The 115343-nt window shown below is 55.1% G+C and carries 118 protein-coding genes and 1 pseudogene (2 of these 119 cut by a window edge); 109 read left to right on the top strand and 10 right to left on the bottom strand.

The window, feature by feature from the left end; translation table 11 throughout:
- The 10 genes from ACY1JZ_RS18980 to ACY1JZ_RS18935 form a co-directional block, all read left to right on the top strand.
- Positions 1-1134 carry the 3' portion of an immunoglobulin-like domain-containing protein gene (locus ACY1JZ_RS18980; RefSeq protein WP_462630489.1) on the top strand. Its footprint begins 6387 nt before the window's first position, so the window shows 1134 of its 7521 coding nt (coding positions 6388-7521); its start codon lies off the left edge, out of view; it ends in the stop codon at positions 1132-1134.
- Between the two features lie 78 nt (positions 1135-1212).
- Positions 1213-2568 (top strand): S-layer homology domain-containing protein, encoded by a 1356-nt coding sequence (locus ACY1JZ_RS18975; protein WP_462630488.1) that lies wholly within the window; start codon positions 1213-1215, stop codon positions 2566-2568.
- Positions 2569-2898: 330 nt separating this feature from the next.
- A complete protein-coding gene (locus ACY1JZ_RS18970; RefSeq protein WP_270171968.1) occupies positions 2899-3258 on the top strand; it encodes an Asp23/Gls24 family envelope stress response protein in 360 nt (119 codons plus the stop codon).
- A gap of 14 nt (positions 3259-3272) precedes the next feature.
- Positions 3273-5144, top strand: a complete 1872-nt coding sequence (locus ACY1JZ_RS18965; RefSeq protein ID WP_462630487.1) for a DAK2 domain-containing protein — start codon at positions 3273-3275, stop codon at positions 5142-5144.
- Positions 5145-5168: 24 nt separating this feature from the next.
- A complete protein-coding gene (locus ACY1JZ_RS18960; protein WP_270171966.1) occupies positions 5169-6029 on the top strand; it encodes a DegV family protein in 861 nt (286 codons plus the stop codon).
- A gap of 10 nt (positions 6030-6039) precedes the next feature.
- Positions 6040-8094, top strand: a complete 2055-nt coding sequence (recG, locus tag ACY1JZ_RS18955) for an ATP-dependent DNA helicase RecG (protein ID WP_462630486.1) — start codon at positions 6040-6042, stop codon at positions 8092-8094.
- Positions 8095-8191: 97 nt separating this feature from the next.
- Entirely contained in the window at positions 8192-8479 is a 288-nt protein-coding gene (locus ACY1JZ_RS18950; protein WP_270171963.1) for a stage VI sporulation protein F, read from the top strand.
- A 185-nt stretch (positions 8480-8664) separates the two neighbouring features.
- Positions 8665-10314, top strand: coding sequence for a DUF2515 family protein (locus ACY1JZ_RS18945; RefSeq protein WP_462630485.1), 1650 nt, complete (start codon positions 8665-8667; stop codon positions 10312-10314).
- 212 nt (positions 10315-10526) lie between these two features.
- Positions 10527-11780 carry a DNA polymerase IV gene (locus tag ACY1JZ_RS18940; protein ID WP_462630484.1) on the top strand — a complete coding sequence of 418 codons (1254 nt, stop codon included), beginning with the start codon at positions 10527-10529 and terminating at the stop codon, positions 11778-11780.
- Entirely contained in the window at positions 11777-12250 is a 474-nt protein-coding gene (locus tag ACY1JZ_RS18935; protein ID WP_270171958.1) for a YhjD family protein, read from the top strand. The genes ACY1JZ_RS18940 and ACY1JZ_RS18935 overlap by 4 nt, the downstream gene beginning before the upstream one ends.
- 11 nt (positions 12251-12261) lie before the next feature.
- Here ACY1JZ_RS18935 and csaA read toward each other — a convergent pair whose 3' ends face one another.
- The 3 genes from csaA to ACY1JZ_RS18920 all read right to left on the bottom strand — a co-directional run bounded on the left by csaA (position 12262) and on the right by ACY1JZ_RS18920 (position 13547).
- Positions 12262-12591, bottom strand: a complete 330-nt coding sequence (gene csaA / locus ACY1JZ_RS18930; RefSeq protein ID WP_462630483.1) for a chaperone CsaA — start codon at positions 12589-12591, stop codon at positions 12262-12264.
- Positions 12592-12710: 119 nt separating this feature from the next.
- The gene (locus ACY1JZ_RS18925; protein WP_462630482.1) at positions 12711-13049 is read right to left on the bottom strand and encodes a helix-turn-helix domain-containing protein; all 339 of its coding nucleotides are present in this window, start codon (positions 13047-13049) and stop codon (positions 12711-12713) included.
- A 159-nt stretch (positions 13050-13208) separates the two neighbouring features.
- A complete protein-coding gene (locus tag ACY1JZ_RS18920; RefSeq protein WP_270171954.1) occupies positions 13209-13547 on the bottom strand; it encodes a helix-turn-helix domain-containing protein in 339 nt (112 codons plus the stop codon).
- Between the two features lie 266 nt (positions 13548-13813).
- Between ACY1JZ_RS18920 and ACY1JZ_RS18915 the strand changes: the two genes are divergently transcribed.
- The 4 genes from ACY1JZ_RS18915 to ACY1JZ_RS18900 are packed head-to-tail and all read left to right on the top strand — an operon-like array spanning position 13814 to position 15464.
- Positions 13814-14479, top strand: coding sequence for a hypothetical protein (locus tag ACY1JZ_RS18915; RefSeq protein WP_462630481.1), 666 nt, complete (start codon positions 13814-13816; stop codon positions 14477-14479).
- Positions 14445-14996 (top strand): accessory gene regulator ArgB-like protein, encoded by a 552-nt coding sequence (locus ACY1JZ_RS18910; RefSeq protein WP_462630480.1) that lies wholly within the window; start codon positions 14445-14447, stop codon positions 14994-14996. Before ACY1JZ_RS18915 ends, ACY1JZ_RS18910 begins: the two co-directional genes overlap by 35 nt.
- A complete protein-coding gene (locus ACY1JZ_RS18905) occupies positions 14977-15099 on the top strand; it encodes an AgrD family cyclic lactone autoinducer peptide (RefSeq protein WP_270171948.1) in 123 nt (40 codons plus the stop codon). Before ACY1JZ_RS18910 ends, ACY1JZ_RS18905 begins: the two co-directional genes overlap by 20 nt.
- Positions 15057-15464: a LytTR family transcriptional regulator DNA-binding domain-containing protein gene (locus ACY1JZ_RS18900; protein ID WP_462630479.1), complete on the top strand. Its 408-nt coding sequence runs from the start codon at positions 15057-15059 to the stop codon at positions 15462-15464. The genes ACY1JZ_RS18905 and ACY1JZ_RS18900 overlap by 43 nt, the downstream gene beginning before the upstream one ends.
- Positions 15465-15496: 32 nt before the next feature.
- On the opposite strand, the gene ACY1JZ_RS18895 is transcribed toward ACY1JZ_RS18900, so the two are convergent.
- The 4 genes and pseudogenes from ACY1JZ_RS18895 to ACY1JZ_RS18880 all read right to left on the bottom strand — a co-directional run bounded on the left by ACY1JZ_RS18895 (position 15497) and on the right by ACY1JZ_RS18880 (position 17389).
- Complete coding sequence (locus ACY1JZ_RS18895) at positions 15497-15835, bottom strand: hypothetical protein (protein ID WP_462630478.1); 339 nt, start codon at positions 15833-15835, stop codon at positions 15497-15499.
- 62 nt (positions 15836-15897) lie between these two features.
- On the bottom strand, positions 15898-16194 hold the full coding sequence (locus tag ACY1JZ_RS18890; RefSeq protein WP_462630477.1) for a serine hydrolase domain-containing protein: 297 nt from the start codon (positions 16192-16194) through the stop codon (positions 15898-15900).
- A 352-nt stretch (positions 16195-16546) separates the two neighbouring features.
- On the bottom strand, positions 16547-17017 hold the full coding sequence (locus ACY1JZ_RS18885) for a YajG family lipoprotein (protein WP_462630476.1): 471 nt from the start codon (positions 17015-17017) through the stop codon (positions 16547-16549).
- A gap of 73 nt (positions 17018-17090) precedes the next feature.
- Positions 17091-17389 (bottom strand): annotated as a pseudogene (locus ACY1JZ_RS18880) (CD3324 family protein).
- A gap of 328 nt (positions 17390-17717) precedes the next feature.
- On the opposite strand from ACY1JZ_RS18880, the gene ACY1JZ_RS18875 reads away from it, so the two are divergent.
- The 3 genes from ACY1JZ_RS18875 to coaD all read left to right on the top strand — a co-directional run bounded on the left by ACY1JZ_RS18875 (position 17718) and on the right by coaD (position 19959).
- Positions 17718-18473 (top strand): N-acetylmuramoyl-L-alanine amidase, encoded by a 756-nt coding sequence (locus tag ACY1JZ_RS18875; RefSeq protein ID WP_270171944.1) that lies wholly within the window; start codon positions 17718-17720, stop codon positions 18471-18473.
- A gap of 392 nt (positions 18474-18865) precedes the next feature.
- Positions 18866-19474: a 16S rRNA (guanine(966)-N(2))-methyltransferase RsmD gene (gene rsmD, locus ACY1JZ_RS18870; RefSeq protein WP_270171942.1), complete on the top strand. Its 609-nt coding sequence runs from the start codon at positions 18866-18868 to the stop codon at positions 19472-19474.
- Complete coding sequence (gene coaD / locus ACY1JZ_RS18865) at positions 19444-19959, top strand: pantetheine-phosphate adenylyltransferase (protein ID WP_270171940.1); 516 nt, start codon at positions 19444-19446, stop codon at positions 19957-19959. Before rsmD ends, coaD begins: the two co-directional genes overlap by 31 nt.
- A 126-nt stretch (positions 19960-20085) precedes the next feature.
- Here the strand turns inward: coaD and ACY1JZ_RS18860 are convergent, their stop codons facing one another.
- Positions 20086-21315 carry a nucleoside recognition domain-containing protein gene (locus ACY1JZ_RS18860; RefSeq protein ID WP_462630475.1) on the bottom strand — a complete coding sequence of 410 codons (1230 nt, stop codon included), beginning with the start codon at positions 21313-21315 and terminating at the stop codon, positions 20086-20088.
- Positions 21316-21488: 173 nt separating this feature from the next.
- Between ACY1JZ_RS18860 and ACY1JZ_RS18855 the strand changes: the two genes are divergently transcribed.
- A complete protein-coding gene (locus ACY1JZ_RS18855; protein ID WP_462630474.1) occupies positions 21489-22550 on the top strand; it encodes a YlbL family protein in 1062 nt (353 codons plus the stop codon).
- Positions 22551-22570: 20 nt separating this feature from the next.
- On the opposite strand, the gene ACY1JZ_RS18850 is transcribed toward ACY1JZ_RS18855, so the two are convergent.
- Complete coding sequence (locus tag ACY1JZ_RS18850) at positions 22571-23818, bottom strand: nucleotidyltransferase (protein WP_462630473.1); 1248 nt, start codon at positions 23816-23818, stop codon at positions 22571-22573.
- Between the two features lie 184 nt (positions 23819-24002).
- Between ACY1JZ_RS18850 and ACY1JZ_RS18845 the strand changes: the two genes are divergently transcribed.
- The 32 genes from ACY1JZ_RS18845 (at position 24003) to ACY1JZ_RS18690 (ending at position 55281) form a co-directional block, all read left to right on the top strand.
- Complete coding sequence (locus ACY1JZ_RS18845) at positions 24003-24512, top strand: YceD family protein (RefSeq protein ID WP_270171932.1); 510 nt, start codon at positions 24003-24005, stop codon at positions 24510-24512.
- 38 nt (positions 24513-24550) lie between these two features.
- Positions 24551-24724 carry a 50S ribosomal protein L32 gene (rpmF, locus tag ACY1JZ_RS18840; RefSeq protein ID WP_028561475.1) on the top strand — a complete coding sequence of 58 codons (174 nt, stop codon included), beginning with the start codon at positions 24551-24553 and terminating at the stop codon, positions 24722-24724.
- 291 nt (positions 24725-25015) lie between these two features.
- On the top strand, positions 25016-25612 hold the full coding sequence (gene fapR / locus ACY1JZ_RS18835) for a transcription factor FapR (RefSeq protein WP_270172532.1): 597 nt from the start codon (positions 25016-25018) through the stop codon (positions 25610-25612).
- Positions 25596-26582 (top strand): phosphate acyltransferase PlsX, encoded by a 987-nt coding sequence (gene plsX / locus ACY1JZ_RS18830; protein ID WP_270171930.1) that lies wholly within the window; start codon positions 25596-25598, stop codon positions 26580-26582. The genes fapR and plsX overlap by 17 nt, the downstream gene beginning before the upstream one ends.
- A gap of 10 nt (positions 26583-26592) precedes the next feature.
- Positions 26593-27576, top strand: coding sequence for a beta-ketoacyl-ACP synthase III (locus tag ACY1JZ_RS18825; protein WP_462630470.1), 984 nt, complete (start codon positions 26593-26595; stop codon positions 27574-27576).
- Positions 27577-27603: 27 nt separating this feature from the next.
- Complete coding sequence (fabD, locus tag ACY1JZ_RS18820; RefSeq protein WP_462630469.1) at positions 27604-28536, top strand: ACP S-malonyltransferase; 933 nt, start codon at positions 27604-27606, stop codon at positions 28534-28536.
- 200 nt (positions 28537-28736) lie between these two features.
- Positions 28737-29489 carry a 3-oxoacyl-[acyl-carrier-protein] reductase gene (gene fabG, locus ACY1JZ_RS18815; protein ID WP_270171925.1) on the top strand — a complete coding sequence of 251 codons (753 nt, stop codon included), beginning with the start codon at positions 28737-28739 and terminating at the stop codon, positions 29487-29489.
- Positions 29490-29638: 149 nt separating this feature from the next.
- Positions 29639-29872 carry an acyl carrier protein gene (gene acpP, locus ACY1JZ_RS18810; protein WP_270171923.1) on the top strand — a complete coding sequence of 78 codons (234 nt, stop codon included), beginning with the start codon at positions 29639-29641 and terminating at the stop codon, positions 29870-29872.
- A gap of 348 nt (positions 29873-30220) precedes the next feature.
- Positions 30221-31462 (top strand): beta-ketoacyl-ACP synthase II, encoded by a 1242-nt coding sequence (fabF, locus tag ACY1JZ_RS18805; protein ID WP_462630468.1) that lies wholly within the window; start codon positions 30221-30223, stop codon positions 31460-31462.
- On the top strand, positions 31452-32159 hold the full coding sequence (gene rnc / locus ACY1JZ_RS18800; protein WP_270171919.1) for a ribonuclease III: 708 nt from the start codon (positions 31452-31454) through the stop codon (positions 32157-32159). The genes fabF and rnc overlap by 11 nt, the downstream gene beginning before the upstream one ends.
- A gap of 271 nt (positions 32160-32430) precedes the next feature.
- Positions 32431-36009: a chromosome segregation protein SMC gene (gene smc / locus ACY1JZ_RS18795; protein ID WP_462630466.1), complete on the top strand. Its 3579-nt coding sequence runs from the start codon at positions 32431-32433 to the stop codon at positions 36007-36009.
- Positions 35987-36226 (top strand): hypothetical protein, encoded by a 240-nt coding sequence (locus tag ACY1JZ_RS18790; RefSeq protein ID WP_462630546.1) that lies wholly within the window; start codon positions 35987-35989, stop codon positions 36224-36226. The genes smc and ACY1JZ_RS18790 overlap by 23 nt, the downstream gene beginning before the upstream one ends.
- A 132-nt stretch (positions 36227-36358) precedes the next feature.
- Positions 36359-37363 carry a signal recognition particle-docking protein FtsY gene (ftsY, locus tag ACY1JZ_RS18785; protein WP_462630464.1) on the top strand — a complete coding sequence of 335 codons (1005 nt, stop codon included), beginning with the start codon at positions 36359-36361 and terminating at the stop codon, positions 37361-37363.
- Positions 37364-37755: 392 nt separating this feature from the next.
- Positions 37756-38799, top strand: coding sequence for an Rpn family recombination-promoting nuclease/putative transposase (locus ACY1JZ_RS18780; RefSeq protein ID WP_462630463.1), 1044 nt, complete (start codon positions 37756-37758; stop codon positions 38797-38799).
- Between the two features lie 233 nt (positions 38800-39032).
- Positions 39033-39365, top strand: a complete 333-nt coding sequence (gene ylxM, locus ACY1JZ_RS18775; RefSeq protein WP_462630543.1) for a YlxM family DNA-binding protein — start codon at positions 39033-39035, stop codon at positions 39363-39365.
- A 1-nt stretch (position 39366) separates the two neighbouring features.
- A complete protein-coding gene (gene ffh / locus ACY1JZ_RS18770; RefSeq protein ID WP_270171909.1) occupies positions 39367-40731 on the top strand; it encodes a signal recognition particle protein in 1365 nt (454 codons plus the stop codon).
- Positions 40732-40768: 37 nt separating this feature from the next.
- Positions 40769-41041 (top strand): 30S ribosomal protein S16, encoded by a 273-nt coding sequence (gene rpsP, locus ACY1JZ_RS18765; RefSeq protein ID WP_028561462.1) that lies wholly within the window; start codon positions 40769-40771, stop codon positions 41039-41041.
- 27 nt (positions 41042-41068) lie between these two features.
- Positions 41069-41299 (top strand): KH domain-containing protein, encoded by a 231-nt coding sequence (locus tag ACY1JZ_RS18760; RefSeq protein ID WP_270171906.1) that lies wholly within the window; start codon positions 41069-41071, stop codon positions 41297-41299.
- Between the two features lie 388 nt (positions 41300-41687).
- Entirely contained in the window at positions 41688-42206 is a 519-nt protein-coding gene (gene rimM / locus ACY1JZ_RS18755) for a ribosome maturation factor RimM (RefSeq protein WP_462630542.1), read from the top strand.
- Between the two features lie 3 nt (positions 42207-42209).
- A complete protein-coding gene (trmD, locus tag ACY1JZ_RS18750) occupies positions 42210-42962 on the top strand; it encodes a tRNA (guanosine(37)-N1)-methyltransferase TrmD (RefSeq protein WP_462630462.1) in 753 nt (250 codons plus the stop codon).
- A 156-nt stretch (positions 42963-43118) separates the two neighbouring features.
- Positions 43119-43460, top strand: coding sequence for a 50S ribosomal protein L19 (gene rplS / locus ACY1JZ_RS18745; protein ID WP_270171902.1), 342 nt, complete (start codon positions 43119-43121; stop codon positions 43458-43460).
- Positions 43461-43629: 169 nt separating this feature from the next.
- Complete coding sequence (gene lepB / locus ACY1JZ_RS18740; protein ID WP_270171901.1) at positions 43630-44322, top strand: signal peptidase I; 693 nt, start codon at positions 43630-43632, stop codon at positions 44320-44322.
- Positions 44323-44332: 10 nt separating this feature from the next.
- The gene (gene ylqF / locus ACY1JZ_RS18735) at positions 44333-45199 is read left to right on the top strand and encodes a ribosome biogenesis GTPase YlqF (RefSeq protein ID WP_462630461.1); all 867 of its coding nucleotides are present in this window, start codon (positions 44333-44335) and stop codon (positions 45197-45199) included.
- Between the two features lie 228 nt (positions 45200-45427).
- Positions 45428-46039, top strand: coding sequence for a ribonuclease HII (gene rnhB / locus ACY1JZ_RS18730; RefSeq protein WP_462630460.1), 612 nt, complete (start codon positions 45428-45430; stop codon positions 46037-46039).
- Between the two features lie 486 nt (positions 46040-46525).
- Positions 46526-48649 carry a TP0910 N-terminal domain-containing protein gene (locus ACY1JZ_RS18725; RefSeq protein WP_462630459.1) on the top strand — a complete coding sequence of 708 codons (2124 nt, stop codon included), beginning with the start codon at positions 46526-46528 and terminating at the stop codon, positions 48647-48649.
- Entirely contained in the window at positions 48646-48951 is a 306-nt protein-coding gene (locus ACY1JZ_RS18720; RefSeq protein ID WP_462630458.1) for an EscU/YscU/HrcU family type III secretion system export apparatus switch protein, read from the top strand. The genes ACY1JZ_RS18725 and ACY1JZ_RS18720 overlap by 4 nt, the downstream gene beginning before the upstream one ends.
- The gene (locus tag ACY1JZ_RS18715) at positions 48941-49342 is read left to right on the top strand and encodes a YraN family protein (RefSeq protein WP_462630457.1); all 402 of its coding nucleotides are present in this window, start codon (positions 48941-48943) and stop codon (positions 49340-49342) included. The genes ACY1JZ_RS18720 and ACY1JZ_RS18715 overlap by 11 nt, the downstream gene beginning before the upstream one ends.
- Before the next feature lie 309 nt (positions 49343-49651).
- Positions 49652-50305 (top strand): TetR/AcrR family transcriptional regulator, encoded by a 654-nt coding sequence (locus ACY1JZ_RS18710; RefSeq protein WP_462630456.1) that lies wholly within the window; start codon positions 49652-49654, stop codon positions 50303-50305.
- Positions 50306-50321: 16 nt separating this feature from the next.
- Entirely contained in the window at positions 50322-52640 is a 2319-nt protein-coding gene (locus tag ACY1JZ_RS18705; protein ID WP_462630455.1) for an FtsX-like permease family protein, read from the top strand.
- Positions 52641-52644: 4 nt separating this feature from the next.
- Positions 52645-53403 (top strand): ABC transporter ATP-binding protein, encoded by a 759-nt coding sequence (locus ACY1JZ_RS18700; RefSeq protein WP_462630453.1) that lies wholly within the window; start codon positions 52645-52647, stop codon positions 53401-53403.
- 214 nt (positions 53404-53617) lie between these two features.
- Positions 53618-53950, top strand: a complete 333-nt coding sequence (locus ACY1JZ_RS18695) for a PadR family transcriptional regulator (protein WP_270171886.1) — start codon at positions 53618-53620, stop codon at positions 53948-53950.
- Positions 53947-55281: an FtsW/RodA/SpoVE family cell cycle protein gene (locus tag ACY1JZ_RS18690; RefSeq protein WP_270171884.1), complete on the top strand. Its 1335-nt coding sequence runs from the start codon at positions 53947-53949 to the stop codon at positions 55279-55281. Before ACY1JZ_RS18695 ends, ACY1JZ_RS18690 begins: the two co-directional genes overlap by 4 nt.
- A gap of 182 nt (positions 55282-55463) precedes the next feature.
- On the opposite strand, the gene ACY1JZ_RS18685 is transcribed toward ACY1JZ_RS18690, so the two are convergent.
- Positions 55464-57020 (bottom strand): YifB family Mg chelatase-like AAA ATPase, encoded by a 1557-nt coding sequence (locus ACY1JZ_RS18685; protein WP_462630452.1) that lies wholly within the window; start codon positions 57018-57020, stop codon positions 55464-55466.
- 526 nt (positions 57021-57546) lie between these two features.
- On the opposite strand from ACY1JZ_RS18685, the gene sucC reads away from it, so the two are divergent.
- From sucC to infB, 59 genes are all read left to right on the top strand, one after another.
- Positions 57547-58707: an ADP-forming succinate--CoA ligase subunit beta gene (sucC, locus tag ACY1JZ_RS18680; protein ID WP_270171881.1), complete on the top strand. Its 1161-nt coding sequence runs from the start codon at positions 57547-57549 to the stop codon at positions 58705-58707.
- Between the two features lie 45 nt (positions 58708-58752).
- Positions 58753-59688 (top strand): succinate--CoA ligase subunit alpha, encoded by a 936-nt coding sequence (gene sucD / locus ACY1JZ_RS18675; protein WP_270171880.1) that lies wholly within the window; start codon positions 58753-58755, stop codon positions 59686-59688.
- 326 nt (positions 59689-60014) lie between these two features.
- Positions 60015-61151, top strand: coding sequence for a DNA-processing protein DprA (dprA, locus tag ACY1JZ_RS18670; protein ID WP_270171879.1), 1137 nt, complete (start codon positions 60015-60017; stop codon positions 61149-61151).
- Between the two features lie 93 nt (positions 61152-61244).
- A complete protein-coding gene (topA, locus tag ACY1JZ_RS18665; protein WP_462630451.1) occupies positions 61245-63344 on the top strand; it encodes a type I DNA topoisomerase in 2100 nt (699 codons plus the stop codon).
- A gap of 64 nt (positions 63345-63408) precedes the next feature.
- Positions 63409-64725, top strand: coding sequence for an FADH(2)-oxidizing methylenetetrahydrofolate--tRNA-(uracil(54)-C(5))-methyltransferase TrmFO (gene trmFO, locus ACY1JZ_RS18660; protein ID WP_270171877.1), 1317 nt, complete (start codon positions 63409-63411; stop codon positions 64723-64725).
- Between the two features lie 64 nt (positions 64726-64789).
- Positions 64790-65335 (top strand): ATP-dependent protease subunit HslV, encoded by a 546-nt coding sequence (hslV, locus tag ACY1JZ_RS18655; RefSeq protein WP_270171875.1) that lies wholly within the window; start codon positions 64790-64792, stop codon positions 65333-65335.
- A gap of 25 nt (positions 65336-65360) precedes the next feature.
- Positions 65361-66752, top strand: a complete 1392-nt coding sequence (gene hslU, locus ACY1JZ_RS18650; RefSeq protein WP_270171874.1) for an ATP-dependent protease ATPase subunit HslU — start codon at positions 65361-65363, stop codon at positions 66750-66752.
- A gap of 52 nt (positions 66753-66804) precedes the next feature.
- The gene (codY, locus tag ACY1JZ_RS18645; protein ID WP_462630450.1) at positions 66805-67575 is read left to right on the top strand and encodes a GTP-sensing pleiotropic transcriptional regulator CodY; all 771 of its coding nucleotides are present in this window, start codon (positions 66805-66807) and stop codon (positions 67573-67575) included.
- A 224-nt stretch (positions 67576-67799) separates the two neighbouring features.
- Positions 67800-68216 (top strand): flagellar basal body rod protein FlgB, encoded by a 417-nt coding sequence (gene flgB, locus ACY1JZ_RS18640; protein ID WP_462630448.1) that lies wholly within the window; start codon positions 67800-67802, stop codon positions 68214-68216.
- 2 nt (positions 68217-68218) lie between these two features.
- Positions 68219-68680, top strand: coding sequence for a flagellar basal body rod protein FlgC (gene flgC / locus ACY1JZ_RS18635; protein ID WP_462630447.1), 462 nt, complete (start codon positions 68219-68221; stop codon positions 68678-68680).
- 49 nt (positions 68681-68729) lie between these two features.
- Positions 68730-69014 carry a flagellar hook-basal body complex protein FliE gene (gene fliE, locus ACY1JZ_RS18630; protein WP_500862388.1) on the top strand — a complete coding sequence of 95 codons (285 nt, stop codon included), beginning with the start codon at positions 68730-68732 and terminating at the stop codon, positions 69012-69014.
- Between the two features lie 46 nt (positions 69015-69060).
- Positions 69061-70635 (top strand): flagellar basal-body MS-ring/collar protein FliF, encoded by a 1575-nt coding sequence (fliF, locus tag ACY1JZ_RS18625; protein WP_462630446.1) that lies wholly within the window; start codon positions 69061-69063, stop codon positions 70633-70635.
- Between the two features lie 11 nt (positions 70636-70646).
- The gene (fliG, locus tag ACY1JZ_RS18620) at positions 70647-71660 is read left to right on the top strand and encodes a flagellar motor switch protein FliG (RefSeq protein ID WP_270171863.1); all 1014 of its coding nucleotides are present in this window, start codon (positions 70647-70649) and stop codon (positions 71658-71660) included.
- Positions 71653-72492 (top strand): FliH/SctL family protein, encoded by an 840-nt coding sequence (locus ACY1JZ_RS18615; protein ID WP_462630445.1) that lies wholly within the window; start codon positions 71653-71655, stop codon positions 72490-72492. Before fliG ends, ACY1JZ_RS18615 begins: the two co-directional genes overlap by 8 nt.
- The gene (gene fliI, locus ACY1JZ_RS18610) at positions 72479-73798 is read left to right on the top strand and encodes a flagellar protein export ATPase FliI (protein ID WP_270171861.1); all 1320 of its coding nucleotides are present in this window, start codon (positions 72479-72481) and stop codon (positions 73796-73798) included. The genes ACY1JZ_RS18615 and fliI overlap by 14 nt, the downstream gene beginning before the upstream one ends.
- A gap of 8 nt (positions 73799-73806) precedes the next feature.
- A complete protein-coding gene (gene fliJ, locus ACY1JZ_RS18605) occupies positions 73807-74253 on the top strand; it encodes a flagellar export protein FliJ (RefSeq protein WP_270171860.1) in 447 nt (148 codons plus the stop codon).
- A 51-nt stretch (positions 74254-74304) separates the two neighbouring features.
- Positions 74305-75066: a MotE family protein gene (locus tag ACY1JZ_RS18600; protein WP_270171858.1), complete on the top strand. Its 762-nt coding sequence runs from the start codon at positions 74305-74307 to the stop codon at positions 75064-75066.
- A gap of 57 nt (positions 75067-75123) precedes the next feature.
- Positions 75124-76479: a flagellar hook-length control protein FliK gene (locus ACY1JZ_RS18595; RefSeq protein WP_462630444.1), complete on the top strand. Its 1356-nt coding sequence runs from the start codon at positions 75124-75126 to the stop codon at positions 76477-76479.
- Positions 76480-76495: 16 nt separating this feature from the next.
- On the top strand, positions 76496-77068 hold the full coding sequence (locus ACY1JZ_RS18590) for a flagellar hook capping FlgD N-terminal domain-containing protein (RefSeq protein ID WP_462630443.1): 573 nt from the start codon (positions 76496-76498) through the stop codon (positions 77066-77068).
- Positions 77065-77448, top strand: coding sequence for a TIGR02530 family flagellar biosynthesis protein (locus ACY1JZ_RS18585; protein ID WP_462630441.1), 384 nt, complete (start codon positions 77065-77067; stop codon positions 77446-77448). The genes ACY1JZ_RS18590 and ACY1JZ_RS18585 overlap by 4 nt, the downstream gene beginning before the upstream one ends.
- Positions 77449-77544: 96 nt before the next feature.
- A complete protein-coding gene (locus tag ACY1JZ_RS18580; protein ID WP_462630440.1) occupies positions 77545-78366 on the top strand; it encodes a flagellar hook-basal body complex protein in 822 nt (273 codons plus the stop codon).
- A gap of 84 nt (positions 78367-78450) precedes the next feature.
- Positions 78451-78678, top strand: a complete 228-nt coding sequence (locus tag ACY1JZ_RS18575; RefSeq protein ID WP_462630439.1) for a flagellar FlbD family protein — start codon at positions 78451-78453, stop codon at positions 78676-78678.
- Complete coding sequence (locus ACY1JZ_RS18570) at positions 78675-79157, top strand: flagellar basal body-associated FliL family protein (protein WP_462630438.1); 483 nt, start codon at positions 78675-78677, stop codon at positions 79155-79157. Before ACY1JZ_RS18575 ends, ACY1JZ_RS18570 begins: the two co-directional genes overlap by 4 nt.
- A gap of 135 nt (positions 79158-79292) precedes the next feature.
- Positions 79293-80294: a flagellar motor switch protein FliM gene (fliM, locus tag ACY1JZ_RS18565; protein ID WP_462630437.1), complete on the top strand. Its 1002-nt coding sequence runs from the start codon at positions 79293-79295 to the stop codon at positions 80292-80294.
- Positions 80284-81549 carry a flagellar motor switch phosphatase FliY gene (gene fliY, locus ACY1JZ_RS18560; protein ID WP_462630436.1) on the top strand — a complete coding sequence of 422 codons (1266 nt, stop codon included), beginning with the start codon at positions 80284-80286 and terminating at the stop codon, positions 81547-81549. The genes fliM and fliY overlap by 11 nt, the downstream gene beginning before the upstream one ends.
- Positions 81550-81567: 18 nt before the next feature.
- Positions 81568-81930, top strand: a complete 363-nt coding sequence (locus tag ACY1JZ_RS18555; RefSeq protein WP_270171844.1) for a response regulator — start codon at positions 81568-81570, stop codon at positions 81928-81930.
- Positions 81931-81936: 6 nt separating this feature from the next.
- Positions 81937-82551, top strand: a complete 615-nt coding sequence (locus ACY1JZ_RS18550) for a flagellar biosynthetic protein FliO (protein ID WP_462630435.1) — start codon at positions 81937-81939, stop codon at positions 82549-82551.
- A complete protein-coding gene (fliP, locus tag ACY1JZ_RS18545; RefSeq protein ID WP_270171842.1) occupies positions 82548-83303 on the top strand; it encodes a flagellar type III secretion system pore protein FliP in 756 nt (251 codons plus the stop codon). Before ACY1JZ_RS18550 ends, fliP begins: the two co-directional genes overlap by 4 nt.
- Positions 83304-83325: 22 nt before the next feature.
- Positions 83326-83595 carry a flagellar biosynthesis protein FliQ gene (gene fliQ / locus ACY1JZ_RS18540; RefSeq protein ID WP_270171841.1) on the top strand — a complete coding sequence of 90 codons (270 nt, stop codon included), beginning with the start codon at positions 83326-83328 and terminating at the stop codon, positions 83593-83595.
- Positions 83596-83609: 14 nt separating this feature from the next.
- On the top strand, positions 83610-84401 hold the full coding sequence (gene fliR / locus ACY1JZ_RS18535) for a flagellar biosynthetic protein FliR (RefSeq protein WP_270171840.1): 792 nt from the start codon (positions 83610-83612) through the stop codon (positions 84399-84401).
- 13 nt (positions 84402-84414) lie between these two features.
- Positions 84415-85509 (top strand): flagellar biosynthesis protein FlhB, encoded by a 1095-nt coding sequence (flhB, locus tag ACY1JZ_RS18530; RefSeq protein WP_462630431.1) that lies wholly within the window; start codon positions 84415-84417, stop codon positions 85507-85509.
- Positions 85510-85544: 35 nt separating this feature from the next.
- Positions 85545-87578, top strand: coding sequence for a flagellar biosynthesis protein FlhA (flhA, locus tag ACY1JZ_RS18525; RefSeq protein ID WP_462630430.1), 2034 nt, complete (start codon positions 85545-85547; stop codon positions 87576-87578).
- Positions 87575-88840: a flagellar biosynthesis GTPase FlhF gene (flhF, locus tag ACY1JZ_RS18520; protein ID WP_462630429.1), complete on the top strand. Its 1266-nt coding sequence runs from the start codon at positions 87575-87577 to the stop codon at positions 88838-88840. The genes flhA and flhF overlap by 4 nt, the downstream gene beginning before the upstream one ends.
- Complete coding sequence (locus tag ACY1JZ_RS18515) at positions 88833-89711, top strand: MinD/ParA family protein (RefSeq protein WP_462630428.1); 879 nt, start codon at positions 88833-88835, stop codon at positions 89709-89711. Before flhF ends, ACY1JZ_RS18515 begins: the two co-directional genes overlap by 8 nt.
- A 91-nt stretch (positions 89712-89802) precedes the next feature.
- A complete protein-coding gene (locus ACY1JZ_RS18510; protein WP_462630426.1) occupies positions 89803-91005 on the top strand; it encodes a protein-glutamate methylesterase/protein-glutamine glutaminase in 1203 nt (400 codons plus the stop codon).
- Between the two features lie 35 nt (positions 91006-91040).
- Complete coding sequence (locus ACY1JZ_RS18505; RefSeq protein WP_462630425.1) at positions 91041-93098, top strand: chemotaxis protein CheA; 2058 nt, start codon at positions 91041-91043, stop codon at positions 93096-93098.
- 11 nt (positions 93099-93109) lie between these two features.
- The gene (locus tag ACY1JZ_RS18500) at positions 93110-93571 is read left to right on the top strand and encodes a chemotaxis protein CheW (RefSeq protein WP_270171828.1); all 462 of its coding nucleotides are present in this window, start codon (positions 93110-93112) and stop codon (positions 93569-93571) included.
- A gap of 36 nt (positions 93572-93607) precedes the next feature.
- Positions 93608-94195, top strand: a complete 588-nt coding sequence (locus tag ACY1JZ_RS18495) for a chemotaxis protein CheC (protein ID WP_442954916.1) — start codon at positions 93608-93610, stop codon at positions 94193-94195.
- Complete coding sequence (locus ACY1JZ_RS18490) at positions 94192-94686, top strand: chemotaxis protein CheD (protein ID WP_270171824.1); 495 nt, start codon at positions 94192-94194, stop codon at positions 94684-94686. The genes ACY1JZ_RS18495 and ACY1JZ_RS18490 overlap by 4 nt, the downstream gene beginning before the upstream one ends.
- A gap of 86 nt (positions 94687-94772) precedes the next feature.
- A complete protein-coding gene (locus ACY1JZ_RS18485) occupies positions 94773-95111 on the top strand; it encodes a hypothetical protein (RefSeq protein ID WP_462630423.1) in 339 nt (112 codons plus the stop codon).
- Positions 95112-95133: 22 nt separating this feature from the next.
- Entirely contained in the window at positions 95134-95919 is a 786-nt protein-coding gene (locus tag ACY1JZ_RS18480) for a FliA/WhiG family RNA polymerase sigma factor (RefSeq protein WP_270171820.1), read from the top strand.
- Positions 95920-95941: 22 nt separating this feature from the next.
- Positions 95942-97348, top strand: a complete 1407-nt coding sequence (locus ACY1JZ_RS18475) for a flagellar assembly protein A (protein WP_462630422.1) — start codon at positions 95942-95944, stop codon at positions 97346-97348.
- Between the two features lie 67 nt (positions 97349-97415).
- The gene (locus ACY1JZ_RS18470; RefSeq protein WP_462630421.1) at positions 97416-97982 is read left to right on the top strand and encodes a DUF6115 domain-containing protein; all 567 of its coding nucleotides are present in this window, start codon (positions 97416-97418) and stop codon (positions 97980-97982) included.
- Positions 97975-98523: a hypothetical protein gene (locus ACY1JZ_RS18465; RefSeq protein WP_462630419.1), complete on the top strand. Its 549-nt coding sequence runs from the start codon at positions 97975-97977 to the stop codon at positions 98521-98523. The genes ACY1JZ_RS18470 and ACY1JZ_RS18465 overlap by 8 nt, the downstream gene beginning before the upstream one ends.
- Before the next feature lie 219 nt (positions 98524-98742).
- On the top strand, positions 98743-99441 hold the full coding sequence (gene rpsB / locus ACY1JZ_RS18460; protein ID WP_270171812.1) for a 30S ribosomal protein S2: 699 nt from the start codon (positions 98743-98745) through the stop codon (positions 99439-99441).
- Between the two features lie 215 nt (positions 99442-99656).
- Positions 99657-100307, top strand: a complete 651-nt coding sequence (gene tsf / locus ACY1JZ_RS18455) for a translation elongation factor Ts (RefSeq protein ID WP_270171810.1) — start codon at positions 99657-99659, stop codon at positions 100305-100307.
- A gap of 151 nt (positions 100308-100458) precedes the next feature.
- Positions 100459-101187, top strand: coding sequence for a UMP kinase (pyrH, locus tag ACY1JZ_RS18450; protein WP_270171808.1), 729 nt, complete (start codon positions 100459-100461; stop codon positions 101185-101187).
- Positions 101187-101741 carry a ribosome recycling factor gene (gene frr, locus ACY1JZ_RS18445; RefSeq protein WP_270171806.1) on the top strand — a complete coding sequence of 185 codons (555 nt, stop codon included), beginning with the start codon at positions 101187-101189 and terminating at the stop codon, positions 101739-101741. The genes pyrH and frr overlap by 1 nt, the downstream gene beginning before the upstream one ends.
- 129 nt (positions 101742-101870) lie before the next feature.
- Positions 101871-102635 carry an undecaprenyl pyrophosphate synthase gene (gene uppS, locus ACY1JZ_RS18440; protein WP_270171804.1) on the top strand — a complete coding sequence of 255 codons (765 nt, stop codon included), beginning with the start codon at positions 101871-101873 and terminating at the stop codon, positions 102633-102635.
- A 20-nt stretch (positions 102636-102655) separates the two neighbouring features.
- On the top strand, positions 102656-103447 hold the full coding sequence (locus ACY1JZ_RS18435) for a phosphatidate cytidylyltransferase (RefSeq protein WP_270171802.1): 792 nt from the start codon (positions 102656-102658) through the stop codon (positions 103445-103447).
- 20 nt (positions 103448-103467) lie between these two features.
- A complete protein-coding gene (locus ACY1JZ_RS18430; protein WP_270171800.1) occupies positions 103468-104607 on the top strand; it encodes a 1-deoxy-D-xylulose-5-phosphate reductoisomerase in 1140 nt (379 codons plus the stop codon).
- 97 nt (positions 104608-104704) lie between these two features.
- The gene (gene rseP, locus ACY1JZ_RS18425) at positions 104705-105985 is read left to right on the top strand and encodes an RIP metalloprotease RseP (RefSeq protein ID WP_462630417.1); all 1281 of its coding nucleotides are present in this window, start codon (positions 104705-104707) and stop codon (positions 105983-105985) included.
- Positions 105986-106110: 125 nt separating this feature from the next.
- On the top strand, positions 106111-107559 hold the full coding sequence (gene proS / locus ACY1JZ_RS18420; protein WP_270171796.1) for a proline--tRNA ligase: 1449 nt from the start codon (positions 106111-106113) through the stop codon (positions 107557-107559).
- 241 nt (positions 107560-107800) lie between these two features.
- On the top strand, positions 107801-112114 hold the full coding sequence (locus ACY1JZ_RS18415) for a PolC-type DNA polymerase III (RefSeq protein WP_462630416.1): 4314 nt from the start codon (positions 107801-107803) through the stop codon (positions 112112-112114).
- Between the two features lie 201 nt (positions 112115-112315).
- Complete coding sequence (rimP, locus tag ACY1JZ_RS18410) at positions 112316-112777, top strand: ribosome maturation factor RimP (protein ID WP_270171792.1); 462 nt, start codon at positions 112316-112318, stop codon at positions 112775-112777.
- A gap of 277 nt (positions 112778-113054) precedes the next feature.
- Positions 113055-114152, top strand: a complete 1098-nt coding sequence (gene nusA / locus ACY1JZ_RS18405) for a transcription termination factor NusA (RefSeq protein WP_270171790.1) — start codon at positions 113055-113057, stop codon at positions 114150-114152.
- A 47-nt stretch (positions 114153-114199) separates the two neighbouring features.
- Positions 114200-114502, top strand: coding sequence for an RNase P modulator RnpM (gene rnpM, locus ACY1JZ_RS18400; RefSeq protein WP_270171789.1), 303 nt, complete (start codon positions 114200-114202; stop codon positions 114500-114502).
- Positions 114499-114831 (top strand): L7Ae/L30e/S12e/Gadd45 family ribosomal protein, encoded by a 333-nt coding sequence (locus ACY1JZ_RS18395; protein ID WP_462630415.1) that lies wholly within the window; start codon positions 114499-114501, stop codon positions 114829-114831. The genes rnpM and ACY1JZ_RS18395 overlap by 4 nt, the downstream gene beginning before the upstream one ends.
- Positions 114824-115343 carry the beginning of a translation initiation factor IF-2 gene (infB, locus tag ACY1JZ_RS18390; RefSeq protein ID WP_462630414.1) on the top strand. 2099 nt of this gene lie beyond the right edge of the window, so only the first 520 of its 2619 coding nucleotides appear in the window; it begins with the start codon at positions 114824-114826; its stop codon lies off the right edge, out of view. Before ACY1JZ_RS18395 ends, infB begins: the two co-directional genes overlap by 8 nt.

Raw genomic sequence — 115343 nt, 5'->3', positions numbered from 1 at the left:
ACGGCGCTGGCGATCGGCTTCACAGGCAACGAGACAGCCTCGGCGGTGACGGGCAATCTGACGCTGCCGCTCAGCGGAGCGAGTGGCACAACGATCGCCTGGGCAACGAGCGATGCGAATGTGATCGCAGCGAGCGGCGTGGTGACGCGCCCGGCGAATACGTCCAGCGACAAGGCCGTGACGCTGACAGCGACGATTACGAAGGGCAATGTGACGGAGACGAAGCAGTTCATCGTGAACGTGTTGAAGCAATCGGCGCTGAACGATAGCGAGTCGGTAGCGGCTGACAAGACGGCGCTGGCGATCGGCTTCACAGGCAATGAGACAGCCTCGGCGGTGACGGGCAATCTGACGCTGCCGCTCAGCGGAGCGAGTGGCACAACGATCGCCTGGGCAACGAGCGATGCGAATGTGATCGCGGCAAGCGGCGTGGTGACGCGCCCGGCGAATGCGTCCGGCGACAAGGCGGTGACGCTGACAGCGACGATCACCAAGGGCAATGTGACGGAGACGAAGAGCTTTACAGTCACGGTGCTGAAGCGCGTGAAAACGTCACAGCCTGCTGCGGCGAATATTATGGTCGTCAACCGCGAGCAGAATCAGTCGGATACGATTGAGGTTGGCGGCTTGCAAGCTGGCGATGTCGTGCGCGTATACAGTGCCTTGAATGTATTGCTGGGCACAGAGACGGTTGGCGCTCAGGCGACTTCGGCTACCGTTACCGTCGCGCAACTGGGAACAGGTGGCGGTACGGTTCTGGTGTCTGTCACCCGGGCAGGTCTGGAGGAGAGCGACAAGGCCACGGTTGCTTATGCTGCCGAGGGAGCGAAGCCGTTCGTCATCAGCGATGGCTCGCTGACAACCACCAATGGTGTACTGGCGAAGGTGACCGTCTCGCCTACTGCGGGTATGACTCACAGCGGCAATGAGGTGGTTATCTTCCAACTGATGCGCGGCAATGAGCCGGTCAGCATCGTGGTGTTGGAGAAGGATGTGGCTTCTGCCGAGGAGTTGAAGGCTCACTTCAACGTATCTGGCGCCAACTACTCCGTAAAAGTGTTTGTAGCAGACGCCTACAGCGGCAGCTTCACGGAAGTGGGTAATGCGCTGGCCGATCCGGTTGTTCTGAACTAATCCCTGGTTATATCCTTGTCCATCGAACCTGGCCGCAGGGCCGGGTTCGATGATTCCATGAAAGAGAGGAAACATGGCGTGAACAAACGTTGGTTCCATCTAATGATTATTGCGGTGCTCCTGCTGGCAGCCATTCCGGGTCATGCATGGGCGGCCTCGAATAATGTCACGATTACGGATATTACGAGCAAGGTGCCTGGGGATACGATTACGATCGCCGGATCATCCAGCTATTCAGAAGTGATTGTCAAGGTTGTTGCACCGAACAATACCGTGCTCTATTATGATGTCGTGAAGACAAGCGGCGGCACGTATTCGGTATCCATCAAGCTGCCTGCCGGGGCAACGCTGGGCACCTATACGGCGGCGGTCGGCCAAGGAACAGACGTTGCCTCCGATCCGTTCGAGGTGAAGGCAGCCTCGACCTCTGGCGGCTCCACTGGCGGTGGCGGCGGAGGAGGCGGAGGAGACGCCTCCACGACGACACCAAGCAACAGCCAGCAGATTCAGGTTGCGGGCGGTCAGGCTGTGCTGAACGGTGCAGTCATCGATATACCTGCCGCGGCGCTGGACAGCAGCATGCGCATTACCGTTGTGAAGGTCGCGGATACATCGAAGCTTCCGGTTCCTGCAGAACAGGTGCTAGCAAGCGATGTATTTGAAATTACGAAGGACAAGAGCGGCAATTTCCTGAAGCCGATCACGATCACCTTGCCAATCAGCGTGTCAGGCATTACCCTGAGCACGCATAAAGTGGTCATCGGTTGGCTCGATGAGACCAAGGGCATCTGGGTTCCGCTTGACAATCAGCAGGTCAATTGGGCGACACGCACGCTCTCGGGAACCGTGAACCATTTTACCAAATTTGCCGTTCTCTCCGAGAAGCTCCCGAGCGATCCGAAGCCGTCTACTCCGGTTCTGACGGACATCAGCGGCCACTGGGCTGCGGCTCCGATCCAGAAGCTCGTTGCACTGAACGCGATTAGCGGCTATCCCGACGGCACCTTCAAGCCGAATAATAATATTACCCGCGCGGAGTTTGTGTCGGTGCTGACCAAGGCGTACAAGCTGGAGGCGAAGGGCAGCGCTGCGTTCGAGGATACCGCTTCGCACTGGGCGAAGGACGCGATCGTGGCTGCTGTGGAGGCCGGCATCGTCAATGGCTACAGCGCCGAACGATTTGGGCCTAATGATCTCATTACACGTGAGCAGATGGCGGTGATGATTGCCAAGGCTGCCAAGCTGTCTGAGGTTGAAGCCGAAAGCTCGTTCACGGATAGCGCCGACATTGCAGCCTGGGCGCAAAAGGCAGTTGCCGCGGTATCGTCCAACGGCATTATGAGCGGCTATAAGGACGGTTCTCTGCGTCCAAAAGGATTGGCTACGCGGGCGGAAGCTGCGGCTGTCATCCTCCAGGCGCTCGCCTTGAACTAATCAGAACAAATTTAGAATCACCATACCCAAACCGCCGAGTCGGCGACAGGGATGGTGATTCTGTTTTTGGCAAAGCTAGATGGAGAGGGAAGATTGCTTTAGTAGTAAACATTTGCAAAGCGGCTTAAAAGTGCTTAAAATTAAGGAAATAGCCGATAAGGTGGCTGTACATCGCCAATATCGGCTCGTTTGTCTTCTATATCGCTTTTTTTTATAGTACAATGTTGAATAGTCCTCGTTGCAGGATAGATGGCTTGGCATCCATACATAGTTTTGTTTGCCCGCGAGCGCAAGTCGCGCTGCATAATGAACACAAGGGGAGTGAGCGCCGTGACGATTCAGATGAACACAGAATCCGGGACGATATATATTGCCGATGAGGTTGTATCTGTAATTGCCGGATCTGCCGCTATGGAGTGTTACGGACTTGTAGGCATGGCATCCCGCAAGCAGTTCAAGGACGGCATCGCCGAACTGCTAGGCCGCGAGAACCTGTCCAGAGGGGTCGAACTTCGCCGGGAGCAAGACGCACTGCACATCGATCTGTATATCATCGTAAGCTACGGAGTCAAAATTTCAGAGGTCGCGCATAACATTCAATCCAAAGTCAAATACGTGCTCAATGAGGTGGTTGGCATTCAGGCTGATCATGTTCATGTATTTGTTCAAGGCGTTCGTGTATCTCGGTAGGGGAGGGTATCCATATGAGTAAGCGCTTTATTAATGGAAGCGACTTTACTGCAATGGTTTTTATAGGAGCTGAGCATCTACAGCGGCATGTGGAGCATGTCAATGCGCTAAATGTGTTTCCAGTGCCGGATGGCGATACGGGAACGAATATGAATCTGACGATGAACGCCGGGGTGCAGGAGCTGCGCGGCAAGCCATCGGAATCGCTGGCAAAGGTGACGGAGGTGCTCTCCAAGGGGCTTCTGATGGGCGCAAGAGGCAACTCTGGCGTTATTTTGTCTCAGCTATTCCGCGGCTTTGCCCGCGGTGTGGCTGGACAGGAGCAGGTGACGCCTGTCCAATTCGCAGCAGCGCTGCAGCAGGGAGTCGATACAGCCTATCGAGCTGTCGTCAAGCCGGTGGAAGGAACGATCCTGACGGTTGCCAAGGAGGCTGCCAAGCATGCGGTTTACTATGCTCGTCGTGCCCAGAGCATAACAGAGCTGATGGAGGAGGTCTGCGCGAAGGCGAATGAGGCGCTGGCGCGCACGCCAGAGCTGTTGCCGGTGCTCAAGCAGGTCGGCGTTGTCGATTCGGGCGGCCAGGGGCTGGTCTATATCTATGAGGGCTTTCTGCAGAGCCTGCGTGGAGCGGAGGCTGGCGTCATGCAGGAGGGACATCGGGACAGCGTTCCTCCAGCGGCGAGCCTGGAGAAGAAGGGAGCGCCGCTGGGGAGCGCGCGCGGGGCGGTTGCTCATACGGCTGCCAGCCAGGGGAGCGGGCGTTCAGCGTCTGCTGCTCCAGCCTCCGCAGCAGCCCAGTCGCAGCTTTCGACGGAGACCATTGAATATTTGTATGACATGGAGTTTTTCATTCAGCGGACGCTGGGAGGGGTTCCGGCTGTCCAGTTCGATGAGGCATCCTTCAAGCAGGCATTGTCGCAGGATGGAGACTCGATTCTGGTCATCGTTGATGACGATGTCATCAAGGTGCATGTCCACTCGCGCAAGCCGGGGGATGTATTGAATCTGTCGCTGCCGTATGGCGAGCTTACCGATATTCAGATTCTGAACATGCGTGAGCAGCACCGCGATCTGCTTCATGATGGCACGGTCTATGATGAGAGCATAGAGGTTGCTCCGGCATGGAGCAGCTATGCGAGCGTTGAGGAGGAGGCGCTCGCTGCCCAGATGCCTTCGGTGCTCGCCGGTGCTGCTGCGCCGAGCGCGCTGGAGGAGGTTTATGAGCTGGCGCCGTATGGAATCATCAGCGTGGCGCTGGGTGAGGGCATTGCGAGCATCTTCCTTGATAATAATGTCGATATTGTGTTGTCTGGCGGTCAGACCATGAATCCGAGCGCTGAGGACTTCGTGCAGGCAATTCATTCGCTTCCTGCAGAGCATATCTATATTTTGCCGAACAACAGCAACATTATATTGGCAGCTCAGCAGGCCGCTGAGCTGAGCGAGCGGCAGGTAACTGTCATACCGACCCGCTCGATTCCGCAAGGGATGGCGGCGCTGCTGGCCTTCAAGGATCATGAGACGCCGCAGCGCAATGAGGCGTTCATGCAGGAGGCGGCACAACAGGTGCGCTCCGGGCAGGTGACGCATGCGGTGCGCGACACGGCCATCGAGGAGCTGACGATTGCAGCAGGCGATTATATTGGCATTCAGGAGAAGGCCATCGTGGCGTCAGCGCCTGAGTTGATCGGCGTCTGCCGCGAGCTGCTCTCTCGCATGATCGGCGACAGCGGAGAGCTGGTGACGATCCTCACCGGCGAGGATGCGCCGCAGGCGGTGACCGAGGAGCTGTCGGACTGGCTGCGCGAGACGTATCCAGAGGTGGAGCTGGAGGTTCACAGCGGCGGTCAGCCTTTATATCCGTATCTTTTTGCCGTAGAATAATGTTAAGGAGAGGGGGGGAAGATCATGGGAGCACAGCAGGTCATTATTGTGACGGACAGTACAGCGGACATTGCTCGCGAGGTGCGGGAGGAGCTAGGCATCATCATGGTGCCGCTCAAGGTGCATTTCGGCCATGAGGTGTATGAAGACGCCGTAACGATCGAATCGGATGAATTCTTCACCAAGCTGATCGCTTCGGATGTATTGCCCACGACCTCGCAGCCCTCGCCGGCCGACTTCATGGCGGTCTATGACCGGCTGCTGAAGGAGCATCCTGGCGCAGCGATTATCTCGTTGCATCTGTCCTCAGCGCTTAGCGGGACGTACCAGTCGGCGCTGCTGGCAACCTCCTTGCAGGAGCAGGAAGGGGATATTACGGTCATCGACTCGAAGATGGCCTCCTACGGCTACGGCATTGCGGTGGTGAAGGCAGCCCGGATGGCGAGGGAAGGGGCGGGCAAGGAGGAGATTCTAGCCGAGATTGCCCGGCTGCGTCAGGATATTCGGCTGTACTTCCTGGTGGATACACTGGAATATTTGCAAAAGGGCGGAAGGATCGGCAAGGCGGCGGCGCTGTTCGGCTCGATTCTGAACATTAAGCCGATCTTGACCGTAGATAATGAGGGTATGGTTGCCGCAGTGGACAAGGTGCGTGGTCAGCGCAAGGCAATGGCTCGAATGATGGAGCTGCTGAAGCAGGACTTCGACGGTGTGCCCGTTCATATTATGATGGCCTCTGCACACCATGAAGGCAATGCGGCGGAGCTGCTGGAGCTGGCGAAGGCGCATTTTGATGTGCGCGAGGTCGGCTTTACGAAGCTGGGCGCGGTCATCGGCACCCATGTGGGTCCGGGCGCAGCCGCTATTTTCATGTCAAGGGCGTGAGGGTGGAACGATGACGATGGTTATAGATCAGATTTCTGTCCGCCAAGTGAAAGGCGTGAGTGCTCCGAAGGAACAGGAGCTTCACGCCTTTGGCGTTCATACGGTTGGAGATCTGCTGGAGTATTATCCGTTTCGTTATGAGGATTACCGGATTCGGGAGCTATCCTCGGTGAAGGATGGCGAGAAGATTACGGTGCAGGGCAAGATTATGGGGGAGCCGGTCATGCAGCGCTACGGACGCGCGAAGTCCCGGTTGAGCTGTAAGGTGGCGGTCGAGCAATGGCTGGTGACAGCGGTCTTCTTCAACCGTCATTATCTGAAGGATCAGCTTCAGCCAGGGCGTGAGATTGTGCTGACAGGCAAATGGGATCAGCGCAGGCTGCAGCTAACGGTGGCGGATTCGGAGTTCCCCGGTGGCGCATCCGCCAAATCAGGCACGCTGCAGCCGGTCTACTCCGTCGGGGGCTCGCTCACGCAGAACTGGATGCGCAAGACGATCGGGCAGGCGCTGCTGCAATACGGCACGATGGTTGAGGAGGTGCTGCCGCGCGAGCTGGTGACCCAGCACCGACTTATGCCGCGCCGCGAGGCAATTCGGCGCATCCACCATCCCGAGGACTCGCATGAGGGGCAGGAGGCGCGGCGGCGAATGGTGTATGAGGAGTTATTTCTGTTCCAACTGAAGCTGCACGCTTACCGCGCCTGGAATCGCGATCGCAAGGACGGGGTCGCCCACAAGATCGACAATGAGGCAGTGCTGGCCTTCGTCCGCCAGTTGCCCTTCGAGCTGACGGAATCGCAGAAGAAGGTGACGAACGAAATTCTGCATGACATGCGCCAGCCATACTGCATGAACCGGCTACTGCAGGGCGACGTTGGCTCTGGCAAGACGGTGGTCGCAGCGATCGCGCTATATGCGGCTGTAACCTCGGGTCATCAGGGAGCGCTGATGGTGCCGACGGAGATACTGGCAGAGCAGCATATGCGCTCCTTGCAGCGGCTGTTCGAGCCGTATCATGTGCAGGTTGGGCTGCTGACGGGCAGCATGACGGAGCGCCAGCGGCGCGATGTGCTGGGCGGACTGCAGATGGGACTGACGCAGATTGCAGTGGGCACGCATGCGCTCATTCAGGACGGGGTTCATTTTCAACAGCTTGGCGTTGTGGTGACGGATGAGCAGCACCGCTTCGGGGTGAATCAGCGCAGTGTGCTGCGGCGCAAGGGGATGAACCCGGATGTGCTGACGATGACGGCGACGCCGATTCCCCGCACGCTGGCGATTACGGCCTTCGGCGACATGGATGTATCGACGCTGCGCGAGCGGCCGCAGGGGCGCAAGCCGATCAAGACCTATTGGGTCAAGCACGAGCTGCTGAATCGGGTATTGGGCTTCATCCGCCGCGAGGTGTCGGCAGGCAGGCAGGCGTATCTGATCTGCCCGTTGATCGAGGAGTCGGACAAGCTCGATGTGCAAAATGCGATTGACCTGCATGTGCAGTTGCAGCAAGCCTTCCCCGATTATCGCGTCGGTCTGCTGCACGGGCGGATGGCAGCGGCGGAGAAGGAGGAGGCGATGCGCCAGTTCAGCGTCAATGAGACGCAGGTGCTCGTCTCGACGACAGTGGTTGAGGTTGGCGTCGATGTGCCGAACGCGACGCTGATGGTGGTGATGGATGCCGAGCGCTTCGGTCTGTCGCAGCTGCATCAGTTGCGCGGCCGTGTCGGGCGGGGCGCTCATCAGTCGTACTGTGTGCTCATCGCTGACCCGAAGTCGGAGATCGGGCAGGAGCGGATGAAGGTGATGACGGAGACGGATGACGGCTTCGAGGTGTCGCGGCGTGATCTGGAGCTGCGCGGCCCAGGCGACTTCTTCGGAACCAAGCAGAGCGGGCTGCCGGAGTTCAAGCTCGCCGATATGTCGAGCGACTTCGCGGTGCTGGAGCAGGCGCGCGATGATGCGGCGCAGCTCGTGGCGGATGAGCGCTTCTGGAAGCTGCCGGAGTATGGGGCGCTGCGCGAGCGGCTGACGCGGGAGCAGATTTTCCAGGGAGACTTGCTCGACTGACGCAACTTCCGGGCAGAGCCGGCATATAGTAAAGAATTGTCGGCTATCGGGCCGCTCGCCAGAGACGGCCAGGCCTGAATACGGAGGTGCGCATCTCATGAGCTACAAGAAGTTCGGCATCCGCCCGGAGCTGGTCGAGCGCGTGAAGGCGAAGCTGAAGCATACGCCGACCAAGGAGCGGATCAAGCTGCTGGTGTCGGATCTGTCGAAGCAGGATCTTCAGGACCGCGGCAAGGTGCGGCGGTTGGTCAAGTCGGCGGCGGCGATCCTGAAGGAGCCGCTGACGGATACGCAGGAGGAGCAACTGGTGGCGTTCGTGATCGCCCAGAAGATTGATCCGAAGAATACGTTTCATCTCATCAAGCTGTGGGGCATGTTTCGCTAATATGTGCCGATGCCAGCCGTCCCGCCCAGGTGCCCTCGATTGTATGGGGCCGGGTGCGTACAGGAGAACGGTTCATCTGTCCTTGTGAGGGCAGGTGAACCGTTTTTTTTGCCTGGAGCTTGAATGAAAGCCATCCGCTCGTGCCGATACTGGTAGTTAGGATCGATACGAAGGAGTGCAGGCTAATGGGGCAAGGGAACAAGCGCATCGGTGCGCCGTGGAGGAAAGTGCGGGATTGGATCAAGGCGGCGCTAAGACAATCCGGCCGCCTGCTGCGGCTGCCACAGCACGCGCTCTACTATGTTGTTGCCAAATGGCGGGGGCAACAGCGATCCCGTCGTATGGCCCGCAGTGCGCGCCAGCTCCGTTTGCGCCCGGATTCGCTGCAGCTGCTGCTCCAGGCTTGCCGCCGGATGGGGCGGATGTCCTCTGGGCCGCTGCTGGCAAGCAGCCAGCGGATCGGGAGCGCCATGGAGGCGGCTAGCGAGCTTGGCGCTCAGGCGTCTATGGATGCTGCCGACTCCGCGGCCTTATCCCAAGCGGCGCCGGGTGCCGCGCAGAAGTCTGGTTTGGCTGACCGCCGTCATGCAGCCAAGCACCGCTCGCTGGGAGCTGCGCGTGGTGCAAGGGGCAGGCATGACGGTACAGGGGATGAAGTCAATGCGAAGGCTGATCAGGCGGGTCCTGGCAGGGGCGGTGCAGATGAGTCTGTTCGCCCTGTTCCTGAATGGTCGCCGCATGGCAGCGTGTCTGCGGAGGCTCGCTTGCGGCGTGAGAGCGAGCTGTGCAGCGAGCAGGAGACGGAGCTGCTGCACAGTATTCAGGAGCGGACGGAGCGCTGCAACCGCAATAATGTGACGCGCACTCAGGCTTATTGGGACATGTACAGGCGGCACCCGGAGCTGCATTGGGCGCTGCTGGCGCATATGGTGTCGCGCAATGGCGGCTGGAATATGACGGATCTGCAGGGCGGACTGCTGCCTGGGCTGCTGTCTTGGCAGCAGCGGGAGGATACGTTCTGGCTGCTGGAGCGGGCCAATGCATTCATTTTTGGGGATGCTTATCCCCAACTGCTGCTGTATGAGGCGGGCAAGCGGGCGGGGCGCGATCTGTCGTATCTGTTGCCTGCGCTGGGGGTATCGCGATTCATGTTCCCGGCCTGGCGGATTTTTTGGCGCGATCGGGATGCGGCGTTGTTGACCGTGTCGCTCATTATTAACGAGCAGCATTATATTGAGCGCAGAGTGGTGCAGCACCCGGAGCTGAGCGAGCGGGTGGTGCAGGCTTCATTTTTCGAGCTGCAATCGCTGTTGCAGCTTAATCAGGTCATCTTTCCCTATGCGGCTTGGCCTCAACCGCTGCGGCTGGCGGGTCTGATTCTGGAGAACTTCGGTCATCTGGAGGAGCGGATTGAATTCGGCAAGCAGCTATATGCGCTGCTATTTGCTGTTCCCGAGGTGCACCAGGGCGTTGTGCGCTTCGCTCGCGCTGTTCGTCATAGCGGCTCCAGAGCGGACTATGCGCCGCATCTGTTTGCTCCAGGCCAAGCGGAGGGTGCTGGCAGCAATGGAGGAGAAGCGTCAGGGATTGCGGATAGGCGGCAGGACGCGGGCAGGCTGATCCTTAGCCCGATGCTGTCGCAGGCTTGGCCGGACCGTCCGCTGGAGCGCCCCGTACCGGGAGATTGGTTTGCGGGATTGGGGGATGTGGAGCGTCATCTGACACGGCTGAGCCTGCCGCCGTCCTTTGAGATGACGAATGAGTATGGCTTCGGCTTGTCCAAGCTCAAGCTTGCCGCTGCAGCGGCAAGGAGCGCAGGCTGGTCGCAGGGATAGCAGGGGCGAGGAAGGATGGCTGGAGGAGGGAGACGGCGAGCGCGTGCTTGCTGTCTCCCTTTTTGCCATGCAATCCGTCAGGGGAAGGACGTAAATAATTTCCTGTTGCATAACGAATGTTTGTTCGGTATATAATAGATACGAACATATATTCGTTGTGCGGCAAAGGGCGAAGAGCCGGGGCAGCCGCTTGTTATGGAGGGGGAGAAAAAATGGAGCGAGTCATCATGCTGGTGGATTGCCAATCGTTCTATGCATCTGTGGAAAAGTCAGCCCACCCCGAGTATCGCGATCGGCCGCTCGCTGTTGCAGGCGATCCTGCACGGCGCTCCGGCATTATTCTGGCTGCGTGCCCGCTCGCCAAGGAGCGCGGGGTGACGACGGCGCAGCGGCTGGGTGAGGCGCTGGGACAATGCCCGGAGCTGGTCGTCATCCGTCCGCGCATGCAGACCTATATTGAAGCTTCGTTGAAGATTACCGAGATTTTTCATCGGTTCACCGATCTGGTAGAGCCGTATTCCATTGATGAGCAATTTCTTGATGTGACGGGCTCGCTGCGCTACTTCGGCTCGCCGCCCGAGCTGGCTCGGCAGTTGCAGGACTATATTTTGCTCAGTACCGGTGTGTGGGCGCGGGTCGGTATCGGACCGACGAAGGTGCTGGCGAAGATGGCGACGGATATTTGGGCGAAGAAGCTGACAGAGGGCGTGTTCACTTTGCCGACAGCGCGGGTGGAGGAGCTGCTGTGGCCGCGTCCGATCCGCCAACTGTTCGGTGTCGGCTCGCGCATGGCGCGGCATTTTGAGCGGATGGGGCTGCGCACGATCGGGGAGCTGGCTGCTGTGCCGCTGCCGGAGCTGAAGCGGCGACTTCGGCTGCGGCTGGGTCGCAACAGCGATATTCAGGCGGAGCTGTATTGGCAGACGGCCAGGGGGCTCGATCCCAGCCCGGTAGCGCTATCGACACATGACCGTCAGCAGGCGGTTGGGCATCAGATGACGCTGCCCTATGATTACGCAGCGCCGGAGGAGATCAATATTATTTTGCTGGAGCTGAGCGAGGAGGTGTGTCGGCGCTGCCGGGCCAAGGGCTATATGGGCCGCGTGCTGGCTGTCAGCGCGCGCGGTGCGGACTATGACGCGCCTACAGGGTTCTCCAGACAGAGTACGCTGCTTGACCCGACGCATCTTACAGATGAGGTGTATGCGGCTGCGCGCAAGCTGTTCTATGCGCATTGGAATGGCGAGCCGGTGCGGCAATTGGGGGTGGCGCTGTCCGGGCTGTCTCCCGATGGGGAATACCAACTGACGATGTTTGGCGATCGGGAGCGCAAGCGGCGGCTCGCCAAGGCGACGGATACGATCAAGGCGCGCTTCGGAGCCGCGGCGCTGCTGCGCGCGTCTTCTCTGACGGATGCTGCCCAGGCGCGTGAGCGCGAGGCGAAGATTGGAGGGCATTATAAATGAGCAAGAAGCTGGAGGGCAATGGGCGCTGGGAGTCGAGCCGCATGATGCTGCCCGAGCATCGGGAGCAGTATCTGCTGATGAAGGAGGGGGGCAATTCGGAGCAGGCTCGTGCGCAGATTCCGACCCGCGAGGAGCTGGAGCTGATCCGTGATGTGGTGCTGCTGCCGATGATGCTCAGCGTAGTCGAGAAAAACAGCCGCGAAATCGAATTGTCCGGCTATTCGATGAAGGGGCTGTATATCAAAGCGTCGCAGGTGCTGCTGACCCGCATTCATCATGATCTGGCGCGAACCCGGCGCGAGCTGCGCAACCGCAGCATCAAGGTATTCGAGGATGAGCGGATCGACAGCGCGCTGCATTATCATTTTATATGCCGGGGCTACGAGAACCAGTTTGCGATGCTGCGCGATGTGATCCGCTCGGAGATGAGCATGCGCATCGCCCGGTATGTGCAGGAGATGTTCCGCTAGCTGGCAGCGCTCTAAGCGATCGGGGTGCCGTTTGCTAGCGGTTGATCGGGCTGCAGCAGCACGACATCGCCTTCTCCGGGCACGGCGCCCAGCACGAGCACCTCGGACTTGAAGCCGGCGATGCGGCGCGGGGGAAAGTTAACGATGGCGACTACTTGCCGCCCGATCAGTTGCTCTGGGGTGTAGCGCTGCGTAATCTGCGCTGAGGAGCTCTTAATGCCCAGCTCGCCCAGATCAATCTGCAGCCGTATGGCGGGCTTTCGGGCCTCTGGGAAGGGCTCGGCCTGTAGGATGGTGCCGATCCGCATGTCGAGCGCCATAAAATCGTCTAAGGTTGCCATGATGGGGTTCCTCCTAAGTGAAATAGCAAAAGACCCGGGCTTCGCCGCTGCAGCGCCCGAGTCTCCTGCGAGGTGTAGTCTTGCCTGTCCAGCCTTGCGAGCCTGTATGACGCTCAGGCTCAGGATGATGGGTCATCGTAGTCGACGATATGCTTGACGATCTGTGAGATCAGCTTAATCTTGCCGGGCGGACAGCCCTCAAGCATATCGATGATCTCGTTGCGCAGAAAATCATTGGAGGCCTTGTTCGTGCCGCCGAGAATATATTCCGGCGTTTCCTCAAGCACAACGCAAAGCTCGGAGAGTCTATCCAGGTTAACCGGTGTTCTGCCACGTTCGATCTTGCTTATGTAAGCATTGGAAACATCGAGCTGCTCGGCAAGCTTCTCCTGAGTTAATCCCTTGTTCTTTCTCGCTTTTCTGATTCGTTTCCCGATTAATGTGTAATCAAAGCTCATCTCTATCACCTATCCTGAAGTCACAGGGGTTGGGCCAATAGCAGGCCCCCTGTTATGGAAAGATTAGCGTCGGATGCACCGATTAGAATTCATCCATAGCAATGACAGCGTGGTGTAGTCTTGCCTGTCCAGCCTTGCGAGCCTGCATGACGCTCAGGCTCAGGATGATGGGTCATCGTAGTCGACGATATGCTTGACGATCTGTGAGATCAGCTTAATCTTGCCGGGCGGACAGCCCTCAAGCATATCGATGATCTCATTGCGCAGAAAATCATTGGAGGCCTTGTTCGTGCCGCCGAGAATATATTCCGGCGTTTCCTCAAGCACAACGCAAAGCTCGGAGAGTCTATCCAGGTTAACCGGTGTTCTGCCACGTTCGATCTTGCTTATGTAAGCATTGGAAACATCGAGCTGCTCGGCAAGCTTCTCCTGAGTTAATCCCTTGTTCTCCCTCGCTTTTCTGATTCGTTTCCCGATTAATGTGTAATCAAAGCTCATCTCTATCACCTATCCTGAAGTACAGGGGTTGAGCCAATAGCAGGCCCCCTGTTATGGAGAGACTGGAGTCGGCTGCGCCGATCGAAGCTCTTCCATAGCAGTGACATCTCATGCTGACAGCGCTTTAACGTTGCTATGATGCTTACTATGAATATAGCAACCAGCATATGAATGCTACATAGCTCAAAATTCAAGTTGAACCTATAAGTTAAAAATGGTATAATATTCACAATTACCCTATAGGTTCAATTAAAGGTGGGACATTGGTGAGTGCCCTATGCTTCTTGCTGTTCTCCACGTTGGAATGCATGTCTATATTCGGCATAGTGTTATCGCTGTTCAGGTACCGGATTACAGCGGATGTCCACTACTATGCATGCATTTCGTTGCTGATGTCGGCAGTCAGTTACGTCCTGTGGCAGGTCGTAGACAATCCGCAGTACGTCCCGGCCATGTCGCTGCTGATGTGCTCGCTGGCTCTGCTTGCGCGCAGCCAGGTGTCCGCTGGTGCGGCGATTGTGATGGCTGTCACAGGGTATACCGTGTACGGGGCGCTTCAGTCCGTTACACTGTATACGCTGGGTGAGGCGAGCCTGATACCCCAGGATGATGCTATTCGCAGCAATACGTTGGATGCATTCCTGCTACAGTCAATCAATACCTCGCTGCTGTTTGCCGTCAGCTATGTGCAGTACCGCAAGGGGTTTGGATTCACCTTCCCGCTAGGCTGGGTACGGGTGCAGGCGGGAGACAGGCTGTTAGCGTCTCTCATCTGCGTGGATATTGCGTTTGTCGCTGCGGTCTTCATGTTCCAGTATGAAGTGCTCATCGCTGCTGTGGTCTTCGCTGTCCTCCTGATCCTGCTGCTGCATGTTCTGTATCGAAAGGAGCGGCGTCATGTTAGAAGTCTTAGCCAGACATCTGGCAGGTAGAATGAAACAGGCGATACCCGATGAACCGGTTAGCGAGGCGGTGCTGCGTTACGGATGGGCGATTGTGCTTAATACGGTCTTCACGCTTGCGCTTAGCGCCGTATTCGGGCTGGCGCTGGGCAAGCTGGCGGAGACGATGACCGTGCTGTTCGCATTTGCCCTGCTGCGGGCGTTTACCGGCGGCTACCATTTCAAGTCAGGGACAATCTGTGTCGTCGTCTCCTCAGCAACGGCCGCGGCCTTGACCTTGATTCAGCCCGGCGGCTACCTGGTGTTGACGATGACGGTCGTCAGCGGCGTGCTGGTTGCGCTGTATGCGCCGGCAGGCATCGAACGACAGACGCGCATACCGGTTGCCTATCATCCGTTGCTGAAGGTGGTAGGACTGCTACTGGTGCTGACCAATCTGCGCATTCAGTCCGACCTGCTCGCCTTGAGCTGGTTTGTTCAGTCCATCTCACTCATTACGCTCCGGCCGCGAAAGGAGGTGATAACCAATGAGCAAAAGAGCACTTAGAGCAGCGGCAGCCTTAATAAGCTGCACGGCGGCCTTGTCCGTCATGAGCGCCAGCTTTCTGTGGGTGAACCAGCCAGAGGTGCCCGAAGAATTGCTGACATAGATCCGGTAGAAGGGCTGTATGTCGCGGCATCAAGGGATCTGGAGGGCCGAGGTCTGGAAAATATCCGGGTGGGGGACATCTTGTTTCTGGAGATGGTGCAGAACCGGATATTGGTGCATACAAGCGATAGCGTCTATTATCTTCCCAATTCGCTTGAGCGCTGGCTTCGCGCCTTCCAGACCGCAGGGCTGACATTTGAGCTGGTTGACCGGCCCTGCATCGCTAACCTGTCCAACGTGAAACGAATGGACCCTACATGGTACAGGCTGTACTTCAACGAGAAGCCTCAGCCTGGCGAGAAGCCATGCAACGTCGCACGCAGCAACTATCGGATTATAGCGAAAAAAATCCGAGAGTTAAAGTAGCCCCGCACATTTTGTGCGGGGTTTGGTTACGTTCAGGCCTCCCGTGGTCGGGGTAGACGCAGCATATCCATATTAGCATCGTCTTCAGAAGGATTACGACGAACGGAAAAGGACTTCATCGATTTGGGAGGCAATGAAGCCAGCCCTCCTGAATCCACATTTGCCAGAACGTGAGCTTTCGCCTTCCATTCAGGGTAATACGAGGATTGCATAACAACACCGGGGTCTCCCCCCATGACAAAATACTTGAACTTTTTATGGCCTATAATGGTCAACCAAACGCCATAGCCATAATGGATAAACTCACGGTCTTGAACGTGCGGGAAAAGCATGCGTTCCGTGAGGCCTCTCGATAATAATCGATTGCTCATTAATCCGTTCCAAAACCTGGTTAAATCATCTACTGTCGTATAGGCTCCTCCATCCGGTCCTCCTACAATGGGAATGGAGTAGATGTTGGTCTTCCAATTATCTCAGTACCTACATAGCCAATAGCGGTGCGTTCAGGCAACTGCTCCATGCGAAAGTATCCAGAATCATGCATTCCACAAGCTCGAAAGATATGTTCTTCCACATAATCGTTAAAACGTAATCCCGTTAATTTTTCAACAATCAATCCAAGCACAATGAATCCAGCATTGCTGTATGAAAACTGAGCTCCGGGTTCAAACTTCATTGGAAGATTCTGAAACAATGGCAGGAAGCTATCGGGCGCAGTAACATTGTACATAGGCACGGTTTTCCAAATACATTGATTTCCTTCATCATTTCAGCGTTCATATTATGCATATCTGTCTATCTCCTTCTGGATTGAAAGACTGCTTCTCTTTGTTTTCCTACAGTCCCAATGTGGTCTCAAGCTTAACGGAAATTCGGCATAATCTGCTCCCGTCGGAGGTTGAAACAGATGACATCACACGATATCATTCTGCTGCTCCAACACGTATCGAAGAACTGCCCTGCATTAAGTATAAAAAATATCTCATCTTCTAATATATAGAGAGAACAATTAGATGTATTTTAAGCATAAATGAGGCTCGACAGTGAAAAACAACTGCCGAGCCTCAGCTTTGAAAAGAACTTTAATCTACATCATAAATTTTCCATCCACTATCTGTTTTTGTAAGTGCAAAAGATAAAATTTCGTCATTTGTGAAGGTCACACTTACCACTTCAATTTTTTCATCGCCTTGTCCATAGGTTAGTTGTTTCAACTCAAAGCTTTCTGAATTATTCCAAAGCGAAAATGCACGTTCATCCAAACCAATTCCATCTAATACGGTCGATCTAATCAAGTCTTCATCTTTTGTATGTGTAGCTTGCATATAATTTTGAATCACCTTAACCACTTCATTGTTAATGTGATCATCAATGACTAACTCCCCTTTAATGGGGGTAGATTCCGATTTCGGTTCTGCATGATTGTTTTCCTCAACGACAGCCCCACCATTTTTTCGTCCATCAGATGGAGATGGGGGAGGATTGACTCCGTTTTGACAAGCCGTTAATAGAAGCGCTGACACCGCTACGATCAGAATGAATCTTGTTTTCATTTTTAACCATCCTAACTGACTGTATTTGAGCCGTACTTGTTCAACCCGCCTTCCATACACGTGAATACGGCACCTATGACTTTTGGATAAGAGTAGGATATCTACCCATCCAATTCCTCAGAAGCAATGATTTTATCGTATCGTGGGATAGATGATAGCTCTCCGTAAGCTGATCAATGGACACGCCAGCTTTGAACTTCTCACGAATCTCTTGGTTTCTTCGCGCCAGTTTGTCTCTCTGACCCGATTTTTCACCCCATGGTTTACGTGCTCCATCTTCTGTGGAATATATACGAATTCGCCCTGGATGTATTCTTGGATTTCTTTGAGCAATCTTTCAGGGGAAATGACATTTCCTTTTACATATTTCATCGAGGCACCGCTCCCTATATATAAAATCTATAAAGTAGAACGGAACCTGCTATCTTGTATTAACACAATAGGAATAACATGGTATCAACCCTCTCTCTAAAATACATATATTGGAGCGTTATGCAGTTCAAGGTTAACATACAGCGTAAACGCATTCAACCTATTCTGGAATCTATTCATCAGGATAAGAGAAATGACACCGCTCCGCTCATCTCCATGACATCTTGTGGCTCCGCTGCACATCATGCAAAATGTATCGCCGGCATGGTACGAGCCGCGATGTCTGGGACAGGCGGCGCATACGATGAGGAAGGAGGGGGGACTGCATATGAGAATAGCGATCGATGCGGGGCATGGCCCACAAACAGCGGGCAAGCGTTCGCCGGACGGCAGCTTGCGGGAGTTTCAGTTCAATCATGCGGTCGCGGTCTACTTGCGTGAGCTGCTGCAGCAATATGGCAAGGTGGAGACGCTGATGGTACATGCCGAGGACGGGAGTCGTGATGTGCCGCTCAAGGAGCGGACGGACAAGGCGAACCAGTGGCGAGCAGATATCTATCTGTCTATTCATGCCAATGCCAGCGGCAGCAGTTGGAGCACGGCAGAGGGAATCGAAACGTACATTCATCCTTTGTCCTCCGCTGCCTCGCTGCGGCTGGCGCAGGCGGTGCAGCGGCAACTGGTGAAGCTGACAGGTCGGCGCGACCGCGGGGTCAAGCAAGCTAACTTTCATGTACTGCGGGAGACGGCAATGCCGGCTATACTGGTGGAGTGCGGCTTCATGACGCATCTGGAGGAGGCACGGCTGCTTCAGACAGATGGCTACCGGAGGCAATGCGCGCAAGCGCTGGCGGCAGGAGTGGCGGAGGTCTACGGACTGAAGGCGGCCACGGGAGGTGGGGAACAGATGATTAACGGCTTCAAGGATGTGCCGCAGGAGCATTGGGCGGCGGCAGCAATCGGCAAGGTGACGGAAGCGGGCATTATGAACGGGGTGACCACGGATGAATTCGGCATCGGGCAGCCGGTAACCCGCGAGCAGTTGGCTGTCATCCTGGATCGGCTCGGGCTGCTGCAGAAGTAACGCAAAGAGAGCCGGGGTTGGTATGTCCTGGCTCTTTCTTCATATATAATGGAAGAACCGACCACGAAAAATCACCTCGAATGTTGTGTATTATGGGTTGGTCGGTTCTATTTTTGTTCTACACATAAAAGCGACCACCCCTTTGCAGGAGTGGTCTAAATATGGGAGAGGAGAAACCGGACGAAGAGCTTATGGGGAAACGTAAGTCTTCTCCGCGGTTGTCTTACGGCATCTCGCGATGCCATATCTACATGATGTCCGAATTGCGGGGTGGCTATACATGAGCGCTGAAAAAATTTCGGCGCTTTTTTGTTTTTTCAATAAGGGGGAATTGTGGTACGATAGCAGAAGTTAATTTTTGCATGCTAGCATCAGGAAGGAGAACACCGCAAGTGAGAGTGATTGCAGGCGAGGCCAAGGGGAGACCGCTGAAGGCGGTGCCCGGCAATCGGACAAGGCCGACGACGGATAAGGTGAAGGAGGCGGTCTTTAGCATTATCGGCCCTTTCTTCGATGGCGGGATGGCGCTGGATCTGTTCGCAGGCACCGGTGGATTAGGAATTGAAGCGCTGAGCAGGGGGATGGATAAGGCGATATTTGTCGATCTGGAGAAGGCGAGCATCGACGTGATCCGTCATAATCTTGCCGCGGCCAGGATGGAGGAGCGAGCCGAGGTGTACAAAAATGATGCGCGCCGCGCGATCAAGCTGCTGCACAAGCGGGGACTCTCGTTTCGGCTCATCTTCCTCGATCCGCCGTACCGGATGAAGGATGTGGATGAGCTGATGGAGGAGCTTGCTGCTCGCGAGTTGGTCGAAGAGGGGGCTACTGTTCTGGTTGAGCATGAATCTGATCATCACTATTCGGAACAGATCGGTCACTACAGCCAAGTCAAGCGCGCCGTATACGGCGAAACCGCTATCACCATCTACAGTTATCGTCAGACGCAGCATACAGGGGGGCTTTCAACATGTCAACAACAGAACGATTTGAACGAGTAGCGGTCTATCCGGGCAGCTTCGATCCGGTGACGCTCGGTCATCTCGATATTATTCAGCGGGCGTCCAAGATGTTCGATCGGGTTATCGTCGCTGTCTTGAATAACCGTAGCAAAAAGCCGCTGTTCTCCGTCGAAGAGCGCAAGGAGCTGCTGGCCAAGGTGACCAAGCCGATGCCCAATGTGGAAATTGACAGCTTCCGCGATCTGCTCGTCCGCTATATGCGCTCCAAAAATGCGCAGGTGATCGTGCGCGGCATTCGTTCGGTGACTGACTTTGAATATGAGCTGCAACTGGCGTCGACCAACCAGCATCTGGACAACGGCATCGAGACGATCTTCATGATGACCAATCCCAAATATTCGTATCTCAGCTCCAGCATCGTCAAGGAGATCGCTCAATTTCAGGGCAATGTCCATGAACTGGTGTCGCCTGAGGTCGAGCAGGCGTTGCAGGTCAAGTTCGCTGAGGTGCAGCCGGACAGCTAGGCCGCAAGCTGTGCGCCTGGTTTATTCCCTCTGGGGAGAGGGATCTGCGAGTGCTTGCACAGTGATCTGTCTACGGTAATGGATCAGGCCGAACTCTGTAGAGTTGCCATGGGAACGATAGCGGCACTATAGCGGCTTGCGATTGCCGAGCCATCGCAGCGTGGCGGAGGCCGCCGCAAGCACGACCAGCGCTCCCGCCAGAAGGCAGAAAGCCGCAGGCACATGGGTCCATAGCGAGGGCAGCTCGCGTGCGCCAACAGGGAGCGGCAAAGGGGCGGGGACGCTGGCAGGCGACCAGAAGGCGTGTTCATATTCGTCCGACTTCATCTGCTGACCTATATAGTGAAACGGCTTCCACATCAGCAATGCTGTTCCGAAGGCGAGTGCGGCGTGGAGCAGCCTGGCGGCAATGAACGAGCCGAAGCGCAGCTCGGTGCCCTGCAGCGCGCTGCGAATCTGCAGCAGCCCGCTCCACCCGCCCCAAGCGAGGATCGCTGCGACCACCGCCACACAAAGCGCCGGGCCAAGCTCATCATGCAGCAGGCTGGCGGAGTAGGCGCCCAGATGGCTCTCATAGAGGCCGGGAAAAGCAAGCAGGGACAGCTCGCCGGGTAAGGACAGCGCAAGCAGGCGCACGACCAGCGCGCCGAAAATAATGAAGCCGCCGATCTGCAGCAGCTTTTGAATGCTAAGAGAGATCGCGTCTCCCAGGACGCTGCCGAAGCTGCGCCCGTCCTCGCGGCGAGCCTGCAGCATGGCGCGGCCCGCTTGGTGCAGCAGGCTTTGCTGTGCCGAATGTGCCGCCTGTGCCCAATGCGCGCTAGAGGCGGCGCCGCCTGTGCCGAACGAGCGAGCAGGCAGCCTAAGACGCAGCACGGCACCGCACAGGAGGGCAGATAGCCATACCGCGCAGGCCAGCATCAGCCCCGCGGCGGGCTGATGGAGGAAGCCAGCGCCGATGACGATGAGCATGAACATCGGGTTAGGCATGCTGGAGACGGCCAAGAGCCACTGGCTCTGGCTGCGGGTCAGCTCCTGGCGAGCGAGCAGGCGTGCACATGCCTCGGCGCCCGCTGTATAGCCCGCCGTCCAGCCTAGAACGAGCGGCCAGGCGGAGGCGCCAGGCAGCCCTGTTGTCTTGCGCATCACAGGGCCAAGCAGCGCGCTCAAGCCATGGATGAGGCCGAAGGCAAGCATGAGCTCCGACAGCACCAGGAAGGGGAGTAGGCCCGGGAATACAATATTCCACCACATGGACACCCCCTGCAATGCCGCCTGGAATGCTTCCTCGGGCTGGGTAACGATCGATGCTACCAGCCAGAGTGCAATGATACCCATCACAATCGTTCTCGCCACCTACGATCCCTCCTCGCGTGTTGCGGCTCTATCTTGGCCGGCAGGGCAGGCCGCTTCACAGGCAGCCAGGCGCTGCGCTGTATGATCCAACATAGCCCGTACACCAATCCATAATTACAATGTACGCTGGCGAAATCCTGGTTAGACCAAGCTGATCCTAAGGAGGGGAGAGGGTGGAACCCACACATCGACGCGCTGCGGCGTATATCATCCGACCGGCGCTTGCTGCCGCGCTGCTCATGTTCATCCTGCTCTACATGCCGACGCCATATGCGGCCTATGAGCCGGGGCTTGTCGAGGCGGTTGCGCCGATGGTAAAGGTAGAGCGGGGCGATAAGCCGAGCAAGGGAGCATTCATGCTGACGACAGTAAAAATGACGTATGCTAATTATTGGACGGTGATTCAATCACTGTGGAATGATGAGCTTGCTTTGCTGCGCAAGCAGGACGTGCTGGGTGATCAGAGTGAGACGGAGTATGCCGCCAGGCTGCTCTATGTCATGGCTAATTCCCAGAGCAATGCGGTGGAGGCGGCTTACCGCGAGGCGGGTATCGCCTATGAGGCGAAGGTGCGCCGCCTGGCTGTAACAGATGTGCTGCCGGAGCATAAGGGCTTTCGCCCAGGGGATATGCTGATCGCGCTGGATGGAGCCAAGCTGGGAACGGCGGAGGAATTGGTTCAACGGCTGCAGAGGAGGCAGGCAGGCGACCTGCTGAGCTGGACGGTCGCGCGGCAGGGACAGGAGCTTGAGCTCGCACTGCCGCTGGCGGCGGTGCCGCAAGACTTGGCGGGAGCGGATCTGCCGCTCGCGCTCGGTGGCATCGTGCTGGCAGAGATTCGGGATCTGGAGCCCTCCCGACCCGAATTGGCGGTATCGATCGCTGCCGGCGATATTGGAGGCCCGTCTGCCGGTCTGATGTTCGCCCTGCAGACGCTGGATGAGCTGACGGTGGGCGATCTGACCGCCAGCCTCCGCATTGCTGGCACCGGCACGATTACGCCAGATGGCAAGGTGGGCGAGATCGGTGGAGCCCGCTTCAAGGTGACGGCAGCTCATCGCGCCGGAGCCGAGCTGTTCCTGGTGCCGCCGGGCAATGCGCAGGAGGCGAAGGAGAAGGCGGCAGCGCTCGGCAGCCACATGCGCATCGAGCCGGTCGCAACGCTGCACGAAGCGGTCATGCTGCTGCAATCGCTGGCAGGCGGAAGGCCAGGGGGTAACGGCGAAGCGCAGTAAGGGTTTCCTGTGCTGTGCTCTTAGAGCATCACAGGCGGCTCGTAATAGTCGCTGTATAGCTGGCGCGGGCCGGAGCTGGCGAATGCAGCCTCGTAGACGGCTGCGGCCCGCACATCCAGCTCCAGATAGCGGTGCTGCCCCTGGCTGCGCGCGGCGCTCTGCAGCACGGGAACGCGCGCAGTGCGCTTCATCCGCCGCAGCAGCTCGCGCCCCTTATCGGTGAAGCCGAGCACGCGGATGTAATCGATGCCGCCAGCCAACTGCTCTCGCGCCAGCAGTGGCTTGCGATGGCCGAGCAGCACGGCCAGCAGCGCCCGCTGCAGCTTCGTGCGGGTGTAGCGCCGCGTCTTGGCGACGGCTAGCAGCCCCTCGAAGCCGCGGGGCGGGCCGGGCAGTGAGGAGAGGGCTTGCAGCAGCCGGTGCTCCAGCCCTTCATTCATTTCATAATAGTCGCCAAGCTCCTCCGCCGAGCGTGACAGGAGCAGATGAAGCAACTGCGGGTAGAAGCTCTCCCATGTCAGCGGCGGCCTGCCTGCTTCAAGGTCGCGGCGGATCAATTGCAGCGTGGAGCCGGGCACCAGCGGCGCGATCCGCTCCATATCCGCCTCGCCTGTAATCAGGGCGCGGATGGCGGTGGCGCTGGCGATCCGTTGGTCGGTGACGCTTTTTTGATTATAGTCTGCCTTCTCGCGTATAATGGTGAAAGGCTCGATGGAGCTGGAGAGCCGCTGCAGGGCGAGCAGATAATGCAGCCCCAGCGTATTGTTGGGTCGATCCAGCGGCAGCCTGGCGGCCTGCAGCTCGCCGATGGCGATCAGATGCCGCTTGACGGCTGCGCTGTAAGCAGAAGGATAGCTGCTGCCTTGTGCCAGCTCCTCGCGCAGCAGCAGCTTGAACGGCTCCGGCTCGCTGGACAGGCAGGTGGCGATGGCGCGCAGCGCAGACAGCTCGCCCTCCTCGCTGCCGAAGCACAGAGCATCGACGACGCCTGAGGCCTCCAGCAACGATACGGCCCCATAGGCGAACCATTCCGCGGCCTGGGTCGCATAGGCGACAGGCAGCTCGATAACCAGATCGCAGCCGCCCCGCAGCGCCATCTCGGTTCGCGTTCGCTTGCCGAACATGGCGGGCTCCCCGCGCTGGAGGAAGCAGCCGCTCATGACGGCGACGACTGCGTCAGCACCCGTCACAGCCCGCGATTGCTGGAGATGATGAAGATGTCCGTTATGAAACGGATTGTATTCGACAATAATTCCGACAGTGCGCATGGCAAATATGCCTCCTTACAGGAGTTGAAGGGGATGCTTGCGGGCAGAGCCCGCCTCTCAACTGATCATAGCATGTCTGGCGCAGCGGAGCGAATTTAGATGAAATTACTTTTTGCAGGTGTGAAATGTTGACAAAATGGGCGGCGGGTCGATATAATAATCTTTGTTTGTTTGGAGTGATCTTATGCTGCTCAGAATGCAGGATGTATTAACAAAAGGGGTTCAAGTCCCGTTTCATATGTCAGTGAATGTCGATGAGCTTTTGCGTCATAAGAAGGATGTGCTTCGGGCGTCGCCTGCCGAGGTCAAGCTGACCGCTTATGCGGAGGACAAGACCGTTGTGGTAGAGGGCAGCCTCGCGCTCGATGTGGAGCAGGCGTGCTCGCGTTGTCTGGAGCCTGCCAAGACACATCTGGAGATTCCTTTTTATGAGAAGTTTCAGACTTCCCAGGTCTATGAAGAAGGGCCGGACAATGAGGATATTATTCCGGTCGAAGAAGACAAGCTCGATCTGCTCCCATATGTGGAGGAGTCCGTGCTGCTCTATCTTCCGTTTGTTCCCCTGTGCCGCGAGGACTGCCGTGGGCTGTGCCCGCAGTGCGGAGGCAACCGGAATGAGCAGGCCTGCGGATGCGCCGATGAGGTGATTGATCCGCGGTTTGCCGCGCTGAAGGATCTGTTCAAGAACGAATAGACCCTGTAGGCTGCTATTATGTGAAGGAGGTGGGAAAGATGGCAGTACCACAAAGACGGACATCCAAAACTCGCCGCGACAAGCGCCGTACACATTTCAAACTGGCTGTTCCGGGTATGGTTAAGTGCGACCAATGCGGAGAGTTGAAATTGTCTCACCGCGTATGTAAAGTATGCGGAACGTATAAATCAAGAGAAATCATTAAACAGTAGGCTCAAGCGCTTGCGAATAAAGTAGTACTTCATCTATGGTGAGGTGCTATTTTTTTGGAATTTCAAATGGAGCATGCACTTGTACGATCATGATTTTGAACAAGACGGGATTGCTTCCCGTCTTGTTTTTCTTTATACTGAATTAGTACCAGGTGATAACAGCTGATAGGAAACAGATGGCAGCGTTCTGACTGGTTAAGGCCGGCTCCGTCTGATTGTACATAGCAAAAGAGAATATCGGTGTGATTCACTTACTATAATCGTATAAAGGTGGTGCGGACAATCGAGCGTCTGCCCAAACGTCAACGGCAGCAGCAGCTCTCGCGGCTCATTGAGGATAACCCGTTCATGACCGACAGGGAGTTGAATCGGCTGCTGAAAGTCAGTATACAAACGATCCGGCTGGACCGGCTGGAGCTTGGCATTCCCGAATTGCGGGAGCGGGTCAAGCTGATGGCGGAGCGTTCTTATGATGCGGTTCGGTCGCTGCCTTTGGATGAGGTGATCGGGGAGATCATTGATCTGCAACTGGATCGAAGCGGAATCTCGATCTTCGAGATTCGGGAGGAGCATGTATTCTCCAGAACAGGCATTGCCCGCGGACATCATGTGTTCGCGCAGGCCAATTCGCTGGCGGTCGCTGTGATGAATGACGAGATTGCGCTGACGGCGTCGGCCGACATCCGGTTCGTCCGCTCTGTCCGCCTGGGGGAGAAGTGCATTGCCAAGGCTTATGTCAGCTCCATGACGGGTGGCAAAGGCAAGGCCAAGGTGGATGTATTCACGTATGTTGGCGAGGAAATGGTGTTTCAGGGACATTTTGTGATCTACCGATCCGCCAGGGATGAGAAACTCGAAGGAGGAGACGCGAATGCGGATCGCGATTGATGCGATGGGCGGGGATAATGCACCGTCCGCGCTAGTGGAGGGCGCGCTGCTGGCGGCGCGCGAGTGGCCGGATCTGAAGCTTGTGCTGGTTGGCGACAGCGCGGTAATCGAGCCGTTGCTGGCAGGGGCGCCATCCAATGTGGAACTGCGCCATGCATCGGAGAAGATTGAGTCGGACGAGGAGCCGGTGAAGGCGATTCGTCGCAAGAAGGATTCCTCGATGGCGGTAGCCGGCAGGCTGGTGCGCGAGGGCGAGGCAGATGCGATGATCTCGGCGGGCAACACCGGAGCGCTGATGGCTGCGGGACTGCTGGTCGTCGGACGTATCGAGGGCATCGAGCGGCCTGCTCTTGCGCCCATGATGCCGACCAAGGATGATGTCGGCGTGCTGGCGCTTGATCTGGGCGCGAATATGGATGCGAAGCCGGAGCATCTGCTGCAGTATGCGCTGATGGGCAGCATCTATCGTGAGAAGGTGCATGGGATTGCAAGCCCGCGGGTAGGGCTGCTCAATGTAGGTACAGAAGAGGGCAAGGGCAATGAGCTGACCAAGGCGGCCTATGAGCTGATTCAGCAGACCTCGCTGCATTTCGTTGGTAATGTAGAGGCGCGGGATGTGCTGGACCGCAACTGTGATGTGCTCATATGCGACGGCTTCGTCGGCAATATCATGCTCAAGTCTATGGAGGGCACGGCAGGCTTCCTGCTGAAGGCGCTGAAGGAGGAATTCAGCCGTTCCCTGCTGACGAAGATGGCGGCGGCCATCATGATGCCTGGACTCAAGGGCTTGAGGAAGAAGATGGATTACAAGGAGCATGGCGCAGCTCCGTTGCTTGGGGTTAATGGACTTATTATGAAATGCCATGGATCATCTGATGCCAATGCGGTCAAAAATGCGGTGCGCCAGGCGCGGATTGCGCTGCAGGGCAATCTGATCCAATCGATACAATCGGAAATTACCGGGAAGTGAGAGTGACGCTATGAATGTGCAAGCTGTCGGTATTATCGGAACGGGGAAATATGTTCCTGAGCGGATTCTGACCAACCAGGAACTCGAACATATGGTGGAGACGAGCGATGAGTGGATCGTCACCCGCACAGGCATCCGTGAGCGACGGATTGCCGCGCCCGAGCAGGCGACCTCGGACCTGGCCTATGAGGCCTCGCTGAAGGCGATCGCAGCCGCAGGTATTGCGGCAGAGGAGCTCGACCTCATTATCGTAGCAACGATTACGCCGGATACATCCTTCCCGTCGACTGCTTGCCTGCTGCAAGACAGACTGGGCGCCAAGAAGGCGGCAGCATTCGACCTGTCCGCCGCATGCTCCGGGTTCATCTACGGTCTGGCGACGGCCTCAAGCCTGATCTCCTCCGGCATGTACAAGCATGTGCTGGTGGTCGGGGCGGAATGCCTCTCTCGCATTACAGATTATACAGATCGCAATACCTGCATTCTGTTCGGTGACGGCGCAGGTGCTGTCGTCCTGGGCGAGGTGCCGCAAGGACGCGGCTTCCGCTCCTTCCAGTTAGGGGCTGACGGCGCGGGCGGCGAGCTGCTCAAGGTGAGCGGCGGCGGCTCACGTCTGTCGCCTGAAGGGGCGGCTGCTGCTGGAGGACATTATATTCAGATGGCAGGCAGCGAGGTGTTCAAGTTCGCAGTGCGTATTATGGGCGGTGCGGCTGAGGAAGCGCTCCATAAGGCGGGGCTGTCCAAGGAGGACATTGATCTGCTCATTCCGCATCAGGCGAACATTCGCATTATCCAGTCTGCGCTGAACCGGCTGAATCTGCCGGAGGAGAAGTGTATGGTGAATCTGGACAAATACGGGAATGTATCGGCAGCCTCGATCCCGATCGCGCTCGCCGAGGCGGTAGAGGAAGGCCGTATCCAGGAGGGCGACACGGTTGTATTTGTCGGCTTTGGCGGTGGGCTTACCTGGGGCGCTTCGGTGCTCGTCTGGTAGACGCTCCAACAACAGGAGGGATTCATAATGGCAAAAATAGCGTTTGTTTTTCCGGGTCAGGGCGCACAGGCAGTCGGCATGGGGCAGGACTTCGTGAGCCGTTATCCGGCTGCGCGGTCGATCATGGAGCGCGCAGATGAGGCGCTGGGATTTGCGCTTAGCGATATAATCTTCAACGGGCCGGAGGCGGAGCTGAAGCAGACGGCGAATACACAGCCTGCACTGCTGGCTGTCAGCACGGCGATCCTGGAGGTGCTCAAGGAGCGTGATCTGCAGCCAGTCTGCACAGCAGGGCATAGTCTGGGAGAGTATAGCGCGCTTGTGGCTTCAGGCGTAATGAGCTTCGAGGACGCGGTGCGCACGGTGCGGGCCCGCGGTCAGTTCATGGAACAGGCCGTTCCTAGCGGCCAAGGCGCGATGGCAGCAGTGCTGGGAGCTGAGCGCGAGGCGCTCGCGGCGCTCTGTAGCGAGATTACGGCAAGCGGCACCGCTGTCGAGCTGGCCAATGTCAATTGCCCGGGACAGATCGTCATCTCGGGTACAGCGCAGGGGGTGTCCGAGGTCGTTAGCCGCGGCAAGGAGATTGGCGCGAAGCGTGTGATGCCACTGGAGGTGAGCGGTCCATTCCATTCCTCGCTGATGCGTCCTGCAGCAGAGCAGTTGGCAGACGTGCTGGCGAAGCTGGAGCTTCGCGATGCGCGCATTCCGGTCATTGCCAACGTGACCGCGCAGCAGGTTGAAGAGGCGGGCGAGATTCGCCGCTTGCTTGAGCAGCAGGTCTACTCTCCTGTCCTGTGGGAGGATAGCGTGCGGACGATGCTCAGCCTTGGGATCGATACCTTCGTAGAGATCGGCTCGGGCAGCGTGCTTGCCGGCTTGATTAAGAAGACGGATCGGTCAGCGGCTGTTATCTCGGTGAACAGCGTCGAGGCGCTGGACAAGCTGTCGGAGCTTGCATAGAAGCCTGGCAGAGTAGGGCGGCTCCTAGCTGTGCTGGAGCAGGCTCTGCGGTGGTTCATGCAAAAGGGGCCTGCGATTCGTCTGCCTTTTCTTCGCCTGGCGCATAAGGTAACGGATGATCAGGCTAGGGAGACGACATGGACGGCAAGAGCTGCCCCCGTGTATGGTTCTGCAGGTAAATTGAAGCGGGAGGGCATCATATGTTTGGAGATGTGACGGGAAAGAGAGCGCTCGTAACGGGCGCATCGCGCGGCATCGGCCGGGCGATTGCAATTGCGCTGGCGGAAGGCGGCGCAGATGTCGCGATCAACTATGCGGGCAGTGAGGACGCAGCGGCACAGACGGCGGCGGCCGTCGAGGCGCTGGGCCGCCGCGCGCTGCTGATCAAGGCGAATGTCGGCAAGTCGCAGGAATTTGATGCGATGGTGGCGCAGGTGGTTGGCGAGTGGGGCGGTATCGACATTCTGGTCAACAATGCCGGCATTACGAGAGACAATCTCATTATGCGCATGAAGGAAACGGAGTTTGACGAGGTCATCGAGACGAATCTGAAGGGCGTATTCAATGGTGTCAAGGCGGTAACCCGCCCGATGATGAAGCAGCGCTCTGGCCGAATTATCAACATTTCTTCGGTTGTCGGTGTTCTTGGTAACCCAGGTCAGGCGAACTATGTGGCGGCTAAAGCAGGCGTGATCGGCTTGACCAAGGCATCGGCTCGTGAGCTGGCCTCGCGTGGCATTACGGTTAACTGTGTCGCCCCAGGCTTTATACAGACGGATATGACGGACAAGCTGCCGGAGGAGTTGAAGGAGCAGCTTGGCAACCAGATTCCGCTCGCGAAGCTGGGACGGCCAGAGGATATTGCTGCAGCAGTGCGCTTCCTGGCATCGGATGCGGCAGCCTATGTAACAGGTCAGACGCTCCATATCGATGGCGGCATGTATATGGGCTAGGCCATGGTCTGCAAGCACCTGCGGCAGTCTCCAGACGACTGCGATGAAGAGAGCGTCTGGCGGTGGAGCAGTTAATATTTGCAGGGCGGATAGGAACTATGGCATTTTGTCCACGATTCTCGTATAATACCAAAAGGAGGTGAACATAGATGTCAGACGTAGTGGAACGTGTAAAACGCATCGTCGTTGACCGCCTTGGCGTTGACGAAGCTGAAGTAACGCTGGAAGCATCTTTCAAGGATGATCTTGGCGCTGATTCTCTCGATGTCGTGGAATTGGTCATGGAACTTGAAGACGAGTTCGACTTGGAGATCTCTGATGAGGATGCAGAGAAAATCACCACTGTGGGAGAAGTAGTCAATTACATACAATCTCATACGTAAGGTTTTACAAAGTCCCGTTGTTCTAACGGGACTTCTCTCCATTCATGCAAGTCATAGCAACCGCCAGCTAGCCGCTGGAGGGTTAAGTATACAGCCTTGGCTATCAAGGTGAACGTTAATTGAGCTTTGATCGCAGTCGGCGGCGCCTGCAATGGAAGGTTTGGCTGACTGTGCGAATAGGGCATAATTGCATCATACGATTCTAACTAGCTGGCCATAGCAATCTGGAGACGAAGGGATGATAGTCGCTCCACCATTGCTGCTTGCTGCTTAGGGAAGGATGCAAGGATGCTCATTTAAAATGCTGGCATAATGTACACCATTTTGCTGTCCTTAGAGGTGATTGGTATGAAGCAAAGAGTTGTAGTTACCGGCATGGGGGTCATGACCTCGCTCGGTCATGACTTGGATGTATTCTGGGGAAACCTGCTGGAAGGAAAGTCGGGCATTTCGGAGATTGAAGCGTTTGATGTATCCGCTTATCCGACGCGTATTGCCGCCGAGATCAAAAATTTCGAGCCAGAACAATTCGGCATCGACAAGAAGGAAGCGCGGCGCATGGATCGTTTTGTCCAGTTCGCTGCTGTGGCGAGTCTCAAGGCGATCGAAAACGCAGCATTGAAAATAGGCGAGGGAGTGGACCCTGAGCGTGTCGGCATTATGATCGGCTCCGGCATTGGTGGACTAGGCACCTGGGAGGATCAGCACAATATCTTGCTGGAGAAGGGACCCAAGCGGGTCAGCCCGTTTTTTATCCCGATGATGATCGCCAACATGGCCTCCGGTCAAGTGTCGATTCTGACGGGAGCGAAGGGGCCGAACAGCACAGCGGTAACCGCTTGCGCGACAGGCACCCATTCCATTGGGGATTCCTACAAGATGATTCAGCGCGGCGAGGCAGATGTCATGATCTGTGGCGGCGCGGAAGCGACGATTCGTCCGACAGGCATCGCTGGATTCTGCTCGATGCGTGCCATGTCGACACGCAATGACGAGCCGCAGCAGGCGAGCCGACCGTTCGATACCGCTCGCGACGGGTTCGTTATGGGCGAGGGAGCGGGCGTTCTGGTGCTGGAATCGCTGGAGCATGCACTGGCGCGCGGCGCGAAAATCTACGGCGAGGTGATCGGGTATGGCATGAGCGGCGATGCTCACCATATGACCGAGCCAGACCCGGATGGCGCGGCACGCTGTATGGTGCGGGCACTGAAGGATGCCGGAATTGCACCGGAGGATGTCGATTATATTAATGCGCATGGCACTTCGACCCCTGTGGGCGATATTTCGGAGACGAAGGCGGTCAAGAAGGCATTCGGAGACCATGCATACAAGGTGGCGGTCAGCTCGACCAAATCAATGACCGGGCATTTGCTTGGCGCGGCAGGCGGCGTAGAGGCAGTCATTCTAGGCTTGACACTGTCGAATGGCATCATCCCGCCAACGATTAATCTTGATAATCAAGACCCTGAGTGCGACCTGGATTATGTGCCGAACGTTGCGCGCAGAAGTGATGTACAAACTGCCATGTCCAACTCCTTCGGTTTTGGCGGGCATAACGCAACGATTATTATGAGGAAGTATGAAGCCTAACCGATTCAACGAGCTCCAGCAGCGGCTGGGGCTGCGTTTTCAGCAGTATCCGTTGTTGAAGCAAGCCTTTACGCATACTTCCTATGTCAATGAACATCGGCACGGTCATGTGGAAGATAACGAGAGGCTTGAATTTTTGGGGGATGCGGTGCTGCAGCTCCTCGTATCGGAGCATCTGTATCTGACGTATCCGCAGCGGCCCGAAGGGGAGCTGACGCGGATGCGCGCGTCCATCGTCTGCGAGCCATCGCTGGCCCGCTTTGCGGAGCTGCTCAACTTTGGCGCCTATGTGCTGCTTGGCAGAGGTGAGGAGCAGTTGGGTGGGCGTGGACGGCCGGCGCTGCTTGCGGATCTGTTCGAGTCATTTATTGGGGCACTGTACCTCGATCAAGGATTGGAGCAGGTGCGGCAATTTTTGACGGTCAAGGTGTTTCCGCATATCGAGAGCGACGGCCCGATGCTGGTAAAGGATTTCAAATCCAAGCTGCAGGAGCGTGTGCAGCATAGCTCGCTGGGCACGGTCGAGTATCGTGTGGTGGAGGAGCGTGGCCCGGCGCATGACCGGGAATTCGTCGTAGAGGTCAGTCTTGGCGACGAATGCTGGGGCAGGGGCAGCGGCCGCACGAAGAAGGAAGCGGAGCAGCAGGCGGCCTCCGAGGCGTGGCGCAAGCTTCTCAAGGATCATGAGCAGAGGTGAATCGGCTCGCTTGTTGTATAGCCGGCTTCACCATGAAATCCAAGCTCATATAGCAGCAAGGGCGTATACGAGTTTGGATTTTTTAACATGTAGGATGTAGGCGTTTCACGGCCAGACAAGGTCAGAAGGGGATTCCAACTGCTGCACGGCGGTGGAATCTCCTTTTGTTCGTAGTAGGGGAGGTGTCCGTCGTAAAGGCAGTCCTTATGCTATGCCCGGTGTGAAATATGTGCAGCATATGGTACAATATCGTTGAGGTGAAGGTGCGCTTATGTTCCTTAAACGAATTGAGTTGGCGGGGTTTAAATCGTTCGCTGATCGGACGGAGCTGGAATTTGTACGCGGCATTACTGCTGTCGTCGGCCCGAATGGAAGCGGCAAAAGCAATATATCGGACAGCATCCGCTGGGTGCTGGGCGAGCAGAGCGCCAAGAGCTTGCGCGGCGGCAAAATGGAGGACATTATTTTTGCCGGCAGCGACAAGCGTAAAGCCATGAACTTTGGCGAGGTGTCGCTTACGCTCGATAATACGGATCAGGCGTTACCGCTGGATTTCAATGAGGTGACGGTAACCCGCCGCGTTCACCGCAGTGGAGAGAGCGAATATTTGATTAACAAGCAGTCTTGCCGGTTGAAGGATATTACCGAGCTGTTTATGGATACAGGAATTGGCAAGGAGGCGTACTCGATTATAGGCCAAGGCCGGATCGAGGAGATCTTGAGCACGCGCTCCGAGGATCGCCGCGGCATCTTCGAGGAGGCGTCTGGTATTGTAAAATACAAAGCCCGCAAGCGGGAGGCGCAGCGCAAGCTGGATGATACGGAGCAAAATCTGCTGCGGATTCATGATCTTGTCTCTGAGCTGGAGGATCAGGTGGAGCCGCTGCGTCAGCAGTCGGAGAAGGCGAGGCTGTTCAAGGAATTGAAGGAGCAGCTAAAGCAGCAGGAAATTGCGATGTATGTCCACCAGATCGAGCAAGTACATACGTCCTGGGCCGAGGCGAATACGCGCCTGGACAGCTTGAAGGAAGAGGAGCTCAAGCTGACAGCGGTCGTCAGCAAGCATGATGCTCATCTGGAGAAGGAGCGGCAGCAGTTGCGTGAGCTGGAGACAGCGATTGAGCAGCTGCATGAGTCCATGCTGCACTATAGCGAGGAGTATGAGAAATGCGAAGGCCAAGGCGAGGTGCTGAAGGAGCGCAAACGCAATCTGGAACAGAACCGCCGACAGTTGGAGGATAGCATCGCCGCGATGGATGAGCGGATCGTTCAGCTTGCGACGGAGGAAGCCGAGCTACGGGGCAAGGCCGCGGGACTGGCTGCCGAGCTGTCCACGCTGCGGCATCGGCTGGCCGAGGAGGAGGCGCATCTGGTCGGCGCTTCCGACGAGACGGTTCTCAGCTATGAGGAGCAGTTGAAGGGCGAGCTGCTGGAGGTGCTGAGTGCGATGGCGCAGGCGCGCAACGAGATTCGCTATGCGCAGCAGCAGCAGGAGGCCGTGCAGCGGCGCTTGGAGCGGCTGGGCGATGATGAAGCGCGCTGGCAGTCGCAGTCAGAGCAGTTGAAGGAGCGTCAGGCGGAGCTGGAGGGGCAGTTGAAGGAGCGCCGCGCCGAGCTGGAGCGCGTGCAGGCTCGCTACCTGGAGGAGGCGGAACGGCAAAAGTCGCTGCAAGGACTGCAGGAGGAAGCGCAGGCTGCGCTCCGCAAATGGGAGCAGCGCTACGATGCGATTACGTCGCGTCGCGATACGATGAAGGAGATGCAGGAGGATCTCGACGGCTTCATGCATGGGGTGCGCGAGGTGCTCAAGGCGTCGCGCCGCCAAGGAGGAGGCGCGCTGGCTGGCGTGCATGGCGCAGTCGCCGAGCTGATGCGTGTGCCGCAGCAGTTGGAGATTGCCGTGGAGACGGCGCTGGGCGGTGCGTTGCAGCATGTCGTCATGAGCGATGAGCGCTCGGCGCGCCAGGCGATTGCTTTCCTGAAGCAGCGCCAGTTGGGCCGCGCGACCTTCCTGCCGCTTGATGTAATCAAGCCGCGCTACGTGCCGGAACAGGACAAGCGTCAGGTCGAGTCCATGGAAGGCTTCGTCGGAGTGGCCAGCGAGCTGGTGGAATGCGAGGAGACGTATGTGTCGATTATCCGCAATCTGCTCGGCAGCGTACTGATCGCGGATAATCTGGAGCAGGCTAACCGCATCGCTTCGCGCTGCCAGTATCGCTACCGCGTCGTCACGCTGGAGGGCGATGTTGTCAATGCGGGCGGCTCGATGACGGGCGGCAGCCTTCAGAAGAAGGGAGCGAATCTGCTGTCGCGGACGCGCCAGATTGAGCAGTTGGATCAGGAGATCAAGGATACGGAGCAGCAGCTCCATCAGCTTCGCGACCGTCTGCAGGATATTCGCAAGGAGCTGTCGATCCGCAATCAGAACCGCGAGGAGCTGCGCGAGCGCGGCGAGGGGCTGAGGCTGCAGGAGCAGCAGTTGCAGGGCGAGCTGGGCAAGCTGGCGCAGGAAGGCCGCCATCTGGATGAGCAGCGTCAACTGTTCGACGAGAATCGCACCGGACATGCGGCGGAGCAGACCGGACTGACAGCGGCAGCGGCTGACGCGGAGCAGCGGTTGACCGAGCTGACAGCGCGCGAGACGAAGCTGCAGCGGGATATTCAGGCGGCGGAGCAGCGCCGCAAGGAGAATGAATCAGCGAAGGAGGAGCTGCAGGGGCAGCTTACCGATCTGAAGATTCAAGTGGCCAAGACAGAGCAGGAGAAGCTGTCGTTCGAGGATCAAGCCGGGCGTGTGCGCGCCGAGCTGAATCGCTCGAAGCAGGAGCTGTCCGCTCTGCGCAGCCAACTGGAGCAACAGGAGCTGGAGCAGGAGGAGCATGGTCGACAGACCGTTCGGCAGTTGGAGGATCTGAACCACTACCGGCTGAAGAAGCAGCAATGCGGCGAGCAGACGGACTTCAAGCGCGCCGAGCGCTCGCAACTGCTGCTTCAGCTAGAGCAGGGCGAGAGCGAGACGAAGGAGCAGCGCGTGGCGCTGCGACAGGTAGAGGAGCGCATCCGTCAGACAGAGATTGCGGTCAATCGGCTCGATGTCGAGCTGGACAACCTGTTGCGCAAGCTGAGCGAGGAGTATGAGCTGAGCTACGAGCTGGCCAAGGAGCGCTATCCGGTACCGGAGGATGTCCCCGCGGCTCAGAATGAGGTGCGCGAGCTGAAGCGGCGCATTACGCTGCTCGGCGAGGTGAATCTGGGCGCGATCGAGGAGTATGAGCGCGTGCGGGAGCGCTATGAGTTTCTGGATGAGCAGAAGAATGATCTCGTTGAGGCGAAGACGGCGCTCTATCAGGTCATCCGCGAGATGGATGAGGAGATGGGCAAGCGCTTCAAGCAGACATTTGAGGCGATTCGCGGTCACTTCAGCGTCGTCTTCTCCAAGCTGTTCGGGGGCGGGCGCGCGGATCTGGTTATGGTCGATCCGGAGCGGGTGCTGGAGACAGGCATCGATATTGTCGCCCAGCCGCCGGGCAAGAAGCTGCAAAATCTGCAGTTGCTCTCGGGAGGCGAGCGGGCGTTGACAGCAATTGCGCTGCTGTTCGCCATCCTGCAGGTGAAGCCCGTCCCGTTCTGTGTGCTCGACGAGGTGGAGGCGGCGCTGGACGAGGCGAATGTGTCGCGGTTTGCGCAATATTTGCGCGAATTCTCGGAGCTGACGCAGTTCATCGTTGTCTCCCATCGCAAAGGGACGATGGAGGAGGCTGACGTGCTCTACGGCGTGACGATGGAGGAGGGCGGCGTATCGAAGCTCGTCTCGGTTCGGCTGGAGGATGAGGAAGCGGTGTCGGCATAACCAGAGGCAGCGTCTGGCGACGCCGCTGGCAACAACATGCAACGAGCGACAAGCATTAGCCACCAGTTCGCCATACAGCGACCGCTTGGTAGGCGGTAACCCGCGCGTTACAAGACCATGGGGCAGCTTGCGGCTTGCAGGTGCTGGACGCAGTGGTCAGCCGCTGCAATCAGCACTTGAAGCTACTGCCCCAGCAGGATTGAAGCCGGATATATAGGGGATGTTCTACAGGTAAACAGAATACAACGCGCAGAGGAGACAGCAGGCTGCGAGCCGGAGTTGGATAGCTGGCCTGGCGGCAGCGGCGTGCGGGCAACTCGGCTTGACGTATAGAAAGGTAGGCAAGAGGATGAGTTTTTTTAAGCGATTAAAGGAAAGTATCGCCGCCAAGGCGGAGGCGGTCACGAATGTATTCAAGGAGGGGCTGGAGAAGACCCGCACTGCGCTTGTCGAGAAGGTAGAGGAGCTGATCCTTCGCCGCCGCAAGATTGACGAGGAATTCTACGAGGAGCTGGAGGAAATTCTGATCGGCGCTGATGTTGGCGTAACGACGGTGATGAAGCTGATCGACGACCTGCGCGCCGAGGTGAAGAAGCGCAAGATCGAGGATGCGACCGAGCTGCAGCCGGTGCTGTCCGAGAAGCTGGTGGAGCTGCTTAGAGGCGACGAGAATCCAGGGCTGATTATGGCGGAGAGCGGCATGACCGTCATTCTGTTCGTCGGCGTCAACGGCGTCGGCAAGACGACGACCATCGGCAAGCTGGCGCATCGCTTCAAGAGCGAGGGCAAGAAGGTGCTGCTGGCAGCGGGCGATACGTTCCGCGCGGGTGCGATCGAGCAGTTGGAGGTATGGGGGCAGCGTGTTGGCGTCGACGTCATCAAGCAGCAGGCCGGCTCTGACCCGGCGGCGGTCATGTATGATGCTGTACAAGCGGCGAAGCAACGCGGTGTAGATGTGCTGCTATGCGATACTGCGGGTCGTCTGCAGAACAAGACGAATCTGATGGAGGAATTGAATAAAATTTTCCGCGTCATTCAGCGTGAGGTGCCAACGGCGCCGCATGAGGTGCTGATGGTGCTGGATGCAACGACCGGGCAAAATGCACTCTCGCAGGCTAGGCTGTTCGGCGAAAAGAGCGGCGTGACGGGTCTTGTGCTGACGAAGCTGGACGGGACAGCCAAGGGAGGCATCGTGATCGCGATCCGCAATGAGCTGAATCTTCCGGTGAAGTTCGTCGGTCTTGGGGAGAAGATGACCGATCTGCAGGAATTTGACGCCGACCAGTTCGTTCATGCCTTGTTCGCTGGGCTGATCGTCAAGGAGGAGCAGCAGGAGGCCGAGGCGCAGCAGTAGGCAGGCACGAGCATGGTACCTGTGCGGCTGGCAAGGCAAGCAGGAGCCATGACGGTGCGCGAAGCAGGGCAATTAAGTTCTGCTTCGCCGCTGCATTTTGCACGATTGCCCTGCTTTGCCCTACGCTGCGTAGGGTCTAAGCTGTGGGGCAAAAAAACGCAGGCACATGGGTAACGAATGCCGGGTGGGTGAGGATTGAAACCGCTCTTGACGTTGATAGGTTGATAGCGAGTAGATGATCATTGTGCATGGTTCAGATGAACCATGTTTTTTTATTCTCGGACCGAGAGCGTGGCGCTGCCTTCATAGCATCCAGGGGATGATATTTCAATCAATAAGAGAACATACATTCCCATTCAAGTGAAAGTATGCTATCCTTTGGAAGATGGAGCATGTTTGAGGGCGAGGAGATGGCGATGAGCAGCGAACAGAAAAAGCGGGTGCGGCATGCGCATGACCGCGGCTATAAGCATTTGTTGTCAAGTCAGTCGTTATTTATGCAGTTGGTGCGTTCTTTTATTCGGCGGGGATGGGTTGAACATATCGATGAAGCTGGTATGATAAGAGTAGACAAATCCTTTGTGCTGCCCGATTTCAGCGGCAAGGAATCCGACCTCGTCTATCGGGTCAAGATGAAGGGCAGAGATGTTATCTTCTATATTCTGATCGAGCTGCAATCTACAGTCGATGTGCTCATGCCATGGAGGCTGCTGCAGTATCAGGTGGAGCTGTGGCGGCAGGAGCTGAAGGATGCGAGCAGGCAGGAACGGAAGCGTGCGGATTTCAGGCTGCCGGTTATTGTGCCGATTGTGCTGTATAATGGCTCCGCCGCTTGGACGGCCCCGCTCAGCTTTCGCGAGCTGCTGGCAGAGGAGGAGCTGTTCGCAGATGAGCCCTTGCTGAATTTCACGTATTTTCTATTGGACATTAAGCGATACAAGCCAGAGGATCTGGAGAAGCTGTCGAATATGATCGGGTCGGTGTTTCTGATCGAGCAGCAGTCTCATTTGCCGGCAGAGGACTTGATTGGCTTATTCAGGCGGCTGGCGCCGGTCATCGACCGCACGCCGCAGGAGCAGCGCGAGCAGTTCGCATTATGGCTGGAGCAGATTATGCTGCGGTTCGGCAAGGCGCAGGAGCAGGAGCAGCTCATCAGGGATATGGTGGCTCAAATCCAAAGGAAAGGAATGAATGACGTGATCTCCAATTTTGAACGCAATCTGGAGTGGCTGCAGGAGCAGGCAGTGGGGAAAGGTCTTGAGAAAGGTCTTGAGAAAGGCCTCGAGAAGGGTCTGGTGCAGGGACGGACAGAAGCGATGGAGCAGGCCGCTGTGAATATGTTCAGGGAGGGGCTGGACATTCCTTTTGTGGCCAAAGTCACCGGACTGCCGGAGCAGCGCCTGAAGCTGCTGAAGGAGCAGCTCGATAGAGATTAATCGATAAGGATGAAGGATGCTCGCCCCCTGTTTTGAACATGGGATAGGATAGGCGGAGCGCATGTCCTTCATCCTCCTGCTCGTTATCGAGGCTTGCAGATTAGGTGACAAGGTGAAATACTTGACAGGTGATCGGCTTTAAGGTAAGATAAGGAACGTTGGCAACGGGAGGAGGCGGATGCAAGGTGCAAGCAAGCGAGCCGGACGCTCTCGGGAAGACGACCCGAATCAATATGCTGTTTGATTTTTACGAGATGCTGCTGACAGAGAAGCAGCGGACGTTTCTAAAATATTATTTTCACGATGATTACTCTCTTGGTGAAATCGCCGCAGAGTTCGAGATCAGCCGACAGGCGGTCTACGAGCATGTGAAGCGAGCCGAGCAGGCGCTGGAGAGCTATGAGCAGAAGCTTGGCCTGTTGCGCAAGCACGAATCTCTGCAGGTGCAACTGGAACGGCTGGAGCTGTCGCTCGCCGAGCTGCCAGAGCACGGTGCGACCAAGCAGCAGATGCAGCAGGTGATTGCGGATATTCGCAAGTCTGAGGGAGTTCAGGAGGTGACGTGAGATGGCGTTTGAGGGATTGGCCAACAGGCTGCAGGGAGTATTCAGCAAGCTTAGAGGCAAAGGCAAGGTCAGCGAGGATGATGTAGCTGAAGCGATGCGCGAGGTGCGGCTGGCGCTGCTGGAAGCGGATGTGAACTTCAAGGTCGTCAAGGAGTTCATCGCTAAGGTGAAGGAGAAGGCGATTGGCCAGGAGGTCATGAAGAGCTTCACTCCGGGCATGGTCATTATCGATATTGTGAACAAAGAGCTGACCGAGCTGATGGGTGGCACCCAGAGCAAGCTCGCGAAGGCAAATAAGCCACCGACGGTCATTATGATGGCAGGTTTGCAGGGGGCGGGCAAGACGACGACCTCCGGCAAGCTGGCGAAGCTGTTGCAGAAGAGCCACAACAAGCCATTGCTTGTGGCATGCGACATCTACCGTCCGGCTGCGATCAAGCAGCTTCAGGTGCTGGGTGAACAGATCGGGGTACCGGTATTCGCCCTTGGCGATGCCGTCAGCCCTGTGGAGATTGCTCGTCAGGCGATCCAGCATGCGAAGGAACAGCATAACGATTATGTTATTATCGATACTGCGGGACGACTCCATATTGACGAAGCGTTGATGGAGGAGCTGAAGCAGATTCATGCGCTGGTTAATCCGGATGAAGTGCTGCTGGTCGTCGATGCGATGACGGGACAGGATGCGGTCAATGTCGCGGAGAGCTTCCATAAGCAACTGGAGCTGACCGGTGTCGTACTGACGAAGCTTGATGGCGATACGCGCGGCGGAGCGGCGATCTCGGTTAAGGCGGTAACAGGCTGCCCGATCAAGTTCGCGGCAATGGGCGAGAAGATCGATTCGCTAGAGCCGTTCCATCCGAATCGGATGGCATCCCGTATTCTGGGTATGGGCGATATGCTGTCGCTCATTGAGAAGGCGCAGACGACGATCGATGCCGAGAAGGCTGCTGATCTGGAGCGCAAGATGCGTAATGCAGAGTTCACGTTCGAGGATTTCCTGGAGCAGATGGCTCAGGTTCGCAAGATGGGCCCGCTGGATCAACTGCTGGATATGATGCCTGGCATGAACAAGCTCAAGGGTCTCAAGGATCTCAAGGTGGACGAGCGTCAGATTGCCCGTGTCGAGGCGATCGTTCGCTCGATGACCAAGGAAGAGAAGCAGAACCCGGATCTGCTTAATCATAGCCGCCGCAAGCGGATTGCCATAGGCAGCGGCAACTCGATTGCCGATGTGAACCGGCTCATCAAGCAGTTTGACGACATGCGGAGAATGATGAAGCAATTCTCGTCGATGATGGGCGGCGTGAAGAAGAAGGGGCCGAAGGGACTGCTTGGCAAGGCCAAGAAATTCCCGTTTGGTTAAGGCATGATCCTAATTTTTTGAAGGAGGTGAATGAATTATGGCAGTTCGTATTCGTCTGAAACGTATTGGTGCGCATAAAGCGCCTTTCTATCGTGTTGTGGTTTCCGATTCCCGTTCGCCTCGCGACGGTCGTTTTATTGAAGAGATTGGCACGTACAATCCGGTTGCTCAACCTGCACAGGTGAACATCGATGAAGAAAAGGCTCTGAAATGGCTGCAAACTGGCGCGCAAGCGTCCGACACCGTTCGCAACCTGCTGAGCAAAGCCGGCGTACTTACTAAATTCCATGAGCTGAAGCAACAGAAATAGTTGCGATAAGCTGCGGAGGGCCTTGAAATGGAAGATTTGATTCTTGTCATTGCTCGGGCTTTAGTGGATTATCCGGAAGAAGTGCGCGTCGAGGTCAAGGAAGATGATCGCGGCATCGTGTACGCCCTTTCTGTCCATCCTGAGGATGTGGGGAAAGTTATAGGCAAGCAGGGCCGGATCGCTAAGGCGCTGAGAACGGTCGTCGCTTCGGCGGCTGTCCGTTCCTCTAAGCGCGTTACAGTTGACATTATCTCGTAATCATGCAGTTCCAAATAAGCGCACGACAACAAGGCCGGGAGAAGTGTTCCTGGCCTTTTGTTTGAACAGAGCAGGGCGCCCCTCGCCTCTATAGGCGAGATGACCCCACGATCTGAAGGCCAGATGTCTAGCAGAAGCAGGTGGAGACAGCAGATGTACGCTAAAGGCGGCGCGGTTCGGATGAACTTGGTTACGCCGCAGAGGAAGCGGTCTTGCTTTGAACGATAAGCTAGGGCCGGAAAGCGGAACGAGATGGATAGCCGCTGGCGGGTCTAGCTTATCGCTCAACTATATTTGATGCTGGAGCTATCTTTAGAGAGTAGCGGGCGCGAGGCGCGTCAGGGCGAGGATAGAGATGGCAGTTGATGATTTTTATAGAAAGAAGGGAATAGGTATGCAATGGCTCAATGTCGGCAAATTGGTAAATACGCACGGGCTACGCGGTGAGGTGAAGATTTTGTCGCAGACGGATTTTCCGGATGTTCGTTTTGCACCAGGCAGCAAGCTGGTGCTGATCTCCCCGGATGGCGGTCAGATCGTGCCGGTGCAGGTTGGTAGCTGCCGCGAGCACAAGGGCATGTTCTATGTGAAGTGGAAGCAGTTCAACGATATTAATGAAGTCGAAAAATATAAAGGCTGGGATGTCAAGGTATCGGATGAACAGCAGGTCGAGCTGGAGGAGGGTGAATATTACTATCACCAGATCATCGGTGCGACTGTAGTGACAGAGGATGGGGAGTCGCTTGGCATGATCTCGGAGATTTTGCGTCCCGGCGCGAATGATGTATGGGTCGTGGAGCGCAGTGTGGGCAAGCCGTTATTGCTGCCCGTCATTGACCAGGTCGTACTGCATGTTGACCCACAGCAAAAGAAGGTTACCGTGCATCTCATGGAAGGGTTGATTTAGCGGATGCGTGTAGATGTGTTAACACTGTTTCCCGAGATGTTTGAGGGCGTGTTTCATTCGAGCATCCTGGGCAAGGCGCAGGAGAAAGGTCTCGTCTCGCTGAATACGCTGAATTTCCGTGATTACTCCAGTAACAAGCACAGTACAGTCGATGATTACCCTTACGGAGGCGGAGGCGGAATGGTGCTGAAGGCGGAGCCGATCTTCGGCGCCGTCGAGAGCTTGACGGAAGGGCTGAACGCGAAGCCACGTATTATTCTGATGTGTCCGCAGGGAGAGCCATTTACGCAGAGCAAGGCTGAGGAGCTGGCAGGCGAGCAGCATCTGATCTTCATCTGCGGCCACTATGAAGGCTATGATGAGCGAATACGCGAGCATCTGGTGACGGATGAGTTGTCCATAGGGGACTATGTGCTGACGGGCGGCGAGCTGCCGGCCATGGTTATTATTGATAGCGTGACTCGGCTGCTGCCTGGTGTGCTGGGCAATGAAACGTCGGCGGTGACGGATTCGTTCAGCACAGGTCTGCTGGAATACCCGCAGTACACACGCCCGGCTTCATTCCGCGGCTGGGAGGTGCCGCCTGTGCTGATCTCCGGGCATCATGGACACATCGAGCTGTGGCGGCGTCAGCAGTCCTTGCTGCGAACCTTGAGACGGCGTCCCGAGCTGCTGGAGCAGGTGGAGCTGACAGCCAAGGAGCGAAGCTGGCTCAAGGAGGAGCACGGCTATGAGCGGCCTTCCGGCGAATCGTAGGGCTTAGGAATAAGAGGGTTGTATTATAGGCTGGAATATGGTAGAATTTTAAATGTTGTTTGTAATAACCGGGCGGTCCGCTATCGGCTAAGACCTATGCTGAAACAGAGGCATATGAGCTTATATGAACGTCTGAGGTGGAAGGAGGCAATACACATGAATATCGTACAAGCGATCACACAAGAGCAGCTCCGCAAGGACATCCCAAGCTTTCGTCCGGGAGACACGCTGAAAGTGTATGTGAAGGTAATCGAGGGTTCCCGCGAGCGTATTCAGTTGTTCGAAGGCGTTGTTATCAAACGTCGCGGCGGCGGAATTAGCGAGACATTTACGGTTCGTAAAATTTCTTACGGCGTAGGCGTAGAGAGAACATTCCCGATTAACTCGCCGAAGATTGACAAGATCGAAGTAGCTCGCCGCGGTAAAGTACGTCGTGCGAAGCTTTACTACCTGCGCAACCTGCGCGGTAAAGCAGCGAGAATTAAAGAGATTCGTTAATGAACGACATGGGGGCTTGCATACACAAGTCCCTTTTCGTTTTTTTGTAGAGACACTCAGGCTGTATACACGGGCGGTGCCGTAAGAGAACCAGGGCGCTCCTGGCTTGTCCTGAGGCGATAGGATACCCTTATGTTTCATCATGTCAGTGAAAGAGGGCGTATACTAAATGGAACAGAAGCCAGATAAGCAAATCGAACAAGTGGATCAGCAGTCGGTGGCAACACAGGAGCAGTTGCAGCCATCGGATACTGGAGAGGGCATTCTCCAGCCTGAGGGCCCTCCTGCCCGGTCTAGCCAGACCAAGAGGGAAGCGATGGAGTGGATCAAGGCACTCGCCATTGCAGCCCTGCTCGTACTCGTTATTCGCACCTTCCTGTTCTCCCCCTTTATTGTGGACGGCCCGTCCATGAAGCCTAACTTCCAATCCGGCGAGCGTGTTATTGTCAACAAGATTCTCTATGATATTCGTGAGCCGAAGCGTGGTGAGGTTGTTGTCTTCCATGTGCCGCAGGAGAACCGGGATTTCATTAAGCGCGTAATTGGCGTACCTGGCGATAAGGTCAAGCTGGAGGGCGATCGCCTGTACATTAATGGCGAGCTGGTGGAGGAGCCTTACCTGAAGGAAGCCATTGAGCAGGCCAGAGCGAATAACAGTAATTATAACACCGCAGAAAATTTTCCGAACGCATATGTTCAATCCGATATTGTGCCTGACCATATGATTCTCGCCTTTGGCGACAACCGCAGCAACAGCAAGGACAGCCGGATGATCGGTTATGTCTCGATGGACGAGCTGGTTGGTCGGGCGGACATCATATTCTGGCCGTTGAATGAGCTGAAATTTGTAAAACACGGATGAGGTGAGACAGTTGACCATACAATGGTTTCCGGGACATATGACCAGGGCCAGACGACAGATCGAGGAGAAGCTGAAGCTGCTCGACATCGTCATTGAGCTGCTGGACGCGCGTGTCCCGATGTCAAGCCGCAACCCGATGATCGATGAAATTTTGCGCGGCAAGCCGCGGCTGATCATACTCAATAAGGCTGATTTGGCCGATCCACGGGCAACCGACCGGTGGATTTCTTTTTTTTCGGCCAAGGGACATGCAGCGATTGCAGTGGATTCATCGACAGGCACCAGGGTAGCGGATATTCCGCAGCGGGTCAAGGAGCTGCTGCATGACAAGATTGCGCGTATGAAGGAGAAGGGGATGAACCCCCGCGCCATGCGGGCGCTGATCGTCGGTATTCCGAATGTCGGCAAGTCGACGCTGACCAACCGATTGGCTGGGCGAAACATTGCGGCTACTGGCGACCGTCCAGGCGTTACAAAGGGGCAGCAATGGATCAAGGTTGGCAGTGAGCTGGAGCTGCTGGATACGCCGGGTATTTTGTGGCCGAAGTTTGAAGATGAGCTTGTCGGCTACAAGCTGGCGATGACGGGAGCGATCCGCGAGCAAATCTTGAATATTGAGGACATTGCTTTTTTTGCGGTGCGGATTCTGGCCTCCCAGTATTGGGAAGCGTTGGCGGAGCGTTTCGAGCTCACAGAAGTTCCGCAGGATACTGAGGATTCAGAGCAGATCGTCAAGCTGATGGAGGATATAGGACGAAAGCGCGGCTGTCTGCTGAGCGGCGGGCGGGTTGATCTGGAGAAGGTGTCGGGCATTATCCTCCGGGAGCTGCGCGCAGGCAAGATGGGGCGAATCACGCTGGAGGAACCGCTGCTATAATGAAGGAACAGCTTGTTGCAGGCGATGTGTGGTGCATGGTTCGACCGACCGCCGTCATGCAGCGATGAACCGCGCGCTGGAAGCTGCGCGGGGTGCGAAACGATAGCGTCCTCTAGCCTACTCTAGCGCTTACGCAAGGAATGTTAGGTAGGCACAGCGGGAAGCCTGATGGCAGTGTCCGTGCAGCATCGGGCAGGGAGTTAACAGGAGCAGGATGGGGGAAGCAGAATGCTGAATTACGAACGCGAGCTCTGGCAGCAGGGCTATAGCCAGATTGCCGGAGTGGATGAGGTGGGGCGTGGCTGTCTGTTCGGCGATGTAGTCGCAGCGGCTGTCATCCTGCCGCAGGGTCTGGAGCTGGAGGGCGTCGATGACTCAAAAAAGCTCACAGCCAAGAAGCGGGAGCAGCTATATGAGCGCATCACGGCGGAGGCAGTGGCCTGGTCGGTGGCGGCTGTCAACGCATCGAAGATCGATGAGATCAATATTAAGCAAGCCGCCAGGCTGGCGATGCGAGAAGCGATTGATCAGCTCGCTGTCCCCCCGGATTACCTGCTCATTGATGCGGAAAAGGTGCAATCGGAGCTGCCGCAGTTGGCAATTATTCATGGCGATGCCTCCAGCCAGTCGATTGCGGCCGCTTCCATAGTGGCGAAGGTGACGCGAGATCGGCTATGTGCGGGCGAATGGGATCGCCTGTACCCGGAATACGGAATTGCTATACATAAGGGGTATGCGACCAAGCTCCATCGCGAGCGAATTCTGGAGTTCGGCCCCAGCCCGATGCATCGACGCTCGTTCCTGACCAAGCTGCTGGCTGAGCAGCAGGTATTGTTCTAAAGTGAGATTGGTTAACCTAATACCTAGCTCAAAAGAGATGGCACGGAATTGCTTCCAGCCGTCTCTTTTGCTATTATGGGGCGGCTGAACGGTGTGATTTATATAGTTCAAAGTCCTGCTCGGACGGATGACAGGGGGCTAGCTGCGTAGAGGCTGGGAAGCAGCGGCTCGTTACGTCTGATGGCGGAGCAGTCCAGGGTGCTTGCTCTAATTAACGGGTGGACTTCCTACGTTGGTACGTGCTTAAGAGGCAGAGGGTGAGTATTATTGCTCAGGAAATAAGACCTAGATGAGATTGTCCCACAATAGGGGCAGCATAGGCCGTGTTGTCGCGCAGGTGAAGCAGGGAGATGAAGTAGCGAGATGAAGCGGCTACGCGGCAGGATTAACAATCTGGCCGGGCAAGCCGATAAATATAATAAATGAATGATCAATGCAAATGGTGTCTCCCTAGCGGTAGCGCATGGGGCGAAAGGAGGCTTGTTGGTGCATATCGGGGCTTTTATTAGAGGGCTGGTCGGAAGCGAGCCGCGAGTTGGGGATGTGAAGGAGCTGGAGCTCCGATCCGGGCAAGTGGTTAGTGGCTTGGTGTTGGAGTCGGCAGATAATGAAGCGCTCATTCAGATTAATGGCGCGCAGGTGCGGGCAAAGCTGGAGGTGCCGCTTCAGCCTGGCCAGCGAACCTTGCTTGTTGTGCAGCCTGAGCAGGTGGATGGTCTTCCGGTGTTGAAGCCGGCGGATAGTATGTCAGGCTCGCTCGCTCCAGGGACGCTGAAGGATATCGTGAAATCGCTCGGCTTGCCAGCGGACAAGCAGTGGGCGCTGGATGTGGTCAAGCAACTGCAAAAGGATGGAGTTCCGCTTACGCGTGAGCTTGGCGAAGCGCTCTCGAAGGCATATGCTTCGATGCCACAGGGGGTAAGCGAGGGCAAATGGCTTCAAGCCGCAGCAACAGCCTTTCAGCGCGGCTTGCCGATTACGCCGGCAGTGCTGTCCGGTCTGCATCAGGTGATGAATGGCACGCCGGTTCATGAGCTGCTGGATCAACTGCAATCGCAGCTCAAGGCATGGCAGGAGTCGGCTGCCCAGCCCGGCGGCGGCGCGCAGCCTCAGCAGGGCGGAGCCAAGGATGCGCTCGCTGCGCGTGTGCTGGCGCTGCTCGGCGAAGGCGATGCGCTGCTGCGCGGAGCGGGAGCGGAGGCACAGCGCGCAGGAGCACAGCCGCCGCAAGCCGGCGCAGCGAGCACGGCGTCTGGCGCAGGCGGGGCAGATGCGCAGCGGGGCGGGATGCAGCCGACGCAGAGCGGCCCGGCTGCTGCTAATGCGGCCGCGGGCACAGCCAGCGCGGCGTTGTCGCCGCAAGGCTCGGCCGCAGCCGCGAGCAGCGCTGCGGCTGGACAGCCTGGCGCGCAGGCGGCGCTGGGCGCACCCGCTGGCGGCGCAGGCGGCGCTGCCGGAGCCGCTGCAGGGCAGCAGGTGAGCGGCGCCCCTGCTTGGGGAGCGGGCAGCGCGCCGGGCGCTGCGCCGAGCGGCGGTCAGCCAGCGAGCCAGCCAGGCGCTGGACAGCCAGCCGCCCAGCCTGCGGGCGGCTGGCTCGGCGACCTGTTCAGATGGCTCGGCGTCAGCCATGAGCGACAGCTCGCGCGGACGCTGGCAGCCCCGCAGAGCGCGGCTTCGGAGCCGCCAGCAGGCGAAGCCGCGGCGGGCGCGCGCGCAGCTTCGCAGGGCACAGCAGCGCCTGCTGCAGGGCAGCCGGCGGAAGCGGCTGCCGCTCGCAGCGCAGCCGCAGGGGCGCCAGCGCCGGGCCAGGCAGCGCCGCCGGCAGCGCAGGCTGCCGCGCAGGGCGCCGCGGCTTCGCAGAGCGGGCGCGCGGAGGACGCGCAGGTAGCCGCGCGTCCCGCCGCTGGCGGCGCGGAGCCGCAGGCTGCGCAGCATGGCGCAGCGCGCGGGGCGCAGGGCGGCGCCGAGCGCCCCGCGGCTGCTCAGCCGCTGCTGCAGAGCGCGGCGCAGCCGCTCGGCGAGGCGCCGCGACCCGGAGCCGCCGGAGCCGAGACGCTCAAGAGCGCGCTGCTCCTGCTGGCAGCCGCCGATGACGCGCCGCCAGCCTTGCGCGAGACGGCGCAGCAACTGGTGTCGCATATTACAGGACAACAGTTGCTGCTCGCTCCAGAGCGGGGCCATTCGCCATTTTCCCATGTGGCGATGGTCATTCCCTTTTATAATGAACAAGGGGGCCAGACGGCGGCCATCCATATTCAGACGAGAAGAGGACAGAAGGGGGAACTGGATGCGCAGAACTGTCGCCTGCTCTTTGACCTGCAAATGAAGCAACTCGGAGATACGCTGATTGACGTATCGGTCGTGGATCGCATGGTCAGCCTGCAGGTGTGGAACGACCATCCCGTGACGGCCCCGCTAATGGAGGAATCCAGGGCGGAGATCGCGGAGGCGCTGCAGCAATCGGGGTACAAGCTTATTGCATTGAAGACACAGCCATTGCCCGATCTGTCCGCTACAGCCGGGCAGGCAGACGGCGCCAAGCAGGAGCAGCCTGAGCTGTTCCCTGCATTTGTGTCCAGACCATATAAGGGAATGGATATGCGGATATGAAGGACAAGGATGAGGAAGTCAAGCAAGGAATCAAAAAAGCAGTCGCCCTGAAATACGATCCGCAGACAGCGGGTGCCCCGGTCGTACTGGCAAAGGGCAGCGGACGGCTGGCGGAGGAAATTATGGAGCGTGCGCAGCAGCACGGGGTTCCGATCCAGGAGGACGCCTCTCTCGTGGAGGTGCTCTCCAAGCTGGAGATTAACCAGCAGATTCCGCCGGAGCTATATGCGCTGGTTGCCGAAATATTGAGCTTCATCTACCGCTCGGATCAGCGTGCAGGAGGCCTTAGAGATGACCGCTAGCTTATCTGGCTCTGGGCGCACACCGGGACGCAAGGAGCTGGGACAGATCGGGGAGGCGGCAGCAAGAGAATATCTGGAGGGAAATGGATGGACGGTAGTGGCGTCGAACTGGTGCTGCCGTGCAGGGGAGATAGATCTCATTGCTCATCCGCCAGAGCCGGAGCAGCATACGTTGGTGTTCATCGAGGTACGCGCACGCAGCAGCAGCAGATTCGGCACGGCAGAGGAATCTGTGGATGCTCGGAAACAACGCAAGCTGCGGCAGGTGGCTCAGTTCTACCTTCAGCGTCATGGTGGAGCAGAGGGGCTGATCCGGTTTGATGTCATGGCAGTCCAGATCACTACCGACGGACGAGTCGTTGGGATACGGATGCTTGAGGGAGTTTTCTAGGTCTGGCCTATACTCACGCCGCCATAAGAGAAGGAGCGTCTGCATATCGCAGCGCTTCTTCTTTTTATGACAGGGGAGTCAATAGGCGACGGGCTGTGTATGTTGTAATCAGCAGATGCTTGATACGGGCGATAAACGAAGCTTTGCCTGCATAAACTAACCATTGTATGCTTGAGCGTATGATGTTCAGGATGTGGGCGCGTGATGTTATCGTGGAGGAAAGCGGTGTAGCAGCAATAATTGACAGCCTGCATGAAAAATGCTAGGATTTTAATAGACAGACAGTCGGTCTAATGGAAGGGGTTAACGATGAGGATCGTAAAGGAAGCGGAGCAACGGCGACATGAAATTCTGGATGCCGCTGAGGCGTTGTTTGGAGAGAAGGGCTTTGACGGCACAAGCACGAACGATATTTTGGCGGCCGTTGGCATTGCGCGCGGGACGCTCTATTATCATTTCAAGTCCAAGGAAGATATTATGGATGCGCTGATTGAAAGATATGGCTCCCGCTTGCTGGAGGCTGCGCAGCGATTGGCGTCAGACCGGACGGTTCCCGTCGATCGGCGTATCGTCCACGTCGTTATGGGGCTGAATGTAAACGGGACAGGCAGCAATGAAATAATGGAGCATATCCACAAGCCGCAAAATGCGCTGATGCACCAGAAGACGCAAAAAATGATCATTAACGGTCTGACCCCTATTCTGGCGGACATCATCCGCGAGGGAGTGGAGCAGGGGCTGTTCAATACGCCGTATCCGTATGAATGTATGGAGATGGTCATTGTGTACGCGACTACGGTTTTTGACGGCGACCTGGTGGAGCTGACAGAGGAGGAACGGGCCGCCAGAATGCGCGCCTTTTTATTTCACCTTGGCAGGCTGCTGAATCTGCAAGAGGAACAGCTAGCGTACTTTATGCAGATGCTGGGCGGAGGAGAGCAGAGCGTACCGGAAAACAGCTAAATACGGGAGTGGACCTATGTACATCAAGATCATCCGCAACGAGTTAACTAAAAACAAACTGATTACGCTGACCATCACCGTATTTGTTGCTGCCGCAGCGCTGCTCGTCTCGCTTGCTGCGGTCGTGGCCATCCATCTGTTCGGTGCGGTGGACACGCTGATGACACAGGCGAAGACGCCGCATTTTTTGCAGATGCACTCGGGCACCGTCGACAGGACAAGGCTGGATAGCTTTGCAGCGGAAAATAGCCTTGTTGAGCAGCTTCAAGTGGTAGAGTTTCTGAATGTGGACAATGCACGTCTGTTCATTGGCGGACGTTCGCTCGCAGGCAATGTGCAGGATAATGGCTTCACGGTGCAAAATGAGCATTTTGATTACCTGCTGGATCTTGATGGGAAGGCCATTGATGTGGCGGATGGAGAAATTTATGTCCCCATCACCTATTGGAAGGAAGGCTTGGCCAACATTGGAGATCAGGTAACGTTCAACGATCAAGCGTGGACGGTGGCAGGCTTTCTGCGTGATTCCCAGATGAACTCGCTGCTGGCGTCTTCCAAGCGGTTTCTGATCAGCCGCAATGATTATGCCACGCTCACGGGTGCTGGCAGTATGGAATACTTGATCGAGTTCCGACTCAAGGATACCTCCATGCTGGGAGCCTTTGCGACAAGCTACGCTTCTGCCGGCTTGGAGGCGAATGGCCCGACGCTCACGTATCCGCTCTTTCGAATGCTGAATGCGATGGCGGATGGCATGGTTGTCGGGGTGCTGCTGCTCGTAAGTATGCTCGTTGTAGCCATCGCCTTGATGTGCATCCGCTTTGCGCTCATTGCCAAGATTGAGGAAGATTACCGCGAGCTGGGCGTCATGAAGGCCATCGGGCTGCGCGTGTCGGACATGAAGAGGATCTATGTTGTGCAATATGCAGCTATGGCTGCTGTAGGCAGCGGGGTTGGATGGGGGCTTTCCTTTGTCTTCAAGGGCAGTCTGCTTGAGAATATCCGTCTGTATATGGGCGAGAGTGGACAACCGTTCCTTGCCTGGCTATGCGGCGTGCTGGGCGTGCTGCTCGTCTACATGGCTGTCGTCCTGTATGTTGGCGGGGTGCTGAGGCGCTTTAGATCATTGTCCGTCGCGGAGGCGCTGCGCTTTGGTCACTCCCAGCAGGCTTTCGCGGGAGCTAGACTGTTCAGCCTGAGCCGATTCGGCAAGCTGGGCGCCAATCTGTTTCTGGGAATTAAGGATGTGCTGGCGAGGAAGCGGCTCTATGTAACGATGCTCGTAGTGCTGATCCTCTCGTCCTTCATCGCCATCGTGCCGCAAAATGTATACAGCACCATCTCCTCCAAAAGCTTCAGCACCTATCTGGGTGTCGGTGAATATGACCTGCGTATCGACATTCAGCAGGCGAGCGACTTGATCGGCACGGCGGCCGAGATTGCCGAGACGATGAAGAATGATCCGTCCGTCGCCCGATATGCCGTGCTGACAACCAAGGCGTTCACTGCCCGGATGGAGGACGGAGCCGGGGAGAGAATATTGGTGGAGCTGGGCGACCACTCGATGTTCCCGCTCCATTACAGCAAGGGTAGCGCTCCGGTCGGAGAAAGAGAGATTGCACTATCTGCGCTAAATGCGGAGGCACTCGGCAAGCAAGTCGGGGATGCGCTAGTGCTGACGGCTTCCGGGAAGGACAGGACGCTCACGGTTAGCGGCATATATTCTGATGTAACCAATGGGGGCAAGACAGCCAAGGCAGCCTTTGTCGATGAAGCGGCAGCACGCGTCTGGGCTGTGGTGTACGTGAAGCTCGCACAGCCCTCCCTGGCAGCAGCGAAAGCTGCCGAATACGGGAGTCGGTTCGGGCAGGCGAAGGTGTCGGATGTAGAGCACTATATTGTACAAACCTTCGGCTCTACCATTCACGCGGCCGGGCTGGCTGCCAATGCAGCGCTGGCTGTTGCCCTGCTGATTACTCTGCTCGTCGCGCTGCTGTTCATCCGCCTGCTCGTCGCGAAGGATCGCTACTCCATTGCCGTAATGAAGGCGATCGGATTTACCCACCTGGACATCAGGCTGCAATATGCCGTCAGGTCAGCATTTGTGGTGCTGATAGGTATATTGGTCGGCACGATGCTGGCGGGTACACTCGGCGAGAAGCTTGCTGGACTTGTTATCGCCCAGCTTGGCGCATCTGCCTTCCATTTTGAGACACAGCCGCTATCGGCTTACGTTCTCAGTCCGCTCATGATGCTCGGCTCGGTCATGGTGGCGACGTTAATCGGCACATCAAGCGTGAAATCTATAAAAATCGGGGAACATATAAAGGAGTAGACACATGCACAGGTTAATCGTTGGCGAGAACATCGTCAAATCCTATGGAGCAGGCGATGAGCGGCGGCAGGTGCTGGACGGCGTATCGGTAGCTATAGACCGGGGGGAATTTGTGTCGGTGATGGGACCATCAGGCTCGGGCAAATCAACCCTGCTGTTTTGCCTTAGCGGTATGGACGGAGTGGACGGAGGCAAGATCACATTTGAAGGGAAGGACATCTCAGCCCTTCAGGACAATGAACTGGCAGATATGCGCAGGATGAAGATGGGGATGATCTTTCAGCAGCCGACGCTGCTGAAGCATCTGAATGTGCTGGATAACATTATTCTTCCTTCCATGAAAGGCAACTCCAAAAATACAGCAGCGATTATGAGCAAGGCTAGAGCATTAATGAACAGGACAGGCATTGCCGAATTGGAGAGCCGGGAGATTACGCAGGCTTCGGGCGGGCAGCTCCAGCGTGCCGGAATATGCCGGGCGCTCATGAATGATCCAAGCATTATTTTTGCCGATGAGCCGACAGGTGCGCTGAATTCCAAGGCGACGCAGGAGTTGATGAATCTACTGTCCGAAATTCATGCCAGTGGCACCGCGATTATGCTCGTAACCCATGACGCTCATGTCGCTGCACGGGCAGAGAGAGTGCTGTTCATGCGTGATGGAGCTATAGCCGGCGAGCTGACGCTTCCGGCGTTCAGTGGAGTAGATGACCCGACGCGGCTAAGCAAGGTCACGGAGAAAATGCAGGAAATCGGTATATAGCTGAATAGCTGTAACAGTGGCAGTGGCAGTGGCAGTGGCGGCACTTCATCCTCTCGTACAAATGGATGAAGTGCTGTTTTTCGTTGCTCACAAGCGCCTCCCCCGAAAGACATCCTTGCATGGAAGGAGAAAATCGTTTATCCTTATACCTAGATATACTATACATAGATTAACGATGTATATCAATTCATGGATCGAGGAGGAGGTGCTGCACATGAAAGTGAACAAGGAGTTGTTAAAGGGAAGTACGGTCATCTTGATCTTATCAATGCTGGAGCGCAAGGAGATGTATGGCTATGAGCTGACAAGGGAGCTGGAGCAGCGTTCGGAGGGGATCTTCGCCTTGAAGGAGGGGACGCTCTATCCGATTCTTCATACACTGGAGGCGGAGGACTGGGTCGAAGCATACTGGCAGGAGACCGATGGTCGCAAACGCAAATATTATCGGTTGACCGGCGCAGGCAAGCGGACGCTTACTGATAAGAAGCAGGAATGGCAGGTCTATAGAACGGCAGTAGAACGGGTGATCGGGGAGGGATGGGCATGAGCATAAGATTAAGCAAGAGGCATGATGCAGTAAGACAATTTCTTCAAGAGGCCTCACGCCCGATTCGTTCGAGAGAGACTTCCCTGGAGGTGGAGCGCGAGCTGGAGTGCCATCTGGAGGAGCTGGTGAACGAATTGCAGGATCAAGGAGTGGACGAGCAGCAGGCCGTTCGGCAGGCGGTAGCGCGTATGGGTGATCCAGCGGAGATTGGTCGCGGAATGGGGAGCATCTATCGCCCGTTTATCGATTGGGGGCTGCTGGCTGTGCTGGGAGCGATTATTGCAATCGGTCTGTGGGCCATCTATAGCCTAAGTCTTGTTACGGGGCAACGGATTCCAGATGATATGTTCATGCGGCATGTCTTAACGGTTACTGCGGGTCTAATTGTAATGTCGGTGCTCTGGCTATTTGATTACCGAAAGCTAAGAGGCTGGTCGCTTGCGCTGTACGCGATGGGAACCAGTATACTCCTAGCAGGACTGTGGTCTGGCATCGCAGTGAACGGTCAACGAACCTATCTGTCACTTGGGCCTCTCATCGACACTTCTATAGTGGGTGTGTTTCTGCTGTTGTTGGCATTGCCAGGGCTCAAGAGTAGCCTGGGTAATCGATATAGCGTGAAGAGACAGGTGCTATACTTTGCTTGCTTGGTCTTTCCTGTGTTCCTGTTCATAGCGGGTCCGGCATTCCTGGCATGTGCGCTCTATCTGGTTGGCGTGACAGCCGTGCTCTGGATGCAGCGCCGTTCCACCGTCGCGTTTGCTATCGGTGCGGCAGGCTTGCTTGTGCTCGCTGGAATTGGAATTATCATGGCAGGAAAACTGTTTTATCTGCAAGAACGGGTGGCTTCATTTTTTCCACCATATAACAATGTAGGCCACGGCTGGTGGTATGCCCGAGCAGCGGAGGCTATTCAATCCGCAGGTTGGTTCGGCTATGGCCCGCCGTCTATGGAGCATGCCATAGTATGGTCACATAGCGAGTCGATGTTCGTCTACCTGGTCTATAGCTATGGTTGGCTGGCAGGACTGGCGGTCGCTGCTTGCGCCATCTTGTTCCTGGGCTGGATCTACAGGGCGATACGTTATGTGAAAGACCCCTATGGCAAAATGCTGTTGTCCGTGCTCGCATCGATGCTCTCCATTCAATATCTGTGGTCTATCGGGATGTGTATGGGGTGGCTCCCATTCGCAGGCTTCTCCTTGCCGTTGATCAGCTTCGGCACAACTCAGAACCTGATCTATTTTACCATCCTGGGAGTGATCCTCAGCGTGCTTCGGCGGCGCAGATTGCCAGCAGACAAGTCAGCGGCTTCTTTATTTGTTGCGTAGCTGATAGTGGTCAAGCAACTCCCGGTTATGCCAGCGAAACCCCGCGCTGGAGCGCTGCGGGCGATAGCTAACATTCGACAAGCCGTATGAAGAGCAGCCCCTGCACCCGCTTCCCTAGGTGCAGGGGCTGCTCTATTGCGAGCTATAGTGTCATGCATCGTACTACCTTCATGTTCTATGGCTTATAGCGGTTGTGTATTGCGATCGAGGCAGCGATACTGAATCGCTTCGGCAATATGCTCCTCCCCAATCTCCTCTTGCTCCTGCAGATCAGCGATCGTGCGGCCAAGCCGCAGCAGCCGATCATGCGCCCTTAGACTAAGCCCCAACGCCTGATAAGCCATCTCCAGCATGCGGGCAGCGGGCGGCTGCAGCTTGGCTTCTCTTAGCAGCGCGGCTCCTGTCAGCTCGCTGTTCCAACTGACGCCGCTTCGCTTGCGACGCGCAAGCTGCCGCTCCTGTGCAGCCATGACCCGCTCCAGCATCTGCGCGGAATCCAACCCGCGCTCTGTCTGCAGGAAGCTGGCTGGTCTGGGTACTTCAAGCTGCACATCGATTCGGTCCAGCAGCGGGCCGGATAGCCGCGCGCGGTAGGAGGCCATCCTGCTGATGGAGCAGGAGCATGAACGCTCGCCATCGGCGCCGTAGAAGCCGCATGGACATGGATTCATGGCACAGGCAAGCATGAAGCTGGCCGGGAAGCAGAGCGTAGCTCTCGCTCTGGCGATCGTGACGGCGCGCTCCTCTACCGGCTGGCGCAGCGCCTCCAGCACCTGCCGCGAGAATTCGGGCAGCTCATCCAGAAACAGGACGCCATGATGGGCGAGTGTGACCTCCCCTGGCCTGGGCGTGCTCCCGCCGCCAATCAGGCCGCCTGTAGATATCGTATGGTGAGGCGCGCGGAAGGGGCGGCTCCGTATGAGCTGCGCCTCGCCATGAGCAAACTTGCCGGCCACGCTATATATTTTTGTGACCTCCAGCGCCTCCTCGTCCGACAATGGCGGCATGATGCTGGGTATGCGCTGAATCAGCATCGACTTGCCTGTACCTGGCGAGCCGCACAGCAGCAGGTTATGGCGCCCGGCAACGGCGGTCAGCAGCGCCTGCTTGGCTTGATGCTGCCCAAGCACATCAGCGAAATCCGCAGCGCCTCCAGCCACCTGCCCACCTGCTGCTCCTGTAAGCCGGGCAGGGCCATGCCTCGTTCTACTGCTCCGACCGTGCAGCTCTTGAGGGTCAATCTGCTCCGCCAGCTCGCGGAGGCTGTGCAGACTCAACAGCTCCAGCCCATCGATCAAGGCCGCTTCCTCCAGATTGGCTGCGGCAAGCAGCACTCGGCTCAGTCCGCAGCGCTTGGCCTGCTCGACCATAGGCAGCACGCCAGGGATGGCCTTGATGTCGCCGTTAAGGGCCAGCTCACCGATCATGAGCGCTCCGTGGCAACGCTCTGCTGCCACCTGGCCGCTGGCAATCAGCACGCCCGCTGCGATAGCCAGATCGAACGCGGTGCCTTCCTTGCGCAGGTCGGCCGGGGCGAGGTTCACGGTGATCCGCTGAAGCGGAAACTTGAATCCGCAATTTTTGATCGCTGCGCGAACACGCTCGACCGATTCGCGGATCGCGGGATCAGGGAGGCCGACGACATTGACTTGCGGCAATCCGCCAGCGATGTCGACCTCCACTTCAATTAAAGTGCCGTTCACGCCAAGCACACTGGCGCTGATCAGCTTCGCATACATAACAAAAAGCACCTCCATCGTCTACAGTTGGATGAAGGTGCTTCCTTACGTTTCCATAATATGAACGGATAGCTGAGGCAACAAACTGTGGCGCGCCATAATGCTATCGCTTTAGAATATGCTCCTAATCGTACTCGAATAGGAAGAAGCTGTCAAGCTTAGCAGTCTTTTCGGATGAATAAACCGCCTAAGGCGAACGGGATACTACAGAGGGCAACCCATGCAGGGTGCTGTCATTGACAATATCGTAGAGAAGCTTGGTGCAGCTAGCAGGTGCCAGAGGTATCCGGCAAGAGAAAACAGATTGCCTCAAGTGTCGTAAAATGTGGCAGAAACCTGTGAAAAACAAGGGAAAAGCGTGATTCGACAAGGTTTGTGCCTTCGTTCTCGAATCGAGATGAAAACGATATAAAAAAAGTTTATAATAATTATGGCTTAATATGAGGAAAGCGGCCTCAAAAAGTGTTACAATGGTGGAGGTTTTGGGTACATATTGAGGTTAGCTGCAGATAGGAGGATTTCGGGAATGAATATCCATGAGTATCAAGGGAAAGAAGTCCTGAAGCAATACGGTGTCGTCGTTCCAGAGGGAAAAGTGGCGTTTACTGTCGAGGAAGCGGTAGCGGCTGCTGAAAGCTTGGGTACACCGGTTGTTGTGGTCAAAGCGCAAATTCATGCGGGTGGCCGCGGTAAGGCAGGCGGAGTTAAAGTAGCCAAAGGTTTGGACGAGGTGCGTACCTATGCGAGCGAGATTCTGGGCAAGGTGCTCGTCACGCATCAGACTGGACCAGAGGGCAAGGAAGTTAAGCGTTTGCTTATTGAGCAGGGCTGCGACATCAAGAAGGAATACTACATTGGCGTCGTAGTTGATCGTGGGACTGGAACGGTCGTTATGATGGGCTCTGAAGAGGGCGGCACAGAGATTGAGGAGGTTGCAGCGCATTCTCCGGAGAAGATCTTCAAGGAAGTGATCGATCCGGCTGTTGGCCTGCAAGGCTTCCAGGCGCGCAGACTGGCGTTCAATATCAACATTCCGAAGGAATTGGTCAATAAAGCTGTACAGTTCATGACAGCTCTTTATACAGCATTTGTAGAAAAGGATTGCTCGATCGCAGAGATCAACCCGCTCGTGGTTACTGGCGACGGCAATGTGATGGCGCTGGATGCCAAGCTGAACTTTGACTCCAATGCGCTGTATCGCCATAAGGACATCTTGGCGCTGCGCGACCTGGATGAAGAGGATGCGAAGGAAATCGAAGCATCGAAGTTCGATCTGAGCTACATTGCGCTTGACGGCAACATCGGCTGTATGGTTAACGGTGCTGGCCTGGCGATGGCGACGATGGACATTATCAAATATTACGGTGGCGACCCGGCCAACTTCCTTGATGTAGGGGGCGGTGCGACCACAGAGAAGGTTACGGAAGCCTTCAAGATTATTTTGTCTGACGACAAAGTGAAGGGTATCTTCGTCAACATCTTCGGCGGCATTATGAGATGTGATGTCATTGCTAACGGCGTTGTGGAAGCGGCTAAGCAGGTTGGACTCGATCGTCCGCTTGTTGTGCGTCTGGAAGGTACCAACGTCGAGATTGGCAAGAAGATCTTGAACGAATCCGGTCTGAATATCGTCTCCGCAGATTCGATGGCGGACGGCGCTCAGAAGATCGTTGCCCTGGTTAAATAAGAGATTACTTCAATATAGAAATCATGTAGGGGATGTGAGCCTTCGATGAGCATTTTGGTAAGCAAAGATACGAAAGTCATTACGCAAGGCATTACAGGCAAAACCGCCTTGTTCCATGCTAAGGGCGCATTGGATTACGGTACGCAAATGGTCGGCGGAACTTCGCCGGGCAAGGGCGGCACCACCGTTGAGATTACACTGGAGAACGGACAGGTCGTTTCCCTGCCCGTATTTAATACGGTTGAGGAAGCTAAGGCCGCAACGGGAGCAACGGCAACAGTTATCTACGTTCCGCCTGCTTTCGCTGCGGATGCAATCATGGAAGCGGTAGACGCCGAGTTCGAACTGGCCATCTGTATTACCGAGGGAATCCCGGTACTGGACATGGTTAAGGTGAAGCGCTACATGGAAGGCAAGAAGACTCGCCTGATCGGGCCGAACTGTCCAGGCGTCATTACGCCTGACGAGTGCAAAATTGGCATCATGCCGGGCTACATTCACAAGAAGGGTCATGTGGGCGTTGTTTCCCGCAGCGGAACGCTTACCTATGAAGCGGTTCACCAGCTCTCGACGCGCGGCATTGGCCAATCCTCCGCCATCGGCATCGGCGGGGACCCTGTGAAGGGCTCTGAGTTTATTGACATCCTTCATCTGTTCAACGAAGACCCGGACACGTATGCTGTCATTATGATTGGCGAGATCGGCGGTACGGCGGAAGAAGAAGCGGCTGAATGGATCAAGGCCAACATGAAGAAGCCGGTTGTCGGCTTTATCGGCGGCGCAACAGCGCCTCCAGGCAAGCGTATGGGCCATGCTGGCGCGATTATCTCTGGCGGCAAGGGTACTGCGGCAGAGAAGATCGAAACGCTTGAGGCATGCGGCATCAAGGTTGCCCCGACACCATCTGACATGGGCTCGACGCTCGTGTCTGTGCTGGAGGAGCAAGGCCTGCTGGAGAAATGCATTACGCATCAGGTGTAATGCGGCTTGAATAGCACGTTATGGGCGGCAATACGACCGTCCGTATAAAGACAAGCAGTCTTTTCATTCCCGTTTGGGAGTGTGAAGACTGCTTTTTTATTTGCAACGAAGCTTAACCTGTCATAGGTGACGAAACCATCTAGTCCTGCAGACTATATTTATAGGATGTAAGTCTTATGCCATCAGAATTAGTTGGACTGGGCCGACTGGCGGCTTGATATATTCTGAAAAGTGAAACAAATATCCGGTGTCCGCTTGCAATCTTGCCATTTGTCACGCACAATAGGAAAAGAATGCGAGCCGAACCGTTATGGGGGTCAGCTCTAATGAAGAAGCAACAACAACACAAACGCGCCATGCTGATTGCGCTGCATGAGACCGCTGGCATAGCTTGGCATACCATCGACAAGGTGATGCGTGCTGTCGGGGAGCGGCTGCATCTGGCTGACACGTTCAGCGACAGAGATTGGCAGGAGGCAGGTCTTGCCCCTAAGCAACGGGCAGCCCTGCTGGCGGGGCTGAATGATGGCAGCCTGCTTGCTGCCGAGAGCCGCTATAAGCAGTTGGGAGCAGAGATTGTAACCCGGGAAGACCCAGACTACCCGAGCTTGCTTTTGCAGACCGCAAGAGCGCCCTGGGTGCTCTACACGCTTGGCAGGCGGGAGCTGCTGAGCCGACCGTCGATCGCAGTGGTCGGAGCGCGGGTGCCGACTGCCTACGGCAGACATGTCAGTGCAACTTTGTCTGGACAATTGGCATCGGTTGGGTTTACAGTGGTAAGCGGTATGGCCAAGGGAATCGATCGCTTTGCCCATGAAGGAGCATTGGCGGCTGCGTCCGGCCCATCGACGATCGCTGTGCTGGGAACGCCGATTCATGAGATTTATCCACCCGAGCACCGACAGCTATTCCGCAAGATTGCCGAGCAGGGGCTGCTCGTCAGCGAGTATCCACTGGGGACGCGGCTGCATCCTGGGCTGTTCCCGCAGCGCAACCGGATTATTGCGGGCTTGACGCTGGGGACACTGGTCGTGGAAGCGGCGGAGCATAGCGGCTCGCTCATCACGGCGGCGTATGCGCAGGAGATGAACCGGGAGCTGTTCGCAGTGCCAGGGCAGATACATTCGCCACGGAGCAAGGGGACGAATCGGTTGATCAAGGAGACAGGCGCCAAGCTGGTGATGGGAGCAGAAGATATCGTGGAGGAGTTCCGGTTCAGAGAGGATATAGTAATGCGTCTCCAATCTGCGGCTCCTCCCTACTCTGAAGGCGGACAGGAGCAGCCTAATCTGTCGGCTGAAGAAGAGAAAATTTTGGCCATAATACAAGATAAATCCAGCACAATAGATGAGCTGCTGGAACGCTCGGGTATGACATTTGGACTTTTGCACGCAGTTCTGATAAATTTAACTATAAAACAATGCATTGAACAGCATGCAGGTGCCATATACCGTGCCTTGTAACTATACAACTCAATGCGTAGGGCGGCCTGAGGCGCTTAGGCGCAGCACAGGAGGGAGCGCTTGAAGCCTATTAGGAGAGGAGGACGCACAACGATGGCGGATTCACTAGTTATTGTAGAATCACCGGCCAAGGCCAAAACAATCGGCAAATATTTGGGCAGCAAATATATTGTCAAGGCCTCGATGGGTCATATCCGGGATCTGCCCAAGAGCCAGATCGGCGTTGAGGTGGAGAACGATTTTAATCCCAAATATATTACGATTCGCGGCAAAGGCAGCGTCCTGAAGGAATTGAAGGATGCCCGCAAAAAAGTGAAGAAAGTATACCTCGCGGCTGACCCCGACCGTGAAGGCGAGGCCATTGCCTGGCATCTGGCGCACTACCTGGAGCTGGATGAGACAGAGGAATGCCGTGTCGTCTTTAATGAGATTACGAAGCAGGCAGTGAAGGATGCCTTCAAAACACCGCGCAAAATTAATATGGACCTGGTGAACGCCCAGCAGGCGCGTCGAATACTGGATCGGCTGGTCGGCTACAAGATCAGTCCGCTGCTGTGGAAGAAAGTGAAGAAGGGGCTGTCCGCAGGGCGCGTACAATCGGTTGCCGTCAAGCTGATTATTGACCGGGAGAATGAAATCGACGAGTTTGTGCCAGAGGAATATTGGTCAATTACAGCCAGACTGCGCCATCCGAAGGGCGAGTTCGAGGCCAAATTCTACAAGCTGAATGGAGAGAAGCGCGAGCTGTCGAGCCAGAGCGATGTCAATGAGGTGCTGGCAGCGATGGGCGATTCGCCCTTCATCGTTCAGCAGGTCAAGGAGAAGGAGCGTCAGCGCCATCCTGCGCCGCCCTTCATTACCAGCTCCCTGCAGCAGGAGGCTGCGCGCAAGCTGGGGTTCCGTGCTGCCAAGACGATGTCCGTTGCCCAGCAGTTGTATGAGGGCGTGGAGCTTGGCAAAGAGGGAACGGTAGGTCTGATTACCTATATGAGAACAGACTCCACACGCATCTCCCCTATAGCGCAGGAGGAGGCGAAGGAGTTTATCGTGGGCAAATACGGCGCCGACTATGCGCCGGAGCAGTTCCGTATCTATGCGAAGAAGAACGCCGGGGCGCAGGATGCGCACGAAGCGATTCGTCCGACATCGGTGCTGCGCGAGCCGGAAACGATGAAGCCTTATCTGAGCCGGGATCAGTTGCGTCTCTACAAGCTGGTCTGGGAGCGATTCATAGCGAGCCAGATGGAATCTGCTGTGCTGGATACGATGACCGTCGATCTGGCGTCCGGGCCTGCCATTTTCCGTGCGACAGGCTCGAAGCTCAAATTTGCCGGTTTCATGAAAGTGTATGTTGAAGGAAATGATGACGGCACTGCTCCTGACGATGAGAAGTTTCTGCCGCCTCTGGCGGAGAATGACGAGGCGCAGCGGCAGGAGATCGAGCCGAAGCAGCATTTCACCCAGCCGCCGCCGCGTTATACCGAAGCGCGTCTTGTACGCTCGCTGGAGGAGCTTGGCATAGGACGTCCGAGCACCTATGCGCCGACGCTGGAGACGATACAGAAGCGCGGTTATGTGGCGATCGAGGAGAAAAAGTTCATGCCGACCGAGCTCGGCGACCTGGTCATTCAATTGATGGAGGAATTTTTCCCTGAAATATTGAACGTGGAGTTTACCGCCCATATGGAGGATGATCTCGACCATGTGGAAGAAGGCACTGAAGATTGGGTGAAGGTGCTGGCCTCCTTCTATACGTCCTTTGAGAAGCGGCTGGAGGTCGCCGAGGAAGAGATGAAGGAGATTGAGATTCAGGACGAGGTATCCGATGAGCTGTGCGAGAAATGCGGCAAGCCGCTTGTGTACAAGATGGGGCGCTTCGGCAAGTTTCTGGCGTGCTCCGGCTTCCCTGAATGCCGCAACACCAAGCCGATCATTAAGGATATTGGCGTTACCTGCCCGAAATGCAAGGAGGGCAAAATTATCGAGCGGCGCAGCAAGAAAGGACGTATCTTCTACGGCTGCGATCAGTATCCAGGCTGTGATTATGTTTCCTGGGACAAACCGGTCTCCCAGCCCTGCCCCAAATGCGGCAGTGTAATGGTGGAGAAGCGCAATCGCAGCGGCGGCAAGATTCAATGCACAGGCTGCGATCATGTGGAGGAACTTCCTGATGACGAGGCGCAGGCTGAATAGGACGCGCCGCGACCGCGGCGTCCATCGCAACAGGGCAACACAATGAAAGGCAGGAGATGGAACGTTGACGGATTTGAACAGAGTAATTGTAATTGGAGCTGGTCTGGCTGGCAGTGAAGCCGCGTGGCAGATTGCCAGCCAGGGCGTCCCTGTAACGCTATATGAGATGAGGCCGGAGACGAGAACGCCGGCTCACCATACAGACAAATTCGCTGAGCTGGTATGCAGCAACAGTCTGCGGGCGAATGGACTGACCAATGCGGTCGGCGTATTGAAGGAAGAGATGCGCCGCGTGGGCTCGCTCATCCTCGGCAGTGCCGACAAGCATGCCGTTCCCGCCGGAGGAGCGCTTGCCGTTGACCGTGAAGGCTTCTCCGCTGAGGTCACCTCCTCGCTTCGCAACCATCCACTGGTTGAGGTGCGGGGTGAGGAGGTCAAGGAGATTCCGCAGGGCAGCATCGTCGTCATCGCGACGGGACCATTAACCTCTCCCTCGCTGTCCCAGCAGATTAAGGAATTGATGGGCGAGGAATATTTCTATTTCTATGATGCGGCGGCGCCGATCGTAGAGAAGGATTCGATTGACATGAGCAAGGTGTACCTTGCTTCACGCTATGACAAGGGCGAGGCGGCGTACTTGAACTGCCCGATGACGGAAGAGGAGTTCGAGACATTCTATGACGCGCTGGTTACGGCGGAGAAGGCTGAGCTTAAAGAATTTGAGAAAGAGGTTTATTTTGAGGGCTGCATGCCGATTGAGGTCATTGCCACGCGCGGCAAGCAGACGCTGTTGTTTGGACCGATGAAGCCGGTTGGGCTGGTCAATCCGCATACCGGCAAGCTTCCGCACGCCGTAGTGCAGCTACGCCAGGATAATGCTGCGGGCACACTGTACAATCTGGTAGGCTTTCAGACCCATCTGAAATGGGGCGAACAAAAGCGAGTGCTCTCGCTCATTCCTGGTCTGGAAAATGCCGAGTTTGTCCGTTACGGGGTTATGCATCGCAATACTTTCATTAATTCTCCCCGTTTGCTGCGGCCAACCTACCAGTTCAAGGAGCGCAGCGAGCTATTTTTTGCTGGTCAGATGACAGGTGTTGAGGGGTATGTGGAGTCGGCCGCATCGGGGCTGATCGCCGGTATCAATGCAGGCAGGCTGGCCCGCGGGCTGGAGCCTCTCGTGTTCCCTGCGGAGACGGCGCTGGGCAGTATGGCCGAATATATTACGACAGCGGACTTCAAGCATTTCCAGCCGATGAATGCTAACTTTGGTCTGTTCCCGCCGCTTGGTGAGAGGATTCGTAACAAGAAAGAAAAGTACGAGGCGATTGCTGGGCGGGCGCTGGATCGTCTGGAGCAATTCAAGTCTGAGCAGATGTAAGCTGTAGCGGATTGTGAGGCAAGTCAGCAGTAAGCTGGCAAAACGGGCTAAGGAGGAGCAGCACATGGAAATGCAGTTTCATGCAACGACGATCTGTGCCGTGCGCATCGGTGAGCAGGGTGCCATTGCGGGAGACGGACAGGTGACCTTCGGCAACAGCATGGTCATGAAGCATTCTGCAAAGAAGGTGCGCAGGCTGTATAGAGGTCAAGTCATTGCCGGCTTTGCTGGATCGGTGGCGGATGCGATCACGCTGTTCGAGAAGTTCGAGAGCAAGCTGGAGGAGCATCATGGCAATCTGCAGCGTGCCGCGGTGGAGCTGGCCAAGGATTGGCGCTCAGATCGTGTTCTGCGGCGACTGGAGGCGATGATGATCGTTATGGATCGCAGCGGCTTGCTGCTGATTTCCGGCAATGGAGAAATTATCGAGCCTGACGACGGGATCCTGGCGATTGGCTCGGGCGGAAGCTTTGCCATGTCGGCTGCACGCGCGCTCAAGCGCCACGCTGCGGATATGAGCGCATCCGAGGTGGCCAAGGCGTCACTGGAGATTGCGGCTGAGATCTGTGTCTACACCAATCATCATATTATTGTGGAAGAAATATCTTAAAATCGCCTTGCGGAGGGAGAACGGGATGGGAAATGAAGCGTTGACGCCGCGCCAGATCGTCGCGGAGCTGGATAAATACATCGTCGGTCAGAAGCAAGCCAAACGGTCGGTAGCCATCGCTCTGCGGAACCGATACCGCCGCAGCAGATTGGATGAGGCGCTGCGGGATGAAATTATGCCAAAAAATATCTTGATGATCGGGCCGACGGGTGTCGGCAAGACCGAGATTGCACGGCGTCTGGCCAAGCTGGTGAATGCCCCGTTTGTGAAGGTGGAGGCAACCAAGTTCACGGAGGTTGGCTATGTGGGACGTGATGTGGAGTCCATGGTGCGCGATCTCGTCGAGACAGCGATTCGGATGGTGAAGGCGGAGAAGACCGAGGCGGTGAAGGATAAGGCGGAGAAGCTGGCGAATGAGCGGCTTGTATCGATACTGGTTCCTTCTGCCCGCAAGGCCAAGTCGCAGCGCAACCCTCTGGAGATGATCTTCGGCCAGCAGCAGCCAGAGCCGGAGGAGCCGGAGACGGATGGCGGCGTGATCGACAAGCGGCGTCAGGTGAAATGGCAGCTTGAGGCGGGTCAACTGGAGACCGAACAAGTGGAGATAGAGGTGGAGGATACCGCGCCGACGATGCTGGATATGCTGTCTGGCCAGGGCGGCGAGGGCATGGGGATGAACATGCAGGAGATGTTCGGCCAGTTCATGCCCAAGCGGTACAAGAAGCGCAAGCTGACGGTGAAGGAAGCGCGCAAGGTGCTGACACAAGAGGAAGCGAACAAGCTGATTGACATGGACGATGTGATTCAGGAGTCGATTCATCGTGCGGAACAGTCGGGTATGATCTTCATAGACGAGATCGATAAGATTGCCAGTCCTTCCCGCGGCTCAGGCCCGGATGTCTCCCGCGAAGGTGTACAGCGCGACATTCTGCCGATCGTGGAGGGCTCGACAGTGATGACGAAGTACGGTCCTGTCAAAACGGATTTTGTCCTGTTCATTGCCGCGGGCGCCTTCCATATCGCCAAGCCTGCGGATCTGATCCCGGAGCTGCAAGGGCGATTCCCGATTCGTGTCGAGCTGAGCGATCTGTCGCTTGAAGATTTCGTCAAGATCTTGACCGAGCCCAAAAATGCGCTGACGAAGCAATATTCAGCATTGCTCGAGACAGAGGGCATTTCAATTGAGTTTTCATCCGAGTCGATTCAAGAAATCGCTGGCATCGCTGCGGATGTGAACCGGAATACGGAAAATATCGGGGCACGAAGACTGCACACCATTTTGGAGAAGCTGCTCGAGGACCTTTCCTTTGAGGCGCCGGATTTGAATCTGGAACAGATGACGATCACACCGGAATATGTACGGGACAAGGTTGGGGATATTGCGCAAAACCGCGATTTGAGCCAATATATTTTATAAGGTGATGTAAAATGCTGAAGCGTGCCTGGAAAGAGCAGTAGGAGGATTTGGTATGACCTTGCTTGCAAAAACACGAACGTTAAATCGGTTGCTCCAACGAGCTGCCGGTAAGGCGCTTAATTTTAGGGAAATGGCAGAGGTACTGTGTTCCACCATTGGGGCCGATGTGTTCGTTGTCAGTCGCAGAGGCAAAATACTGGGCTGCGCAGCGGTCAATGTCTGGGAGCATGAGAAGATGAAGTCAGTCCCTGTTGCCGATTTGAGATTCCCTCAGGAGAGTAACGAACGGTTCTTGTCTGTGCAGGAAACGGTCACCAATGTTGTGCCCGAGAGCGGAATTGCGCTCGTATTTCCCGATTTCGCCAGGCAGGGAATTATGACCGTGGTTCCAATCCAAGGCGGGGGAGATCGCTTGGGTACGCTCATTCTGACGCGCGGAGAGGGCATATTTGACGATAGTGATCTGATATTGGCCGAATACGGCTCCACGATTGTCGGCATGGAAATTTTGCGTGAGCGCGCCGAGGAGATTGAAGTGGAAGCGCGGAGCCGCGCCGCGGTGACTGTAGCGGTCAACTCGCTGTCCTTCAGCGAGCTGGAGGCGGTCGAGCATATTTTTGAGGAGCTTGGCGAAAAGGAAGGCCTGCTCGTCGCCTCTAAAGTAGCGGATCGAGCAGGCATTACCCGATCCGTCATCGTCAATGCGCTGCGCAAGCTCGAGAGCGCGGGTGTAATCGAGACCCGCTCGCTTGGCATGAAAGGAACGTACATCAAAATATTAAATAGTCAATTATTGCAAGAGCTGGCGAAAATAAAAAAGTAAAAACAGGTCTCTGCGCCCTTGAACGCCCTATCTCAAAATAAAGATAGGGCTTTTTGCTTATTGTTAAAGAATTCAAAATTATGGAACATAAATGGTGAGGTGAAATTTCGACATTCTGTTCTCATTTTTTTAATATTAATTTGTCGAAGAGAGCAGGAAAGTCGGAGAATCTGTTGAATTATTACTTTACACTACCTAGGCTACGTAGAAAGTGAGGCTTGTTCGTGAATGTATTAAACGGTTCTAATTTTCAGCGTTTGAACGGGGCTATCCGAGCGGCAGAATTGCGTCAGCAAGTCATCTCCAACAACATTGCCAATTCGGACACGCCCTATTTCAAACGGTCGGAAGTCGTATTTGAGAATTATTTGGAGCAGGAAATGAGTAGCAATGATGGGGCTAAGCTACCAATGAAACGGACGAACCCGCTGCATCTGAACAGGACAGGGGAACGCATTCAGCCTCTACGAATAGGAGTAGAGACGGATGAGGTCTCAGTGATGAACAACAATGTGAACAATGTGGATATTGATCGTGAGATGTCACTGCTCGCCAAAAATCAGATTCGCTACAACGTCTTCATACAACAGGTAAGTCACGACATTAGAATGATGCGTACAGCAATCGAGGGGAGAGGCTGACAATGAGATTATCGAACGGATTTGACGCTAGTGCTTCGGCCTTAACGGCCCAACGCTTTCGAATGGATGTGATATCTTCTAACATTGCGAATGCCGAGACAACAAGGGGGAAGGTAGTGAATGGGCAGTTTGAACCGTATACCCGTAAGCTGACCGTCATGGAACCGATTCGTCCATCCTTTGCGGAGACGCTGCGCAGCCAGATGAACGGCGGCAACAGCAGTACTCCGGCTCAAGGAGGGGTGAAGGTGGCACAAGTCATGGAGGATCGTACACCTCCCAAGCTGGTCTATAATCCCAGCCACCCTGATGCGGATGCGGAAGGTTATGTGAAGCTGCCGAATGTAGATGTTTTGAAGGAAATGGTGGATATGATTTCGGCTACCCGTTCCTATGAAGCGAATGTAACTGCGCTGAACGCAACGAAATCCATGTTCGCCAAAGCATTGGAGATTGGCAAATAACTAGTAGTCATCATTTGGAGGGATTGAAGTGATTGACAAGATCAACCTGATGGCAAGTCCGCTCTCCCTAGAGCCTGGAGTACAAAAGAAAGCGGCGATCGCGCCATCGGAGGTAACCGCCAGCTTTGGCGAAGTACTGAAGCAGGCGATCGATAGTGTGAACGCTCAAGAGAAGGCCGTACATAATGTGACTGATCGTTTTATACTCGGACAGGCAGATGTCTCGGAAGTTATGATCATCTCCGAGCAAGCTCAGCTCAGCTTGCAGCTCACCGCTCAGATCCGTAATAAAGTCGTAGAGGCTTATCAGGAAATGATGCGGATGCAGGTGTAATTAGACAGAGTATTCAAATTGGCTAGCAGCTGGGTGGGGTGAAATTGTGAAAGAAAAGGTCGCTCATTACAGAGAGCGTGTTTCTTTGTATTGGAATCAATTAAGCAAGACGAAGAGGATGCTATTTGGCGCAACACTTGGCTTTTTCCTGGTAGCGATCGTGTTACTGGTTCTGATCTTTTCGCGCACGGAGTATGAACTGGTCTTCCAGGACCTTGATGCAGCGGATGCTGCGGCAATCACCAAAAGCCTGGATAGCAGCGGCATTCCGTATCAGCTCGGCGGCGGCGGATCGACGATCTCGGTTCCGGCGGCAGATGCATCCAAAGTCAGAATAAGCGTAGGCTCGGAAGGTCTGGTCAAGAACGGCTCAATCGGCTTTGACGCTTTCGGACAAGGCTCCTCGGCCTTTGGCCGAACGGATAATGAGTTCAATGTCATGTACCGCAATGCGCTAAACGGCGAAATTCAGCGGATGCTTAACAGCATGCAAGGGATACAGAAGTCGAATGTGCTGATTACTTTGCCCGAGGAACAGGTGTTTATTAATCCGAATGGTCAGGAGCCTTCTTGGGCCTCGATCGTGTTAACGTTTCAGCCCGCTTATCGTCCCTCTCAGGAGGCCATTGACGGGTATTATAATCTTGTTAAGACGGCAGTACCGAATCTCGATATTGAGAATATTACAATATCCAGCCAAGAGGGCGAGCTGTTCCCATCATCCAAGCTGGTCGGAGCTGGCGGCTCCTCGCAGCCCTATGATGCACGGTTCCAGATCGAACGCAAGTTCAAGGACGAGGTTCGGCGTAATATCCGGGAGTTCCTGGGTCGGTTCTACGGTTCAGACAGTGTCGTCATCAGTGTAGCCACTACGCTTAACTTCGACCAGAAGAGCTCCAAGCAGATGCTCGTGCAGCCGCTGGAGGATAATGATAACCGTGGCATTGTCATTAGTGAATCGGAGACGAGTCGTTCATCTACGGGTCAGGATAATGCCAATGGCGGTGTTGTTGGTACGGGCGAGACTGATGTTCCGGGCTATCAAGGAACGGACGGAACATCGACCAACAGTGAAGAAAACTCTCGAACCACCAATTATGACGTAAGCCGTGTCACCAATGAGATTGTCTCCGGGCCATTCGTTGTCAAGGATCTGTCCGTAAGTGTAGGGATCGAGACGAATGAGCTGACCGATGCGCAGCGGCAGGATATTACGAATTATCTGACACAGCTCGTCAGAGCGCAGTTGTCCGATTCAGGACAGAACATACAAGATGACGCTTTGATGGCAAGAAAGGTTTCAGTATTTGCGCAACCATTTGCTGGTTCTGCTGAAGCAGCGGCATCAGCCGGCCTGAGCTGGCCGTGGATGGCGGGTATTGGAGTTGGCGCGCTGCTGTTGGGCGCAGGTGCTGTATACCTGATTAACCGTCGTCGTCAAGCTGCCAGGGATCAGATGGAAGAGGAGTATCTGGAACAACAGCCGGTTATGGAATACCCGACGATTGATCTGGATATCGAGACGAATGAGAGTCAGGCGCGCAAGCAGCTTGAGCAGCTAGTGAAGAACAAGCCTGAGGAGTTTGTCAATTTGCTTCGGACATGGCTTGTTGATGAATAGAGGTGGAGATATTGGCAAAAGCAATGCAAGGCTTGTCAGGAAGACAAAAGGCAGCAATTCTGCTCATTACTCTTGGACCTGAAGTATCTGCCCAAGTATTCAAGCATCTGCGTGAAGAGGAGATCGAGCAACTGACACTGGAGATTGCCAATGTCCGCAAGGTAGATAGCTCCGAGAAGGAAACGATTTTAGCTGAATTTCACCAGATTTGCGTCGCTCAGGAGTATATTTCTCAAGGCGGCATCGCCTACGCGAAGACGATTCTGGAGAAGGCGCTTGGGGAAGCGAAGGCGATGGAGGTGCTCAATCGTCTGACCGCTACGCTGCAAGTCAGACCGTTTGATTTTGCCCGCAAGGCAGAGCCGACACAGATATTGAACTTTATTCAGAATGAGAACTCTCAGACGATTGCGCTTGTGCTGTCGTATCTGCAGCCGGATCAATCCTCAGCGATTCTGTCATCGCTGCCGCAGGATAAGCAGGCGGATGTTGCGCGCAGAATCGCGCTGATGGATAGCACCTCGCCTGAGGTCATCGCTCAGGTAGAGAGAGTGCTGGAGCAGAAGCTTTCCGCGACCGTTACTCAGGACTATACGACGGCTGGGGGCATCGAATCGATCGTGCAGATCCTCAACGGCGTCGACCGGGGGACAGAGCGCACGATTCTCGACTCACTGGAGATTCAGGACCCCGAGCTTGCGGAGGAAATCAAGAAGCGGATGTTCGTATTCGAGGATATCGTCAATATCGACAACCGTTCCATTCAGCGCATTATTCGCGATATTGAGAATGCTGACCTCCAGCTTGCGCTTAAAGTGGCTAGTGAGGAAGTACGGGAGGCGATCTTCCGCAACATGTCGAAGCGGATGGCAGAGACGTTCAAGGAAGAAATGGAATTTATGGGGCCAGTTCGGTTGCGTGATGTAGAGGAAGCACAGACACGTATCGTCGCTACAATTCGTAGACTGGAGGAGTCCGGCGAGATTATTATTGCTCGCGGTGGAGGTGACGACATCATTGTCTAATCTGATCAAATCTTCGCATGTCATTGCGGTAGAGGAACTGTTGCGGTTCCAGACAGAGAAACGCTATGCGTCAGCGCCGCATTCACTACAAGAATCAAGCGAGCCCCCTCCTCCTAGCGAGGAGGAGGTCGAAGCTGGCAAGCTGCGGGATCAGATTATTGCAGACGCCGAGGCCTTCGCCGCAGAGCGTCTGCAGCAGGCGGAGCGGCAGGCAGAGCAGATGCTCGATGATGCCAGAAGCCAGATCGAGCAATGGTGGGGCGAGCAGAGGGCTGAGGACGAGCAGCTTTCCGAGAGTGTACGTAAGCAAGGCTACGAGCAAGGCTATCAGGAAGGGATGGCCCATGCGGAGGAGGATAACTTCCGGCAATGGGAGCAGCGTATTAATGAAGCGAAGCTGCTGCTGGAGCAAGCATATGGCAGCCGCGAGCAGATCATTCAGGAGGCGGAGCCTTTCCTGGTGGAGCTAAGCTGCGCGATCGCGGAGAAGATCATCGGTCGGCAACTGAATCAGTCGCCGGAGTGGGCGCTGGAGCTCGTCGTCAAGTCACTCTCCCGCAGGCGAGAGCAGGGCGTCATCACCCTCTGCGTAGCGCCGGGTCAGCTCGCCTTCATTCAGGCGGCGCGTGAGGAGCTTGAGCTCGTTATCGACTCGCAGGCGGAGCTGCAAATTTTGCCGGATGCGACCATTAAGGATCATGGCTGCGTCATTCGCTCCATGTACGGCAGTATCGATGCGCGCATCGATACGCAGTTGGAGGAGATCAAGCGCGAGCTGCTGCAACTTGCAGTTCAGGGTGAAGAGCGGGGGGCGCAGAATGAGCTTGCTTGATGTTCATCGGTACGTCGATCATCTGAGATCGATTGATCCGGTTCGGGTCAACGGGAAGGTGACCCAGGTCATCGGTCTTACTGTCGAGTCAGAAGGACCTGATGCCAGCGTGGGCGATCTGTGCTATATCTACCCTGCGAAGTCATCGAAGCCGCTTAAAGCGGAGGTTGTCGGCTTTCGCAATAATAAGGTCATTCTGATGCCGCTTGGTGACCTGCACTCGATCGGCCCGGGCTGCGATGTGGTCGGCACGGGGAAGCCGCTGACGATTCAGGTCGGCTCCGAGCTGCTCGGCAAGGTGCTGGACGGATTGGGGCAACCGCTGGATGGCTCGCATATTCCATCTCGTATGCCGCACTATTCCACGCATAATGCGCCGAGCAATCCACTGATGCGACCGCGGGTTGTAGAGCCGCTGAGCATCGGTGTGCGTGCAATTGACGGATTACTGACGGTAGGGCGCGGGCAGCGTGTGGGCATCTTCGCCGGTTCAGGCGTAGGCAAGAGCACACTGCTCGGGATGATTGCGCGCAATACGTCCGCTGATGTCAATGTCATTGCATTGATCGGGGAACGCGGCCGCGAGGTGCTGGAGTTCATTGAGAAGGACCTTGGCCCGGAGGGATTGGCTCGCTCTGTTGTTATTGTGGCCACCTCAGATCAGCCAGCACTGATTCGGATGAAGGGGGCGCTCATCGCGACGACGATTGCGGAATATTTCCGTGACCGGGGGCTTAATGTGATGCTGATGATGGACTCGGTCACCCGTTATGCGATGGCGCTGCGTGAGGTTGGGCTTGCGATCGGCGAGCCGCCGGCTACGAGAGGATATACGCCTTCGGTATTCGCCGAGCTGCCCAAGCTTCTGGAGCGTGCGGGCACCGGCCCGAAGGGCTCGATTACAGCCTTCTATACAGTGCTGGTCGATGGTGATGATATGAATGAGCCCATCGCTGACGCAGTGCGCGGCATACTGGACGGGCATATCGTATTGAGCAGGGCATTGGCTCATAAGGGACACTTCCCGGCGATCGATGTGCTGCAATCGGTGAGCCGCGTCATGAAGGAAATTGTAGACGAGGAGCATCAGGATGCCGCCAATGAGCTGAAGAGCCTGCTGGCTACCTTCCGTGATTCGGAGGATCTGATCAACATCGGAGCATATCAGTCCGGCTCCAATGCGGAGATTGATCGTGCCATTCAATACATCGATATGATTCGAGGCTTTACACAGCAGAAGACGAAGGAAAAGGTCAGCTTTGAAGAAGCGAAGCAGCGCCTCATGATTGATTTTTATAGGAGATGAGTATTGCAATGGCAAAATACCGGTATCCTTATCAAAAAATCGTCGATCTGAAGACGAGCCAAAAAACCCAGGCGGAGTGGATGCTGTCTGTGGCGGTGGGCAAGCTGCAGCAGGAGGAACAGTCGCTGAAGGAGCTGGAAGCCGAGAAGCGGCACTGGCAGGACAAGCTCGCTAATGCTTCCGCCTCCCTGATTGCGCTCGCTGAGCTTCGCGTGGTGCATCAATACCTGGAGCATCTGGAGGAGAAGATTAACAGGAAATGGTCTGATGTTGCTGAGGCAAGGCAAGAGGTGGAGCGTAGCAAGGGCCATCTATCCTCCAAAATGATGGATGAGAAGGTGTGGCTGAAGGCCAAGGAGAATGCATTTGGAGCATTCACTCAAATGATTATGCTAAAGGAACAGAACGAATTGGATGAAATGGCTTCCGTCCGTTTCAAGGCAGCAGCCAGATAGCTCTATCAGCGCTGTAAGACACCGGAGGCGGAGGGGGATCGCATAGCTGATATGGAAGAAGAGAAAAGCTATAGCATATTTGAGAGACTGCTGTTTTTTCTAACGCCATTGCTCTTTACCGTGTTATTGCTGGCGGCGCTGCTGGCAGTATTCAGCCCGGATATACGGGGCAAGATGCTCGATGTAGGCAACCAGATCCCTTGGGTTGGCTCCATGCTGCCTAACGGTCCCGCCAAAATGAAGGAGCTGCAGGAAGCGAACGAGAAGGCTTCCGCATCCGCTCAGCAAGGCGAGGAGCAGCAGACGGCGGAGGAGCCTAGCAAGCAAGTTAAGGAGCTGCAAGGGAAGCTGGCGGCCAAGGAGAGTGAGCTGAAGCAAGCGCAAGACGCTGGCACGCAGCAGGAGCAGAAAATTGCCGAGCTGGAGAAGAAGGTAGAGGAGCTCAGCAAGCAGTCAGAGCAGCAGCAGCAAAGTGACGAGCAGTATTCGCAGCAGATCAAGGAGCTTGCGACGATGTATACGAAGATGACGCCAAGCAAGGCCGCCCCGATTCTGGAGAATATGGAGCTGGAGGAGATGGTGCTTATACTGAATGGGATGAAGACAGAGGATCGTGCCAAAATTATGGCGAAAATGACGCCTAAGGTTGCTGCTGATGCTACAGTGATGATGAAGGATTCCGTTGAGGCCAAGGACCAGCAGCTCGCAGCGCTGCAGGCAAGGGTCAAAAGGCTTACCGGGCAAAGCTCTGGAGCACAACAGCAAACGGGAACGCAGCAGCAGGCGGCAACGAAAACCGGCTCTGGGACATAGTCGATCATCCTGCCATGATAAGGAACAATTCTGTTATACAGAAGGGAGGTGAATCATATGCAAATGCCCGCAGGACCAATCGTAGCCGCTTCAGCAGCACCGCTTCCTGGCCTTATCGGCTCGCAGCAGGGAGCTGCATCACCGGATGGCGGGAGCCAGTCGTTCACGCAGATGCTTGTACAAGTGGTTGGCGTGGCGCCAAGTGGTGCGCAGCAGGCGTCCACCAGCAGCAATGCGCTAAGTGCGTTGATGATGCAGGGCGACCTTGCTGTGAAAGGGGAGGAACAGACGGGGCTATTGAAGCTGCTGTCGGATATTGCAAGCGAATTGGAGCAGATGGAGCAGTCGGATGATCAGACGGTCGATACGGCTCCACTGGAGGAGCTGCTAGGTGACCTGCAGGTGCTGTTATTCAGCATGATGCTCGCGCAGCCGGCAACGTTAGCTATGCAGCAGTCGACTGTTCAAGCCAATGGGGTGGAAGAAACAAGCGAGGGAGCGCAGGCCGTAGCTGGTTTTGCTGGAGTAAAAGCAAAGCTGCTCGAGGTCATCCAGCAGTTGGGTACCATTATGCGCCAGGGGGCATCGAACCAGGCTCAGCAGGCCTTCGTGCTGCTGCTGGAGAACAAGCTGGATACGTTAAAGCAATGGCTGCACACCAACGCAGGCAAAGCGACCTCCGACTCGCAGGAGCAGCAGCTCGATCTGAAGGGCGGAACCCTGCAGACAGCTAATCAGCCAACAAGCCAGTCCATGCTCGCCCGTCTGGGGCAAGCTTCCTACCATCCGTCCATTAGACATGCCGCCGAGGCTGGCAGCGCTAGCGCTGCGCTCCAGGATCACACAACAGCGCAGACGGCCTCTGGAGAGGCGCAGACAAATACCGTGGTGCACTTGTCTGCATCAACCGAACCGCTTAGACCTCAGCTTCCTGCTCAGGCGCCAACGCTTCCGAGCGTCCCGGTCGATCAGTTCGCGGAGAAGATGGAGGGCTTTCTGTTCAAGCAGATGCAGCTTAGCAGTCTGAAGGGCGCTTCGGAGGCACGCATCTCCCTGTACCCGGAGCATCTGGGACAGGTAGACATCAAGCTGACGCTGCACAACGGGCAGTTGACCGCATTGTTTACGACCGATAACAAGTTGGCCAAGGACATGCTTGAAAACCAGATGGCTCAACTAAGATCAGCATTGCAGGCGCAAGGCTTGCAGGTCGAACGTCTCGAGGTATCCCAGACGCCGCAGCCAGGCCAGCATCAATTCCAGGATGGCCGCCAGCAGCAGGGATCAGGTCAGCAGCATCCTTCTGAGCAGCATGCTCAGGCAGAGCAAGTAACGGAAGAGAGCTTTGAGACGGAATTCAGGCGGCTCGCTGAGCAGTTGAATGACGGAACAGGCATTAATGTAACAGCTTGAGCCGGAGGTGAATAAATTGAGCATCTCGACAAACAATGTGTGGCCGAACTACAACGCGAATAATGTGCAGACGGCAGCCAAAAAGGATGGAGAGAAGACACTCGGCAAAGACGAGTTTCTGAAAATTCTGGTCACCCAGCTAAGGTATCAGGACCCGATGAGTCCGCTGCAGGATCGTGAGTTCATTGCCCAGATGGCACAGTTCTCCTCAGTCGAGCAATTGATGAATATGTCTGGTGAGCTGGCGTTGCTGCGGCAAAGCCTGGGATCTGCATCATCAATGATCGGCAAGACGATCGAGTGGTACGAGAAGGACTCGGCCGGCAAGGAGACGCTCGTCTCCGGTGTGGTCGATTCGATTACCATCAAGGACGGCAAGCAATACGCAACATCAGGCAGCATGAAGGTCAACGTGGACGATATCGTGTCGATCAAGATGACGGCAGAGCAGCCACAATCGGAGCAGCCGCAGCCTGAGCAGCCACAGACGCCGGAGGCATCGACTGTATCGGAAGACCAACAGCCTTCAGAGAGCGGGGCACAGACGACACAGCAAGCTGCGGAGGAAGGCGGTGTTGTGGCCGGATGAGCGACAGATTGAGCGTAGGCCAGTTGTATCCGGGCGCTGCCTTAATGGGATCTCGCTTGTCCCCTGTATCGCCGCCTGCCATAGGCAACAGCAAGCCCAATTTTCAGGAATTGCTGGATGAGAATGTACTCAAATTCAGCTCTCATGCCAAGCAGCGTATGAGTCAGCGCGGCATTGCCTTGCAGCCGGAGCAGCTAGATAAGATTGCAGGCGCCATCGACCAGGCTGAGGCCAAAGGAGCCAAGGATTCGCTGGTCATCTACCGAAATTTTGCGATGATTGTCCACGTTCCTTCACGTACCGTAGTTACGGCGATGGAAGGGCAAGGGATGTCAAATAACGTATTTACACAGATTGATAGCGCCATTGTCATTTCATAAGCGGCCGGACCTTCACGGGGGCTGTGGCTGTGGATCGACAGAAGCAGCCAAGGATGAAATGCACGGCAATAACGATGAGAGAGGACGAAATCTTACATGCTGAGATCCATGTATTCGGGCGTATCCGGGATGAGAGGTTTTCAAACGAAGCTGGACGTCATCGGAAACAATATTGCGAATGTGAATACGGTAGGGTTCAAAGCCAGCACAGTCATGTTCAAGGATATATTGAGCCAGACTGTCTCTGGTGTGACCGCTCCAGTGGATGGTACAAGTGGGGGGGTCAACGCCAAGCAGATCGGTCTTGGCGTAACGGTATCCTCTATTAATGTCATGCATACGCCGGGCAGTGATATGACGACTAACCTGCCGACTCACCTGCGGATTGATGGCGATGGATTTTTTGCCGTTCGCATGAATGCTGAACAGGAGACGCCATTTCTGACTCGGGCAGGCGACTTCTTGCTGGATGGGAACCGTCAGCTCGTTACGAGCGACGGTGGCTTCGTACTTAGTTCAGGCGGCGAGCCGATTGTACTGGATGCGGCGATAACAGCGTTCACCATCGGACAGAATGGATCGATTGTGGCGGTTAATGCTGATGGAACAACGGCGGATACAGGCATTGCGATCGGTCTGGTGCGGGTTATCAATCCCGCCGGTCTGGAGAAGGTTGGAGGGAATCTGTACCGCATGACGTCCAACGCCAATCCAGAAGGAGCGTTAGAGGTCGTCGCAGCCAATAATGCTGAGGCAGGAACCGGAGCGCTGATTGCGGGTCATCTGGAGATGTCCAACGTCGATCTGACCTCTGAATTCACCGAGATGATCGTTGCACAGCGGGGCTTTCAGTCCAATTCACGGATCATCACAACCTCTGACGAAATTTTGCAAGAGGTTGTTAATTTGAAACGATAGCATATCGTTGATTCTGCAGGGAGCCTAGCTGGCGGTTAACCTAGCACGGCTTTCCTGCAGGGTCACAGGACCAGGAGGCAAGCCATGATCGCGATGACACGCTTAAACGGCACAGAGCTGTTCATTAATGCGCTGCTGATCGAGACGGTGGAGGAGGTACCAGATACGGTAATTACACTGACAACCGGCAAAAAGCTGGTTGCTAAGGAGAGCGCGTCAGAGATTCAATCGAGAATCATAGATTATCTGCGTCAGATTGGACTGGTGGCAGCAGGTACAAGGATGGAGCAAACGGGGGGACCTTCTTCATGAAAAAGATGCTGCCTTGGCTAATTACGATTTTATTGGCCATCACATTAATCGCTGTCGTATCGGTTTTCCTGTATGATCAGTTTTTTAATCCAAAAACGGGCAGTGAAACACTGGATGCTCAACAGAGCGTGAACGGTGTGAAGGCTGAGAAGCTGACGGCTGACAAGCGGGTGGAAGTGACCAGCACGATGAGTGATATTAAGACAAATCTTGCCGAGCAAAATTTTATTGCTGTCATGGCGCTGGCCTTTCAACTGGACAGTAAGGAAGCCAAAGAGGATTTTGACAAAGTTAAAGATATTGTAGTGAAGCCTATTGTACTGCGCGTTCTCTCTGATATGACCCCGGAGCAGCTAAACGGCTCCAAGGGCAAGGATGAGATGGCGGCCAAGCTGTTGAATCTGATCAATCCAGAGCTTCCTAGCGGCAAGCTCGTCAGTATTGATGTGACAGACTTTGTTATCCAGGCTCTGTATTAAATCGGTGCAAGCCATAGTAGAATGAAGGTAAGCTGTTGCAGTGCATATATGCTTCATCTTTACTAATGCTACGCGGAACGCATTCGTGCCGAGCCAGGACGGCGGTATCGTTTACGCTTGAGAGGGGGGAGAGGATTGGTAGATGTATTATCGCAAAATGAAATCGACGCCCTACTAGCAGCGCTATCTTCTGGAGAGATGGACGCGGAGGAGCTCAAAAAGGAAGAGACACAAAAGAAGATCCGTGCCTATGACTTCAAGCGTGCAGTCCGCTTCTCTAAAGATCATATCCGAAGTCTGACCAGAATTCATGAAAACTTCGCCCGGTTTTTGACGACGTATTTTTCCGCTCAGCTCAGGACTTTTGTTCAGATTAGCGTCGTTCAGGTGGAACAGTTGCCCTATGATGAATTTATTCGCTCGATCCCAAAAATGACGATTCTGAATATCTTTGAAGCGGAGCCTCTTGAGGGCAGAATGGTGCTCGAGGTGCATCCCAATGTAGCCTTTGCTATGGTAGACCGACTGCTAGGCGGTCAGGGTACAGCTCCCTCCAAGATTAACGCATTGACTGAGATTGAGACGACGGTGATGGAGCGGATCTTCAGCAGAGCCTTCGAGAGCTTGCAGGAGGCGTGGAAGACAGTCATCGACATCTCCCCACGCATGGAGGGCTTGGAGACGAATCCGCAGTTTATGCAGATTGTTTCGCCCAATGAGACCATTGCACTCATCTCGCTGAGCACGAAAATTGGTGAGACGACAGGGATGATTAACCTTTGTATTCCGCATGTCGTCATCGAGCCGATCATGCCACGGCTTTCTGTGCATCACTGGTTCGTATCGCAGAAAAAAATGCGTGCGCCAGAAGAGCTAGAGGTGCTCGAGCATCGGGTACAGCGTGCCAAGCTCAATATTGTCGCTGAGCTGGGACAATCCAGCATTTCAATCCATGAGTTTCTAGGTCTGTCGATAGGGGATGTCATATCGCTCAATCGGTCAGTGCACGATGGGTTGCAAATTAAAGTAGGCGATAAATTGAAATTTATTGGAAGTCCCGGCTCCGTCAAAGATCGGCTGGCCGTGCAGATCGACGAGATTGTCAGCGAAGGAGTAGAGGAAGAATATGACGAGTAAAGACTATTTATCGCAGGAAGAGATTGATGCTCTGCTTCGCCAGTCTGCCGAAGGCTCGGGCAGTGATGAGGGGACGGCAGTAGAGCAGGAGTTCAAGCCTGAGGATTATATTAGCTCCTTGGAGTCGGATGCTCTAGGTGAGATCGGCAATATTACATTCGGAAGCGCAGCTACAGCTTTGTCCACACTGCTTGGCAAAAAGGTGGATATTACTACACCGCGAGTATCTGTCATTCGCAGAGAAGATCTTGAACGCGAGTTTCCTAAGCCGCATGTTGCCGTCCATGTCCATTATGTCGATGGTTTTCAGGGCATCAACTCGCTGGTGATCAAGACAACGGATGCTCAGGTCATTGCCGATCTCATGCTGGGCGGGGAAGGCGAAATAAGGGATGATCTCCTGAATGAGATTCACATTAGCGCCGTACAAGAAGCGATGAATCAGATGATGGGCTCCTCTGCTACGTCGATGTCAACCATCTTCAACCGTTTCGTCAACATTTCTCCTCCAGGTATTAATATTTTGGATGTCAACAGTGGCGAAGGGGTAAGCAATCTGCCTCCTGTGGATGTATTTATTAAAATTGCCTTTGATCTGAAGATTGGCGATCTGATTGATTCGACGATCATGCAGCTATTGCCTGTAACCTTCGCCAAGGAGATGGTTTCGACCCTGCTGGGCGGGACGGGGATGGAGGAGCCTGCTGCACCTGCTGCCATGGCGCCACCTGCGCCTGAGCCGCCTGCATATACGCCACCTGCGCCTGTAGCACCTGCACCTGCGCCTGTAGCACCTCCAACACCGCCGCCAGCAGCTCCTGTGTTTCACGAACAGCAGCCGCCAGCCTATATGCCGCCACAGGAGATGCCGTATAGTGCACAGCCGCAAGCGCCGCATGTTCCCAATACATACGGAGGATTGTCAGGCCGCAATGTCAATGTCCAGCCTGTTCAGTTCTCGAATTTCCAAAGCGCGCCTTATGGACAGGCGGATGATACGAACTTAAATTTATTGCTCGACATTCCGCTTAAAGTCACTGTAGAATTAGGAAGGACCAAGAAACAAATTAAGGAGATTCTTGAGCTGTCCCAAGGCTCGATCATCGAGCTGGACAAGCTGGCGGGTGAGCCTGTCGATATTTTGGTCAACAATAAGCTAATCGCCAAAGGCGAAGTCGTTGTCATTGACGAGAACTTCGGGGTTCGGGTAACCGATATCGTCAGCCAGTGGGATCGTATTCAGAAACTTCAATAACCGGGAGGAAAATAACAAATGGCAAACCGTATTTTAATCGTAGACGATGCAGCATTTATGAGAATGATGATCCGGGACATTCTTACGAAAAACGGCTACGAGGTAGTAGGAGAAGGACAAGACGGCACACAGGCGATTGAGAAGTTCAAGGAACTGAAGCCGGATTTGATTACGATGGATATTACGATGCCGGAGATGGACGGCATCGCTGCCCTTAAAGAAATTAAAAAGCTTGATCCGAATGCCAAGGTCATTATGTGCTCGGCGATGGGACAACAGGCGATGGTTATCGATGCGATCCAGGCCGGAGCGAAGGACTTTATCGTGAAGCCGTTCCAGGCGGACCGTGTTATCGAAGCAATCAAGAAAACATTGGGATAAGCCAAGATGCGCAAAAGCCAAGCCGCTGTGCTGAGCATTGGAGCGGCCCTCGCCTTATGGGGGCCGAGCGCGCATGCCGCTGCTACGGAGCAGGACGGCCCTCCATTGCAGGCAGATGATAACCTGCTGGGCAGTCTCATATGGGTAATTATCGCTCTCTTACTTGTTATCGGTTTAATCATTATTTTTATTAAGTTCTTATCTCAGCGCAGCAGAAGCTATGGGTTGAACCGCTCGCTTCGGACGCTCGGCGGTGTTGCGCTGGGACAGAACAAGTCGCTCCAGGTTGTGGAACTGGCAGGCAAAGTATACGTTGTCGGTGTTGGGGAAGACATCTCGCTCCTGGACAAAATCGACGATCCGCTAGAGGCTCGCCAGCTCATCGATAAGCTTGACCAGCAGCTAGGGAGCGGAAGCTTGCTTTCCATTACCCAGTGGAAGAATCCTTTCCGTAAGCAGAGCCAGGGAGAGGAGCTTTCCGAGGAACATTGGAATAAGGGCGCCTCCTCCTTTGAGCATATGCTGCAGGATAAGCTGCAGCGCAGCACGGAGCGCAAACAGCAGATGAAGGATGCGCTAGACCCAACCCATTTCACAAAGAATCAGTCGAGGGATGAATGAACAAGAAACTAGCTTTATTACTAATGCTTCTGCTGCTGATGGTTCCGCTGCTCTCATCCCATGCTTCTGCCAATCCTCTTCCGGGCATCAACATTGAGATCGGCAACGGGGATGAGCAGCCGGGAAGCTCCGCACTTTCCCTGTTGTTGTTAATTACGGTGCTAAGCATAGCGCCGGCGATTTTGGTGCTGATGACCAGCTTCACCCGAATCGTAATTGTACTTGGGTTCGTCCGCACATCGCTCGGTACACCGACGATGCCACCGAACCAGGTCATTGTAGGGCTTGCGATGTTTCTTACCTTTTTCGTTATGGCTCCTACACTCGGACAGGTCAATGAAGTAGCACTACAACCGTATCTAAAGGGGGAAATGTCACAGACCGAGGCGCTCTCAGAGGCTGCCAAGCCGATGAAGGAGTTTATGATCTCGCATACCCGGCCGAAGGATTTGCAGCTATTTATGAAATATACGCAGACCGAGGCGCCGGCCAATGTTCAGGATATTCCGATCACAGTGCTCGTACCGGCGTATGCGCTAAGCGAACTGAAGAGTGCATTTAATATGGGTTTTATTATCTTTATTCCATTTTTGGTCATTGATATGGTGGTTGCCAGCGTATTGATGGCGATGGGGATGATGATGCTCCCTCCAGTAATGATCTCGCTGCCATTTAAGATATTGCTGTTTATATTGGTAGATGGTTGGTATCTGGTCATTCAGTCATTGCTGAGAGGATTTGTCAATACCTAGCTAGGTTGGAAGGAGCGACATCATGAGCTCGGATTTTATTGTCGGGCTGGCAGGGCAAGCGATCTGGACTGTACTCAAGGCCAGTGCTCCGATGCTGGTGCTCGCGTTGCTGGTTGGTCTGATCATCAGTATATTTCAGGCCACCACACAGATTCAGGAGCAGACGCTGGCGTTTGTTCCGAAAATAGTCGCCGTGCTGATTGCATTGCTGCTGTTTGGTCCTTGGGTGCTGAATACAATTGTCGATTTCGCGTACAATCTGCTCAGCAATCTGGATAAATATATTGGATAGGCCGTGAATGACGAATGGAGCTTATGCTGCAGGCATTCCCTATTTTTTTATTGATCTTTTGTCGAATCACATCGTTTTTCGTCGTTGCTCCGGTCTTTTCTACCCGCAACGTTCCGGCTTCCTTCAAGATTGGACTGGGCTTTTTCGTCGCAATTCTAGTCTATCTGGTCTATGGCGTGCAAGAGACCGTTGCCTTAGATGCCAGCTATGTTCTGATGGTGATCCGCGAGGTTCTGACAGGGCTGTTGCTTGGCTTTGTCGCTTACCTGTTCGTCACCGTTGTCCAGATCGCTGGCGGCTACATTGATATGCAGATGGGCTTCGGGATGGCTAACGTGATGGATCCGGTATCAGGCTTTACCGTTCCGCTGCTCGGCAACTTCAAGTTTATTGTCGTGATGCTGCTCTTTCTGTCCATGAACGGTCATCATTATCTGCTCATGGCGATTATGAAGAGCTATGATTGGCTGCCGCTTGATAATAATTTGTTCAGTCAGATACAGCAGGGGCATGTGAGCGAATTTCTGGTGGTGACCTTTAGCCAGGTAAGTCTGCTGGCGCTTCAGCTTTCGGCTCCGCTTGTGGTCGCGCTGTTTTTGACGGATGTGGGTCTTGGGTTTCTGGCAAGAACGGCTCCGCAGTTTAATGTGTTTGTCATCGGCATTCCGCTCAAAATATTAGTTGGACTGTTTATGCTGGCTCTCCTCATGCCAAGCTTCTCCTCGCTGATTGGACATTTGTTCGGCTATATGTTCACTGCATTGGAGAACCTGCTTGCCGGTCTGCAGCAACAACTGACTCCGTAAGAGGAGGTGTCTCATGCAGCAGCCATATCGCTTATCGCTCAATCTGCAGTTGTTCTCCCAGGAGAAGACGGAGAAGGCGACACCCAAGAAGAAGCAGGAATCCAGAAAAAAGGGCCAGGTCGCCAAAAGCATGGAGGTGCCGGCCGCTTTTATCCTCCTGTTCGTGTTTATGAGCTTTATGATGTTTGGCGGCTACTATAAGGAACGGCTGCTCGGCTTGTTCGGCAGCACGTTTGAATCACGGATCACGATGGATATTACGCTGGGCAATGTCGGTTTCATGTTTCGTAACATGATTCTAGAAGGACTCATGCTGCTGGCTCCGCTATTCGGGATCGCAGTTGTTGTCGGTCTGCTCGGCAATTATGTGCAGATTGGTTTTTTGTTCACCGGTCATCCGCTGATGCCCAAGTTCAGCAAGCTCAATCCGGTGGAGGGCTTCAAAAATATATTCTCGATGCGTTCGCTGGTGGAGTTTGCGAAGAGCATCCTCAAGCTGCTTGTTATAGGCGTGGTCGTATGGACGACGCTGTGGGGGGAGAAGGATCATATACTGGCGCTCGGCACCGTGCCGCTAGAGCAGATCTTTTCCTTTGCCGCTTCCATTACCCTCTCCTTAGGCATTAAGATCGGCGCATTGCTCGTTGTGCTTGCATTGGCGGATTACATGTACCAGCGATTCGATTATGAGAAGAAGCTGCGCATGTCCAAGCAGGACATCAAGGATGAGTATAAGAAGACGGAGGGGAACCCGCTGATCAAGAGCCGCATTCGTGAACGCCAGCGCAAGATGGCGCTGCAACGGATGATGCAGGAGGTGCCCAAGGCGGATGTGATTATTACGAACCCGACCCACTTTGCAGTGGCGCTCCGCTATGACGGCACTGAGATGGAGGCCCCGGTCATCATTGCCAAGGGTATGGATTATGTAGCCCTGAAGATTCGTGAAGTAGCCAAGGAGCATGGCATCGTCATGATGGAGAACAAGCCGCTTGCGCGTGCGCTCTATGAGCGAGCCGAGATTGGGGACACCATTCCGGCAGATCTGTTTCAAGCGGTTGCAGAAGTGCTGGCCTATGTGTACAAGCTCAAGCGCAAGACGAAGTGAGATTAACATGTCAAGGTAGAAAGAGGTAGGGCAGTATGCGATTGAAGGATATGTCCATATTGATCGGCATTATAGGCATCGTCCTTATGATGGTCATTCCTATCCCGGCCGTGCTGCTTGATGTACTGCTGATAGTCAATATATCGGCAGCGCTCATGATTTTATTGATTGGAATGAATACACAAAGTCCGCTGGAATTTTCGATTTTCCCAGCGGTGCTGCTCATCACCACACTGTTCCGGCTGGCGCTGAACGTTTCCACCACCCGCCTGATTTTGTCGGAGGGCGAAGCGGGGAAAGTGGTCGAGACCTTCGGGCAATTCGTTGCAGGTGGAGAGATCGCGATTGGCTTTGTCGTGTTTTTGATTCTGGTAGTTGTCCAGTTCATCGTTATCACCAAGGGCTCTGAGCGCGTTGCCGAGGTTGCGGCTCGCTTTACGCTCGATGCGATGCCGGGCAAGCAGATGAGTATTGACGCTGACCTGAATGCAGGACTGATTAATGAGCAGCAGGCCAGAGAACGCCGCCAAAAAATCGAGCGTGAAGCGGATTTCTACGGTGCAATGGATGGTGCGAGCAAGTTCGTCAAGGGGGATGCGATTGCATCCATTATTATTCTATTCATTAACTTGCTCGGAGGCTTCGTTATAGGTATGGCCATCCACGGCATGGATTTCCAGACCGCAATTAGCAAATATTCGATTCTGACGATTGGCGACGGCCTGGTGAGCCAGATTCCAGCGCTGTTGATCTCGACAGCAGCGGGCCTGATCGTAACGCGCGCAGCATCCGAGGGCAATCTGGCCTTTGATCTGACGAGTCAGTTATTCCGCCATCCCAAGCTGCTGTACATTGTAGCGGGCACGATTACGCTGCTCGGTCTGTTCACACCGATTGGCCCGCTAGCGACATTGCCGTTAGCTGGTCTGCTGGCCTTTGCTGCCTGGAAGATGTCGGGCTCGCTCGTGAAGCGCCAGCAGGAGGAGGAACTGATGGTCGAGGAGCAGCAGATTGAAGAGGTTAGAAGCCCGGAGAGTGTCATCAGCTTGCTGCAGGTTGATCCGATTGAGTTCGAGTTCGGCTATGGTCTCATTCCGCTGGCGGATACGCAGCAGGGTGGAGATCTGCTCGATCGGGTCATTATGATCCGGCGGCAATGCGCACTCGAATTGGGTCTGGTGGTCCCGGTTATTCGGATCCGCGATAATATTCAACTGAAACCGAATGAATATGTAATAAAAATTAAAGGAAATATCGTTGCCCGGGGCGAATTGCTCATGAACCACTATTTGGCGATGAGTCCAGGGTTCGATGATGACTCGATTATAGGTATCGAGACTCAGGAGCCTGCCTTCGGACTTCCGGCCTTATGGGTGGATGAGGCAATGAAGGAGCGGGCAGAGCTGTCCGGCTATACGGTCGTTGATCCGCCATCTGTCGTAGCGACGCATCTGACAGAAGTCATCAAGAAGCACTCGCATGAGCTGATCGGCAGACAGGAGACGAAGGCGCTGATCGATAATGTGAGAGAGAACTATCCTGCCCTGGTGGATGAGTTGATCCCGTCCATCCTGACGATCGGAGATGTTCAGAAGGTGCTGGTCAAGCTGCTGCGGGAGAAAATCTCGATTCGCGATCTGGTCACGGTATTCGAGACGCTGGCTGACCAGGGAAGCTATACGAAGGACACGGACATTCTAACCGAATATGTCCGCCAGGCGCTGTCGCGCCAAATTACGCTACAATTCGCCGCAGGAGGCGATCCGCTCAAGGTCATCACGGTCGCTCCCACGATCGAGAAGAAAATTGCGGAGGCGGTGCAGCAAACGGATCAGGGCAGCTATCTGGCGCTTGACCCAGTAACGACCCAGCAGATCTACTCCAAGCTAAGTGAGCAGGTCACCCGTCAGGCGCAGTCTGGTACGCAGCCGATTGTGCTGACATCGCCTACGATCCGCATGTATCTGCGGCAGCTTGTGGAGAGAACGATGCAGGATGTGCCCGTGTTGTCCTACAGCGAGTTGGAACCAAGTGTTGAAGTTCAAAGTGTCGGGGTGGTGAATCTATGAGGGTGAAACGCTATGTCGTTCAATCAATGCCTGATGCGCTATCGCTAATTCGCAGCGAGCTTGGCAACGATGCCGTCATCTTGAACACGAAGGAAATTCGTGTTGGGGGATTTATGGGCATGTTCCGCAAGAAAAGGATGGAGGTTATCGCCGCCATCGAATCGGAGCAGAAGCCCAGCAAGCAGCCGCCCCGTCCTATTGCGCCACAGCAGGCCTATCGTCCGCCGGCTCAGCCGCCAGTCTATTCCGCGATGCAGGAGGAGACGGCTGCCAAAGCAACTGTAGTCGCTCAGCTAAGGAAGGAGGAGCGGGAAGAGCCGCCGCAAGCGCTATCCTCTCCCACACCTGCGGCCAAGCAGCCGCAGTCCTTCCACAAGCCGGAGACGGATGCAGAGCTTGCCGAGGAGATACGGCAGATGAAGCAGATGATTATCGGCTTCTCGAGGCAGCAGACCCATCCCATTTCCCGGCCTGCCCCGATGCAAAGTCTCTACGATCGTCTCATCTTGCAGGAAGTCGCGTCAGAACGGGTGAATCAACTGCTTGAAGAGATTGCGACAACGGACGGCTACAGTACGGAATGGAGTGCCGAGGCCACTTGGAAGGCGGCTAGAAGCATTCTGGTGGAATGGCTCGCTCCCTTTCAGACGACGGGTATTACCTCGTCGGTTCGCATATTGCATTTTGTTGGACCGACAGGGGTAGGGAAGACAACGACCATAGCCAAGCTTGCGGCTGAACAGGCATTGCAGCATAAGCGCAGAGCTGGCTTCATTACCTCCGATACATACCGGATTGCGGCCGTTGATCAATTACGCACCTATGCCAATATTTTGAATGTACCACTGGAGGTGGTATTCTCCCCACTGGAGCTGTCGCGCGCGTTCAAGCAGTTGGAGGATCGCGATCTGATCTTTATGGATACGGCAGGTCGCAACTTTCGTAATGAGCTGTATGTGTCAGAGGTCAACAGTCTCATTCAAGGGCGAATCGACAGCGATACGTATCTTGTGCTCAGCTTGACAGGCAAGAGTAAGGATATGAATATCGTCGCTCGGAATTTCGCGGAGTATGGCATTAACAAGGTGCTGTTCACCAAGAGCGATGAGACCGACAGCTATGGCAGCATCCTGAACATCGTACTGGAGCATCAGCTCAGACCTGTCTATATTGCCAGCGGTCAAAATGTTCCAGAGGACATTGCGCCGTTCGATGTACAACGCTATGTTGACCAGCTACTGGGGGAGTGGGCTAATGAATGATCAGGCCCAATCGCTAAGAAAATTAATAACTGCTCGCGAAAATGAGAGTGCCGAGCGCTTGCGAACGACACGGATTGTCACTGTAACCAGTGGCAAGGGCGGTGTGGGGAAATCCAATTTCAGCCTTAACTTCGCGTTGCAGTTGCAGCGCCGCGGGCAACGGGTGCTCGTATTCGACGCAGATATTGGAATGGCGAACATCGATGTGCTGATGGGGTTCTCTGCTCCATACAATCTCTATCACCTGCTGAAGCGGGAGAAGACGATTTGGGAGATTGTGCAGCATGCCGACAGCGGGATCGATTTTATTGCCGGGGGCTCCGGCTTTCAGGACTTGCTGGAGCTGTCGCGCGAGGAGCTGGACTATTTCGGAGATCAGATCGGCCTGCTTACAGGTCATTATGATGTCATATTGTTTGATACCGGAGCGGGGCTGTCCAAGGAGACGGTCAAGTTTATCGCAGCAGCCCAAGAAACGATCGTCGTGACAACACCTGAACCAACTTCGATTACGGACGCTTACGCGTTAATGAAGATGGTTAATTCCATGCATCATTCGGTGGCCTTCAAGCTGGTGGTCAATCGCGCAGCGGATACCAAAGAAGGCAAGGCGACAGCAGACAAGATTGCGATGGTTGCTAATGAATTTTTGCAGTTGGAGGTGCCGTTGCTCGGGATCGTCATGGATGATGCCAATGTGATGCGGTCGGTCAAGCGACAGGTTCCATTTGCACTGGCTTACCCCGGGAGTGAAGCGTCGCAATGCATTGATATGATCGCCCGACATTTTCTTAATGAGAGTGATCGTCCGGCAGACGCAAATACAGGAATCAAAGGGTTCCTCCAGCGGATGCTGAGGTTCAAAATATAAGGAGTTAGGCTAGCGATGATTTCTCATCGCTGTGGGCAGACAAAAATAAGAGTTGAACTTGCATAGTCAAGGCACAAAGGAGGCAATACAGATGGCTCCATATCGCGTCCTTGTCGTTGATGATTCGGCCTTTATGCGCAAGATTATATGTGATCTGATCGAGCAGGACAAGCAATTTACCGTGGCTGCTACAGCCAAGACAGGTGCTGAGGCGCTCCTGGCCCTGCAGCAGCATAAACCAGATGTCATTACGATGGATTTGGAAATGCCGGAGATGAACGGCTTGGAGGCTCTTCAACAAATTATGAAGACTCGGCCAACGCCAGTCATCATGCTATCGGGCATCAGCGAGGATGGGACTCGCGAGACGATCAAAGCGCTCCAGCTTGGGGCCTTCGATTTTATCCGCAAGCCGTCGACGACGGTAAGCGCCCAGGAGGTTGGCCATAGTCTCCTCGAAAAAATGACGGCTGCCGTATTGACGGCCAGCAAGCCGTCATCGCCCGTTCGGCCGCCGGCCAAATCCGTCGAGCCTCCCGAGAAGGCAAGAGGAGTGAAGCCAGCTCGCCCTGCGCCAGCTAGTCGGACGCCCAAGCAAGGTGACAAGATCGCTCCTCGGGGGCAGCAGTCACGACCATCTGTTCCTGAACCTGTGCCTGCCAAGGCCCCGATTAAGCCGCCTGCACGACCTGCTGTTTCATTTGTTGGGGAATTCAGTGACATTGTGGCTGTTGGCACTTCGACGGGCGGGCCTAGAGCGCTGCATCAACTGATCGCCGATTTGCCGGCTAATTTTCCGGCACCCGTGCTAGTCGTTCAGCATATGCCCCCCAAATTCACCCGTTCACTTGCTCAGCGTCTTGACAGCTTCAGCAAGCTGCATGTGGTAGAAGCGGAGCAAGGACAGCAGGTGAAGGCTGGAACGGTGTACGTAGCTCCAGGCGGATACCATATGCAACTGTCAGAGCGGGGAGGACAATTCTATATTCAGCTCTCCGAGGACCCGCCCCGTAACGGCCATCGGCCATCCGTGGATGTGTTGTTTGAATCGCTGCTTGCCTATCCGAAGCTGCGCAGACACACCGTTATTATGACAGGGATGGGGAGCGACGGAGCGAAGGCGATGAAGCAGCTTGTGGATCAAGGAATTCCGACTGCTGTTGCTGAGGCGGAAGAAACCTGTGTCGTATTCGGAATGCCGCGCTCCGCGATAGAATCAGGGGCAGCTCGCACCGTATTGCCGCTGCAGGAAATAGCTGGTTTTCTGGTCAGTGTTGTGGATCGAAGGGCATAGCAGCTCGTGATTATACTCTTGGAGGTGTAGAAGCTATGGATATGAACGCCTATTTATCGATGTTTATCGATGAATCCAATGATCATTTGCAGTCTCTTAATGAAAACCTCCTTCAACTGGAAGGAAGCCCGGAAGACTTGAGCATCGTTCAGGTCATTTTTCGTTCAGCGCATACGCTGAAGGGCATGTCGGCAACAATGGGCTTTGAGGATCTGGCTTCATTGACGCATGAAATGGAAAACGTGCTAGATCTGGTGCGCAACAGCAAGCTTAAAATGGACAGCTTTATCTTCGATACGTTGTTCAAGGGGCTGGACGCTCTGGAAGGCATGGTGCAGGATATTGTAGGCGGCGGTACAGGACAGGCGGATGTCAGCACAATTGTAGCTTCGTTGCAGTCGATCGTCAAAGGAGATTACACCGCAGCACCTTCCGCAGCGCCAGCGGTTGCACCAGCAGCAGCTCCACAGGAAGGCCGCGCACCGTCCATGCTGGATGAATTTCAGGCCTCTGTTCTGAAGCAGTCGATGGAGAGTGGTCATCAGGTCTATCATATCCAGGTATTGATTGAGGAAAATTGTATTCTTAAAGCCGCGCGCGCCTATATGGTGTTTGATCTGCTGGAGCGTCATGGTGAAGTTGTACAATCTGTGCCGCCAGTACAGGACATCGAGCAGGACAAGTTCGATCGTTCGTTTACAGTATTCTACATATCTCAACTACCAGGAGATGAGCTGCAGAAGCATATTGCCAATGTCTCCGAGGTCGAAAAAGCGGAAGTTACTGCAATGGACGAGGAATCGCTGGGCATGCTGTCCCGTCCGCAGGTGGCTGAGACGGCAGCTTCGGCTGCGCCTGCTGCTCCGGCATCATCGCCTGCTGCATCCGCGGAGAAGACGGGTCAAGCGCCGGCCAAGCGCCCTGCTGCTACTGGCGGAGCAGTAAACCGCACGATACGCGTTGATATTGAGCGCCTGGATGCGCTGATGAATCTGTTCAGTGAGCTGCTGATTGACCGGGTAAGGCTGGAGCAACTGGCAAGCGAGGTGAAGCGTGCGGACTTGACGGAGACGGTTGAGCATATGACGCGGGTGAGCAGCGATCTGCAAAACATTGTTCTCAAGCTGCGGATGGTGCCTGTCGATTCGGTCTTTAACCGGTTCCCGCGCATGGTGCGCGATGTTGCCAAATCATTGGATAAGAAAGTGGATCTCATTATTACAGGCGCGGAGACGGAGCTCGACCGTACCGTCATTGACGAGATCGGCGATCCACTGGTTCATCTGCTTCGCAACTCTGTTGACCATGGTGTCGAGTCCATCGAGAAGCGGATTGCCGCAGGCAAGCCGGAGACCGGCACGGTACATCTTCGTGCGTACCATAGCGGTAACCATGTCTTTATTGAGATTGAGGATGACGGCAGCGGCATCAATAGGGAGAGGGTGCTCGGCATCGCCATCAAGAACGGCGTGGTAACGGCCGACAAGGCAGCCAGCTTGACCGATGAGGAAGTGTACATGCTGCTGTTTGCTCCAGGCTTCAGTACGGCAGACAAAATCTCGGATATATCGGGAAGAGGCGTAGGTCTGGATGTCGTTATGACGAAGATCACATCGCTCGGCGGCAGTGTCAGCGTAAGCTCTAGATACGGACATGGCACGACCTTCTCGATCCAACTGCCGCTTACGCTCTCGATCATTTGGGCCATGCTTATCCAGCTAGGCTCGGAGAAGTACGCCATCCCGCTCTCCTCGATTGTAGAGACGGCTGTGATCAAGCGTCAGCAAATACGTAAAATTCACGGTAATCGTATGATTGAATTCCGCGGCGCAATCATTCCGGTGTTGTCCCTTAGCCGCATTCTGGAATCTCCCGATTTCGACGAGGATCTGGAGGAAGAATCAGAGATTGTCGTGATTCGCAAGGGCGACAAGTGGGGCGCAGTTGTAGTGGATGAATTTATCGGCCAGAGCGAGATTGTTCTGAAGTCGCTTGGCGGCTATCTGACGAACATACCGACGATCTCGGGAGCTACCATCCTCGGGGACGGCCAGGTCGCTCTAATTATTGATCCGAACGCACTCATCAAATAGGAGGGGTACTCATGGGAGAAGACTTAAAAGTCATTGTCTTTGCACTGGGGAACGAAGAATACGGGGTTGAAGTCGACAAGGTTCGCACGATTGAGAGAATGTGCCCGATTACGCGCGTGCCCAAGACGCCTGCTTTCATCAAAGGGGTCATTAACTTGCGTGGAGTGGTAGTTCCTGTTATTGACTTGCGTGGACGATTCGGTCTGCCGGAGACGGAACCTACGGAAAATTCCAGAATTATCATCGTTGCTGTCAATGAGCTGGAGGTAGGCTTTATCGTCGATTCGGCCAATGATGTCATCGACATCAATACCGATTCGATCGATTCTCCGCCTGAGGTTGTCGGTGGCATCAAAGCGAAATATTTGCGTGGAGTGGCTAAGCTCGGAGAAGAGCGTCTGCTCATTATGCTTAATCTGGCCGAAGTATTGAATCGCAGCGAAATCATTCAGATTGAAGGGTTAGAGGAGTAAGCGGTGAGTCTCTTTAAGCATCTGGCAGGGCTGAAGATGGATGTGTTGAAGGAAGTGGGGAACATTGGAGCGGGCAATGCGGCCACCGCTCTCTCCAGGCTGATCGACAAGCCGGTCGATATGTCTGTTCCTACCGTCACCATCCTGCCCTTCGAAGAAATTGCTGAGCGTGTCGGCGGTTCGGAGCAGGTTGTCGTCGCTGTCTTCTTGCGGGTAGAAGGGGATGCCCCAGGCAATATGTTCTTTATTATTGAAGCGGCCTCCGCCAGACGGCTGCTGCAGCAGCTTCTTTCCCTGGAATCATCAAGCAGTCTGGAGTATTCCGATATGGAGTTATCGACATTGTGCGAGATTGGCAATATCCTGGCAGGCTCCTATCTCTCCTCACTCGCTGATTTTACAGGGCTTTCCATGGCGCCGACTGTACCCGCCATTGCAGTAGATATGGCAGGAGCGATCCTAAGCTATGGCCTTCTGCAATTCGGTCAGATGGGCGACGATGCATTGTTGATCGATACGAGCTTCATGGAAGGGAAGGAGCTGATGCAAGGTCACTTCTTCCTCATCCCTGACCCGGAGTCGTTCGAGAAAATTTTTCGATCTCTGGGAGTGCCTACCGAATGAAACAGGAACAGTTAATTAAGGTTGGCATGGCTGATTTGAACTTTGGTTCCGAGGGAGAAATATTGCGAACGACAGGGCTGGGTTCATGTGTTGGTGTGACTTTGTATGATTCCAAGACGAAAATTGCCGGTATGGCACATGTGATGCTGCCGTCCTCGGACATTGCCAGAGATTCCTCTTATAATATTGCCAAATACGCGGACACGGCTCTTCCCGAGCTGATCAGGCGCATGCTGGCCGCGGGAGCGACGGCGAATCGGATGGTTGCCAAGCTAGCGGGGGGAGCGCAAATGTTCTCCCAGCTTGGCAAATCCGATACCCTGCGCATCGGTCCGCGAAATGTGGAATCCTGCAAACAGATTTTATCGATCTACCCCATCCCCATCATCGGGGAGGACACGGGTGGGAATTATGGGAGAACGATTGAAATTGACAGCATGACCGGTATTCTTCATATTCGGAGTGTCCAGCATGGTGCAAAGGAGTTGTAGCGGTGCTCGGAACGATGCGTTGGAATGTGGCAATCGCTATAATTGGCTGTCTGTTGACATTTGTATTATCAATCGGAAGCAACGGCTTGAGCATAACATTCATTAGAAGCCTGTACGCACTGGGTGCCTGCTTCGTATTAGCTTTTGGGCTGAGGTTTGTACTGCATCAGCTCGCCGTTCGGGAATCGGCGGATGTGGAGCCGGAAGACGACATCAAGGGCGCAGCGCTTGATCTGGCGACGCCTGATGACGAGCAAGATGTCCATCGGCTGCTGCAGCAGCAGCTCGGGGAAGGGGCAGGTCAACCGGAGCAGGGCAGAGATGGCACCTCCTTTCAACCTTTATCGCCGCCTCGAATGGTGTCTGTGAAGGACAAATCCCCGGAGGAACTGGCTGAGGTGGTGCGTCATCTGAAAGATTCGTAGCAGGCATTAGGAGGGTGAGACGATGATCGAGCCGAAGACGCCTCATTTATCCAATTTTGAGATGTGGCAGGGATGGAAAGAGCACGGAGACATCGAGGCGAAGAAATTGTTAATCGAGCATTATCTGCCGCTTGTGGATTATGTGACGAACCGGATGGCCATTGGACTTCCCAAAAATGTCTCAAGAGATGATCTGGCCAGCAATGGCGTGATGGGTTTAATTGATGCGATTGAGAAGTTTGATTACCAGCGGGGGCTGCAATTTGAGACGTATGCATCCTGGCGTATTCGCGGCTCTATTATCGATGGGCTTAGACAGGGCGATTGGGTTCCCCGTTCCATAAGGGAGAAAGCCAAACGAATTGAGGAAGCGTATCAGCATTTGGAGCAGCAATATTTGCGTTCGGTGACGGATGCAGAGATGAGTGCATATCTCAATATTACAGAGAAGGAATTTTTGCACATGCTGCAGGAGATTGCCGTGACAACGGTCTGCTCGCTGGAGGACCCGATTCGCGAGGAAGAGTCGGAGACACGCCTGACGCTGCTGGTGGATGAGAAAGCCAAAAATCCAGATTACAAAATTCATGAATTCTATATTAAGAGTGCGCTGATCAAAGGAATTGAACGTCTTACAGAGAAAGAGCGCATCGTGGTTTCCTTATTCTACTATGAAGAGCTGTCGTTAAGCGAAATTGCCGAGGTGATGTCCTTGTCGCCCTCGCGCATCTCGCAACTACACTCCAAAGCCATATTGCGGCTGCGGGGGACGCTGTCGAAGCATAGGGATCAGCTTATGGAAAAATAAGCTAACAGGAGGGATAGGTAGTATGCCAGTTGAAATGCCGTTAGATGGGAATGCCGAAGTATTGGTTTCAGAAGACTTGTTGTCTGCTTCCCTGTATTTTAAACAGGTCGATCCGGATAGTATATTGGATTATAAGGAACTGGAGAAGTGGCTACATACCAACAACATCGTTCACGGCATCAACATAGAGCTGCTTCGAGTCATTGCCGCGTCGCCGGCCTCATATTGCGCCCAACCGGTCATTATTGCAGAGGGCACGCCGGCGGTGGACGGCGTGAACGGCAAGGTGGAATATATCTATAACATGGATGACGACTTTGCGGGGCCGGCTAAGCTGGATAACGGCAAGGTCGACTTTCGAGAGGTGACGACACTTCGCAATGTCAAGCGCGGTCAACTGATTGCCCGCAAGATTTCGCCGGAGCCCGCCCAAGCTGGTATCAAGGTGAACGGGGAAACCATCCCCGCCAAGGATGGCAAGGAGGCGCGCTTCAAAATCGGGAAAAACGTGGTGATCGGACCCGACGGCATGTCGCTGTACGCAGCGATTGACGGCATCTTGACGAAGACAGAGCGAGATAAGATCAACGTTTTTCCAGTTTATGAAGTGAATGGGGATGTGGATTATAAAATTGGAAATATCGATTTCGTCGGTACGGTTGTCATCCGTGGCAATGTGCTGAGTGGCTTCCGAGTGCACGCCTCAGGGGATATTCGCATTATCGGCGGCGTCGAGGGCGCGGAGATTGATAGCGACGGTTCGATCGAGATTACCGGAGGAGTCATGGGTGCCGGCAAGGGGCACATCCGCGCAGGACAAAATGTAAAATGCTCGTTCGTTCAGGAAGGCAATATTACAGCGGGCGAGGATGTTATTGTATCTCAGAGTATACTGCATTCCCACGTGATGGCAGGGCGCAATGTGCTCTGTGTTGGCAACAAGGGGCTTATCGTCGGGGGACATATTCAGGCAGGTGAGAGGCTGACCGCACGCATCATCGGCAACTCGACCTCCACCGCGACAGAGATTTCCGTTGGCGTTAAGCCGGAGATGCGCTCCCAGTTGAACCGGCTGCGCGCGGAGGTACGCGAGTTAGTCACCAACCTGGACAAGACCGAGAAGGCGCTGGTGTTGCTCGATCAGCTCGCAGCGGCCGGACAATTGTCGGCAGAACGACTGGAGATGCGGGCCAAGCTGAATATTACCAAGAAGCAGGGACAGGAGCAGGAGCGAGCACTCAAGCAGGAGCTGCTGGAGATTGAGAAGTCGCTTGAGGATACAACCACAGCATGTGTGGAAGTGAAGCAGGCGATCTTTGGAGGCACGAAGATTGTAATCGGGCGCTATACACGCTTCGTGAAGGAACGGGCAGAACGCATCAAATTCCATTATGCGGACGGGGACGTGACGATGTCGCCTCTGTTGTAGCACATAGGGAAGCGGAATGATTGTTCGGCAATCCTATGCGACATCATAAGAACTGCGGGTGAAAAGTGTGGATCAACCATGGCATTATCTTGTTCTGCTTGGCGCATTTGTTATTGTACTTTCATTCGCCATGCCGAAGCGATCAAGACCATCGGCGCCGGTCGGCGACATGGAGCTTGCGCTGGAGCAGTTCATGCAGTCAATAGAAGAGGAAAATAAAGAGCTGGCGAACATCGTAGGGGCCGCGCAGCGCGAGCAAAAGGAGGCGCTTTCGTCCAGCGAGCAGCGGATCGCCGCGCTGGAGAAACGCTCCGAAGAATTACAACGCCGCTACGTGGAGCTGGAGCAGCAGCTTGGGGAGCAGATCAAGCTTCACCAGGCCGAGGTGGCTGCCAAGCTGAGCGAGCTGGGAAGCCGCCAGCAGGTGCACGCCGACACAGGCGCTGCCTCGCCATTGCCGGCCGAGGAGGAGATCCCCGTCTCAGACCGGATCAGCGATCGTTATGCCGATCTGCTCGCTATGCATCATCAGGGCAAGTCCATGGAGTACATCGCCAAGAAGCTGGGGCTGAACAAGGGCGAGGTTCAACTGATCGTCCAGCTTTCTGCACAGGAGGAGCGTCACCGTGCTTAAAGACCGTTCATTTGTATTGGGACTCGGCGTTGGCTTAATCGCCGGTGTGTTGATGCTGCAGCTCATGCTCGTTGCGGATGTGCAGCAGGAGCGCACAGAGCAGATCGAAGCTCAAATTACGAGCAGCGACACCTTGAACGATGGGGCGGCTCAGGCAGAGCATGAAGAGCAAGCCAAGCTGCTGCAGGAGACTCAGGCAGAGCTGGAGGCGCTGAAGCAGGAGAAGGAACGGCTGCTCAAGGAGCAGGACGAGAAAGTGAAGACAGCGCTAGCGGAGCAGCTTGAGCAAGCGAGGCAGGAGCAGGCCGAGGCGCCTGCTGTGCGCGCGATTAACGTAAAGAGGGGCATGAATATGAGTGCGATCGCCGAGCTGCTGCAGGACGCGGCCTTGATTGAGGATGCGTCCGTCTTTCTCAAGGAGACACAGCTTGACCGCAATCGGATTCGCAACGGCAAATATTATTTTTCCGGCGCCCCGGATGCGCAGCAGATTCAGAAGATATTGCTGGCTGATCCGCAGCGGTCCAAGCCGAAGCAGTAGCTATCATAGCTTATGAAGAGCGAGGATGCTATGCATTCATAGATTTGTTGAAGGTTTAGTTGCATAAGGTTGTTCAAATATGGTATAGTAATTGACGGTGTTAAAAACACACGCTGATTAATTTTGTCAAGGGTGCTTGCCCTGGTGGCGAGTTTTGGCAGAAGATGCGGTCAGCGGAGGTCATCCTAAAAAAACCAATGCACAGGAGGTGTTGTTGATATGGCGGTAATTTCCATGAAACAGCTACTTGAAGCTGGGGTTCACTTTGGTCATCAGACTCGTCGTTGGAACCCTAAGATGGATCGTTATATCTTCACAGAAAGAAACGGAATTTACATTATTGATCTGCAAAAAACAGTGAAAAAAGTTGAGGAAGCCTACAACTTTGTTCGCTCGATCGCAGAAGAAGGCGGAACCGTACTGTTCGTCGGTACGAAGAAGCAAGCTCAGGATTCTGTTAAAGAAGAAGCTGAGCGCTGCGGCAACTTCTACATTAACCAACGCTGGTTGGGTGGCACATTGACCAACTTCCAGACGATCCAAAAACGGATCGACCGTCTGCGCCAGCTTGAGAAATGGGAAGAGGACGGCACATTTGAAGTGCTGCCTAAGAAAGAAGTTATCATTCTGCGCAAAGAAAAAGACCGTCTGGAGAAATTCCTGGGCGGAATTAAAGGCATGAAAGGGCTGCCTAGCGCACTGTTCATCATCGATCCTCGCAAAGAGCGTATCGCTGTTGCAGAAGCGCGTAAACTTGGTATCCCAATCGTAGGTATCGTGGATACGAACTGCGACCCAGACGAAATCGACTACGTCATTCCAGGTAATGACGATGCGATCCGTGCGGTGAAGCTGCTGACTGCGAAGATGGCAGACGCAATCGTAGAAGCAAACCAAGGCGAGCAAACAACGGCTTAATTGCTGCGGTTGATCATATAGCCTTCAAGCGATGAATATGGAACCGGCGTGATGCTCTCTCTAACGGAGCGTGCGCCGCGTACACAGGAAAGGGTGGTCAGAAGGTGAATAACCTCTCACCGCCCTTTTTTTAGAAGCTAAGAGCAAATTGAATTCGTGAGCTGTGGCGCGGAAGTGCTATAGCCTACATATTATAATATTCAGGAGGGTTAACAATGGCGGTAAGTGCGAGTGCAGTAAAAGAACTGCGTGAAAAGACAGGCGCTGGAATGTTGGATTGCAAAAAGGCTTTGGATGAGGCAAATGGCGATATGCAAAAAGCTATCGACCTGCTGCGGGAGAAAGGTCTTGCTGCAGCAGCAAACAAAGCTGGACGCGCAGCTACAGAGGGCGTAGTTGAATCCTACATTCACGCTGGCGGACGTATTGGTGTACTGGTTGAAGTCAACTGTGAGACAGACTTCGTTGCGAAAACGGATCAATTCCGTGATTTCGTTAAAGATATTGCGATGCAGATCGCTGCTGCTAATCCGAAATATGTTCGCCGTGAGGAAGTTGACGGCTCCGAGCTGGACAAAGAGCGCGAAATTCTGACAGCTCAAGCGCTGAACGAGGGCAAGCCTGCTCACATCGTTGAGAAAATGGTAGAAGGCCGTCTTGGCAAATACTATGAAGAGTTCTGTCTGATGGAGCAAAGCTTCATTAAAGACCCTGACAAAACCGTATCTGAGCTTCTGAACGAGAAGATCAGCAAAATCGGTGAAAATATTTCGATCCGTCGCTTTGTCCGCTTTGAGCTGGGAGAGGGACTGGAGAAAAAACAAGATAACTTCGTTGAAGAGGTTATGTCTCAAGCTAAGCTTTAATCCGAACGCGGGGAGGGGGCGGGGCGGCTCGGCCGCCTCGCCCGCTTTATTGAACCGAGGTAATAGGCAGTAGACTTGCCGCGGCGAGCGGTATAGGACATGGATGATTAAAGTCAACCTCTAGCGAGGTAAGAGGGTGGAGGTTAGAGAAGTGGAACAACCTGTATACAAACGTATTGTATTAAAGGTGAGCGGAGAGTCTCTCTCTGGTCAGAATGGCTACGGAATCGATGCGGAGATGATCTCATCCATTGCCGAGCAGGTCAAGGAAGTGGTGGAGCTTAATGTTGAAGTGGCGATCGTCGTTGGTGGAGGCAACATCTGGCGGGGAATCGCCGGTTCGGCCAAGGGCATTGACCGTGCAACCGCAGATTACATGGGCATGCTGGCGACAGTAATGAATTCATTGGCTCTGCAAGATGCGCTGGAGCAGATCGAAGTGCCTACTCGGGTACAAACCTCGATTGCCATGCAGCAGATCGCTGAGCCCTACATTCGCCGCCGTGCGATCCGCCATCTTGAAAAAGGACGCGTCGTTATTTTTGCGGCCGGTACAGGCAACCCGTTCTTCTCCACAGACACGACAGCAGCGCTGCGTGCGGCTGAGATTGAAGCAGAGGTTATACTGATGGCGAAAAACAAGGTGGACGGTGTATATTCTGCTGATCCGTTCAAGGATGCTACCGCCGAGAAATTCGAGCAGCTCACCTATCTGGAGGTGCTTAACCGGAATCTGGGCGTGATGGACTCCACCGCTTCGTCACTGTGCATGGACAATAATATTCCGCTTGTAGTGTTCTCGATTACCGAGAGCGGCAACATTAAGCGGGTTGTGCTAGGTGAAAAAATCGGGACGATTGTGAAAGGAAGTGTGAGCTAATGCCACAATCCATCAAGAAGAATGCAGAGGAAAGAATGGAGAAGGCCATAGGGTCTCTCAAGCGCGACCTGGCTACCTTGCGCGCTGGACGCGCAACACCGTCACTTCTTGACCGTGTTCAGGTTGAATATTATGGTGCGATGACGCCAGTCAACCAACTGGCCAACATTACTACGCCAGATTCCAGAACACTCATTATTCAGCCATGGGACAAAAGCTCGCTAGCAGCGATTGAGAAGGCGATTATGAAGTCCGATCTGGGGCTGACACCATCTAATGACGGCAGCATCATTCGGCTGGGCATCCCAGCGCTGACCGAGGAGCGTCGTGCGGAGCTGGTAAAATCAACGAAGAAATATGGCGAGGAGTCGAAGGTAGCGATTCGCAACATTCGCCGCGATGCGAACGATGAGATCAAGAAGCTGGAGAAGACGGACATCTCTGAGGACGAGTCCCGTCGCCACCAGGAGGATATTCAAAAGCTGACAGATCGCTTCATCGCTGAGGTTGATAAAGTGTTGGTCAGCAAAGAAAAAGAGATCATGGAAGTTTAAAATAGTAACCAGCCCCTCCAAACCAGGTGGGGTTTGTTGTATACTTAAACCTTATGGACGGTATCGTTCCCTGATACAGGACAATGGGCATACGTTATGCTTGTGAAGTCCCGGGTGGGAGGAAATAGAATGTTAAAGCGGTTGAAAAATTGGTTTAAAAAACCGTTATCCATCCGAGAGGAACAACTGCAGAATGATAATATTCCGCAGCATGTTGCCATTATTATGGATGGGAACGGGCGGTGGGCGAAGAGCCGCGGCTTGCCCCGCATGGCGGGACATCATTCCGGCATGAAGGCGGTCAAGCGTATTACGATGGCGGCTGATCGACTTGGCGTAAAATATTTAACCCTTTACGCTTTTTCAACGGAAAACTGGAAGCGGCCCAAGGCAGAGGTAGATTTCCTGATGAAGCTGCCCCAGGAGTTTCTGTCCATTGAGTTGGATGACCTGATCAAAAATAATGTTCAAGTACGCATGATGGGCTATCGGGAGGATCTGCCGAGTCATACATTGCGGGCTGTGGAGGAAGCGATTGAGAAGACCCGCGGCAATACGGGGCTGGTGCTCAATTTTGCCTTGAATTATGGCAGTCGCAAAGAAATGGTAGATGCTGTGCGCGCCATAGCGGAGGAAGTGAAGGCAGGTCGTCTGGAATGCGCGGCTATATCGGAGCGCGATCTGGACGGTCATTTGCTATCAAGCGATATTCCTGACCCCGATCTGCTGATTCGAACGAGCGGCGAGCTGCGTATTAGCAACTTCATGCTGTGGCAGTTGGCTTACAGTGAACTGTGGTTTACGGATGTTTATTGGCCGGAGTTTATGGATGAGCATTTCTATGAAGCCATTCGTGAATATCAGCGTCGCGCCCGCAGGTACGGTGGGCTGTAGAGAAGCGGAGTGTGCCTAATGTGAAACAACGAATAATAACAGGTGTCATCGCTGGAGCCGGTTTCCTTGCCTTGCTAATCGCAGGCGGCTCGGCATACATAGTATTGCTGCTTGCGCTTGCGCTTGTCGGCTATTGGGAATTTGTGCGAATGAATGGTCTGAGGTGGAGTCACCCGGCTGCATTAGTCGGGTTCCTGAGCGTGGCAGCGATCGTATGGCCATGGCAAATCAACGTGTTTGTAACCTTGCAGACAAGTGAGCTGCTCTGGTTGGTGATGCTGCTTCTGCTGACGATTACGGTGTTGACGAAGAACAGGACGACGATTGATCATGCGGCGAACCTGCTGCTGGGCGTCGTGTATATCGGCTTTGGCTTTTCGGCGATGCTGGATGTTCGATTAATGGAAGGGAACGGCCTGTTGGCCACATTCCTTGCGTTTGCCTGCATCTGGTCTTCCGATATTGGAGCGTACTTCTTCGGCAAGGCCCTCGGGCGTAATAAGCTGTGGCCGGCCATCTCACCGAATAAGACAGTAGAGGGCGCGCTTGGCGGTGTTATGCTATCGCTGGCTGTGGGCCTGTTGTTCGCGCTGTTTGCGCCGGACCTCGTCAGCATCGGACAAGCGCTGGCCATTGGTGCAGTAAGTGCATGCGCAGGGCAGATGGGGGACCTGATTCAATCCGCATATAAGCGGGTCAGAGGAATTAAAGATACGGGCTCGATTTTGCCTGGACATGGAGGCGTGCTTGACCGCTGTGACAGTTGGTTGATCGTCTATCCAATTCTTGTCTTCAGCGGCCTGTTGTCCTAGACCAAGGAGGCAATCTGAACATGAAAAAAATTAGCATATTAGGCTCCACCGGTTCGATTGGCACGCAAACGCTTGATGTCGTGTCCGCCCATCCGGGTCAATATGAAGTCGTGGCTCTTACTGCGGGCTCCAATGTGGAGCTGCTTGCAGAGCAAGCACGTCGTTATCGCCCGAAGCTGGTGGCGCTCGCAGACAAAGCAGCCGCTGAGCGCGCTCGCCTGCTCGTTCCCGCAGACATCCAGGTTGTGCATGGCGAGGAGGGCATCATCGAAGCGGCGGCAGCAACTGGCGCGGACATCGTCGTGACAGCGCTGCTGGGAAGCTGCGGCCTGCGCCCGACGATTGCAGCGATTGAGGCTGGCATTACCATCGGACTTGCCAACAAGGAAACGCTGGTAACAGCAGGCCATATCATCATGGAGCTGGCTGCCAGGAAGCAGGTGGCCATCCTGCCGGTAGACAGCGAGCATTCGGCTATCTTCCAATGCTTGAATGGCGAACCGCGTGAGGCATTGCGCAAGCTTGTGATCACCGCCTCAGGCGGCTCATTCCGCGACCGGTCGCGTGATCAATTGGCGGATGTGACAGTCGAGCAGGCGCTCAAGCATCCGAATTGGTCGATGGGGGCCAAGATTACGATTGATTCTGCCACGATGGTCAATAAAGGGCTGGAAATTATCGAGGCTCACTGGCTATTTGGCACAAGCTATGATCAGATTGAGGTACTTATCCATCCCGAGAGCATTATCCATTCCTTTGTCGAGTTTGTAGACAGCAGTATCATCGCCCAGATGGGACAGCCTGATATGCGTGTGCCGATACAGTACGCGCTCACCTATCCGCGGCGTGATCCGAATCCGGCAAGCCCGCTTGACCTGGCCAAGCTCGGCAGCCTCAACTTCAAGGCACTCGACATGCAGCGCTATCCATGTGTAGCGATGGCGTATGCTTGCGGTCGTGCCGGCGGCTCGGCGCCGACCGTATTCAATGCCGCCAATGAGGTGGCAGTATCCCGCTTCCTGAACAGAGAAATCGGCTTCCTCGATATTGAGCGCATATTGGAGCAGATATTGGAGCGGCATGAGGTTGTCGCGCTTGACGATGTCCGGGCAATCGAGGAGATGGATGCCTGGGCTCGCCGGGAGGCGTCCAGCTTGTAGAGCATGACCCTGTTCTTTCCTACGGTTCTCTTGAATCCAGGTGGAGAATAATGATAATCTAGGTACATGCCGTGATAAACAGGGAGGCAGGACGAACGTGGAAATGGTTCAAAATATCGTACTGACGGTGCTTGTCTTTTTTGTCATTGTGTCCATTCATGAATGGGGACACTTCTATTTTGCCAAGCGGGCAGGCATCCTGGTCAGAGAATTTGCCATTGGCTTTGGACCTAAGCTGTTCTCAGTCAAAAAGGGGGAGACGCGCTACACCCTCCGCTTGATTCCTGCCGGGGGCTTTGTCCGCATGGCTGGCGAAGACCCTGAGATTGTCGAGGTGCAGCCTGGCCAGACCATTGCCGTAAGAGTCCTTGATGACAAGGTAACGCGCATCTATCTGGATCGTCTGGATGAGCGCAGCAATGTAATCCGCGGCGAGGTCGAATCGATTGATCTGGAGCATGCCTTGACGGTCGTGCTGCAGGTGGATGGCGAGCCGGAGAGGCTGTCCATTCATCCCCAGGCGTTGATGGTATCCAAGGGCAGAGAAACCCAGATCGCTCCGCATAACCGCCAATTCGGCAGCAAGACGGTCGCACAGCGCGCGCTTGCGATTTTCGCTGGCCCGTTGATGAATTTTGTGCTCGCATTCGTGCTATTTGCTGTCTACATTCAGATGACAGGTATAGCTACCGGCAATCCCGATAAGGTCTTTATCGGCGAGATTTTGGAGGGGCGTCCCGCAGCGCAGGCTAACCTGCAGGTGGGGGATGAGATCAAGACGATCAACGGGGTGCAGATTGGCGGCGACTACGAGAAGATGATCGCCATGATCGGAGAATCGGCCGATAAGGAGATGACCTGGACGGTTCTCCGCGATGGCAAGACCGTAGAGCTGACTATTACGCCAGCGCTTGATCCCGAGGCCAAAGCAGGCAAGGTAGGCATCAGCCCCAAATTTGACGTACCTACGCGAACGCCTGGTGTTGGCGAGACAATTACGTATGCGGCTAAAGCGATGAAAAATATGACGGTTCTCATATTCGACAGCTTCAAAATGCTCATTACCGGGCAGTTTAAGCTGGATGATCTGGGCGGGCCGGTACGAACGGCGGAGATTACGAGTCAGATCGCCAGCAGAGGCATCGAGCAATTGACCTCGTGGACAGCGCTGCTCAGTCTTTATCTCGGGATATTCAATCTGCTTCCGATCCCTGCGCTGGACGGCAGTCGCCTGATCTTCCTCGGTCTGGAGGCGGTTCGCGGGCGTCCGATTGATCCTAACCGGGAAAGCATGGTTCATTTTATCGGCTTCGCGATGCTGATGCTGCTGATGCTGGCAGTGACGTATAATGATGTGATGCGGCTGGTGAAGGGCTAGCAGCATTCTGCTTGAAGCGGCTTGGCGTATGCTAGCCGTCCGAACAACTTTGTTGCGAGACGGATTCACCCTGGCGCCTGCGGGCGCCTTGGCTCCGTTTACGCTAGTTATAATGGGAGGCCCCTATGTCAAAGGATAAACAATTCGTCACCGAAATCACGCCGCAGAGCGAGGATTTCTCCAGATGGTATATTGATACGATCAAGAAGGCTGAGCTGATGGACTATTCGCCTGTGCGCGGCTGCATCGTATTCCGCCCGGAGGGCTATGAGCTGTGGGAAAATATTCAGCGCGAGCTGGATGCGCGCTTCAAGGCAACCGGTCACCGCAACGCTTACTTCCCGCTGTTCATTCCCGAGAGCTTCTTCCAAAAGGAAAAAGAGCATGTCGAGGGCTTCAATCCAGAGCTGCCGTGGGTTACCGAAGCTGCGGGCGAGGTGCTCGAGGAGCGTCTGGCTATTCGCCCGACCTCGGAGACGATGATCGGTCATATGTATGCCAAATGGATTCAATCCTATCGTGATCTGCCGCTGCTGATCAACCAGTGGGCGAACGTCGTTCGCTGGGAGAAGCGGACGCTGCCGTTTTTGCGGACAAGCGAGTTTCTGTGGCAGGAGGGTCATACGGCGCATGAGACGGAGGAGGAGGCTCGTCAGGAGACGATGCAGATGCTGGAGATCTACCGTGATTTCGTCGAGAGCTTCCTGGCCATTCCGGTGATCGTCGGCCAGAAGACCCCTTCGGAGAAGTTCGCGGGTGCGGTGGACACGTATTCGATCGAGGCGATGATGAAGGACGGCCGTGCTGTTCAAGCAGGCACCTCACATTATTTGGGTACCAACTTTGCTGTAGCATTTGATATTAAATATCTTGACCGTGAAAATACACTTCAATTCGCGCATACCACCTCCTGGGGAGTCAGCACCCGCCTGATCGGAGCGCTTATTATGGTACATGGGGATGACCGTGGTCTGGCGTTGCCGCCTAAGGTTGCGCCTACACAGGTCATTATGATTCCGATCGGGCCAGCGAAGACGCGCGAGCAGGTTGTGGGCCGCGTCGATGAGCTGTATGCCGAGCTGAAGCAGGCAGGCATCCGCGTTCGTGTGGACGACCGCTCCGATGTGAGCCCAGGCTGGAAGTTCAATGAGTATGAGATGCGCGGCGTGCCGGTTCGTCTAGAGCTTGGGCCACGCGATATGGAGAATGGTCAGGTTGTGCTCGTCTCCCGCATCAGCGGAGAGAAGCGTGTTGTGCAGCAGGCCAATCTGGTGGAGGAAGTGCAGCAGATGCTTGAGGATACACAGCAGGCGATGTACGAGAAGGCGAAGCAGTTCCGTGAGGATAACTTCAAATCTGTCGATACGCTTGATGAGATGAAGGCGCTGCTTGAGGAGAAGCGTGGCTTCGTTGAGGCGGGCTGGTGCGGCTCTGCCGCATGCGAGCAGCAGGTGAAGGAAGAGACAGGCGCGACCAGCCGCAATATTCCGTTCTCGCCTGCCTCGTCCAAGGAGAGCTGTCTGGTGTGCGGCGAGAAGGCTGCGCATACGGTCGTGTTTGCAAGAGCGTACTAGGTCGTGTCTGAAAACCCGTTCAAGGGCATCTCTCCCCGCCTTTTCGCCCCATGCTGCGTTGCTTTTTCGCAGGCGCACCCCCGGTACGCCTGCGAAAAAGCGCCTTGCCTGGAACGAAAATTCGGCCAGATCTGTTCCGTTCAGAGTTTTCAGACACGCCCTAAGTTACAGAAATTATCACAGGAAGGCTGCCCGCTCGTACTACGACGGCAGCCTTCACATGCTTGATGGGGGAGGAAACATGAACAAACCAGGGGAAAAGAGGCTCCGCTTTGAGCTGCTGATGAAGCAGGCGGAGCTGCCGCAGGCGTTCATTGAATCGTTCTACTCCGACGGAGAGATTGACAAGGTGCTGGTCAGCCAGACTAACCGCCATTGGACCTTTCATATTCATAAGCCGTCGCTTGTGCCGCTGGAGGCGTATGTACGCTTCACCCAGACGGTCAAGGAGCGGTTTGCTCATATTGCGGAGGTGGACTTCATCACCGAATACGGGCAGCAGGTGCCGACCGGCGAGCTGGTCGAGGCCTACTGGCCTCTGTTTGTCGAATATGCTCAGCGTGAGATGGCCTCGGTCAACGGCTGGCTGAGCCGCGCCCAGCTTGGACTGGAGCAGGGCTTGCTGTATCTGGCGCTGCAGGGGGATGCGGTGCTTAATATGGCGCGCATGAAGAAGATTGATGAGGCGGCCTCCGGCTTCTTCTCCCGGCATTTTCGCCGCAGCTTCCCGCTCAAGCTGCGCGTAGCCGAGGCGGAGGCAAGCGCAGAGCAGTTGGAGCGCTTCGAGCAGCGCAAGCAGCAGGAGGAACGGGAAATCATCGAGCAGATGATGGCCTATGTGCCGGAGGAGGAGACGCAAGATGACGGCGAGGAGGTGCGGCTCGTTGTCGGCTATGACATTCGCGAGGAGCCGACGCCGATCATGCAGATCCAGGAGGAAGAGAAGAAGATTACGGTGCAAGGCACAATCTTCGGGCTGGACGTCAAGGAGCTGCGCAACGGAAGTACCCTCTTCACCTTCAACCTGACCGATTTCTCCGATTCGCTGGCGATGAAGATGTTCGCCAAGACGAAGGAGGATCTCAAGGTGCTCAGCTTGCTTGCCAATGGCAAGTGGGTGAAGGCGCGCGGTCGCGTCGAATACGACCGTTTCATGCAGGAGCCGGAGCTGGTCATGATGCCTAGCGATCTGCATGAGGTGAAGGCTCCGCGTGAACGAATGGATGAAGCACAGGAGAAGCGGGTCGAGTTCCATCTGCATTCGACGATGAGCACGATGGATGCCGTCACGCCGATCGACGCTTATATTAAGACGGCAGCCAAGTGGGGACATCCGGCTATCGCCGTCACGGATCATAGCAATGTGCAATGTTATCCAGACGCCTTCAAGAATGGCAAGAAGAACGGCATCAAGGTGCTGTTCGGCGTGGAAGCCAACGTGGTGAATGATTCGGTGCCGATGGTGCTGAATCCGCGGCAGGAGCCATTGGCTGGAGCGCAGTATATTGTCTTCGATATTGAGACGACGGGCTTGTCGATCATCAATAACAAAATTATCGAGCTGGCGGGCGTGAAGATGGTGGACGGCAAGGAAATCGACCGTTTCGAGACGTTCATTAACCCGCATGAGAGGATTCCTTATCATATTCAGCAGTTGACCAGCATTACGGATGATATGGTGGCGGATGCGCCAGAGCTGGAGCCGAAGCTGCGTGAATTTATTGATTTTATCGGCGATGCGGTGTTGGTCGCTCACAATGCTCGCTTTGATATCGGCTTCATCCAGGCGGCATGCAAAAGGATCGGCCTGCCCGAGCTGACGAACCCGGTGCTCGATACGCTGGAGCTTGCCCGTTTCCTCCATCCTACAATGAAGAACCATCGTCTCAATACATTGGCTGACAAGTACAAGATTAGTCTGGAGAACCATCACCGCGCGGTGGATGACTCTCTGGCGCTGGGCGGCATTCTCTATGGACTGATCAAGGATGCGGCAGAGCGCAGCATTACCGGACTTCATCAGCTCAACGATTATGTCGGATTGGATCTATCCAACTCCCGTCCGTTCCACTGCAATATTTATGCAATGAATGCGACAGGCAAAAAGAATCTGTTCAAGCTGATCTCGCTGTCGCATACCAAGCATTTCAAGCGTGTCGCCTGCATTCCCAAAAGCAAGCTGACGGAGCTGCGCGAGGGACTGCTGGTCATCTCTGGCTGTGAGAAGGGCGAATTTTTTGAGACGGTGCTCAACAAGACCGTGGAGGAAGCGGAGGAGGTCGCGGACTTCTACGATGTGCTGGAGATTCAGCCGATCGACTTCTACATGCATCTGGTCGAGAAGGGACTGGTCGGCAGCCGTGCGGAGATTGAGCAGGCGCATCGCCGTATTGTGCAGATTGGCGAGAAGCTGGACAAGCCCGTCATTGCGACAGGCAATGTTCACTATCTGCATCCGCGGGACAAGATGTTCCGCGATATTACCATTCACGGCATCACCGGCTTCAGTCCGCTCAAGGATCAGCGCAAGCCGGATGCGCATTTTCGCACGACGAAGGAGATGCTCGAGGAGTTCGCCTTTCTCGGGGAGCAGAAGGCATATGAGGTGGTCGTAACGAACACCGTTCACCTCGCAGAGCGGTTCGAGCCGTTCGAGATGTTCCCTGACAAGCTGTTCACTCCGAACATCGAGGGAGCGGACGAGGAGATTCGCGCCAAATGCTACGAGACGGCGAAGGCGATGTATAACGAGCCGCTGCCGGATGTCGTGGTGCAGCGACTGGAGAAGGAGCTGGTGCCGATCATCAAGTACGGCTTCTCGGCGAACTATCTGATCTCGGAGCGGCTGGTGAAGAAGTCCAATGAAGACGGCTATCTGGTTGGCTCCCGCGGCTCTGTCGGCTCTTCGGTCGTCGCGACCTTCCTCGGCATCTCCGAGGTAAATCCGCTGCCCGCGCACTATCTGTGCAAAAACCCGGAGTGCCGTCACAGCGAATGGTTTCTCGATGGCAGTGTCCCGAGCGGCTTTGACTTGCCGGATAAGCTGTGCCCGCATTGCGGCCAGCCGATGAAGGGAGAGGGGCAGGACATCCCGTTCGAGACGTTCCTCGGCTTCAAGGGAGATAAGGTTCCCGATATTGACTTGAACTTCTCGGGAGAATATCAGCCTCATGCGCATAACTACACGAAGGTGCTGTTCGGGGAGAAGAGTGTATTCCGCGCCGGCACGATCGGCACGGTAGCAGAGAAGACGGCGTTTGGCTTTGCCAAAAAATATGAGGAGCATCAAGGGCGCAAATGGCGTGGCGCTGAGCTAAGCCGGCTCGCCTCCGGCTGTACGGGTGTCAAGCGCAGCACGGGACAGCATCCGGGCGGCATTGTCGTCGTTCCCGACTATATGGAGGTTGAGGACATCACGCCTGTGCAGTACCCCGCAGACGATACGAGCGCGGAATGGAAGACGACCCATTTTGACTATCATGCCTTTGATGCGAATCTGCTCAAGCTTGATATTCTGGGGCATGATGACCCGACGATGATGCGGATGCTGCAGGATCTGACCGGTATCGATCCGACGACGATTCCGATGAATGATCCGAAGGTGATGAGTCTGTTCAACTCGACCGATGCGCTGGGCGTCACGCCCGAGCAGATTCGAACCCCGGTTGCGACCTACGGGGTGCCGGAGATGGGCACGAAGTTCGTGCGGCAGATGCTGCAGGAGACACAGCCATCCTCCTTCGCCGACCTGTTGCAAATCTCCGGCCTGTCTCATGGCACCGGGGTGTGGCTCGGCAATGCGCAAGAGCTGATCAAGAATAATACATGCAATATTAAGACGGTCATTGGCTGTCGCGACGACATAATGCTATTTCTGATCTATAAGGCAGGCATGGACGCTGGACTGGCGTTCAAAATTACGGAGAGCGTGCGGAAGGGCAAGGGACTGACGCCAGAGTGGATCGAGGAGATGAAGCGGTGCAAGGTGCCGCAATGGTACATTGACTCCTGTCTCAAGATCGAGTACATGTTCCCGAAGGCGCATGCCGCGGCGTATGTAATCTCTGCGGTGCGTACCGCCTTCTTCAAGCTCTATCATCCGATCGCCTACTATGCAACCTACTTCACTGTGCGTGCCGAGGATTTTGATCTCGAGCTGCTGTGCCAGGGGTATGATGCCATATTGAAGCGCCTGATCGAGATTGAGAACAAAGGATTCCAGGCGCTGCCGAAGGAGAAGGCGATGATCTCGATACTCGAGATGGCGCTGGAGATGACGGCGCGCGGGTTTTCCTTCAAGCCGATCGATCTATATCGCTCTGACGCGACGAAGTTCATCATCGACGGAGATTCGCTCATTCCCCCATTTGCCGCAATCGGGGGCATCGGAGACAATGCGGCGCGCAACATTGCCGCGTCGCGGGAGCAGGGGGAGTATTTGTCGATCGAGGACTTCCAGCAGCGCTCCAAGGCAAGCAAGACCATCGTCGAAATGCTGGGCAGCATGGGCTGCTTCCGCGGCCTGCCGGAGTCTAACCAGCTATCGCTGTTCTGATGCTGGGCGGAATCTGCCAGCTTGGCTTGCTTTGAAAAAACAAGGCTCATTTTCATTCCTGTCTTGTCACTGTTCTAGGATTATGGTATAATTTTTCTGGTAATCCTGATGAAGATAGTGTTACGCGTAGAAGAGTGGGGAAACCCACTCTTTAGCTTTTGTCCACCCAATTTATGATTCACAACCGGGAGGTTTCAACGTTTGAGCACATCCGACATTAAAACCGTAGTCGAGGGCATGCTGCAGCCGTTTCTGGATGAACATGGCTTTGAGTTGGTCGATATTGAATATGTCAAGGAGGGCGGGAGCTGGTTTCTCCGTGTCTTTGCGGACAAGGAGGGCGGCATTGATATTGATGAATGCGGCAAAATCAGCGAATATCTGAGCGAACAGTTGGATCAGAATGATCCGATACAGGACGCTTATTTCCTTGAAGTCTCCTCGCCTGGCGCCGAGCGGCCGCTGAAGAAAGCAGAGGATGTTCGCGCAGCGGTGGGAGAATATGTATTTATTACCACCTATGAGCCTGTGAACAAGTTGAAGGAGTTCGAAGGCTGGCTTCGGTCGTTCGATGGCGAAGAAGTGGTCGTTGAGGTCGGAAGGAAGCAGCATGCGATTCCTTATTCGAAGGTCGCAAGCGCTCGTCTGGCTATCCAATTTTAAGAGGTGAGCTGAAGTGGCAGGCAGATCATTGCCTGCTCTTCTTGAAATATCGCTAGCTTTAAGCATCGGTCGTGTTGGGCGGGCTCATGAAGAGTAGCACCTATTGCTTGAAATAATTGAATTTATCGTTTGCGCTGGCATAAAGTCTTTTATTTCAACGCCACCGCGTATTGCCGCGGCTCCCCAGGCGTCCAGGCTCAGGCCGCTTCGGGAATAGACCGAACGTATGCATGCCTAAGAAACTACAATGATTGTTACAAGGAGGAACTCATTTCCAATGAGCATGGATTTTATTGAAGCGTTATCGGAAATTGAAAGAGAGAAGGGGATCAGCAAGGACGTGCTGATCGAGGCAATAGAAGCGGCTCTTATTTCCAGCTATAAACGCAATTTTAACACGGCGCAAAATGTTCGGGTTGATATTAACCGCTTCACCGGTGTGATCAAGGTCTATGCTCGCAAGACGGTTGTAGAGGAAGTGCTAGACTCCAGGCTGGAAATATCGGTAGAGGCGGCGCGTGAGATCAACCCCCACTATCATCTGGATGATATTGCCGAGATTGAGGTTACGCCTCGTGATTTCGGCCGGATTGCGGCGCAGACAGCGAAGCAGGTCGTCACCCAGCGCATCAGAGAAGCTGAGCGCGGTCTGATCTACAATGCCTTCATCGATAAAGAGGAAGACATCGTGAATGGCATCGTGCAGCGTCAGGATACGCGCAACCTGTTTGTCGATCTGGGCAAGGTGGAGGCGGTGCTGCCGCTGACCGAGCTGATGCCGACTGACAAGTTCAAGCATGGCGACCGCGTCAAATCGTTTATTACCAAGGTGGAGAATACGACCAAGGGGCCGCAGATTATTCTCTCCCGCACGCATCCGGGCTTGCTGAAGCGGTTGTTCGAGCTTGAAGTGCCGGAAATCTATGACGGCGTGGTCGAAATTCGCTCCGTAGCGCGCGAAGCTGGCTTCCGCTCGAAGATTGCGGTTCATTCCCGCAATGAAGAGGTGGATCCGGTCGGCTCCTGCGTGGGACCTAAGGGTCTGCGCGTGCAGACGATTGTCACGGAGCTCAAGGGCGAGAAGATCGATATTGTACGCTGGTCGGAGTCGGTAGAGGAATATGTAGCCAATGCGCTCAGCCCATCCAAGGTACTGGAGGTGATCGTCTTCGAGCAAGAGAAGATGGCGCGTGTCATCGTACCGGACTATCAGTTGTCGCTGGCGATCGGGATTAAGGGGCAGAATGCCCGCCTGGCAGCCAAGCTGACCGGATGGAAGATTGATATTAAGAGCGAGACCCAGGCAGAGCAGGAGTATGGCCGTCCCCGGACGGAAGGAGACGCCATGCATCAGGATTCCGTCTCGATCGACTAGCGCTCGCCAGGATGCTCCAATGAAGGACAGAGCGGAGGGGAGTAACGATGAAGCCTAGAAAAATACCGCTTCGCAAATGTGTAGCCTGCCAGGAAATGAAGCCGAAGAAAGAACTGATCCGCGTGGTTCGCACGCCATCGGATGAGACATTAATCGATCTGACTGGCAAGAAGGCCGGGCGTGGCGCTTACTTGTGCGGGACGGTCGCTTGCTTCAAGCTTGCGAAGAAGAGCAAGGCGCTTGATCGTGCGCTGAAGGTAACCGTCCAGCCGGAAATCTATGATCAGCTTGAACAGGATTTCATTCTCGTTCAGGATGAATTTGAACGAAGCAAGGGGCTGCCGGATTGAGTACAGCAAATAAGGTGTTGTCCCATCTGGGCATGGCGATGCGGGCCGGGAAGCTGGTAACCGGAGATGAGACCGTATTAAAGGCCGTGCGCGGAGGAAAAGCGAAGCTGGTCCTGGTGGCTGGAGACGCTTCGGATAATACGAAGAAGAAGTTTCGTGATAAGTGCAATTCTTACAACGTTGCTATGGTAGTTGCTTTGGATAGAGAATCAATCGGTGTAGCTATTGGCAAAGCCGAGAGAGTGCTCGTTGCCGTAACCGACCAGGGCTTTGCATCTATGATTGAGAGCGGGCTAAAGTCTATAACGGAGGTGGAGTATATTGACTAAACAGGACAACAAGGACAAGTTACGTGTTTATGAATATGCCAAATCGCTCAATATGAGCAGCAAGGAAATCATCACGATCTTAAAAAGGCTGGACCTTCCGGTCAACAACCATATGAGTGTCATGGAGAACGATATGGTGAGCAAGGTAGAAGGTTTTTTTAAGAACATCAAGTCCAATGCTGCTGCGAAGCGGGCGCAGGAGAGCGGAGCGACTGTCTCCTCGGTTCCTTCCGCAGCGCAGTCAGGACAGAATCATACTACCAACCAGCAAAAAAATAAAAATAAATTAGAACAGCAGGAGCCTATGAATTCAACAGAAAACAAATCCAACCATAACCCATCCCAACGGCCACAGGGCCAATCTCAGGGTCAGCAGCGTTCTGGCCAATCCGGACAAGGACAAGGACAACGTTCCGGTCAAGGAGGCCAAGGAGGCGCACGCGGCGGCAATGCACCGCGCAGCGGCGCACAAGGCGGAGGCCAGCAAGGCGGCAATCGCCGCGGCGGCCAAG

Source organism: Paenibacillus sp. J5, from assembly GCF_054955055.1.
The sequence above is the reverse complement of the archived record's forward strand: the minus strand, read 5'-3'. Positions and strand labels throughout refer to the sequence as shown.

Bases quoted from the DNA above. Each gene is read 5' to 3' on its own strand.
- ACY1JZ_RS18965 (WP_462630487.1), top strand. From the start codon at position 3,273: ATGAGTAAGCGCTTTATTAATGGAAGCGACTTTACTGCAATGGTTTTT.
- ACY1JZ_RS18960 (WP_270171966.1), top strand. From the start codon at position 5,169: ATGGGAGCACAGCAGGTCATTATTGTGACGGACAGTACAGCGGACATT.
- recG (WP_462630486.1), top strand. From the start codon at position 6,040: ATGACGATGGTTATAGATCAGATTTCTGTCCGCCAAGTGAAAGGCGTG.
- ACY1JZ_RS18950 (WP_270171963.1), top strand. From the start codon at position 8,192: ATGAGCTACAAGAAGTTCGGCATCCGCCCGGAGCTGGTCGAGCGCGTG.
- ACY1JZ_RS18945 (WP_462630485.1), top strand. From the start codon at position 8,665: ATGGGGCAAGGGAACAAGCGCATCGGTGCGCCGTGGAGGAAAGTGCGG.
- ACY1JZ_RS18940 (WP_462630484.1), top strand. From the start codon at position 10,527: ATGGAGCGAGTCATCATGCTGGTGGATTGCCAATCGTTCTATGCATCT.
- ACY1JZ_RS18935 (WP_270171958.1), top strand. From the start codon at position 11,777: ATGAGCAAGAAGCTGGAGGGCAATGGGCGCTGGGAGTCGAGCCGCATG.
- csaA (WP_462630483.1), bottom strand. From the start codon at position 12,591: ATGGCAACCTTAGACGATTTTATGGCGCTCGACATGCGGATCGGCACC.
- ACY1JZ_RS18925 (WP_462630482.1), bottom strand. From the start codon at position 13,049: ATGAGCTTTGATTACACATTAATCGGGAAACGAATCAGAAAAGCGAGA.
- ACY1JZ_RS18920 (WP_270171954.1), bottom strand. From the start codon at position 13,547: ATGAGCTTTGATTACACATTAATCGGGAAACGAATCAGAAAAGCGAGG.
- ACY1JZ_RS18910 (WP_462630480.1), top strand. From the start codon at position 14,445: ATGTTAGAAGTCTTAGCCAGACATCTGGCAGGTAGAATGAAACAGGCG.
- ACY1JZ_RS18905 (WP_270171948.1), top strand. From the start codon at position 14,977: ATGAGCAAAAGAGCACTTAGAGCAGCGGCAGCCTTAATAAGCTGCACG.
- ACY1JZ_RS18895 (WP_462630478.1), bottom strand. From the start codon at position 15,835: ATGAGCAATCGATTATTATCGAGAGGCCTCACGGAACGCATGCTTTTC.
- ACY1JZ_RS18890 (WP_462630477.1), bottom strand. From the start codon at position 16,194: ATGTACAATGTTACTGCGCCCGATAGCTTCCTGCCATTGTTTCAGAAT.
- ACY1JZ_RS18885 (WP_462630476.1), bottom strand. From the start codon at position 17,017: ATGAAAACAAGATTCATTCTGATCGTAGCGGTGTCAGCGCTTCTATTA.
- ACY1JZ_RS18875 (WP_270171944.1), top strand. From the start codon at position 17,718: ATGAGAATAGCGATCGATGCGGGGCATGGCCCACAAACAGCGGGCAAG.
- coaD (WP_270171940.1), top strand. From the start codon at position 19,444: ATGTCAACAACAGAACGATTTGAACGAGTAGCGGTCTATCCGGGCAGC.
- ACY1JZ_RS18850 (WP_462630473.1), bottom strand. From the start codon at position 23,818: ATGCGCACTGTCGGAATTATTGTCGAATACAATCCGTTTCATAACGGA.
- ACY1JZ_RS18845 (WP_270171932.1), top strand. From the start codon at position 24,003: ATGCTGCTCAGAATGCAGGATGTATTAACAAAAGGGGTTCAAGTCCCG.
- rpmF (WP_028561475.1), top strand. From the start codon at position 24,551: ATGGCAGTACCACAAAGACGGACATCCAAAACTCGCCGCGACAAGCGC.
- plsX (WP_270171930.1), top strand. From the start codon at position 25,596: ATGCGGATCGCGATTGATGCGATGGGCGGGGATAATGCACCGTCCGCG.
- ACY1JZ_RS18825 (WP_462630470.1), top strand. From the start codon at position 26,593: ATGAATGTGCAAGCTGTCGGTATTATCGGAACGGGGAAATATGTTCCT.
- fabD (WP_462630469.1), top strand. From the start codon at position 27,604: ATGGCAAAAATAGCGTTTGTTTTTCCGGGTCAGGGCGCACAGGCAGTC.
- fabG (WP_270171925.1), top strand. From the start codon at position 28,737: ATGTTTGGAGATGTGACGGGAAAGAGAGCGCTCGTAACGGGCGCATCG.
- acpP (WP_270171923.1), top strand. From the start codon at position 29,639: ATGTCAGACGTAGTGGAACGTGTAAAACGCATCGTCGTTGACCGCCTT.
- fabF (WP_462630468.1), top strand. From the start codon at position 30,221: ATGAAGCAAAGAGTTGTAGTTACCGGCATGGGGGTCATGACCTCGCTC.
- rnc (WP_270171919.1), top strand. From the start codon at position 31,452: ATGAAGCCTAACCGATTCAACGAGCTCCAGCAGCGGCTGGGGCTGCGT.
- smc (WP_462630466.1), top strand. From the start codon at position 32,431: ATGTTCCTTAAACGAATTGAGTTGGCGGGGTTTAAATCGTTCGCTGAT.
- ACY1JZ_RS18790 (WP_462630546.1), top strand. From the start codon at position 35,987: ATGAGGAAGCGGTGTCGGCATAACCAGAGGCAGCGTCTGGCGACGCCG.
- ftsY (WP_462630464.1), top strand. From the start codon at position 36,359: ATGAGTTTTTTTAAGCGATTAAAGGAAAGTATCGCCGCCAAGGCGGAG.
- ACY1JZ_RS18780 (WP_462630463.1), top strand. From the start codon at position 37,756: ATGTTTGAGGGCGAGGAGATGGCGATGAGCAGCGAACAGAAAAAGCGG.
- ylxM (WP_462630543.1), top strand. From the start codon at position 39,033: ATGCTGTTTGATTTTTACGAGATGCTGCTGACAGAGAAGCAGCGGACG.
- ffh (WP_270171909.1), top strand. From the start codon at position 39,367: ATGGCGTTTGAGGGATTGGCCAACAGGCTGCAGGGAGTATTCAGCAAG.
- rpsP (WP_028561462.1), top strand. From the start codon at position 40,769: ATGGCAGTTCGTATTCGTCTGAAACGTATTGGTGCGCATAAAGCGCCT.
- ACY1JZ_RS18760 (WP_270171906.1), top strand. From the start codon at position 41,069: ATGGAAGATTTGATTCTTGTCATTGCTCGGGCTTTAGTGGATTATCCG.
- trmD (WP_462630462.1), top strand. From the start codon at position 42,210: ATGCGTGTAGATGTGTTAACACTGTTTCCCGAGATGTTTGAGGGCGTG.
- rplS (WP_270171902.1), top strand. From the start codon at position 43,119: ATGAATATCGTACAAGCGATCACACAAGAGCAGCTCCGCAAGGACATC.
- lepB (WP_270171901.1), top strand. From the start codon at position 43,630: ATGGAACAGAAGCCAGATAAGCAAATCGAACAAGTGGATCAGCAGTCG.
- rnhB (WP_462630460.1), top strand. From the start codon at position 45,428: ATGCTGAATTACGAACGCGAGCTCTGGCAGCAGGGCTATAGCCAGATT.
- ACY1JZ_RS18720 (WP_462630458.1), top strand. From the start codon at position 48,646: ATGAAGGACAAGGATGAGGAAGTCAAGCAAGGAATCAAAAAAGCAGTC.
- ACY1JZ_RS18715 (WP_462630457.1), top strand. From the start codon at position 48,941: ATGACCGCTAGCTTATCTGGCTCTGGGCGCACACCGGGACGCAAGGAG.
- ACY1JZ_RS18710 (WP_462630456.1), top strand. From the start codon at position 49,652: ATGAGGATCGTAAAGGAAGCGGAGCAACGGCGACATGAAATTCTGGAT.
- ACY1JZ_RS18705 (WP_462630455.1), top strand. From the start codon at position 50,322: ATGTACATCAAGATCATCCGCAACGAGTTAACTAAAAACAAACTGATT.
- ACY1JZ_RS18700 (WP_462630453.1), top strand. From the start codon at position 52,645: ATGCACAGGTTAATCGTTGGCGAGAACATCGTCAAATCCTATGGAGCA.
- ACY1JZ_RS18695 (WP_270171886.1), top strand. From the start codon at position 53,618: ATGAAAGTGAACAAGGAGTTGTTAAAGGGAAGTACGGTCATCTTGATC.
- ACY1JZ_RS18690 (WP_270171884.1), top strand. From the start codon at position 53,947: ATGAGCATAAGATTAAGCAAGAGGCATGATGCAGTAAGACAATTTCTT.
- ACY1JZ_RS18685 (WP_462630452.1), bottom strand. From the start codon at position 57,020: ATGTATGCGAAGCTGATCAGCGCCAGTGTGCTTGGCGTGAACGGCACT.
- sucC (WP_270171881.1), top strand. From the start codon at position 57,547: ATGAATATCCATGAGTATCAAGGGAAAGAAGTCCTGAAGCAATACGGT.
- sucD (WP_270171880.1), top strand. From the start codon at position 58,753: ATGAGCATTTTGGTAAGCAAAGATACGAAAGTCATTACGCAAGGCATT.
- dprA (WP_270171879.1), top strand. From the start codon at position 60,015: ATGAAGAAGCAACAACAACACAAACGCGCCATGCTGATTGCGCTGCAT.
- topA (WP_462630451.1), top strand. From the start codon at position 61,245: ATGGCGGATTCACTAGTTATTGTAGAATCACCGGCCAAGGCCAAAACA.
- hslV (WP_270171875.1), top strand. From the start codon at position 64,790: ATGGAAATGCAGTTTCATGCAACGACGATCTGTGCCGTGCGCATCGGT.
- hslU (WP_270171874.1), top strand. From the start codon at position 65,361: ATGGGAAATGAAGCGTTGACGCCGCGCCAGATCGTCGCGGAGCTGGAT.
- codY (WP_462630450.1), top strand. From the start codon at position 66,805: ATGACCTTGCTTGCAAAAACACGAACGTTAAATCGGTTGCTCCAACGA.
- flgC (WP_462630447.1), top strand. From the start codon at position 68,219: ATGAGATTATCGAACGGATTTGACGCTAGTGCTTCGGCCTTAACGGCC.
- fliE (WP_500862388.1), top strand. From the start codon at position 68,730: ATGGCAAGTCCGCTCTCCCTAGAGCCTGGAGTACAAAAGAAAGCGGCG.
- fliI (WP_270171861.1), top strand. From the start codon at position 72,479: ATGAGCTTGCTTGATGTTCATCGGTACGTCGATCATCTGAGATCGATT.
- fliJ (WP_270171860.1), top strand. From the start codon at position 73,807: ATGGCAAAATACCGGTATCCTTATCAAAAAATCGTCGATCTGAAGACG.
- ACY1JZ_RS18600 (WP_270171858.1), top strand. From the start codon at position 74,305: ATGGAAGAAGAGAAAAGCTATAGCATATTTGAGAGACTGCTGTTTTTT.
- ACY1JZ_RS18595 (WP_462630444.1), top strand. From the start codon at position 75,124: ATGCAAATGCCCGCAGGACCAATCGTAGCCGCTTCAGCAGCACCGCTT.
- ACY1JZ_RS18585 (WP_462630441.1), top strand. From the start codon at position 77,065: ATGAGCGACAGATTGAGCGTAGGCCAGTTGTATCCGGGCGCTGCCTTA.
- ACY1JZ_RS18580 (WP_462630440.1), top strand. From the start codon at position 77,545: ATGCTGAGATCCATGTATTCGGGCGTATCCGGGATGAGAGGTTTTCAA.
- ACY1JZ_RS18575 (WP_462630439.1), top strand. From the start codon at position 78,451: ATGATCGCGATGACACGCTTAAACGGCACAGAGCTGTTCATTAATGCG.
- ACY1JZ_RS18570 (WP_462630438.1), top strand. From the start codon at position 78,675: ATGAAAAAGATGCTGCCTTGGCTAATTACGATTTTATTGGCCATCACA.
- fliY (WP_462630436.1), top strand. From the start codon at position 80,284: ATGACGAGTAAAGACTATTTATCGCAGGAAGAGATTGATGCTCTGCTT.
- ACY1JZ_RS18555 (WP_270171844.1), top strand. From the start codon at position 81,568: ATGGCAAACCGTATTTTAATCGTAGACGATGCAGCATTTATGAGAATG.
- ACY1JZ_RS18550 (WP_462630435.1), top strand. From the start codon at position 81,937: ATGCGCAAAAGCCAAGCCGCTGTGCTGAGCATTGGAGCGGCCCTCGCC.
- fliP (WP_270171842.1), top strand. From the start codon at position 82,548: ATGAACAAGAAACTAGCTTTATTACTAATGCTTCTGCTGCTGATGGTT.
- fliQ (WP_270171841.1), top strand. From the start codon at position 83,326: ATGAGCTCGGATTTTATTGTCGGGCTGGCAGGGCAAGCGATCTGGACT.
- fliR (WP_270171840.1), top strand. From the start codon at position 83,610: ATGGAGCTTATGCTGCAGGCATTCCCTATTTTTTTATTGATCTTTTGT.
- flhB (WP_462630431.1), top strand. From the start codon at position 84,415: ATGCAGCAGCCATATCGCTTATCGCTCAATCTGCAGTTGTTCTCCCAG.
- flhA (WP_462630430.1), top strand. From the start codon at position 85,545: ATGCGATTGAAGGATATGTCCATATTGATCGGCATTATAGGCATCGTC.
- flhF (WP_462630429.1), top strand. From the start codon at position 87,575: ATGAGGGTGAAACGCTATGTCGTTCAATCAATGCCTGATGCGCTATCG.
- ACY1JZ_RS18515 (WP_462630428.1), top strand. From the start codon at position 88,833: ATGAATGATCAGGCCCAATCGCTAAGAAAATTAATAACTGCTCGCGAA.
- ACY1JZ_RS18510 (WP_462630426.1), top strand. From the start codon at position 89,803: ATGGCTCCATATCGCGTCCTTGTCGTTGATGATTCGGCCTTTATGCGC.
- ACY1JZ_RS18505 (WP_462630425.1), top strand. From the start codon at position 91,041: ATGGATATGAACGCCTATTTATCGATGTTTATCGATGAATCCAATGAT.
- ACY1JZ_RS18500 (WP_270171828.1), top strand. From the start codon at position 93,110: ATGGGAGAAGACTTAAAAGTCATTGTCTTTGCACTGGGGAACGAAGAA.
- ACY1JZ_RS18495 (WP_442954916.1), top strand. From the start codon at position 93,608: ATGGATGTGTTGAAGGAAGTGGGGAACATTGGAGCGGGCAATGCGGCC.
- ACY1JZ_RS18490 (WP_270171824.1), top strand. From the start codon at position 94,192: ATGAAACAGGAACAGTTAATTAAGGTTGGCATGGCTGATTTGAACTTT.
- ACY1JZ_RS18480 (WP_270171820.1), top strand. From the start codon at position 95,134: ATGATCGAGCCGAAGACGCCTCATTTATCCAATTTTGAGATGTGGCAG.
- ACY1JZ_RS18475 (WP_462630422.1), top strand. From the start codon at position 95,942: ATGCCAGTTGAAATGCCGTTAGATGGGAATGCCGAAGTATTGGTTTCA.
- rpsB (WP_270171812.1), top strand. From the start codon at position 98,743: ATGGCGGTAATTTCCATGAAACAGCTACTTGAAGCTGGGGTTCACTTT.
- tsf (WP_270171810.1), top strand. From the start codon at position 99,657: ATGGCGGTAAGTGCGAGTGCAGTAAAAGAACTGCGTGAAAAGACAGGC.
- frr (WP_270171806.1), top strand. From the start codon at position 101,187: ATGCCACAATCCATCAAGAAGAATGCAGAGGAAAGAATGGAGAAGGCC.
- uppS (WP_270171804.1), top strand. From the start codon at position 101,871: ATGTTAAAGCGGTTGAAAAATTGGTTTAAAAAACCGTTATCCATCCGA.
- ACY1JZ_RS18430 (WP_270171800.1), top strand. From the start codon at position 103,468: ATGAAAAAAATTAGCATATTAGGCTCCACCGGTTCGATTGGCACGCAA.
- proS (WP_270171796.1), top strand. From the start codon at position 106,111: ATGTCAAAGGATAAACAATTCGTCACCGAAATCACGCCGCAGAGCGAG.
- ACY1JZ_RS18415 (WP_462630416.1), top strand. From the start codon at position 107,801: ATGAACAAACCAGGGGAAAAGAGGCTCCGCTTTGAGCTGCTGATGAAG.
- nusA (WP_270171790.1), top strand. From the start codon at position 113,055: ATGAGCATGGATTTTATTGAAGCGTTATCGGAAATTGAAAGAGAGAAG.
- rnpM (WP_270171789.1), top strand. From the start codon at position 114,200: ATGAAGCCTAGAAAAATACCGCTTCGCAAATGTGTAGCCTGCCAGGAA.